The 106,851-nt window shown below is 44.0% G+C and carries 85 protein-coding genes, 1 tRNA gene and 3 pseudogenes (1 of these 89 cut by a window edge); 32 read left to right on the top strand and 57 right to left on the bottom strand.

Annotation, left to right across the window (positions count from 1 at the left end):
- Positions 1-800: 800 nt before the first annotated feature.
- The gene (gene cysK / locus BN161_RS03155; protein WP_007211556.1) at positions 801-1,748 is read right to left on the bottom strand and encodes a cysteine synthase A; all 948 of its coding nucleotides are present in this window, start codon (positions 1,746-1,748) and stop codon (positions 801-803) included.
- Between the two features lie 164 nt (positions 1,749-1,912).
- Here cysK and BN161_RS03150 point away from each other — a divergent pair, with 164 nt between their 5' ends.
- The 12 genes from BN161_RS03150 (at position 1,913) to BN161_RS03095 (ending at position 16,962) form a co-directional block, all read left to right on the top strand.
- The gene (locus tag BN161_RS03150; protein WP_044262995.1) at positions 1,913-2,812 is read left to right on the top strand and encodes a serine O-acetyltransferase; all 900 of its coding nucleotides are present in this window, start codon (positions 1,913-1,915) and stop codon (positions 2,810-2,812) included.
- Positions 2,813-2,955: 143 nt separating this feature from the next.
- The gene (locus tag BN161_RS03145; RefSeq protein WP_044262993.1) at positions 2,956-4,461 is read left to right on the top strand and encodes a THUMP domain-containing class I SAM-dependent RNA methyltransferase; all 1,506 of its coding nucleotides are present in this window, start codon (positions 2,956-2,958) and stop codon (positions 4,459-4,461) included.
- Between the two features lie 180 nt (positions 4,462-4,641).
- On the top strand, positions 4,642-5,241 hold the full coding sequence (locus tag BN161_RS03140; protein WP_044262990.1) for an ORF6N domain-containing protein: 600 nt from the start codon (positions 4,642-4,644) through the stop codon (positions 5,239-5,241).
- Positions 5,225-7,435 carry a S9 family peptidase gene (locus BN161_RS03135; protein WP_044263031.1) on the top strand — a complete coding sequence of 737 codons (2,211 nt, stop codon included), beginning with the start codon at positions 5,225-5,227 and terminating at the stop codon, positions 7,433-7,435. The genes BN161_RS03140 and BN161_RS03135 overlap by 17 nt, the downstream gene beginning before the upstream one ends.
- Before the next feature lie 23 nt (positions 7,436-7,458).
- Positions 7,459-8,727, top strand: coding sequence for a phosphoribosylamine--glycine ligase (gene purD / locus BN161_RS03130; protein ID WP_044262988.1), 1,269 nt, complete (start codon positions 7,459-7,461; stop codon positions 8,725-8,727).
- An 81-nt stretch (positions 8,728-8,808) separates the two neighbouring features.
- Positions 8,809-9,810 (top strand): hypothetical protein, encoded by a 1,002-nt coding sequence (locus BN161_RS03125; protein WP_081743619.1) that lies wholly within the window; start codon positions 8,809-8,811, stop codon positions 9,808-9,810.
- A complete protein-coding gene (locus BN161_RS03120; RefSeq protein WP_044262986.1) occupies positions 9,795-10,268 on the top strand; it encodes a YqaA family protein in 474 nt (157 codons plus the stop codon). Before BN161_RS03125 ends, BN161_RS03120 begins: the two co-directional genes overlap by 16 nt.
- A 3-nt stretch (positions 10,269-10,271) precedes the next feature.
- On the top strand, positions 10,272-10,946 hold the full coding sequence (mnmD, locus tag BN161_RS03115) for a tRNA (5-methylaminomethyl-2-thiouridine)(34)-methyltransferase MnmD (protein WP_044262984.1): 675 nt from the start codon (positions 10,272-10,274) through the stop codon (positions 10,944-10,946).
- A 34-nt stretch (positions 10,947-10,980) separates the two neighbouring features.
- On the top strand, positions 10,981-11,913 hold the full coding sequence (locus BN161_RS03110; RefSeq protein ID WP_044262982.1) for a metal ABC transporter solute-binding protein, Zn/Mn family: 933 nt from the start codon (positions 10,981-10,983) through the stop codon (positions 11,911-11,913).
- A 23-nt stretch (positions 11,914-11,936) separates the two neighbouring features.
- Positions 11,937-12,719: a metal ABC transporter ATP-binding protein gene (locus BN161_RS03105; protein ID WP_044262980.1), complete on the top strand. Its 783-nt coding sequence runs from the start codon at positions 11,937-11,939 to the stop codon at positions 12,717-12,719.
- Between the two features lie 176 nt (positions 12,720-12,895).
- The gene (locus tag BN161_RS03100) at positions 12,896-16,240 is read left to right on the top strand and encodes a glycosyltransferase family 117 protein (protein WP_044262979.1); all 3,345 of its coding nucleotides are present in this window, start codon (positions 12,896-12,898) and stop codon (positions 16,238-16,240) included.
- A gap of 107 nt (positions 16,241-16,347) precedes the next feature.
- Positions 16,348-16,962 carry a polysaccharide deacetylase family protein gene (locus tag BN161_RS03095; protein WP_044262977.1) on the top strand — a complete coding sequence of 205 codons (615 nt, stop codon included), beginning with the start codon at positions 16,348-16,350 and terminating at the stop codon, positions 16,960-16,962.
- A gap of 120 nt (positions 16,963-17,082) precedes the next feature.
- On the opposite strand, the gene BN161_RS03090 is transcribed toward BN161_RS03095, so the two are convergent.
- Genes BN161_RS03090 through BN161_RS03060 form a run of 7 tightly spaced genes read right to left on the bottom strand, consistent with a single transcriptional unit; the run spans position 17,083 to position 23,285 of the window.
- The gene (locus tag BN161_RS03090; RefSeq protein ID WP_244436401.1) at positions 17,083-17,994 is read right to left on the bottom strand and encodes a hypothetical protein; all 912 of its coding nucleotides are present in this window, start codon (positions 17,992-17,994) and stop codon (positions 17,083-17,085) included.
- Positions 17,995-18,017: 23 nt separating this feature from the next.
- Positions 18,018-19,022, bottom strand: a complete 1,005-nt coding sequence (locus tag BN161_RS03085) for a hypothetical protein (protein WP_125910739.1) — start codon at positions 19,020-19,022, stop codon at positions 18,018-18,020.
- Between the two features lie 56 nt (positions 19,023-19,078).
- Positions 19,079-19,474, bottom strand: coding sequence for a nuclear transport factor 2 family protein (locus BN161_RS03080; RefSeq protein ID WP_125910738.1), 396 nt, complete (start codon positions 19,472-19,474; stop codon positions 19,079-19,081).
- Between the two features lie 25 nt (positions 19,475-19,499).
- Positions 19,500-19,709: a hypothetical protein gene (locus BN161_RS03075; protein WP_044262970.1), complete on the bottom strand. Its 210-nt coding sequence runs from the start codon at positions 19,707-19,709 to the stop codon at positions 19,500-19,502.
- 21 nt (positions 19,710-19,730) lie between these two features.
- A complete protein-coding gene (locus BN161_RS03070; RefSeq protein WP_167332486.1) occupies positions 19,731-20,903 on the bottom strand; it encodes a DUF4836 family protein in 1,173 nt (390 codons plus the stop codon).
- A 7-nt stretch (positions 20,904-20,910) separates the two neighbouring features.
- Positions 20,911-22,674, bottom strand: coding sequence for a WG repeat-containing protein (locus BN161_RS03065; protein ID WP_044262966.1), 1,764 nt, complete (start codon positions 22,672-22,674; stop codon positions 20,911-20,913).
- A gap of 23 nt (positions 22,675-22,697) precedes the next feature.
- Positions 22,698-23,285 carry a hypothetical protein gene (locus BN161_RS03060; protein ID WP_244436400.1) on the bottom strand — a complete coding sequence of 196 codons (588 nt, stop codon included), beginning with the start codon at positions 23,283-23,285 and terminating at the stop codon, positions 22,698-22,700.
- A gap of 1,173 nt (positions 23,286-24,458) precedes the next feature.
- Here BN161_RS03060 and BN161_RS03055 point away from each other — a divergent pair.
- The 5 genes from BN161_RS03055 (at position 24,459) to BN161_RS03035 (ending at position 29,144) form a co-directional block, all read left to right on the top strand.
- Positions 24,459-25,397, top strand: coding sequence for a caspase family protein (locus tag BN161_RS03055; RefSeq protein WP_044262965.1), 939 nt, complete (start codon positions 24,459-24,461; stop codon positions 25,395-25,397).
- A 7-nt stretch (positions 25,398-25,404) separates the two neighbouring features.
- A complete protein-coding gene (locus tag BN161_RS03050; RefSeq protein WP_044262963.1) occupies positions 25,405-25,989 on the top strand; it encodes an RNA polymerase sigma factor in 585 nt (194 codons plus the stop codon).
- Positions 25,986-26,606 carry an anti-sigma factor gene (locus BN161_RS03045; protein WP_044262961.1) on the top strand — a complete coding sequence of 207 codons (621 nt, stop codon included), beginning with the start codon at positions 25,986-25,988 and terminating at the stop codon, positions 26,604-26,606. The genes BN161_RS03050 and BN161_RS03045 overlap by 4 nt, the downstream gene beginning before the upstream one ends.
- A 202-nt stretch (positions 26,607-26,808) precedes the next feature.
- Positions 26,809-27,237: a hypothetical protein gene (locus tag BN161_RS03040; RefSeq protein WP_125910737.1), complete on the top strand. Its 429-nt coding sequence runs from the start codon at positions 26,809-26,811 to the stop codon at positions 27,235-27,237.
- Positions 27,195-29,144, top strand: coding sequence for a CHAT domain-containing protein (locus BN161_RS03035; protein WP_125910736.1), 1,950 nt, complete (start codon positions 27,195-27,197; stop codon positions 29,142-29,144). Before BN161_RS03040 ends, BN161_RS03035 begins: the two co-directional genes overlap by 43 nt.
- A gap of 117 nt (positions 29,145-29,261) precedes the next feature.
- On the opposite strand, the gene BN161_RS03030 is transcribed toward BN161_RS03035, so the two are convergent.
- The 16 genes and pseudogenes from BN161_RS03030 to BN161_RS02960 form a co-directional block, all read right to left on the bottom strand.
- Positions 29,262-30,506 carry a DUF4861 domain-containing protein gene (locus tag BN161_RS03030; protein ID WP_044262954.1) on the bottom strand — a complete coding sequence of 415 codons (1,245 nt, stop codon included), beginning with the start codon at positions 30,504-30,506 and terminating at the stop codon, positions 29,262-29,264.
- Positions 30,507-30,623: 117 nt separating this feature from the next.
- On the bottom strand, positions 30,624-31,418 hold the full coding sequence (locus BN161_RS03025; protein WP_044262953.1) for a gluconate 5-dehydrogenase: 795 nt from the start codon (positions 31,416-31,418) through the stop codon (positions 30,624-30,626).
- A gap of 70 nt (positions 31,419-31,488) precedes the next feature.
- Positions 31,489-32,331, bottom strand: coding sequence for a 5-dehydro-4-deoxy-D-glucuronate isomerase (kduI, locus tag BN161_RS03020; protein ID WP_044262951.1), 843 nt, complete (start codon positions 32,329-32,331; stop codon positions 31,489-31,491).
- A gap of 279 nt (positions 32,332-32,610) precedes the next feature.
- Complete coding sequence (locus BN161_RS03015) at positions 32,611-33,159, bottom strand: hypothetical protein (protein WP_044262949.1); 549 nt, start codon at positions 33,157-33,159, stop codon at positions 32,611-32,613.
- 10 nt (positions 33,160-33,169) lie between these two features.
- Positions 33,170-33,958 carry a hypothetical protein gene (locus BN161_RS03010; protein WP_244436399.1) on the bottom strand — a complete coding sequence of 263 codons (789 nt, stop codon included), beginning with the start codon at positions 33,956-33,958 and terminating at the stop codon, positions 33,170-33,172.
- A gap of 51 nt (positions 33,959-34,009) precedes the next feature.
- A pseudogene (locus BN161_RS30990) lies at positions 34,010-34,159 on the bottom strand (4Fe-4S binding protein); the annotation flags it as partial.
- On the bottom strand, positions 34,147-34,752 hold the full coding sequence (locus BN161_RS03005; RefSeq protein ID WP_125910735.1) for a hypothetical protein: 606 nt from the start codon (positions 34,750-34,752) through the stop codon (positions 34,147-34,149). The pseudogene BN161_RS30990 and the gene BN161_RS03005, both read right to left, overlap by 13 nt.
- Positions 34,753-34,887: 135 nt before the next feature.
- Positions 34,888-35,019: an Arm DNA-binding domain-containing protein gene (locus tag BN161_RS30985; RefSeq protein ID WP_394332282.1), complete on the bottom strand. Its 132-nt coding sequence runs from the start codon at positions 35,017-35,019 to the stop codon at positions 34,888-34,890.
- Between the two features lie 196 nt (positions 35,020-35,215).
- Positions 35,216-35,286: transfer RNA gene (locus BN161_RS02995), tRNA-Gln, on the bottom strand.
- A 103-nt stretch (positions 35,287-35,389) separates the two neighbouring features.
- Positions 35,390-36,682 (bottom strand): tyrosine--tRNA ligase, encoded by a 1,293-nt coding sequence (gene tyrS, locus BN161_RS02990; protein ID WP_044262943.1) that lies wholly within the window; start codon positions 36,680-36,682, stop codon positions 35,390-35,392.
- A 76-nt stretch (positions 36,683-36,758) separates the two neighbouring features.
- Positions 36,759-37,403 carry a TatD family hydrolase gene (locus tag BN161_RS02985; protein WP_044262941.1) on the bottom strand — a complete coding sequence of 215 codons (645 nt, stop codon included), beginning with the start codon at positions 37,401-37,403 and terminating at the stop codon, positions 36,759-36,761.
- A gap of 24 nt (positions 37,404-37,427) precedes the next feature.
- Positions 37,428-37,649 carry a membrane protein insertion efficiency factor YidD gene (gene yidD, locus BN161_RS02980; protein WP_044262940.1) on the bottom strand — a complete coding sequence of 74 codons (222 nt, stop codon included), beginning with the start codon at positions 37,647-37,649 and terminating at the stop codon, positions 37,428-37,430.
- Complete coding sequence (rnpA, locus tag BN161_RS02975; RefSeq protein ID WP_044262938.1) at positions 37,646-38,098, bottom strand: ribonuclease P protein component; 453 nt, start codon at positions 38,096-38,098, stop codon at positions 37,646-37,648. The genes yidD and rnpA overlap by 4 nt, the downstream gene beginning before the upstream one ends.
- A 139-nt stretch (positions 38,099-38,237) precedes the next feature.
- Entirely contained in the window at positions 38,238-38,990 is a 753-nt protein-coding gene (locus BN161_RS02970) for a uroporphyrinogen-III synthase (protein ID WP_044262936.1), read from the bottom strand.
- 4 nt (positions 38,991-38,994) lie between these two features.
- The gene (locus tag BN161_RS02965) at positions 38,995-39,723 is read right to left on the bottom strand and encodes a DUF4271 domain-containing protein (RefSeq protein WP_044262934.1); all 729 of its coding nucleotides are present in this window, start codon (positions 39,721-39,723) and stop codon (positions 38,995-38,997) included.
- Positions 39,720-40,307 carry an LOG family protein gene (locus BN161_RS02960; RefSeq protein ID WP_044262931.1) on the bottom strand — a complete coding sequence of 196 codons (588 nt, stop codon included), beginning with the start codon at positions 40,305-40,307 and terminating at the stop codon, positions 39,720-39,722. Before BN161_RS02960 ends, BN161_RS02965 begins: the two co-directional genes overlap by 4 nt.
- A 178-nt stretch (positions 40,308-40,485) precedes the next feature.
- Here BN161_RS02960 and BN161_RS02955 point away from each other — a divergent pair, with 178 nt between their 5' ends.
- The 13 genes from BN161_RS02955 to BN161_RS02895 all read left to right on the top strand — a co-directional run bounded on the left by BN161_RS02955 (position 40,486) and on the right by BN161_RS02895 (position 64,255).
- Positions 40,486-40,884, top strand: coding sequence for a hypothetical protein (locus BN161_RS02955; protein ID WP_044262929.1), 399 nt, complete (start codon positions 40,486-40,488; stop codon positions 40,882-40,884).
- A 262-nt stretch (positions 40,885-41,146) separates the two neighbouring features.
- Positions 41,147-42,304, top strand: coding sequence for an alpha/beta hydrolase-fold protein (locus tag BN161_RS02950; protein ID WP_044263022.1), 1,158 nt, complete (start codon positions 41,147-41,149; stop codon positions 42,302-42,304).
- Positions 42,305-42,332: 28 nt separating this feature from the next.
- Positions 42,333-43,031: a hypothetical protein gene (locus BN161_RS02945; RefSeq protein ID WP_044262928.1), complete on the top strand. Its 699-nt coding sequence runs from the start codon at positions 42,333-42,335 to the stop codon at positions 43,029-43,031.
- Positions 43,032-43,033: 2 nt separating this feature from the next.
- The gene (locus tag BN161_RS02940; protein WP_044263019.1) at positions 43,034-44,485 is read left to right on the top strand and encodes a family 43 glycosylhydrolase; all 1,452 of its coding nucleotides are present in this window, start codon (positions 43,034-43,036) and stop codon (positions 44,483-44,485) included.
- A 262-nt stretch (positions 44,486-44,747) separates the two neighbouring features.
- A complete protein-coding gene (locus BN161_RS02935; RefSeq protein WP_044262925.1) occupies positions 44,748-47,879 on the top strand; it encodes a SusC/RagA family TonB-linked outer membrane protein in 3,132 nt (1,043 codons plus the stop codon).
- Positions 47,880-47,900: 21 nt separating this feature from the next.
- Positions 47,901-49,637, top strand: a complete 1,737-nt coding sequence (locus tag BN161_RS02930) for a RagB/SusD family nutrient uptake outer membrane protein (protein WP_044262922.1) — start codon at positions 47,901-47,903, stop codon at positions 49,635-49,637.
- A 156-nt stretch (positions 49,638-49,793) separates the two neighbouring features.
- Positions 49,794-52,298 (top strand): glycoside hydrolase family 9 protein, encoded by a 2,505-nt coding sequence (locus tag BN161_RS02925; RefSeq protein WP_074435086.1) that lies wholly within the window; start codon positions 49,794-49,796, stop codon positions 52,296-52,298.
- Positions 52,299-52,536: 238 nt separating this feature from the next.
- Positions 52,537-53,703, top strand: a complete 1,167-nt coding sequence (locus BN161_RS02920) for an alpha/beta hydrolase-fold protein (protein ID WP_052356160.1) — start codon at positions 52,537-52,539, stop codon at positions 53,701-53,703.
- 7 nt (positions 53,704-53,710) lie between these two features.
- Positions 53,711-54,865, top strand: coding sequence for an alpha/beta hydrolase-fold protein (locus BN161_RS02915; RefSeq protein WP_052356159.1), 1,155 nt, complete (start codon positions 53,711-53,713; stop codon positions 54,863-54,865).
- Positions 54,866-54,908: 43 nt separating this feature from the next.
- A complete protein-coding gene (locus BN161_RS02910; RefSeq protein ID WP_044262921.1) occupies positions 54,909-55,967 on the top strand; it encodes a glycoside hydrolase family 43 protein in 1,059 nt (352 codons plus the stop codon).
- 48 nt (positions 55,968-56,015) lie between these two features.
- A complete protein-coding gene (xyl3A, locus tag BN161_RS02905) occupies positions 56,016-58,616 on the top strand; it encodes a xylan 1,4-beta-xylosidase (protein ID WP_044262919.1) in 2,601 nt (866 codons plus the stop codon).
- A 193-nt stretch (positions 58,617-58,809) separates the two neighbouring features.
- Positions 58,810-60,141 carry a family 43 glycosylhydrolase gene (locus BN161_RS02900; protein WP_044262918.1) on the top strand — a complete coding sequence of 444 codons (1,332 nt, stop codon included), beginning with the start codon at positions 58,810-58,812 and terminating at the stop codon, positions 60,139-60,141.
- Positions 60,142-60,151: 10 nt separating this feature from the next.
- A complete protein-coding gene (locus BN161_RS02895) occupies positions 60,152-64,255 on the top strand; it encodes a hybrid sensor histidine kinase/response regulator transcription factor (protein WP_044262915.1) in 4,104 nt (1,367 codons plus the stop codon).
- Between the two features lie 45 nt (positions 64,256-64,300).
- Here the strand turns inward: BN161_RS02895 and BN161_RS02890 are convergent, their stop codons facing one another.
- From BN161_RS02890 to BN161_RS02735, 33 genes and pseudogenes are all read right to left on the bottom strand, one after another.
- Positions 64,301-64,768, bottom strand: coding sequence for a hypothetical protein (locus BN161_RS02890; protein ID WP_244436398.1), 468 nt, complete (start codon positions 64,766-64,768; stop codon positions 64,301-64,303).
- Between the two features lie 187 nt (positions 64,769-64,955).
- Entirely contained in the window at positions 64,956-65,468 is a 513-nt protein-coding gene (locus BN161_RS02885; RefSeq protein ID WP_244436397.1) for a porin family protein, read from the bottom strand.
- 13 nt (positions 65,469-65,481) lie between these two features.
- Positions 65,482-65,682, bottom strand: a complete 201-nt coding sequence (locus BN161_RS30325) for a hypothetical protein (RefSeq protein ID WP_244436396.1) — start codon at positions 65,680-65,682, stop codon at positions 65,482-65,484.
- Between the two features lie 57 nt (positions 65,683-65,739).
- Entirely contained in the window at positions 65,740-66,216 is a 477-nt protein-coding gene (locus BN161_RS02880; RefSeq protein ID WP_044262913.1) for a hypothetical protein, read from the bottom strand.
- A 5-nt stretch (positions 66,217-66,221) separates the two neighbouring features.
- On the bottom strand, positions 66,222-72,239 hold the full coding sequence (locus tag BN161_RS02875; protein ID WP_244436395.1) for an RHS repeat-associated core domain-containing protein: 6,018 nt from the start codon (positions 72,237-72,239) through the stop codon (positions 66,222-66,224).
- Between the two features lie 137 nt (positions 72,240-72,376).
- Complete coding sequence (locus tag BN161_RS02870) at positions 72,377-72,859, bottom strand: T9SS type A sorting domain-containing protein (protein WP_044262911.1); 483 nt, start codon at positions 72,857-72,859, stop codon at positions 72,377-72,379.
- A gap of 224 nt (positions 72,860-73,083) precedes the next feature.
- Positions 73,084-73,734: a hypothetical protein gene (locus tag BN161_RS02865; RefSeq protein WP_044262910.1), complete on the bottom strand. Its 651-nt coding sequence runs from the start codon at positions 73,732-73,734 to the stop codon at positions 73,084-73,086.
- A 13-nt stretch (positions 73,735-73,747) separates the two neighbouring features.
- The gene (locus tag BN161_RS02860; RefSeq protein WP_044262908.1) at positions 73,748-74,395 is read right to left on the bottom strand and encodes a DUF6563 family protein; all 648 of its coding nucleotides are present in this window, start codon (positions 74,393-74,395) and stop codon (positions 73,748-73,750) included.
- Between the two features lie 86 nt (positions 74,396-74,481).
- Positions 74,482-75,234: a porin family protein gene (locus BN161_RS02855; RefSeq protein WP_044263008.1), complete on the bottom strand. Its 753-nt coding sequence runs from the start codon at positions 75,232-75,234 to the stop codon at positions 74,482-74,484.
- A 155-nt stretch (positions 75,235-75,389) separates the two neighbouring features.
- A complete protein-coding gene (locus tag BN161_RS02850; protein ID WP_044262906.1) occupies positions 75,390-76,010 on the bottom strand; it encodes a hypothetical protein in 621 nt (206 codons plus the stop codon).
- A gap of 13 nt (positions 76,011-76,023) precedes the next feature.
- Positions 76,024-76,650 (bottom strand): polymorphic toxin type 23 domain-containing protein, encoded by a 627-nt coding sequence (locus BN161_RS02845; RefSeq protein WP_044262903.1) that lies wholly within the window; start codon positions 76,648-76,650, stop codon positions 76,024-76,026.
- A 10-nt stretch (positions 76,651-76,660) separates the two neighbouring features.
- A complete protein-coding gene (locus tag BN161_RS02840; protein WP_044262902.1) occupies positions 76,661-77,314 on the bottom strand; it encodes a hypothetical protein in 654 nt (217 codons plus the stop codon).
- A complete protein-coding gene (locus BN161_RS02835; RefSeq protein ID WP_081743617.1) occupies positions 77,277-84,176 on the bottom strand; it encodes an FG-GAP-like repeat-containing protein in 6,900 nt (2,299 codons plus the stop codon). Before BN161_RS02835 ends, BN161_RS02840 begins: the two co-directional genes overlap by 38 nt.
- A gap of 27 nt (positions 84,177-84,203) precedes the next feature.
- A complete protein-coding gene (locus tag BN161_RS02830; RefSeq protein ID WP_044262898.1) occupies positions 84,204-84,665 on the bottom strand; it encodes a T9SS type A sorting domain-containing protein in 462 nt (153 codons plus the stop codon).
- A gap of 98 nt (positions 84,666-84,763) precedes the next feature.
- A complete protein-coding gene (locus BN161_RS29325) occupies positions 84,764-85,066 on the bottom strand; it encodes a hypothetical protein (RefSeq protein ID WP_044262896.1) in 303 nt (100 codons plus the stop codon).
- Positions 85,067-85,185: 119 nt separating this feature from the next.
- A pseudogene (locus BN161_RS30320) lies at positions 85,186-85,365 on the bottom strand (tetratricopeptide repeat protein); the annotation flags it as partial.
- A gap of 619 nt (positions 85,366-85,984) precedes the next feature.
- The gene (locus BN161_RS02815; RefSeq protein ID WP_044263006.1) at positions 85,985-86,872 is read right to left on the bottom strand and encodes a transglutaminase-like domain-containing protein; all 888 of its coding nucleotides are present in this window, start codon (positions 86,870-86,872) and stop codon (positions 85,985-85,987) included.
- Between the two features lie 140 nt (positions 86,873-87,012).
- Positions 87,013-88,305: a methionine adenosyltransferase gene (metK, locus tag BN161_RS02810; protein ID WP_044262891.1), complete on the bottom strand. Its 1,293-nt coding sequence runs from the start codon at positions 88,303-88,305 to the stop codon at positions 87,013-87,015.
- 250 nt (positions 88,306-88,555) lie between these two features.
- The gene (locus BN161_RS02805) at positions 88,556-88,984 is read right to left on the bottom strand and encodes a hypothetical protein (protein ID WP_125910734.1); all 429 of its coding nucleotides are present in this window, start codon (positions 88,982-88,984) and stop codon (positions 88,556-88,558) included.
- A gap of 23 nt (positions 88,985-89,007) precedes the next feature.
- Complete coding sequence (locus BN161_RS02800) at positions 89,008-90,189, bottom strand: hypothetical protein (protein ID WP_044262887.1); 1,182 nt, start codon at positions 90,187-90,189, stop codon at positions 89,008-89,010.
- 3 nt (positions 90,190-90,192) lie between these two features.
- A complete protein-coding gene (locus tag BN161_RS27950) occupies positions 90,193-91,005 on the bottom strand; it encodes a serine/threonine-protein kinase (protein ID WP_052356157.1) in 813 nt (270 codons plus the stop codon).
- Positions 91,006-91,257: 252 nt separating this feature from the next.
- Positions 91,258-92,535, bottom strand: a complete 1,278-nt coding sequence (locus BN161_RS02790; RefSeq protein ID WP_044263002.1) for a histidine-type phosphatase — start codon at positions 92,533-92,535, stop codon at positions 91,258-91,260.
- Positions 92,536-92,547: 12 nt separating this feature from the next.
- Entirely contained in the window at positions 92,548-94,239 is a 1,692-nt protein-coding gene (locus BN161_RS02785) for a RagB/SusD family nutrient uptake outer membrane protein (protein WP_044262885.1), read from the bottom strand.
- Positions 94,240-94,263: 24 nt separating this feature from the next.
- The gene (locus BN161_RS02780) at positions 94,264-97,239 is read right to left on the bottom strand and encodes a SusC/RagA family TonB-linked outer membrane protein (RefSeq protein ID WP_044262882.1); all 2,976 of its coding nucleotides are present in this window, start codon (positions 97,237-97,239) and stop codon (positions 94,264-94,266) included.
- A gap of 212 nt (positions 97,240-97,451) precedes the next feature.
- Positions 97,452-99,071: a DUF6377 domain-containing protein gene (locus BN161_RS02775; RefSeq protein ID WP_044262880.1), complete on the bottom strand. Its 1,620-nt coding sequence runs from the start codon at positions 99,069-99,071 to the stop codon at positions 97,452-97,454.
- A gap of 92 nt (positions 99,072-99,163) precedes the next feature.
- A pseudogene (locus BN161_RS02770) lies at positions 99,164-99,358 on the bottom strand (UPF0104 family protein); the annotation flags it as partial.
- A 66-nt stretch (positions 99,359-99,424) separates the two neighbouring features.
- Positions 99,425-99,889, bottom strand: coding sequence for a 2-amino-4-hydroxy-6-hydroxymethyldihydropteridine diphosphokinase (gene folK / locus BN161_RS02765; RefSeq protein WP_044262876.1), 465 nt, complete (start codon positions 99,887-99,889; stop codon positions 99,425-99,427).
- Entirely contained in the window at positions 99,889-100,947 is a 1,059-nt protein-coding gene (gene queA, locus BN161_RS02760) for a tRNA preQ1(34) S-adenosylmethionine ribosyltransferase-isomerase QueA (protein WP_044262874.1), read from the bottom strand. The genes folK and queA overlap by 1 nt, the downstream gene beginning before the upstream one ends.
- An 18-nt stretch (positions 100,948-100,965) precedes the next feature.
- On the bottom strand, positions 100,966-101,667 hold the full coding sequence (gene truB, locus BN161_RS02755) for a tRNA pseudouridine(55) synthase TruB (RefSeq protein ID WP_044262872.1): 702 nt from the start codon (positions 101,665-101,667) through the stop codon (positions 100,966-100,968).
- Positions 101,668-101,670: 3 nt separating this feature from the next.
- Entirely contained in the window at positions 101,671-102,474 is an 804-nt protein-coding gene (locus tag BN161_RS02750) for an undecaprenyl-diphosphate phosphatase (protein ID WP_044262869.1), read from the bottom strand.
- 10 nt (positions 102,475-102,484) lie between these two features.
- Complete coding sequence (locus BN161_RS02745; protein ID WP_044262867.1) at positions 102,485-102,748, bottom strand: DUF3098 domain-containing protein; 264 nt, start codon at positions 102,746-102,748, stop codon at positions 102,485-102,487.
- An 89-nt stretch (positions 102,749-102,837) separates the two neighbouring features.
- The gene (locus tag BN161_RS02740) at positions 102,838-103,719 is read right to left on the bottom strand and encodes a cell division protein FtsX (RefSeq protein ID WP_044262865.1); all 882 of its coding nucleotides are present in this window, start codon (positions 103,717-103,719) and stop codon (positions 102,838-102,840) included.
- A gap of 27 nt (positions 103,720-103,746) precedes the next feature.
- Complete coding sequence (locus BN161_RS02735; protein WP_044262863.1) at positions 103,747-104,649, bottom strand: class I SAM-dependent methyltransferase; 903 nt, start codon at positions 104,647-104,649, stop codon at positions 103,747-103,749.
- A gap of 196 nt (positions 104,650-104,845) precedes the next feature.
- Here BN161_RS02735 and BN161_RS02730 point away from each other — a divergent pair, with 196 nt between their 5' ends.
- Entirely contained in the window at positions 104,846-106,831 is a 1,986-nt protein-coding gene (locus BN161_RS02730) for a DUF3858 domain-containing protein (RefSeq protein WP_044262861.1), read from the top strand.
- 10 nt (positions 106,832-106,841) lie between these two features.
- Positions 106,842-106,851, top strand: partial view of a DUF3857 domain-containing protein gene (locus BN161_RS02725; protein ID WP_044262859.1) — the 5' portion only. It continues 1,880 nt past the right edge of the window; the window shows 10 of its 1,890 coding nt (coding positions 1-10); the start codon lies at positions 106,842-106,844; the stop codon falls past the right edge of the window.

Genomic DNA, 106,851 nt, shown 5'->3' with positions numbered 1-106,851 from the left:
AGGTTGCGGCTAAAAGGGCTACACCATTTGCCCGAAAGGGTGTAGCCCTACCGGATAAAAGGTAATTTTGCCCGAAATATGAGCGTAAGTTTCCTCTGAAAAAGGTTTTATCCGCTATTTTCCGGTATATTCCGTTCGTTTCCAAAAAGTCTATTTGATTAAAAATTCACCTTAAACAGGTATTTTGAGTCTTTTACAAGAGTATTACTATGCAATATTCTTTTTATTATCCACATGCGCTTTCTATTTGTATTTCCCCAACAAGGATTCCTTGCATTCTTTTTCATCAAGCACCACACGATGGAGAAATACTCGATCCAGACATCATTATCCCATATCTCCGTACAAAACGATAACTGACAAATAAATTCAACTAATGGAAGTAAATATGGAGAACAAACGAGCTGGATGACGGGATAGTACTGCTTGTCATTTGAATCCTTTCTATACGGTTATGAATTAAATGGGGATTTATCGTGTGCAGGCTGAAAGCCTGATATTATATAGCGTAGGGCATCGCCCTACGTAATAGCATCTCCCCACTACAGGAGCCCTGAACGTACTTTAATGTATAAATAAGAAAGGTGTCATGACCGAAGGGAATAAAGGGCGAAACCGGGTATAACATCTTTATTGCGCCCCTTCAGGGCTTAAGATAGAGAGCGTAATCAATACGTAGGGCGATGCCCTACGCTATATAATATCAGGCTTTCAGCCTGCCGTCCCTAAATTATCATTTAGCTCATTACTTTCCGGGAATGAACATATTTCCGCCTGCGAACCCTAAATTAAGTTATATTCTACAGCGGGTATTCATCAAATGCATATAGCAACGTTGAGAGATACCGTTCGCCTGTATCCGGCAATAATGCAACAATAGTTTTCCCCTCATTCTCCGGAAGAAGTGCCAGACGAGTGGCTGCACTGACTGCCGCCCCGGAAGATATACCTACCAGCAAGCCTTCTTTCTGCGCCAACTCGCGTCCTGTACGGATAGCATCGTCATTTGTTACCTGCAATATTTCATCCACTACTGCCGGATTGTAGTTCTTGGGAACAAAACCGGCACCGATACCTTGTATCTTATGTGCTCCCGGAGCACCTCCCGAAAGTACAGGAGAGTCGGTCGGCTCTACCGCTACCACCTTTACAGCCGGATTATGTTTTTTCAGGGCAGCGCCTACTCCACTTACCGTTCCGCCAGTCCCTACACCGGCAACAAAAATATCAACATGACCTTCCGTATCCCGCCAGATTTCCTGTCCTGTAGTACGTTCGTGCATGGCAGGATTTGCGGGGTTGTCAAACTGCTGAAGAATCACTGCACCGGGTGTAGCTGCTTTCAGTTCTTCAGCACGGGCAATAGCTCCTTTCATACCATTGGCACCGGGCGTAAGCACCAATTCGGCACCCAAGGCTTTCAGTAAGTTGCGACGCTCAACGCTCATGGTATCGGGCATGGTGAGAATCAACTTATAACCTTTTGAAGCGGCTACAAATGCAAGTCCTATTCCGGTGTTTCCACTGGTAGGTTCTATGATAGTCGCTCCGGGTTTCAGCAAACCGGAAGTCTCGGCATCTTCAATCATTGCCAGTGCCACGCGGTCTTTCACGCTTCCGGCAGGATTGAATGACTCCAGTTTCACGATCAGACGGGCTTTCAGCCCCTTTGATTTATTGTAATTACTCAGCTCCATCAGGGGAGTGTTGCCCACCAGATCCGTGAGCTGTTTTGCTATCTTTTTCATAACATATTGGGTTTTAAATTATACTCTTCTTTCTAAATGACAAAGATAGAGGGTTAACGGTTCATAGGAAATACCATATTTGTGGGATTTTCATACTACAAATGAGGGATTTTCGCTGAGAATAGTTACCTTTGTACCCACCTTATTATAAAAAGGATATCCCAATGAGTCCATTGAACTTTACTCACATTTTGACACAGGCAGTCGATGAACTATCGGAAAGCTCATCTTACAAAGGACTGTTTCATCAGCACACGGACGGCACTCCATTGCCTTCGGCTAGGGCACTGCAAGATATTGTAGAGCTATCGCGTGCCATCCTCTTCCCCGGTTATTTTGGTAATTCCACAGTCAACAGCCGCACCATCAAATATCACATCGGCGTAAACATCGAACGCTTGTTCGACTTGCTGACCGGTCAGGTACTTGCAGGTCTTTGCTTCACCGGAAACGGAGAATGTACCTGCTGCACTGAACTTCAGCGTGAAGAAGCGGCACTGATTGCCGCTAAATTCATCAGCAATTTGCCGGGAATGCGCCGTGTACTGGCCACTGATGTGGCAGCCGCCTACAATGGAGATCCGGCAGCACACAGTTTCGGAGAAGTAATCAGTTGTTATCCCGCCATACGTGCCATCAGCAATTACCGCATTGCGCATGAGTTACTGAAACTCGGTGTGCCCCTTATTCCGCGTATCATCACTGAAATGGCCCACAGCGAAACAGGAATCGATATTCACCCGGGTGCCGCCATCGGCAGCCACTTCACCATAGACCACGGAACGGGTGTTGTAATTGGGGAGACGTGCGTCATCGGAAATAACGTGAAGTTGTATCAAGGCGTAACTCTGGGTGCCAAGAGCTTTCCATTGGATGCGGACGGTAAACCGATCAAGGGCATCCCACGCCACCCGATACTGGAAGACAATGTCATCGTCTATTCAAATGCCACCATCCTGGGACGCATCACTATCGGACAGGGCGCCACGGTGGGCGGTAACATTTGGGTAACAGAGAATGTGCCGGCAGGGGCAAGGATCGTACAAACCAAGGCGAAAAAATGAATCAACAACAGCCGAGTTCCAGGGTGTACAGATGCCGCACGCAGGATATATAGATGCCACACGTAGGATATATAGATGCAATAATCTGCCGATAATAGAGAGAATTAATATAAAAAACAGAATAGTCAAACAGTAATAAATAGATGAACGAACAATTTCAAATGATCGCCAAAACCTTTCAAGGTCTGGAAGAAGTACTGGCGCAAGAACTGACTGCATTAGGGGCAAACGACATAGAAATAGGCCGACGCATGGTGTCTTTCAGTGGAGACAAGGAAATGATGTACAAGGCAAATTTCTGCTTGCGCACAGCAATCCGTATCCTGAAACCGATCAAGAACTTCACTGCCAAAGATGCTGATGAAGTCTATGAACAAATCAAAGCTATCAGCTGGGAAAACATCCTGAATGTGGAGAAAACATTTGCTGTAGATGCCGTTGTGTTCAGCGAAGAATTCCGTCACTCCAAGTTTGTATCTTATAAAGTAAAAGATGCCATTGTAGATTATTTCCGCGAGAAATTCAACAAACGTCCGTCCGTACGAATCAACCGCCCGGATGTACTGCTGAATATACACATTGCACAAACCACGTGTACGCTTTCGCTCGACTCATCGGGTGAGTCACTACACCGCCGCGGTTATCGCCAGGAAGCGGTAGAGGCTCCGTTGAACGAAGTTCTGGCTGCCGGAATGATCCTCATGACGGGCTGGAAAGGAGAATGTGACTTGATTGATCCGATGTGTGGTTCGGGTACCATCCCCATTGAGGCGGCACTGATTGCACGTAACATTGCTCCGGGAGTATTCCGTAAGGAATTTGCTTTTGAGAAGTGGAATGATTTCGACCAGGATTTATTCGATACGATTTACAACGATGACAGTCAGGAATGTGAGTTTACACATAAGATATACGGATACGACAATAATCCGCAGGCCAACGAAATAGCAACGCACAACATCAAGGCAGCAGGTGTATCGAAAGACATTGTCTTGAAGTTGCAGCCCTTCCAGCAGTTTGAACAGCCGGCGGAAAAGTCCATGATTATCACCAACCCGCCTTATGGGGAACGTATTTCTACCAATAATCTGCTGGGACTGTATCAGATGATAGGCGAGCGTCTGAAACACGCTTTCACCGGAAACACGGCATGGGTGCTCTCTTATCGTGAAGAGTGCTTCGACCAGATAGGACTGAAACCGACTGCCAAAATACCTCTGTTCAACGGTGCACTGGAATGTGAATTCCGTAAATACGAGATTTTCGACGGTAAATACAAGGAATTCAAGAAACAGGAAGGTGAAGGCGAAGAGGGAGACGAAAACGGAGAATCCGGCTTCAAGTCAAGAGAACCGAGGGAATTCAAACCGAGGGGAGAAGGACGGGATTTCAAACCAAGAGAACCGCGCAAACCGGGCGAGTTCAAATCGAGAGACGACAGACCGAGAGAGTTCAGACCGAGAGACAGCAAACCCCGTGAGTTTGGTTCGAGAGAAGACAGACCGAGAGGTGAGTTCAAGCCAAGGGAATTCCGCAAGGATGGAGACAGAGAACGGAAACCGTTCGACAGGGAACGCCGTCCGGGAGGAAGCGGGGAGTTTAAGCCGAAAAGGGAGTTTAAGCCGAGAAAGAGGGAAGACGGGGAGTAAGTTGCTGATAAACAGTATAAGGTTCCAAATTGGCACCTTAAACTTACAAGACATAAAAGAGATAAGTTACGAGTATCAGCTTGATATTTCAAAGTGGGAGTTCAGACTAGGAAGTAGAAGATAACTTATTGGTAGACAATATAAGGTCGCAATTTGCGACCTTAAAAGAACAAGGCATAAATGGATGATCTAATTATTGTAGAGAATAAGATATACGAAATCAGAGGTCAGAAGGTGATGCTGGACTTTGATTTAGCGGAGATGTATGAGATAGAAACAAAGCGTCTAAAAGAACAAGTAAGACGTAACATTGAACGTTTTCCGGAAGATTTCATGTTTAGACTCACTGAATATGAAGCTAAGTCATTGATATCCAATATAAGGTTCCAAAATGGAACCTTATCAAACGATTGGTTTCGCTACGCCCCTTTCGCCTTCACCGAACAAGGTGTCGCCATGCTTTCCGGCATCCTCCGGAGCCCCAAAGCCATCGAAGTCAACATCAACATCATGCGTGCCTTCGTCCACATGCGTCAATATCTCCTCTCCCACGCCCCCAAGAAGGAGCTTGATGAACTAAGAGAACGCATTGAATATCTGGAAGAAGACGTTACTTCCGACAGAGACAGTTACGAGAAACAATTCGACGAACTTTTCTCCGCCTTTGCAAAGCTGAGCGCCGCAATACAAGTGAAAAGCACTCCGATGGGCAGAATAGAAATAAAAGGATTCAGAAAAGAGAATGAAACAAAAGACTATGAACATGAAGATAATCAGTAAATGGATGGGAATAGCGCTATTGGCGTTACCCACTCTCTTCACAACAAACGTTATGGCACAAGATTTAAAGAAACCGACGCTGGAAGACCTGATCCCCGGCGGAGAAACCTATCGCTTTGCTGAAAACCTCTATGGAGTGCAATGGTGGGGAGACACCTGCATCAAGCCCGGAATAGACTCCTTACTGGCAATAAACCCAAAAACCGGAAAAGAAGTTCTACTCGTGACGCGCGAGAAAATCAACCGGACCCTGGAACAGGAAAAGCTGGGCAAACTGAGACATCTGAGTCAAGTGAGCTTGCCTTGGGCTGATAGAACGCAGATGCTCATCACCCTGCCCGGAAGCTACACCGTTTATGACTGGGAAGCGGACAAGATTATCAGCAAACGGGATTTCCCGAAGGAGAGTGCCAATAAAGATTATCATATCGCGAGCGGCAATGTGGCCTACACTATCAAGAATAATCTTTTCGTGAACGACACCGCCATAACCAGCGAACCCGACGGCATCGTATGCGGACAAAGCGTACACCGCAACGAGTTCGGCATCAGCAAAGGAACTTACTGGAGCCCTCAAGGCAATCTGCTCGCCTTCTACCGCATGGACGAAAGCATGGTGACGCAATATCCACTGGTAGACATCACCACACGGGTAGGCGAACTGAACAATGTCCGCTACCCAATGGCAGGCATGACGAGCCACAAGGTAACCATAGGCATCTACAACCCCGAAACTCAGAAGACCATCTATCTGAACGCGGGCGACCCCACGGATCGTTACTTCACCAATATCAGTTGGGCACCGGATGCCAAAAGTCTCTATCTCATTGAGCTGAACCGCGACCAGAACCATGCTCAACTCTGCCAGTACAACGCTGAGACAGGCGAACGGATAAACACCTTCTATCTGGAAGAGAAGCATCCCAAATATGTGGAGCCGCAACACCCTATCCTTTTCCTGCCGTGGGACAGCAGCAAGTTCATCTACCAAAGCCAACGCGATGGTTACAATCATCTGTATCTGTTTGATACCAAAACCCTGGCTTATCCCGAAACGCACTCCGCAGCAGCAGGAGGCACCTATCGCCAAGGCTGCAAAGTGAAGCAACTGACACAAGGCAACTGGCTTGTGCAAGATGTGCTCGGTTTCAATGAAAAGAAGAAAGAAATCATCTTCACCGCCACCAAAGAGTCACCACTGCAAAGCAATATATATAAGGTGAACGCAAACAACGGAAAGATTACCCCGCTGGACAACGGCAAGGGCGTACACCGCGGAACACTGAGTGCCAGCGGCAACTATCTCATCGACACTTGGTCCAGCCCTGAAATGCCGCGCAGCATCAACCTCATGTCCACTCAGAACGGCAAAAGCATCAATCTGCTGACAGCCAAAAATCCGTTTGAAGGCTTCACCATGCCCAGCATCGAAACAGGCACCATCAAGGCAGCCGACGGCGTGACCGACCTTTACTACCGCCTTGTGAAACCTGCAGACTTCGACCCGGCAAAGAAATATCCCGCCATCATCTACGTCTACGGAGGCCCGCACGCACAGATGGTTACCAGCGGATGGCAGAACGGTGCACGTGGCTGGGACATCTACATGGCAAACAAAGGTTATATCATGTTCACCCTCGACAATCGCGGCAGTGAAAACCGCGGGCTGGCATTTGAGAACGTCACCTTCCGCAACCTCGGCATCGAAGAAGGAAAAGACCAGGTGAAGGGTGCCGAATTCCTGAGAAGCCTGCCTTACGTAGACGCTGACCGCATCGGCGTGCACGGATGGAGTTTCGGTGGACACATGACTACGGCATTGCTGCTCCGCTATCCCGAGATATTCAAGGTAGGCGTTGCAGGCGGTCCGGTCATTGACTGGGGATATTATGAAATCATGTACGGAGAACGCTATATGGATACGCCGCAGAGCAATCCGGAAGGCTACGAGAAGTGCAACCTGAAAAACCTTGCCGGCAATCTGAAAGGGCATCTATTGCTGATTCACGACGACCATGACGACACTTGTGTGCCTCAACACACACTTTCGTTCATAAAGGCTTGTGTGGATGCACGCACATATCCGGACTTGTTTATCTATCCCACACATAAGCATAATGTCATGGGACGTGACCGGGTGCATTTGCATGAGAAGATAACACGGTATTTTGAAGAGTATTTAGGAAATAAGTGATTACAATTAAAAGAAATATAAAGATGAAAGTATTATTATTAGGAAGCGGCGGCCGCGAGCATGCCCTGGCATGGAAAATAGCCCAAAGCCCGAAAGTAGAGAAACTTTTTATCGCCCCCGGTAATGCCGGCACCAGTGCGGTAGGCGAGAACGTATCCATCAAGGCAACCGATTTCCCTGCCTTGAAAGCCTTCGCTTTAGAACAAAAGATAGACATGATCGTGGTAGGTCCCGAAGATCCGTTGGTAGGAGGTATCTACGACAGCTTTACCGGAGATGCTTCCACCCAACATATTGCCATCATCGGCCCTACAGCTAAAGGTGCGCAACTGGAAGGCAGCAAAGAATTCGCCAAAGGCTTCATGGAACGTCACGGTATTCCCACCGCCCGTTACAAAAGCATCACTGCTGCTAATCTGGACGAAGGCCTTGCTTTCCTCGAAACCCTCGAAGCTCCCTACGTGCTGAAAGCCGACGGTCTATGCGCCGGAAAAGGTGTACTCATTCTCCCTACACTGGAAGAAGCCAAGCGGGAACTGGAAGAAATGCTCGGCGGTATGTTTGGTCAGGCCAGCGCCACAGTTGTTATCGAAGAATTCCTCAGCGGTATAGAGTGCTCCGTATTTGTGCTGACAGACAGCAAGAACTATAAGGTTTTACCTGTTGCCAAAGATTACAAACGCATCGGTGAAGGCGATAAAGGCCTGAATACCGGTGGCATGGGAAGTGTAACTCCTGTCCCCTTTGCCGATGAGGTATTCATGGAAAAGGTACGCACCCGCATCATCGAACCTACCATCCGCGGATTGCAGGAAGAAAACATCCTTTACAAAGGCTTCATCTTCCTCGGCCTGATCCGTGTGAAAGGCGAACCGATGGTGATAGAATACAACGTCCGTATGGGCGATCCGGAGACAGAAAGCGTCATGTTGCGTATACAAAGCGACTTTGTAGAACTTCTGGAAGGTGTACGCGATGTCAACCTCGACACCAAGACATTGGTAATAGACCCACGGACAGCCGCCTGTGTCATGCTTGTCAGCGGTGGATACCCCGAAGCTTACGAAAAGGGCAAAGTGATGACCGGATTTGAAGCAGCCACGGACAGCATCCTCTTCCATGCCGGAACCGCAATGAAAGACGGACAAGTGGTAACGAACGGCGGACGCGTGATTGCCGTATGTTCGTATGGTGAAACCAAGGAAGAAGCCCTTGCCAAAAGTTATAAAGTAGCGGATATGATCCACTTCGACAAGAAGTATTTCCGCCGCGACATCGGATTCGATCTCTAAAGAAAAAGTGATAATGTGGTAAGGTGATAATGTGGTAAGTTATCACTCTACCACATTATCACCTTACCACATTGTTAGTATATGATACGAAGTAAACGATTACAGAACCGGATTACAGCGGGGCGCTTCACCCTCCCCGCTGCTATCTTTCTATCACTGTTCTGCTGGGTACTGACTTCCATCTTATTACCCGAGATTCCAGTGATGAAAAGCAATTACCCATTGTGGGAAACCATCTACAACAATTGGATTCCGACATGGGCAAGTGCGCCCCTAAGCTTTCTGCTTTACGGTATAATCGGTTACTTCCTGATAGAGCTGAACAACACCTTCGCCATTATCCGTATGCGGGCATCCGTGCAGACAGCCATTTACTTCCTGCTGATATCTGTCTGTCCTGCCATGCACCAGTTATATGCCGGAGACATTGCCTCGACAGCGTTTCTGATATCCTTGTTCTTCCTGTTCAAGGGCTATCAACATCCACGTCCGGCGGGCACCATGTTCTACTCGTTCCTGTTTATCGGGACGGGCAGTCTGTTCTTCCCGCAACTGACATTGTTCATTCCCCTTTTCTGGATCGGTGCATACAGTTTCCAGGCACTCACTCCTAAGAGCTTTTTCGGAGGTCTGATCGGTTGGACACTACCCTATTGGTTCCTGTTTGGACATGCCTACTTCTATGGTGAAATAGAATTATTCTATCAGCCGTTCATCGAACTGGTGACGTTCCATCCCATTACTTTATGGAACTTCCCATTATGGGAAATCGCTACATTGGGCTATTTGTTCCTGTTGTTCATAGTAAGCTCCGTTCACTGCCTGGTGGCAGGTTACGAAGATAAGATACGTACCCGCAGCTATCTGCATTTCCTTATTTTCCTGACGTTCTGCATCTTCGTTTATATCCTGTTGCAACCGGCACAAACGTTTCATCTCCTGCCCTTGCTGCTGATAGGCGTCAGCATCCTGACAGGACATTTCGTGGTACTGACGAACAGTCGGGCTTCTAATGTGTTTTTCATTTGTGCCCTTGCCGGGCTTATACTCTTATTCGGATTTAACGTATGGATGCTTTTGTAGACTCACTGGTTCAACTCTTGATAGACTGGGGCTATCTCGGTTTATTTATCTCCGCCTTACTGGCAGGAAGCATCGTTCCGTTCAGTTCGGAACTGGTGATGATAGCACTGGTAAAGGTAGGGCTCAGTCCGGTGATGTGTGTATTCTTCGCCACGTTGGGTAATACGATTGGCGGTATGACGTGCTACTACATGGGGCGTCTGGGTAACGTAGTCTGGATAGAGAAATATTTCAAAGTAAAAAAAGAAAAAGTAGACAAGATGCAGACTTTCCTTCAAGGTAAAGGAGCATTGATGGGCTTTTTCGCATTCCTGCCCTTTGTGGGCGAAGTAATTGCCATTGCACTGGGTTTCATGCGCAGCAATGTATGGCTGACTACTTCGTCCATGTTTGCCGGAAAGCTGATACGGTATGCCGTGATGCTGCTGGCATTGCAGGGAGTAATATCTATGTTTTAAGTTATGAAACGAATTATAGAACGTACGGAAGATGGAAGCGCAACACTGTTTGTGCCCGAACTGGATGAACATTATCATTCGGTGAAAGGGGCGCGTACAGAGTCGCAGCATATCTTTATCGACATGGGCCTGAAAGCCTCTGCCGCACCGCAACCGCACGTTCTTGAGATAGGCTTCGGCACCGGACTGAATGCCTTGCTCACATTGGAAGTTGCCGAACAGGATGCGCGTCCCGTACATTATACCGGTATCGAGCTCTATCCCCTTGCCTGGGAAGAAGTCGATGCACTAGGATATAGCAATAACCCGCTGTTCAAGCAGCTGCACACCGCCCCGTGGGAAGAAGATGTAAAAATATCCCCGCACTTCACCCTGCGGAAGATAAAAGGAGATGCGAATACAGTGATTAATGAAGAATTAAGAGTGGTTAATTCTTCATTTTCCCCCTCCGTCGTTTACTTCGATGCTTTCGCCCCTGAAAAGCAACCAGAAATGTGGAACGAGCAATTATTTCGCTCTCTTTACGTTTATATAAATACAGGGGGAATATTGACGACGTATTGCGCCAAAGGTGTCATCCGCCGTATGTTGCAAGCTGTGGGCTTCCGTGTGGAGCGCCTTCCGGGACCTCCGGGGGGAAAGCGGGAGATACTGAGGGCAACGAAAGAGAAACCATAAAGAGTAATCAATTATAAAAACCATAAATATAATAATGAAACGAACATTCCTATACATCCTCGCTGCCTTGCTCGCCGCATCCTGCAAGAACAGCAGCGTCCAAAATAATAAGAGTGAAGGCGATAAACCCGTCATCACCGTCACTATTGAGCCATTACGCTATTTCACCGAAGCCATTGCAGGCGATAACTTCAATGTTATCAGCATGGTTCCCAAAGGGAGTAGTCCGGAAACCTACGATCCTACCCCCCAGCAACTCGTAGATCTTGCCAAGAGCAAAGCCTACTTCCGGATCGGCTATATCGGTTTTGAACAAACCTGGATGGACAAGCTGACGGATAACGCTCCGCACCTGCAATTCTTCGATACTTCCCGAGGCATCGACCTGATTTATGATTCCTCACACGCCCATCATCATCACGATGCCGATGAACCTCACGCCCACGATTCCATCCAAGACGATGAGCATCAGCATCTTTTTGGTGTGGAACCGCACGTTTGGAGTTCTGCCTATAATGCACAGATTATTGCCGGAAATATCGTAAATGCACTGTGCGCCATCGACAAAGGCAATGAAGAAGTCTATATGGAGCGTTACCAAAGTCTCTGCAACCAGATTGAACATACCGATAGCCTTATTTGTCACATGCTGTCGGCCCCCAATGCGGACCGCGCTTTCATGATTTATCATCCGGCATTATCTTACTTTGCCCGCGACTACGGCTTGCATCAGATTTCCATCGAAGAAAATGGTAAAGAGCCTTCTCCCTCCCACCTCAAGAATCTGATAGACACTTGTAAAAAAGAGAAAGTCCGTGTTATCTTCGTGCAACCTGAATTTGACCGTCGCAATGCAGAGATTATTGCCAAACAGACGGGAACGAAGGTAATCCCTATCAATCCGCTTTCTTACGATTGGGAAGAAGAAATGTTGAACATTGCCAAGGAATTGGTCGTTAAGAACTAAAGACATCGTCAAGCAGTAAACAAATGGGTACGCCTCTTATTGAAATAAAGAATCTCAGTGCCGGCTATGACAGCCGCACGGTATTACGCAACGTAAACCTCACCGTTTACGACAGGGACTTTCTGGGCATCATCGGCCCTAATGGCGGCGGAAAAACAACTCTCATCAAATGTATACTCGGTCTGTTGAAACCTACGGGAGGGGAAATTCTTTATAGAGGTGGACGAGCACTCAAAATGGGATATCTGCCACAATACAACAGTATAGATCGTAAGTTTCCCATTACAGTGGAAGAAGTAATCCTTTCCGGACTCAGCTCGCAAAAGTCACTTATTTCACGCTTCACCGCAGCACATCGGGAGAAAGCCCGCCAAGTGATTGCCCGCATGGGATTGGAAGGATTGGAAGAACGTGCCATCGGTGCACTAAGCGGCGGACAATTGCAACGTGCTTTGCTGGGGCGTGCCATCATCTCCGATCCTCAACTCGTTGTCCTAGACGAACCCAGTACCTATATCGACAAGCGTTTCGAAGCCCGCCTTTACGAACTATTGGCAGAGATTAACCACGACTGCGCCATCATTCTTGTCAGCCATGATATCGGCACAGTACTACAACAAGTGAAGTCCATCGCCTGCGTGAATGAAACACTGGATTATCATCCCGACACGGGTATAAGTGAAGAATGGTTGGAACGGAACTTTAATTGTCCGATAGAGTTATTAGGGCACGGAGCACTGCCCCATCGTATATTGGCAGAGCATAAACATGGAGACGAATGTGGATGCTGCAATTGCGAACATTAAACATCAGAGCTATAATATTTGAAACTTTTCTCTACAAAAAATCAATGTATATCTTTTAACCTATCCTAATAAATATGCCTTACCTCCACGCATTTAGCAGTTAAATCACTATATTTGCGGCCGTATATACTAAAATACAGAGCTATAACTTAAAAAACATAACGAATTCTTTCCGAATGAAACAGTACAGAACCGTAAACAACCTTGTGGGTTGGATTACTTTCATCATTGCAGCCACGGTCTATTGCATGACTATTGAGCCGACTGCAAGTTTTTGGGACTGCCCGGAGTTCATCACTACCGGCTACAAACTGGAAGTAGGACACCCGCCCGGAGCACCTTTCTTCATGCTGGTAGCCAACCTGTTCTCACAATTTGCTTCTGACCCGAGCACCGTTGCCAAAATGGTAAACTATATGAGTGCACTGATGAGTGGCGCTTGTATCCTGTTCCTGTTCTGGAGCATCACGCATCTGGTGCGCAAACTTGTTGTTACAGATGAGAATAATATTACCCGCGGACAACTGATTACCATCATGGGTAGCGGTCTGGTAGGTGCGCTGGCATATACATTCAGTGACACCTTCTGGTTCAGTGCCGTCGAAGGTGAAGTTTACGCATTCTCTTCTCTTTTCACAGCCGTTGTATTCTGGCTGATACTGAAATGGGAGGATGTGGCGAACGAACCTCACAGCGACCGCTGGCTTATCCTCATCGCTTACCTGACGGGACTTAGTATCGGTGTACACTTGCTGAACTTGCTCTGCTTGCCCGCCATCGTACTGGTTTACTATTACAAGAAAGCGCCCAACGCAAATGCTAAAGGTTCATTACTGGCATTGCTCGCTTCGGGCATTCTGGTTGCCGCCGTACTTTATGGCATGGTACCGGGTATTGTAAAAGTAGGCGGCTGGTTCGAACTGTTCTTCGTGAATACGCTAGGAATGTCTTTCAACAGCGGTGTAATGGTTTACATCATTGTATTGGCAGCCTCCATTATCTGGGGTATATACGAAAGCTACACGGAAAAGAACAAAATGCGGATGTCCATCTCCTTCGTACTGACGATTGCCTTGCTGGGCATTCCCTTCTACGGACACGGAACGAGCGCTGTAATTATAGGTATTATTGTTATCGCTTTCCTGTACTTCTACCTCAGTCCGAAGGTGCAGGCAAGCATGAAAGAAAAATACCGTGTTTCTGCACGCACGCTGAACACGTCGCTGTTGTGTACCATGATGATTGTCATCGGATATTCTTCCTACGCCATTATCGTGATCCGTTCTACAGCCAACACACCCATGGATCAGAACTCACCCGAAGACATCTTCACGCTGGGTGAATATCTGGGCCGTGAACAATACGGAACCCGCCCGTTATTCTACGGACAGGCATTCTCTTCCAAAGTAGCCCTTGATGTGAAAGATGGCTATTGCGAACCGCGTATCTCGTACAACGGAACCAAATTTATCCGCAAGGAAAAAGCCACTCCCGATGAAAAGGACAGCTATATCGAAATCCCCGGACGTATCGAATACGAATACGCGCAGAATATGCTTTTCCCGCGTATGTACAGCAGTCAGCACGCCAGGGAATATCAAGCCTGGGTAGACATTAAGGGCGAAGACATCCCCTATGATCAATGCGGACAAATGGTGATGGTGAACATGCCCACACAATGGGAAAACATCAAGTTCTTCTTCACCTACCAGCTCAACTGGATGTACTGGCGCTACTTCATGTGGAACTTCGCCGGACGCCAGAACGACCTGCAAGGCAGCGGAGAAATAGAACATGGTAACTGGATCACAGGTATCCCATTCATTGACAACTTCCTGGTGGGCGACCAAAGTCTGTTGCCGCAGGAACTGCAAAACAATAAGGGACACAACGTCTTCTACTGTCTGCCTTTGCTGCTCGGTATCATCGGCCTTTTATGGCAGGCATACCGCGGACAGAAGGGTATTCAACAGTTCTGGGTAGTGTTCTTCCTGTTCTTCATGACGGGTATCGCCATTGTGCTCTACTTGAATCAGACACCGAGCCAGCCGCGTGAACGCGACTATGCATACGCCGGATCATTCTACGCCTTTGCCATTTGGATAGGTATGGGTGTGGCAGGTATTATCCGCCTGTTGCAACACTACGCCAAGATGAAGGAACTTCCGGCCGCAACACTGGCATCCGTTGTCTGCCTGTTCGTTCCCATACAGATGGCAAGCCAGACATGGGACGATCACGACCGCAGCGACCGCTACCTGGCACGTGACTTCGGTCAGAACTATCTGATGTCTTTGCAAGAAACCGGCAATCCGATTATCTTCACCAACGGTGATAATGATACATTCCCCTTGTGGTACAATCAGGAAACAGAAGGATTCCGCACGGATGCACGTACTTGTAACCTCAGTTACTTACAGACAGATTGGTATATCGACCAGATGAAGCGTCCTGCCTACGATTCTCCGTCATTGCCCATCACTTGGGACCGTATGGATTACGTGGAAGGAACCAATGAATACATTCCTGTACAGGCCGATTATAAGAAGAGCATCGACGCCCTCTATGCCGAAGCAGAAAAGCAGGCACTGAACGGCAACCCGGAAGCTCTGGTGAATGTGAAGAAAGAGTTCGGTGAAAACCCGTACGAATTGCAGAACATCCTGAAATATTGGGTACGCAGCAAAAACGAAGATCTCAAAGTAATTCCTACGGACAGCATCGTACTGAAGGTGGATAAGGAAGCTGTACGCCGCAGCGGCATGATGATACCGGGCGACAGTATCCCCGATTACATGCACATCTCACTGAAAGGCAAACGCGCCCTTTATAAAAGCGAACTGATGATGCTTGAAATGCTGGCAGAAGCCAATTGGGAACGTCCTATCTACATGGCAGTCAGCGTAGGTACGGAGAACCACCTCGGCATGGGCAACCACTTCATACAGGAAGGTCTCACCTATCGCTTCACCCCGTTCGATACCGACAAGACAGGCATCAAACTGGATAGCGAAAAGATGTATGACAACCTGATGAACAAGTTCAAGTTCGGTGGCATCGACAAGGAAGGCATCTATATTGATGAAAACGCCATGCGTATGTGCTATTCTCACCGGCGTATCTTCTCACAACTCGTAGGTCAGTTGATACGTGAAGGCAAGAATGACAAGGCCAAGAAAGCATTGGACTATGCAGAGAAGATGATTCCTGCCTACAATGTGCCGTACGACTGGCAGAATGGTGCCGTACAAATGGCAGAAGCATACTATCAACTGGGCGAAACGGAGAAAGCTGATAGCATAATGAAGGCACTTGCCGACAAGGCTGTGGAATACCTCACCTGGTATCTGAGCCTGGACGACCAACGCTTTGCTATGTCCAGCCGTGAAATCGTCGACTATCATCTGCCTATCCTCAGTTCAGAAGTGAAGCTCATGCAGAAGTATAATTCCGAACTGGCTCCGATATACGACAACAAGCTAAACGAATTGTATCAGATGTGTGTTGACCGTATGAAATAAAGTGATTAGCGGATGGTGATTAGTGATTAGCAATTGTGGCATTCCACAGCTAATCACTAATCACTAATCATTAATCGCTAACTACTAATCGCTAACTACTAATAACCGTGTTTATAGAACAGCCTCCCGAGTTTGTCCGAAAACTATATCCCGGTGCCATCTGGCGAATGGATCCGAACGAGAAATCCGTTTACCTGACTTTTGACGATGGCCCCATCCCCGAAGTAACCCCATGGGTACTTGAACTATTGGATAAACATAACATCAAAGCCACCTTCTTCATGGTGGGAGACAATATACGCAAGCATCCCGATGTATATCAAATGGTAGTGGATGGCGGCCACCGCATCGGCAACCATACGTTCAATCATATCCGCGGATTCGAATATCTGTCCGATAATTACCTTGCTAACACGGACAAGGCGAATGAAGTGATGAAAACAGATCTCTTCCGTCCGCCGCACGGACATATGCGCTGGGGACAGTATTTCACCCTGAAACGGCACTATAAGATAGTAATGTGGGATTTGGTGACACGTGATTACAGTAAGAAGTTGCGTGGTCCGCAAGTACTTGCCAATGTGATGCGGTATGCACGGAACGGGTCCATCATCACTTTCCATGATTCGCTGAAGTCCTGGAATAACGGTAACCTGCAATATGCCCTGCCGCGGGCGCTGGATTTCCTGAAGGAGGAAGGGTACGAGTTTAAGTTACTATAGGGATTGCATTCTTGAATATAACAAAGGCTGCTTCAAGCCGGATTTTGCAGATAAGCAAAATAATCCAACTTGAGGCAGTCTTAATATCTATAGCAACCGTATGATTTTATCTATTTGAATTTAAGATTGGATTACTGTTCCAGCACTTTTTCCCACTTCCTCTTCTAAACCAAAAAGTATCTTCTTCCATCCCTGGAAAACAAGCCACAGAGCTACCAACGACAGGAAAGCCTGAATCGTACCACCTATCCCCGGAATGAAACCTAAAACAATTCCTACCAATATAATAATCATACTGATACGCAATTTTCCCGCACCGGCCTGTCCTTCACTTCCCACCGTAGCCGACTTTTGCAAGGAACCATAGCCTATGAATTCGAAGATAAAGGCAATAATAGCGATAATACCGCCAATAATACCACCAATCAGCGGCAACAAGCCTATAACAACAGCTACAATACCCAATATCACAGCTATCTTCAATTTAGATACTCCTTGAACTCCGTTGTCATCAAGTATAGACTTAAGTTTACCCAGCCCAACAAAGTAGAAGATAAGGCCGATCAATGCAGCCAGCCCCGTCAGTAATGAATCGCCAATACCATTATAGACATGTAGCAAAACTGCTAAAAGGATGAGGTAAGCGCCCTGACTTCCCCAACATATCCACTGAACACCTACACTCTCCTTAGCCAGATACAGGGCAACCAGCAGTGCTATCAACGCAATATATTCCAGCCAAGTAGGTACTCCGGGGAACATCGTAATCAAAGCCAGCAACATACCGCCGGCAGCAGAAGCCAAAAACGGCATAGGCAAAGAGGTAGAAGAAGCCTGAGCCGACTGATAAAAACGGAACAATACCAGTCCGGCTCCAATGAGCCCCACTAACTTGCAGCAAAACACCGGAATATCAAAACCTGGCAATCCAAGAATAGCTGTCAAACTGAACTCCGGTAATAGCGTAAGCGCTAAAAGCAACATGCAAAATTGTAATTGCAAAAACTTTTGTTTCTTTTCTTTTTCTTCCATAGTATATAAATTAATAGTTGAATTTAGTTTTCAAAGTAAGTAATCGTACGGAAATCGAAAGTCACCTGTTCTCCTTGCGTTCTTTTCCGATTTGTCCAGTTACCCTGTTCATCATAAGTATATTCCATTGTTACAGGTATGCCGTCGGCATAACGTTTTTCCTGATCTTGCGCCCGCGGTTCGGGATAAGTGCATACGGAAGAAATCACCTCAACAGGATTTTGATGTTCATCCGGAGTATATTTGAAGACACGCTCCTGTTTCAGATAATGTTCTTTCCCGTCATGCGTATAAGAAGATTGTACCTGCTCCAGCATAAAATCATTCTTGTCATACTTATATTCCTTCTTTTCCTTCTCTTTTCCGGTATCCGGTTTTTTATCGCCGGGAATTTCAGGAGTATACTGACATTCTTCCGTAATGTTTCCACGACCATCGTATTTATAACTGAAACGTAAAATCCGGCTGACTTTACCCATAAAGTAATCCGTTTGTTCCAGCACATTACCTGCGGCATCACATTTGTATTCCGTAGCATTTTTTTCATTATCATCCATATAGCTCTTTGTCAACAATCCCTTTTCATCATAAACAAAATGTTTGGTACTGTAAAGCTTGCTCACACTTTTTCCGTTGTCATAAGCGTTATTATATTTTTCCAACGCCGTCATATTGCCATTTCCGTCATACACTTCTTTCGTATCCAAAGAACCGTCCATGTTGCTGTAACGGCTGATGGACACCAGTTTGCCGTCGTCACCGTAAGTATATTCAACCAGCAGTTTCTCTTCCGTATCCATATCCATTCCCTCTTCCACAGATGCCTTTCTAAGCAGATAGCCCGCCTCGTTAAAGACATACAGGGTTCCTTCTCCCGACTCAGAAATAACCTTGAGAGATTCCACTTTTCCCGCAAGTCCCATTTTCTCGCGATCACATTTCTTCTCCTTCTTCACCACTCCTCCACCGCATGCCGACAACAATACGATGCCACAAAAGGTCATTAAACCTACCTTTATCTTTTTCATACCATTTTAATAATTAAGTTCATTATGCAACACGGGCATATTTCGTATAAGGTTAATTAAAACTTCATTCCGTCAAACAGCCACTTCCCGTTTTCATTAACCATTCTGACCCTTAGATTACTGTTTCTATCGCCTCTTTTAAAAGTGAAAGACACGTTTTTTATGGAACCGTCCGCCGCATAGTCGGACACTTGTTCGAATTCCACCTTCACGCCTTCAAACAGTTTGGTCAGAGCTTTCCTTTCCTCTTCCGTTCCATTCTCCAACTGTTTTTGCAAATCTTCTGTGGAATATTCCTTCAAATCAGCAAAATTACCTTTCTGATAAGCCTTGACAGCAAAAGCCGCTACTGACTCCGGTGTGTTCTCTACCGAGGCCGAACAAGCTGTAAGTATGCAACTTACCATCATAAAACATCCCAATAAACCGAGTAAATAAAATCTCTTTTTCATATTATCCGCTTTTTATAATTATTAATTAATTCATCAAGAATCCCGTCACTGCTCTCAGTATATTTTCCTTCTTGTCTTTCAACCCTATTCTCATGACCATTTCGTATTCCCCGTTCAGTTCATACTCCATACCGGCCAGGAGGGCATACATTTGCAGAGGACCCTTGTCGCCCGCCTGCGCCATTACCTGTTCCAACGCAGGGTTCGACATGATTTTGGCAAAATCCGCTAACATATATACCGACTTGCCGTCCGGTTATTTGCCGTATTCGCCCTTGCGCAATGAAGGAGAAGCTTTCTTGAAAGCATTTTCGCCCAGCGCTTTGTCGTTCGTCAGATACAGGCGATGATCCTGAACTCCCCAGTACATTTTGTGCAAACTCTTCCGGGATAGTATTTCTTTCATCTGCGCTTCAGTCACCTCCGGCGCAAGATCGGCATAAGCAATGAAGGAGAAACCATAGTCCGACATATCGGTAAGGGCAATGACCGCTTCACCGTCGATGGCTCCAATCATCGATTTCCAGAAACGATGACCACTGATCAACGTACTTCCCATATAGGGCATATTGGTCAGATAATCAAAATAGTCCGTACCTTTGCCGCATACAGATGCAAACAGCGTGGTGGTCTCCGGCAGGTAATCGACGAACTTCCCTTCGGAAGGACGGAACGCCGCCTTGAAGGCAGTCAGTGCCGCCTCAGCTTCGGGAGTGTTGGCTACCAAGGCCGCCGTTATTGAGGCAGCGCCGTTATCGAAATTACAAGTTCCCACAATACCGGTTTCGGTATAGATGGGAGGCAGACTGCTGACAGCCCGTATACTATACATTTTCATCAGTTCCCAAGTATTGCAATAATAGCGCAGGTCTCCTTTCATTTCCTTCATCTTCTTGAAAGAAGCGGATTGGTTGAACTGTGCTTCGGGAGTGGCGGGTTGTTGCCATACGGACGAGCCGTTTTTCTCGTAGACGCAAAGACTGTTACCATCAAGATGCGCAAAAGTCACCGATGCGCTTCCCGGCATCCCAATGGTAGATTCCACCCAAGCTTCCACTTTTTCCTTATTATCTACCTTCATGACAATGCCGAACGATGCGCCGTCCGGCTGCCGGAAAACGTAGACAGGAGCATCAAAATCGATACCCGACTTCTCGGGTTCTGCCAGGACAGCCTCCGCCACATCGGGCATGAATGAGAGAGTTTCTGCCGGATACAGGCTTCCGACGACCGTTCGCACAGGCTGGAAATCTTTATAACCGGCTTTCGCCATCAAATCTTTCACATTGACACTTGCCACCATCGTGGCGTCTGCGGGGATGGCATTCGTATAACTTTCGTCTACCGCTCCCGTACAAGAGTAAAAGAAAGGAAGAAAACAGCAATGCAAAAGCGCCAATTGCAGGATATTGAATATTCTCTTTTTCATAGTCATCTTAAAATTCTGATTCTACAAATTCTAAAACGTACTCGCCTTTACGGTTGATGTAGCCGATGTGAGTGAGACCATCAGTGGACTTATAAGAATTGGTATAAGTAGCGGCCAGGTCTTCATAGAAAGGATCACTTATGCCTTTTATCAACACTGCGCCGGTGCCCGTGAGCAGATAGTTTTCAACGTAGATGTCATTGCCTATATACTTGAACTTGAGTCCGGTTATCTGCCGCGACAAGCGGGCAAGGTTCTTAAACGAGGGATTAATGGCATATCCTTCCCCATCGGCAGCCTTCACCATAGCCGTACCGCCAAGGAAGTTAGTGGCCCAAGAATAGGCCGGACTTACAATCTTGCCGGATTTGTCTATATAGAAATATTTGTTCTCCTTATTTATCACAAAGCTCAGCCCGTTGTTGAAGTCACCCGGTTCGTTGGAATAGTTGGGCTGGATAACAAATGTGCCTGCCTTGTCTATATAGCCCCACTTCTTGGCTCCGCCGTCCGTCTGTATCTGCACAGCCGCCATTCCCTCGCTGAAGTCATGCGCTTCGAGGAACTGCGGCACCACGACGGCTTTTCCTTTGGCATCACGAAAGCCCCACAGCTTCTTGCCATAGCTGTAGTAGGCCACCAGGCTGTCTCGCATCGGGCGGACTTCTTTCAGGTTCTCCATGGTTTGGGGTTCAGCCAGGTTCTTAAAGACGATTTCGCCTTTGGTGTTCATATACACATTCTCATGGCGCGAAAGAGGGCGTGCCGGAACGGTAATCGTTACGGCCGCAATGCCATCTACGAAGTTCGTCACCTTATATATATTAGGTATCTTGCGGACGATTTCTCCTTTCTTATTAAAGAGAATGCCGGTAGTGAACTTCTCGCAATCAATGGCTACCCCATCCTCCGAAAAGAGGGGGATGAAACCGTATTGCTGCGGATAGTATTCGAAGATTTTGTTTCCGGACTTATCCATATAGAACTTGCCATTCTTGGAAGTGCTCACATAGGCCAGCCCGTTGCTGAAACGGTAGGCCGTCACGCCCTGATAGTCACTATCGAGGGCGATGAGTTTTGTATTCGCGGTGCGATGGGGCATCATGGGTTCTCCCGCTTTGGCAACGGGGGCCGAGGCCGAGGCCGCCGATGCTACGGCCGGAGTAGCTTCCGGCGCCGGTTCGGGCTTTTTATTATATTCGGCCAGATAGTTCTCAACGCCTTCGGGTGTACCTTTGGCTCGCGGCACATCTGCCAAGCAACGATCCTCCACGCAAGTCGCCACCACTCCGTCCGGATTGAGAGTACGGTCCAGGCTGGTCAGTCCCACAAACTCAATGGAGTTATCATCTTTCACAATGATGCCGCACTTGCCTTTCACGCCCGCGTTATTCTCCCAGTCCGCCACAATCATGCCTTCTTCCATGCGCGGGTTAGTCAGCTTCAGCTCTTCTATAAATGTGAACAGGTACTTCTCGCGATACTTCACGAATCCCGCCGCCGTGCTTCCGGCGAATCTTCTCTTCAGTTTCTTGGCGTTCATAAAGTCTTCGGGCAGCAACTTGAACTGTGCGGTCTTTCCGGTAAACAACTGTGTGAAGTCTTTAGCTCCAAAGGTATTGAAATCGAGCACTGCATATATTTGCTTGGTGGTGCCCTCCACCTTCGAATTGGCTTCATAGACGCCTGCCAGGTTCATCTTCTCTTGAGCATGCAGGCAGATTGCCAAACAAAGGCAAACTCCGGTCAAAAATGTTTTTAATGTTCTCATAATCTCTCTTTTTTAATAATTAATTATATACGATTCATCATTTTCTCCAGCTTCTCATGCTCCACGATCACCAATTCCCGGTCCAGCATGATGTGGTGGCATCCGCCCCGCTTGCCCGTGATGTCATAGAACTTCATCCGCGAAGGTCCCGCCACCTTGAGCAGCCTATTGCGAATAATGGAACAAGCTTCATATATGCTATTGCTCATCGGGTCTACCAGATTACCGAGTATTTGTTTGATCTTGTCCGCTTCAATATTCTTCTTCATCACAATCTGATAGATATTATATAAATCCTGCAAGTAGGCACGCATACCCTTAAAATTCACTCCTTCGGGATGAATCAGGAAAAGCAGAAACACGGTCTTTGGCAAGCAGGGCATCTTCACTTCCTGATCCGAATAATCAAGAAGAAAAATGCGCGTTTCTTTATCAATGCGAACGCGGCTTATAACTCCATCGGTAAAGTAATTTAAACAAGACTTTCCCTGTAAAATAGAATGCAACAATTTTATTATCTCCTCATCACCCGAGAAATCATTATTCTTAATAAGATCTATCAAGAAACGCCTTGCCGTGTGATAGGGTATATGTGCTTTATCGTTCATCATTTCCATCTATTATTACAGTTTCAAAATTAAGTTAATTACCTTTACAGCTTCATTTGCAACAAGGTTGTTTGCAAAAAAAAATATTACCTTGTTTTACTCCGTAAACAGCTAATACAGCTTGTACACCCACTAAAAGCGCCTTTTTATAATAAAGGACAAAAACAAGGTAAAAGGACATTTCCTACCTTCTATACCCGAAATAAGGAAAAGGTAACAGGGAAAATGGAAAAAAGTAATGGCAAAACTTAATCCTCTCATGAAAAATAATTTCTCTGTTGTCGTCTTTCTTCTTAGTTTGTCTTTTCTACTGCTCATTCCAGACTCTCTTTGCCGCCTCTGCTGTAGTCGCCACATGATATACGATACAGATGCCGGAGAGATATTTATCTTCATTATTTTTCATACTACTTGTAACACCCTAATATATAATATATTATAGGTTTTTTCATAGTAGAAACGAACGTTCCCATTAAGAGAAACGAGCGTTCCCACAATGAGAAACGGAGTTGCATATCCCTTTTTCATCTTATCCGAAGGGCTACACCATCCGTCCGAAAGGGTGTAACTATCTGCCCGAAAGGGTGTAGTCATCTGCCCGAAAGGGTGTAGCCCTGCTGAGAAAAAGGTGTTTTTATATAAAATGCAAAGGAAAAAGCTCCATTAGAAACGGCTACTTCCGCTATTTCGCAAGTATTCTTTTTCAAGTCCAAACTATCTATCTGTTCCATTATTCGGATAATATAAATATATTTGCCAGTAATAATCAAAACATCAAGAACAAATGCACGACTTGGACATTATTATCTTTCCATCTGCATCCGGCTAATCTCATTTTCCTGCATTCCTACCGGCCATCAGCCGAATCGTTCCGATTTTCTTAACCCGGACAACTGTTTCCATTTTTCTTCCACAAACAGGAAATGACAATAATATTCATCTCATAACGATAAGAATTACAGACTCATGAAGAAATACAATCCACATCCTAAGTAACCGCTCATAATTAGTTTATAATATGATGAAGTAAATGATAATTTAGATAGTCCGAGTATCCCGCCCGTTAAATTATCATTCAACCGTGATGTAGCACTTATCTAAAAAAAATCGGTCCCGACTACCACAAATACCTGATAAAAGACTATTTTTGTGCAGAGCAATCATTTCAATGAAAGAATGACAAAATACAGACTACTATTACGATGCAGCCTTTTCATCTGCCTTTGGCTGAACATCTTCACCCTCTCCGCCCAAACCAACCGGGCGCTGCTCGTCAGCATATCGCATTATCCGGACGGAAACGGATGGGAAAACATCCATGCCGACAATGATGCCCGCCTGATTCACTCCCTGCTTGCAACCTGCGGGTACCAAGAAACGGGCATCACCACCCTTACCGACGCTCAAGCCACCAAACGAGGCATCATCCATGCCCTGCAAAACATCTGCAATGCCACGCAAGCAGGCGACCATGTGCACCTGCATTTCTCCTGCCACGGACAGCAGATGATGGACGACAACGGAGACGAAGAAGACGGACTGGACGAAGCCCTGATACCTTACGATGCCCTCTTCTGGTATATGCCGGGAGAATATGAAGGCGAAAACCACCTGCGCGACGACGAACTTGGGGAATGGATACGCCGCCTGCGACGCAAGGCCGCAAAGCAAGGGCACGTCACCGTAGTGCTGGATGCCTGCCACAGCGGCACGGGCAACCGCCTGCCGGAAGCTGATGATTACGTTCGCGGTACAGGTTATATCTTTGCCCCGGACGACTACGTGCCCACCGCAGGCAAGCACCAGGAACTGAGCCTGCACCTGAAACAAGAGGCAGGACTTGCCCCGACAGTGGTTTTCAGCGCCTGCCTGGCAGATGAAATCAACTTCGAATACTTTGACGCCCGGCAGTCGCGCTACTCCGGACTGCTGACGTATGCTTTCTGCGAAACAGCACGGGAAACGAAAACCGACGCTCTCACCATCGGCCGCTTCGCCCAATTGCTGAAGCAAAAGATGCAAGCATTGACTGCCAACAGGAAGAAAAGAAAACAGACTCCCTACATGGAGTGCACAAACCCGCAGGATAGTTTCCGCACAGGAGTTAAACCATAACACGCCTATGGGAATCATCGCGCAACTACTCGGCAAAGGGAAGGCCGGTCGCCAGGAAGAAGTAACCCGCTTATACGAGCTTTACAAGCCGCCATTCCTATCATTCCTCCGCAAATACTACGGCATAGATAAGGAGACGGCATGCGACTTATATCAGGAGAGTTTCACAACCTTATGCCAGAACGTGCGTGACGGCAAATATACGGAAGGCCAGGCCTCACTGAAGACGTACCTCTTCGAGATAGGCAAACGGAAAGCCTGCAACTGGATGCGCGGCAACAAAATGGAACCGGAAGAGGAACAGAACCTATTCTCCGAATGGATTGCTGCCAATGAAACGCCCCGGGAATGGAGGGAAGCCCAGGAAATAGCGGCACAATTAGTGCAGGAAACCGAAGAAATCTGTCGCCGCGTACTTATCCTTTTCTACTGGGAACGCCTGCCGATGGCGGAAATAGCCCTGCGGATGAATTACAAAGACGCTGATGTAGCCAAAAACAAGAAAAGCTCCTGCCTCCGCCGCCTGACCTTCGAACTGCAAAAAAGACTGGAAACCATTGACATACACTGGAAAAGAAAGGAGAAGAGATGATAGATACGTACAAAGACAGACAGATAGACCGTTTCATCAACAACGAGATGCCGCCGGAAGAACGCGCGATTTTCATCCGGGAACTGGAAACGGACGGGGAACTGCAAAAGCAAGTCAAACTGCGCGGACTCCTGGCAGAAGCCGAAATCAGGGAAGCGGAAAAGGAAGCTATCCGCACACTGACCGAAGACGCCCGCAGAAAGCGCCAAAGAAGGCACTGGAGCAGTGTAGCGGCAACGGCAGCAATCGTGCTAGGCATGCTGTACTTCGTCGGCAACAGTCACCGCTATGCCCCGGCAGATATTTTCCAGACTTTTTATACGGAACCGGTCATCGAGCCGTCGAGAGGCGGAAACGAGACTGCCGACATACTTCGCATAGCCTCTGATTATCTGAAACAGGAGCGCGCGCAAGACGCCATCGCCCTGCTGACGCCCGAAATACTCGACTCGGAGTATGGAGAAGAAGCCGAATGGCTGCTGCTCTGCGCCTATCTGCACGCCGACAACCGTGAGATGGCTAAGGAAACGGCCGAATCCATCAGCCGGAAAGACGGTCTGTACGCAACGGAAGCTACCGCCATCCTGAAACAACTAAATGAGAAATACTTATTCTGAACAACCTCCAACTATTATGAAACGATACATCACGACAATATTGACCCTACTGTCAGCAAGCATACTCCCCCTGCAAGCGCAGCGCAAGGAACCCGAAGTAAAGGCATGCGAACGCCAGATAGAGAAACTGCTCAGAGCCCCCGACAACGTCACCTTCGCAAGAGAACTTCACCAAACGGCGCTCTACTGCTTCAACAGGGGTATGTACGATGACGCCGCATTGCTCGCTTCGCTCACCGTCCCCTTCAACCTGCAGGAAAGGGACTCCATAGGCAAATTGCTGCTGCCCGCCCTCATACAGTCTTTTTCCTTCAAGGAAGAAGACATGAAGTACAGCAACGCCCTGACCGAAAGCAGCAACAACACATACGCCCGGCTGGCAAACGCATACACGCTGGTGGCGGAAAGCATGATGCACAATGAGCACCTCCGCGGTAATGTCGAGCAAATGATAAAATCGGCTTTGTCCCTATACAGGCTGGCGGACGCCCCGTATATGAGAGCCATGGCATACACCTTGCAGGGAGACTTTTACTATCAGGAGAACGATATGCCGACGCGATCAAATCCTTCCGGAAAGCCGCCGACTTGGGCGAGAAGCCATTCCTTGAGTACGAACTGGAAGAAGTGAAGAACAGATGGATCATGGCGCTCATCCAACACGGGAAGTATAAAGACGCGGAACAAGTGCTCAGCGAAATAAGAAAAACAGATACGCCCACCCGAACCATAACCGGCCTCAAGGACGCCCTATGCAACCGCGCCTGCATAGCCATCATGAAGAAAGACTACGCCACGGCCGAGACTCTGCGCAAGGAAGCAAACGAGAGATATCGGAAATCACTGAACTCAATGAACTTCTACCGGCTAAACGTCCTGCGTAATTTTTTTGACAGCTTCACACTCGTAGCCCGCTGCTACGAACGGCAGAACGAAATCGGTAGAAGCTTGCAGACATACCGAGAGATGAAAGAGTGCCTCATCAAGACATTAGGTCTTTATATACCTTATTATATAGATCTGGACTGTACCAACCTGCTCTACCTTTTCCAACCCTGGTACGACGAAATGCAAACTTTCGCTTACCGCCATATCAGCCACAAAGGCATGCCGGAATTCATGTACGACAACGCCCAACTGATGAAGCAGTTCTTCCTGACATCTCCCACCATATACAGTCAAAAGATGAGCGCCATGCAAGGCGACGAATATCTGCGGGAACTGAGCCGGAGGCAATCCAAGATTATGCTGACGGGAGAGGCCATGAACGTACACCTGAAAGGGGACTACCTGCCCAAGATATTGAGCAATGTCCGCTCTATGGCGCTGAGCAGGGAGGCTGTGGCATACGCACTGGAAACCGTGGACGAGCCTTACCACTGCATCACCGAGTGGGAATCGGTGCGCAAGGCTATAGTTGATACAGAGGTGATGGTTGAGTTCGTCTTGCTGCACCGTCCCGACAACGGAGCACGGCAATACGCCGCACTTGTCTTTACAAATGCAGACAAAGCTCCGCACTTCGTCCCGCTCTGTGATGAAGAACCGCTAAGGGCGGCACTCAATGACACCGACGATGACCGACAGAACGATTTTATCGTGAAAAACATCTGGAATCCCATACAAACCCATTTCGGGGATAATATCATGATCTGCCTCTGCCCCACGGGACTGCTGAACACGATTCCCTTTGCCGGAATAGTAAGCGACAACAACCTATACCTATGCAATGAATATATATTATCATTCTATCTCTGTGCCACCGACAGGCTACTGAAAAGTTACCTTCTGTACCCGGAAAAGAAATCAGTCGTCCTGTTTGGCGCGGCAGACTACGGACTCCCGCCCTCCAAATTGGAGAACCCGGTGCGAGGGCAAGGGTTCCACTACCTGCCATCCTCCAAAATGGAAATAGCATCTGCCTCTGCCCTATTAAAAGAGAAAGGATGTCAGGTGGAAGTATTTTCCGGAAGACAAGCGACGGAAACCGCGTTCAGAGATCTGTCCGACCGGAAAGAATCACCATTCGTGCTTCACATCTCTACACACGGATTCTATCTGCCCTACGACCCCGATATCAAAAACAAGGGACTGAATCAGGAAGGAAAAAGCGGTTATTACGACCCGCTTCTGCGCACCGGACTGGCACTATCGGGCGCAAGTGCAGCCTGGAAAGACGCAGCTTCACTAAATCTGCCAGACGACGGCCTGCTCACCGCTTACGAAATATTCGGCATGAGCCTGCTGAACACAGACCTGGTAGTGCTTTCGGCCTGCAACACCGGATTGGGAGAGATACGTGACGGAGAAGGCGTTTACGGACTTCAACGGGCATTCCGCTCAGCCGGAGCAAGAAACATGATTATGACTTTGGCGGAAGTGCCGGATAAGGAAACAGCCGAGTTCATGTCGCTGTTCTATCAAAACTGGAAATTTAAGTCACCCAAACAGAAAGCTTTTGTGACAGCGCAGTGGGAGATGATGAAAAGATATCCGAAAGAACCGGAGAAATGGGCGTACTTTGTGCTGGTTGAATAAATATCACTACAGAGGACACGGATTAACACAGATTTTCATTATTGTTATCAACAACTTATGACTCAATCTGTATTAATCCGTATCCTCTGTAGTGAAACTTAATTAACTGTATTCCGATTACTTAACCGTTACCGTCAACGGATTACGTACCTTCTGAGCATAGTTTGCCATATATGCATTCCATGCTTCCGGAGTCTTGATGTCAGCCTTGTCCCAGGCAGCACCCCAGTAGTAAACATACTCTGAACCCGGTTCGTAATCGCTGATAGCCAATACATGACCATCGGCACCACCACGCAGTTCGTTCTTTTCCTTTTCAGGAAAGAGCAATGATTTAGCTTCTTTCACTGTAGTCGGGAAAGCAGCACCTACGAATATCTTACCATTATTATTATTCACATTGTCCGTAGGATCCACATAAGTGATATAGCCGGCGGCAGCATCAGCTACAACAGCACCATCCGGTTCATGCAATACGATACCTGTAGCCACGGGAGTAGTCTCTTTCAGGTTATCAAAAGAAACCGCAGTCTTGTTTAGGTGAGAGCCTGCATCCAGCGTGATAACACGTGTTTCAATCACTGTTGAATCACCCTTGACAGTCAGCGGATTGTAAACCAGCTTCACAGTGAAACGCAACGGGCCATTGTCCAGGATATCCTGTGTAGCGTAGCAATACGGATAAACGATTTCACCGTCGGGCATCAAGGCAGCAGTACCGCCACCCAGCGTAGGACCTACTTTATAGCAGTCCAGACCATTTCCGTGGTCTACGTGATAAGATACCGATTGATACAATTCCTGTGCAGCTTTCGGATCAGTTTTCTTCAATTCAGCAATCTTTGCTTTAGTCTCCGGATTCAGTTCACCTGCATAACGGGCTTCTACAACCGGTTCGGTGGTATTGTACTTCGTCCATACATCATAACCGAAAGCACGTTCGCCAGTCTTTTGCAAAGCAGGACCATACGCACGGAAAGCAACCAAGTCATTTTCCCAGGCTACATCGTCCACACGTTCAGGATAATATCTACCGCAAGCCTTTACAGCAAAAGCTTCAGGTGTGCCTGCCTGAATGGTATAAACAGCCGTACCGTTAGCAGCCACGCTTGCAGGGAAAATCACTTTTTCATCATAAGTAATCTGATAGGGGACTTGTTGTCCGTCAGCATTCAGAACCACAATCTGTGCTGTGTCAGCCAGTTTCAGTTGGTTGGCAATGTCGCTCATAGCCACCTCAACCATTTCATTGGAACGCTCCATAGCCAAAGGATTGCTTACCGTTACGGTAACCACATCCTTAGTGTTGGTGCAGGCAAAACATACGAATGCTGTTGCCAGTAAAAGGAATAACTTTTTCATATTGCTTAATCAATTGATAATTGAAAAACGGAAAAATGGATTATAAAGATATAGAAAATGGGAAAAATGGATAACTGACAGCATCAATTATCCATTTCCCATTATCTATTCATATACTTATTTAGGCTGTTTGCCAATGTAAGCCAGGATACCACCGTCAACGTAGAGTACGTGACCGTTTACGAAGTCAGAAGCGTCGGAAGCCAGGAATACGGCAGGACCCATCAAATCTTCAGGAGTACCCCAACGTGCAGCCGGAGTCTTAGCAACGATGAATGCATCGAACGGGTGACGTGAACCGTCAGCTTGCTTTTCGCGAAGCGGTGCAGTCTGCGGAGTGGCGATGTAACCCGGACCGATACCATTACACTGGATGTTGTATTCACCGTACTCGGAAGCAATGTTACGAGTCAGCATCTTCAATCCACCCTTGGCAGCAGCATAAGCAGATACGGTCTCACGACCCAACTCACTCATCATAGAGCAGATGTTGATAATCTTGCCGTGACCTTTCTTTATCATAGAAGGGATAACAGCCTTGGATACGATAAACGGAGCGTTCAAGTCTACGTCGATCACCTGACGGAATTCAGCAGCAGACATTTCGTGCATCGGAATACGCTTGATGATACCTGCATTGTTTACCAGAATATCGATCACGCCCACTTCTTTCTCAATCTGGGCAACCATAGCGTTCACCTGCTCTTCATTCGTCACGTCGCATACATAACCTTTAGCATCGATACCTTCAGCTTTGTAAGCAGCCAAACCTTTGTCTACTAATTCTTGTTTGATGTCGTTGAACACGATTTTTGCACCGGCTTGTGCATAGGCAGTTGCCAGAGCGAAGCCAATTCCGTAAGAAGCACCGGTTACAAGTGCTACTTTACCTTCTAATGAAAAGTTTACCATAATTTATTTACTTAGGTTTATTAATAACTTGTTTCTAATTACGATTCAAAGTCTCGGTTTACTCAATTTATTACTTCAGGTCGGTAATCAAAGAGAAGTCCTGATCTCCATAGTCCAGGTTTTCACCACCCATACCCCAGATAAAGGTATAGTTATGAGTGGCGGCAGCAGAGTGGATAGACCATTCGGGAGACAATACAGCCTGGTCACCCTTCATCCATACGTGGCGGGTTTCGTCAACTTCGCCCATGAAATGGCAAACTGCATGTTCTTCGGGTACTTCAAAATAGAAGTAAGCTTCCATACGACGGCTGTGCACATGTGCCGGCATCGTATTCCATACGCTACCCGGAGCAAGTTCCGTCATACCCATCTGCAACTGGCAGGTAGGCAATACCTGATTCACCAGCATCTTATTTATATTACGATGGTTGGAACCTTCCAAGCTACCCATTTCAGCAACTACGGCATCAGCCTTCGTCACTTTCTTATCGGGATAGTTGCGATGAGCAGTCAGTGAGTTGAAGTAGAACTTGGCGGGATTCTTTTCATCCTTGCTTTCAAAAGTTACTTCACGATCGCCCGAACCCAGGTAGAGAGCTTCCTTATAATCCAATTCGAATACAGCGTTACCGGCTTTTACCACACCGGGACCGCCTACATTATAGATACCCATTTCGCGGCGGGTCAGGAAGAAAGGAGCCTTCAACGGATCAATAGCTTCCAGTTTCAACACTTCGCCCACGGGCATTGCACCACCTACAACCATACGGTCGTACATGGAATATACCATATTTACTTCGTTAGCAGAGAAGACTTTTTCGATAAGAAAATCACGACGGATACGCTTGGTATCATAATTTTTTGCGTCTTCGGGATGCGCTGCATAGCGAATTTCATAGTTCGTTTTCATAATTCTATTACGTTTTAAAGTTGATAATAATCGGTTATTGGCATACTTCGTTTACGTACACGATGCAAATGTAGCAAAAGAAAACGTCAAATCATTGTGTTTTTGTACCAATTATATAGTAATATTGTTCAAATGGAAGAAAATGGAAGTTATTTAACAGAAAATAATAGAAAGAGGCGATAAGGGTTTAAACCTACCGCCTCTGTCTTACATATTGCATTTAATTCTCTACAAAATCCAATTTGAAGTTTAACACATTAGCTATTCCCTGAGCAATAGCTATTTGATATCAGGGCTATTTTTAATTCTTTGCAAAAAATGATTGCCGATCAATCTTATATAACTTATCCCCTTATCACTACTGGTTGGGGATCGCTTTGTTAATACCAAACTGCAATTTTGCCGCATTTTTGTATCCAAGGTTTCAAAAACCTCAAAAGGAATATTAATTTTCTCTGAATATGCAAAGATTATATATCGAAGCTTCCCGCTTAGATCAAAGTCCATAAAGACTAAAAACAAATCAGATTCAATATCTGTCAGATCAATATCTTTCAAATATGGCTTAAGGTAAGTGTTGAGTATGTCTGTAGGATCTTCCTCGAACTGTCCCTTAAAAACCTCTCTCCACTCAGCTTCATTTGTCAGACCTTCAAAAGGGTTGATAACATTAGAAATAAAAATACTATTGTTAATGTATTTTATTTCATACGTATTGTTTACTCCTTGGTAGTACTCTTTTTTTTCCATTTGTTCTTGAGAGCACATGAAGCTGCAATTAATTAAAGCAAACAATAAAAATAGATATTTTCTATACTTTTTTTCCATAATGCTAAATTTATTGGCAATTAGCTCTACTTAATTCTAATGCTTTTAATAGTGCTTTACTAGTATAATCAGAAGGGAAATTATTGTTTCCATACGCCCTCGAATTATCTTGGAACACCTTCGCATATTTTGCGAAATCACTATCTGATATCGTTTCAGGAAAACTACTACCTTTATGCGTTATCCTAGCAAGCCATGTTCTATAATCTTCACTTGTTGCAGAATCTGCTCCATTGTCCAACCAAGGAGTTCTACGATTTGATTCAACGTCGGAAGGTATATTTCCATCATATTTAACGTACAATGCTATGTCAGTAAATAGGGTACGTTCAAATTCCATCATACCATTACATGATAACGAACCATGCCCATATACTGTTTGGAAAAGGTGGAACATCTCATGAAAGAAAGACTCACTATCTATATTAGATTCATTCTGGAATCGAAGAATCATAGTCTCAAATCCAAATCCAGCTCCATTTGATAAAGAAGGATCTATACTAACACTAGTAAACTTATGCCCATTATTAGTTAGGTAATTATAAATGCTACTACTTGCACAATCTTCATTCATTTCGTCAATAGCTTCTTTTAATATAGTTAATTCAGCTGCATTAAGGTTTTTGTTTTTACTAATTATTTTACTTACAGATGTCGCATCCGGTATAGACCCCCAATTTCCTCCGTCAGAACCTCCTCCTCCGTCAGAACCTCCTCCACCGTCAGAGCCTCCTCCACCGCCAGAACCTCCTCCACCGCTAGAGCCTCCATTTCCCTCTTCCCATGGTTCGGTATCCATACAATGACGATTAAAGTCGGTAGTAAGTACAATAGCAAAGTATGCACAAAAATCAGCACACTCCCTACAACAAATACACAAGTCCAAATCTACAAATACATTTTTAAATTCGTAGTTCACAGAGGCAATTTGTATAGCTTTAGTCGGACAAACATATCTGCAAGCCCCACATCCAATACATCTATCTATTATGACTCCCATATCTTTATCTTATTCAAACTACGTGTATTTACATCAGTGATATTAAAATTACGTTTAAAAGACTTAGCATCCATTATGCATGGCAATGAATACTTTTCATCCAAAACTAATTCTGGGGTACGCTTCATAATCTTAATTGGAAATCTCAACGTGGTAGATTGAGGAAACTGTGCGTAAGTTATGATCTCACTGGGAGATTCAGTTGTTATTTTGTAAACATTGAAACTATTCTGGGAGATATTTACAATTTTATTTTCTGTAGAATAGAAATCAAAGTTGCACTTTATTATAGCAAACGTTTTTATCAATAATATTAAATCTACTTTGTTTTTTGCTAAATCATCTTCATTCTCCAAGAAATTAACTTCCTCAGCAACTATTAAGGCTCTTCTTTGCCCAAATACATTAGGAAACTTCTCATAATATCCATTATTAGATAAACTCAGATACTGTTTAAGTCTTGATTTATCACTGTTATTCTTTTCTTCGAAGGTAAAGAAGTTATCATCAGGGAGGCAGCTATGAATCAGAGACATCAAGCTAATCCCTCCTATACTATAACCAACAGTTCTCATAAAACTACGTCTATTCATAATGTTTCATACATTTGATATATTTCACAAAACAATAAAAATGAAACTATAGCGTTCTTCATTCTATATTTTAATTAACACATATTATAAATTCACAGCAAAATGGTACTTTAGGTTATCAACAAACTTAAAGCATCAATTAATGGCACGGATTGATACATTCAGGGGAAAATCGTATCTTTGTCCCCCGATGGTGATACGACAATACAGCGGAGCTGTAGTCGCCTCCTTTGTTCTGCTCTTCCTCAACCAAAACAGAACGGTCATTTTCTTGTTAGTACTCATACCACTTGGAATTAGTTTAATGAGCCTATGCAAAATGTCTAAAAAGGGGGGTAATGTGGCACCGAATTTGGCACCGAAATCCTGTTTAAGTTTTTCAGAACAAACTAAACGGACACAAAAAAACCCTCTAAAATTAGCCGTTTTAGAGGGTTTTTACCTTTAAATAAAGGTGAAGTTGTTGTCCTACCAAGATTCGAACTTAGACAAACAGAACCAAAAACTGTTGTGCTACCATTACACCATAGGACAAACTCGGGTGCTTTCTGTTAAAAAGCGGTGCAAAGATAAAAGTATGTCCCGAAATATCCAAATATTTCGAGGCATTTTTTCTTATTTGCTACTAATTTGCCTTTTATTTGGCTATAATCAGGTAGTAATTCTTCTTTCCGCGCTGCACAAGCAGATATTTTTCATCCAAAAGGTCAGCAGAAGTAATCACTTGGTCGAAGGCTTCCAGTTTCTCTTTATTGAGAGAAACGCCGCCACCTTGCACCAGTTTACGCATCTCACCTTTGGAGGCAAAAACGGCTGCATTATCTGTGAACAGATCGACAGCTTTCACACCGGCAGACACAGCATCCTTGGAAACCTCAAACTGAGGAACACCTTCGAATACAGCCAGCAGGGTATCTTCATCCAACTTCTTCAAAGCTTCGGAAGTTGCATTGCCGAACAAGATATTAGACGCATCCACCGCTGCATTATAGTCTTCTTCGGAATGAACCATAATAGTCACCTCTTTTGCCAGACGTTTCTGAAGAACACGCAAGTGCGGTGCAGCTTCATGCTCAGCCGTCAAGGCTTCGATTTCTTCTCTTGACAGGGAAGTGAATATCTTGATGTAGCGTGCCGCGTCAGCATCGCTCACGTTCAACCAAAACTGATAGAATTTATACGGAGAAGTATAACGGGGATCAAGCCAGATATTGCCGGATTCAGTCTTGCCAAACTTACCACCGTCAGCCTTCGTAATCAGCGGACTGGTCAGCGCAAAAACTTCGCCACCATTTGTACGACGAATCAGTTCGGCACCTGTCGTGATGTTACCCCATTGGTCGGAACCACCCATTTGCAGTTTACAACCTTTGGTTTCATACAGATGTAGGAAGTCGTAGCCTTGCAACAACTGATAAGTGAACTCCGTGAAAGACAAACCGTCACGAGCCTCACCATTCAGACGCTTCTTTACAGAATCTTTCGCCATCATGTAGTTCACAGTGATATGCTTACCTACTTCACGGGCAAAGTCAAGGAAAGTGAAGTTCTTCATCCAGTCATAGTTATTCACCAATTCTGCACGGTTAGGAGCATCGGATTCGAAATCCAGAAACTTGCTCAACTGCCTCTTCATACCATCCAGATTGCGTTGCAGGATTTCTTCTGTGAGCAGATTACGCTCTGCCGACTTGCCGGAAGGGTCACCAATCATACCCGTAGCACCACCGATCAGTGCCATCGGCTTGTGTCCGCAACGTTGGAAATGACGCAGTATCATTACACTGCAAAGATGTCCAATGTGCAATGAATCCGCCGTAGGGTCAAAACCTATGTATGCGGTCACTTGTTCCTTAGCCAGAAGTTCTTCCGTACCAGGCATCATATCGTGGAGCATGCCACGCCATCTCAATTCTTCTACAAAATTCATCGAATGATTAACTATTTAAATATTTGATATACTTTGTAATTGCAAAAGTACGACTCTTTATCTGAACTAACAACTCTTATTGCCTAAAAAAGATTTCGCTCACATTCTTACGAATCGTTCTCCTGAGTTCCTCAAGGGGAGTTTTACGGAGGATGGCAGCCCGTTCATAAAGCGTATCGACAGATGCCGTACTTTCATCCGTCTCAATAAACAACCGTTCAGACGGCATTATACGCAACGCTTCCTCCTGATATTTCTCTCCGAAAGAAAGATAGAAACCATGTCGGAGATATTCTTCTGCAAGAGCCACTTTTCCACGAAACCCGTGAATAATCCACGGTTTCACCGGTCGTATCTTCTGTTTCAATTTCAGAAGTTCATCTACCGCTTTCACCAGATGAATAATTAACGGCTTATCCGCCTCTTCGGCCAGGCGCGCCTGATATTCAAACACTTCTATCTGCAAAGCTAAAGGTGCTTCAGTCAATTTATCCAATCCGGCCTCACCCACAGCCAACACCTGAGGATGGTCCAGTAATTCTTCAAAACGGGCCTTACTGTCATTCAGGGAAGCTGCGAAAGAAGCGATATACCACGGATGTATTCCCACAGAATACCAGCCTTCCGTTTGCGGAACAAACGATTCGGGGAAACAGTTCACAATAGCCGTTCCGGGCACTTGTGGCCGCCGATGTGTATGTATATCAACAGGAATTATCATGCGAATAGTACAGGAAATAGTTTTTTATGGAACGGGATCATATCCGGAACCTCCCCAGGGGTGGCAGCGCAAAATACGCCGGATTGCCAGATACAGCCCTTTGAATGGTCCATATTTCTTTATCGCTTCAACGGCATATTGTGAACAGGTAGGGGTGAAACGACATGAAGGAGAAGTCAGAGGCGAAATACACTTCTGATAGAAATAGATGGGAAGCAACAGCAGGTATGAAAGCAGCTTTTTCATGACTGCCCCGCACTACCGGTTTTCTCAGCAGACGCAGCATTTTCTCCGGCTTTCTGAACGGCAACATCCGCCAATACCTTCTCCGTGATACGTGCCAGCGCAACCTTCATCCTTTCCTCTATCTCCACCGAATCGACTAACCGGTCGGAAAGATAAATGAAAGCCACAGCAAGTTGCCGTCCTTCATCCTGAAGCGTCTGCGATAATCCATGCTTATTTTTCCGGTACGCCTCACGTATCTGGCGTTTTACACGGTTACGCTTTACCGCACGTTTAAAACGACGCTTTGATACACTGACAAGTATGGAAACAGGCGCTTCCAACTCCTCTACCGGCAGATATACCACACGCAAAGGAAAGACGGAAAACGAACGTGCGCCGCCTGAAAACATCTTGTCGATGACTTTCTTCTTATCCAGTCTTTCGGACTTGTGCAGGGTATTAAGCATTCTTAGTTATGAGTTACAAGCTACGAGCTACAAGTAGTTCGCAGTAAATAAGCTACGAGCTACAAGTTTAAGGCTGTAAGTGGCATACTGCTTCCGCATGACACTTGTAGCCCGTAGCTTGTAGCTCGTAACTCTAAAATTATTTTCCTTTGTTATTCTCCTTGATGAACATATCCAGCGCAGCCGTCATAGAAGGCGCCTGTACACTGGGAGCTTCCAAGTCGAGGCGGAGTCCGGCATCACGTATGGCCTGCGCGGTAGTAGAGCCAAAGGTACCAATTTTAATATCGCCTTGTTGGAAGTTCGGGAAGTTCTTCTTCAAAGAAGTCACTCCAGCAGGACTAAAGAACACCAACATATCATAATCAAACTCTTCTTCTGAAGTAAAATCATTACTTACTGTGCGATACATAACAGCTTCTGCGTTCTGTATCTTGTTTTTATCCAAGAGATTCTTAATCTCATCCGTATGTACATCCGACATCGGAACCAGATACTTTTCGGTCTTGTGCTTAACAATAGAAGGCAACAAGTCTTCAAACTTTCCGGTATTTCCAAAGAAGATCTTACGTTTGCGGTATTGCACATACTTTTGGATGTACAATGCAACAGCTTCTGTCACACAGAAATACTTCATAGTTTCCGGTATGGTTACACGCAATTCTGTACACAGGTGGAAGAAATGGTCAATAGCATGACGCGATGTGAAGATAACTGCTGTGTAATCCAGGATAGACACTTTCTGCTGTCTGAATTCTTTAGCAGATACACTTTCCACCTTAATAAACGGGCGAAAATCAATTTTCACACCGTACTTCTGGGCGATGTCGTAGTAAGGAGATTTCTCTGATGCCGGTTTCGGCTGCGACACAAGTACTTTCTTAATTTTCAACGTCCTAAAAATTTATTATCAAATAATCATTTAGTTGTAACACACCTCGATACATGATAAAACAAGGTATGATTTCAAGGGCACAAAAGTACAAAATTAAAAGCAAAATGCCATATAAATTGCCACAAAAAAGCTTTATCCACTTATATAACATCAATATTTTAGTAAAAAAGACCAAAAATAAACCGATTATCACAGTTGCCTGAAGACTTAAATCGAAGTAAACAAGGAACAAAGCAAACGGGAAAAAGGTAAATCCAAGGTAGTAAAGTAGAGTAGAATAGGACTCCATCCAAAGACCGGTACGACTCGCGTCAAAAAAAATCCAGCCCAGAAAAGAGTAAGTCACCCACTTCCAGAAAAGATAAAGCAAAGCCAGTGCGAGATATGCCCCGAGCAAAACGTAAGGAGAGACGTGTTCGCCCAACTCTGGCCTGACATCAACAAAATAGTTGAAAGTACAGACAGAAGCCAACACACAAGTCTGTAGAATCAGCAACAACATATAGCGCATATCCGTAGCGGTGGTAGCGGCAAAGATGCTGGTTCGTTCACGATTAAGGAGGAAGTCCTTCACCAACTGCACCAGGAACTTGCGACTACGGGACAATACATAGGCTGACATGAAAAAGCAGCACAACAGGAGCACTGTGATCCCATCGTCCAACTTAGGAGAATAAGGAATGGGCATCCCCTCAAACCCCGCTATCCATGTCAACAAGAGCCCGATCATATTGCCGCAAACTTACGTATAGAACTATCCCAGGCAGGTATGGTATGAATCAGTTCGACGGCTTCCTGCGGAGTGCTTGCTACGTGCCAGATTGCACCGTGCTGCTGCCTCATAAAGTTTTCGTCCATAGCACGCTGCAACATAGCCAGGAGGGGATCGAAAAAGCCGTTAGTGTTTAAGATGACAACAGGATTCAGGTAGAGGCCCAGTTGTTTCCAAGTGATAATTTCCAGTAATTCTTCCAAAGTGCCGCATCCACCGGGCAATGCGATGACAGCATCACTCAGATCCGCCATTTTTTGCTTGCGCTGGTGCATGTTTTCCACTTCTATCATCTTCGTAAGCCCCTTGTGTTGCCAGCCTTGTTCCACCATAAAGTGAGGAATGACACCGGTCACCTCTCCGCCTGCCGCCAGCACTGCGTCGGCCGTAGCACTCATCAGTCCGATGCCTCCCGCACCATTTATCAGACGGATGTGGCGCTGTCCCAACAAAGTGCCCAATTCACGGGCTGCTTCAAAATAAGCGGAATCAATCTTGGTGCTCGAAGCACAATATACGCATACGGAAGTTATCTTATTCATGGAAATTGCTCTACCTTATATTATTAATGCGCACAAAGGTATGGATTTTCAGCGATATCTTAAAAATATCACTAATTTTGTGAGCACAAAGCATTACTTTAAGAAGAAACCGGAATTCTCAGAGTTCCGAATAACAATCAACCCAATTTACCATCACCTATAAAAACGATAAATAATTATGATTAAACAAGATTACCTGATACGAATGATTCAAGAGATCATTTCTTTGATTGTGAACGCCCTGCTCAAGAAAAAGAAGTATCGCTGGAATGAATGGACCGAATATGACGGTCTGACCCGGCAGATATTAGGTTTCCCTACCGATGAGTTATTAGGCATGGATACACAAGAACTGATAGACCGGTATAAAGGCGATCCCAATGAAATGGGGAAAATAGAACTTGCCGCCATGACTATGCTGAAGATATCTGATGATATGAAAGCAGACGACTTGCTGCGGAAATCCAAGCTTCATCAGGATGGGCTTGAATTATTGAAGTATGTACAAAAAGAGAGTAATAGTTTCTCTATCCAGCGGGTACAACTGATTAATATGCTGGAGACGTCGCAATCGTAGGGCAAAGTTAAGGTGACTTTGTTGTACTAAATCCCTTCCATATAAGGCAAAAGACGGGTTATAATCCCCTTCCTATTCAATATCAGGAAGGGGATTTTTCTTTCTATCCGGTGGATTAATCTTATCCTCCTAAAAAAATCCTCCCCGAAAACAAAATAGTAATCCAACACAAAGCATTAGCAGAGTAATTTTACGCTCAACATCCACTGAATAGATAAATTCACTGAATCATTAATTTTATATCTAATTTATTCTAATGCTTATGAAAAATGTATTGAAACTTATTTTTTCTTCTTTGTTAGCGCTCCCATTCACAATGAATGCCCAGCAACAAGATTTTCCGGCAGGAACCACTCCCAATGAGCATAACATCAATGGGGCTGACTATCCCTGCATAGGCGAGGACAGACGTGTACATTTTAGAATACACGCTCCCAACGCCCAGAAAGTAGAAATCAGTTTCCGAGGTGAAATGACCAAAGAGACAGACGGATATTGGTCGCTCGTATCAAAAGAACCTGAAGTAGTGGGCTTCCACTATTATCAGGTAATTATAGACGGAGTAAGTGCCGCCGATCCCAATGGCAAACCATTCTTCGGTATGGGCAAATGGGTAAGCGGTATTGAAATCCCGGAAAAAGGTGTGGACTACTATTCCATCAAGAACGTGCCTCACGGACTGATCAGCCAAAGCTGGTACTACTCTGATATCCGCAAAGAATGGCGCAGATGTATCGTCTATACTCCGGCGGAATATGACAAGAACCCTACCAAGAAGTATCCGGTGCTCTACCTGCAACATGGTATGGGAGAAAACGAAACGAGTTGGGCAAACCAGGGCAAGATGAATTTCATTATGGATAACCTGATTGCCGAGGGTAAAGCCAAACCAATGATCGTAGTCATGGACAATGGCAATATCGAAGTGTTCAAGACCAATCCGGGTGAAACTCCTGACGGTGCAAGAAAAAGATTCGGTGCAGAATTTCCAGCTATCTTAGTGAATGAAATCATTCCTCATATCGACTCCAATTTCCGAACACTGACCGATAGGGACAACCGTGCCATGGCCGGACTTTCCTGGGGCGGACTTCTTACTTTCAACACTACCCTGAATAACCTGGATAAGTTTGCCTATATCGGCGGATTCAGCGGAGCAGGCAGCATCGATCTGAAGCAACTTGATACCGTTTACGGCGGGGCATTCAAAAATCGTAAAGCATTCAACGACAAGGTACACGTCTTCTTCCTGGGTATCGGTTCGGAAGAACATCCCGAAAGAACCAAGAACCTCAGTGACGGCTTGCAGGCCGCAGGAATCAATACAATCTATTATGAGTCTCCGGGCACTGCCCACGAGTTCCTGACCTGGCGCAGATGTCTGAAAGAGTTTGCTCCCCTATTATTTAAAACGAAATAATGTATAATCAATAAAACAGACTATAACGATGAATATCTTCCATCGAAAATCATTGTTGGCGGCTTGTATCGCGGCTATGATGGGTTTACATGGCTATGCTCAAAAGAATGAAGCGTCCCCCCGGTTGTCAGACTACTTTTCTCCGGCAACCACGAATATGATGTCACCTGACAGTGAGGGCTTTATCCAGCGCTGGCTGTTGCTGGAACCCATCGACAAGCCCAACCGTTCCAACACGGTCTTTACCGACAGTTACATTCGCGAAGCATTTGCAACCGAGTATTTCCCCAATCAATTCACCGTTCTGCCCAAAGACGGGGATAAAGTGAAAGTAGGCAAACAAAAGCTAACCTGGCACGCGCTCGACAGCAAGCTGTTTAACGTGAAGCTCTTCCGTTTTGCCTCCGGTCTGAAGAAACAAGTGTACGGCGTGCTGTTCTGGGCAGTCACAGTCATAGAATGTCCCGAAGACATGGAGAACATCCGGATGTCAGTAGGTTCTAACTCCGCATCCATGTGGTGGCTGAACGGTGAGGAAGCCGTAATTCTTTCGGGCGACCGACGTATGGTCAAGGATGACTGTCTCTCACGCCGGCTGACTTTAAAGAAGGGCAAGAACATCATTCGCGGAGCCATCATCAACGGTCCCGGAATGAGTGATTTCTGTGTTCGCTTCCTCAATGAGAATGGAACACCCGTTAAAAACATTACTATCAGCTATAAATGATCATGAAAACAAAAGCTATACTTCTGGGCACGGCAGCCCTGATGTTTGTATTGACATCTGAAAAAGCAATTGCACAAATCGGCACTCCATACATACACGACCCGTCCACTATCATGGAGTGCGATGGTAAATATTATACTTTCGGCACAGGTGGAGGCGGATTGATATCTGAAGACGGCTGGACATGGAACGGCGGTGGAGTAAGACCCGGCGGAGGCGCCGCGCCCGATGCCGTGAAAATCGGTGACCGCTATCTGATTGCTTACAGTGCCACAGGAGGAGGGCTCGGCGGAGGACACAGCGGTAAAGTATTAACCATGTGGAATAAAACTCTAGACCCCAATTCCCCGGATTTTAAATATACGGAGCCTATAGAAGTGGCCTCCTCAGTGAATGATGAAGATTGCGATGCCATTGATGCCGGACTTCTGCTCGACCCGACAGACGGACGCTTGTGGTTGTCTTACGGCACGTATTTCGGCTTTATCAGGCTTGTAGAACTCGACCCCGCAACCGGCAAACGGATGGAGGGCAACAAAGAAATCGACATCGCCATTGACTGTGAAGCAACCGATCTGATCTATCGTGATGGCTGGTATTATCTTCTGGGAACACACGGCACTTGCTGCGATGGCCCGAACTCCACCTACAATATTGTTGTCGGCCGTTCGCGCAAAGTGACGGGGCCGTATGTCGATAATATGGGAAGAAAAATGCTGGAAGGCGGTGGCAAGATGGTGATTGCCGCAGGTAACCGCCAAACCGGTCCGGGACACTTCGGGCTTTTCAAAGTAGCCGACGGAGTAGAGAAGATGTCATGCCACTTTGAGGCCGATTTCGACCGGGGTGGCCGCAGTGTGCTGGGCATACGCCCGCTTTTATGGAAGAACGGCTGGCCCGTTGCCGGCGAGGTCTTCAAAGAGGGAACGTATGAGATTGAATCCGAGCGTAGAGGGTATGCCCTTGAACTTGCCGTCGATTTTGTACGTATGGAATATACTAGACACCGCTTTTGGGAAAAAGATGACACGCCCGTCGTACCTTTGAAATCGCAGACGTTGGAAGATGTGATCGGGACTTGGCCACAAGGAAAAATCAACGTAAGAATCGGAGATTATATGTTCCGTCCTCATCAGAAGTGGACCATTACTGCCGTGCCCGATGGAGGCGGATATCTGGGCGGCCCTTATTACAAGATTGTGATTGAAGGAACCAATCGCGCACTGGCCGCCACAGCAAATGCGGAAGTCGTGACAGTTCCTAAGTTCACGGGAGCCCCCGAACAACTGTGGCGAATCGACCAGTTGACAGACGGCACCTACCGGATCATGCCCAAAGAAGTACCGGGAACTGACAAGGAACTGGTTCTGGTATCCGTAGGAGACAGCACTCCTTCTCTCGGCGAATTCGATATGAACAGTGATAATTCCAAATGGAATTTCCGTGATCATTAACAACAAACCCTATTACCTTAAAGTGCTATGAACGGGTAACTCCACTCAAAAATAATGAATCGGCTCAGGCAACCAGTTTGAATTAATAATGCGACTCAGCAGTTGTCTTGCCGATTCAGAGTTAAAAAATGAATTGCCTTTCTCTTATATTAATCTTAAATAATTGAAAACTATGAAATGTATGTATGATGATAGCTAGAGAACTATTGTAGCGGTAGCTAATGATGAATGAAAAACGCAATTATTAATTCTTAAACTAATTATGATGAAAAATGTAGTCCAGAAAATTCAGAAGATTCCTTTTCTGTTTATGCTTGTGCTTGTGTTTTTTACGTGCATATCAGCATCAGCGCAAATCCAAATCAAAGGTACTGTTGTCTCAGCCAATGATTCTGAGCCAATGATCGGTGTGGCTATTCTTGAAGAAGGAACCAGCAACGGTCGTATTACCGATCTCAATGGTAATTACTCTATTCAGGTAAGTAACAGTAATGCTACCCTTACCGTTTCTTTTATAGGCTACAAAACGCAGACTGTTAAGGTCAATGGCCGTAGCGTAATCAACTTTCGTTTGGAAGAAGATACACAAGTGCTTGATGAGGTTGTGGTTGTAGGCTATGGCGTTCAGCGCAAGAGTGACCTGACAGGTGCTGTAGCCTCTGTAAACTCTAAAGACCTTAAAGGCCTGGCAACAACCGATGCTGCCGCTGCCCTTCAAGGTAAAGCCGCAGGTATTCAAATATTGAATTCATCAGGTGCTCCGGGTAACGGTGCTGAAATCCGTGTACGTGGTTATTCCTCCAATTCCGGAAATATTGGTCCTCTCTTGATTGTAGATGGTTTGAAGGTTTCAAGTATCCAGTATCTTGATCCGAGCTTGATCGAATCTATGGAAGTATTGAAAGATGCCGCATCCGCAGCAATCTACGGTTCTGAAGCTGGTAACGGCGTAGTACTTATCACAACCAAGAATGGGGGAGGAAAAGGTACCGGCAAGATTACATATAATATACGTTATACTATGAACCAACTTGGACATGTTCCGCAATTACTGAATGCAGAAGAATTCAAGGACTGGATGAGCATGCAAGGATATAACGTCGAAGCTGCCATATCGGATGCTGTTCGTGACTATAATTGGAATCAAAATACAGATACAAACTGGTTGGACGAATTTATGGGAACTTCTTGGAGCAAACAGCACTCTCTTTCATTCCAGGGTAGCAACGACAAAGGGCAATATTTCGCGAACCTCACATACGTTAATCAAGACGGTATCGTAAAAGGTAAGAACGACTACTACGAACGTTTGACCGTCCAGCTTAATGCTGATTATAAAATAAAACCTTGGTTGCAGGTAGGTACCAACACTTCCATAGAGAAATGGCGTAGAGGCAGCGTATCGGAATATGGTTATGGCTCTGCTTTTGAAATGCTTCTTGTTATGGATCCTCTTACGCCTACACACTGGACAGATCGCAGCCAATATCTTGCTGCCACAGGTTCTGTTTATGACGCAGTTCAGAATGGAACTTCTGATACAAACTATCGTTTCTACGGTGATGAGAAGGGTATGTATGCTACTTCATACTTCAATACGGAACTTGCCGGTGGTACTCCATTTGCGCAGCGCGATAAGAATGCTAATAATAAAAATGAAGGCATCAATGTACATAGCACATTCTTTGCAAACCTGACTCCTTTCAAGGGTTTTACATTTACTTCCCGTTTCGGTACCCGCATTGTTCAGGGCAATACTTACAGCTATGCGGAACCTTACTATATTACCGGGCGTGTAAGTGATACCAGATACTCTCTCAATCAGACTACGAGCACCGGTCTGTACTATCAATGGGAGAACTTTGCCAACTATATGACTTCAATCGGCAAGCACAGCATCTCGGCAATGGCAGGTATGTCATACATCCAAAACGAAGACAAAAAAACGACAGCCGGTGCGTCAGGTGAAGAATTGCTTTCTTCATACGCGCCAAATTTCCGTTACTTGGATTGCGTACTTGTATCAGATAAAGTTTCCCGTACATTCAGCGGAACACCGGGTAAGTCTTCAAGTATTTCATACTTCGGCCGTTTAGGATATACTTATGACAACCGCTATAGTCTGCAAGGCAATTTCCGTGCTGACGCATTCGATACTTCAAAACTTCCGGCAGATAAACGTTGGGGTTACTTCCCGTCAGTATCAGCAGGTTGGACAATCAGCAACGAAAAATTCTTCAAGAATTTAGTCCCTGATAACATTGTTTCATTTGCCAAGCTCCGTGCATCTTGGGGACGTAACGGTAATATCAACGTACTTAGCGGCTATAAATATTCTTCTTCTATTGCAACCGGTGGCCAGTGGTATCAATACGGTAACAGTTCGACTGTCACAAACGGTTCTATGCCAAGCGGTTTGGCTAATCCTAATCTTACTTGGGAAACATCCGATCAGTTGGACTTCGGTCTTGACTTACGTTTATTCAACGATGCTTTGACAATCAGCATGGACTACTATAAGAAAACTACCAAAGACCTTCTTGTGGACGCTCCATGTTTGCCTGAGACAGGTGTATCTTCACAGATGATCAATGCAGGTGAGGTACAGAACAAAGGCTTTGAATTTGAAGCAACTTATAAAGGCAACATAGGTAAACTGAATTACTCAGTATCAGGTAACTTTGCAACATTGAAGAATGAAGTGACTTACCTTGATGACCGTATCACACGTATCTCGGGTGGAAGCATATCAGGTGCAAACAGTACTATATACACCAACTTCGAGCAAGGTATGCCGGTATGGTATATGCGTGGTTACAAATATATAGGTAAGAACTCAGAAGGACAGGCTCTTTATCTCGACAAAGAAGGCAATGAGACGTTAACTCCGGGTGACGAAGATCAATTCAATATCGGTAAAGGTATTCCTGATCTTACCTACGGTATCACAATCAATCTTGAGTACAAGGGTTTCGATTTCTCAGCATTTGGAACAGGTACAGTAGGAAACGATGTCTACTATGGTATGTATCGTACAGGTTACAACAATATCTCCAAGCATTTCTATGATGAAGCCAAGAAAGGCAATATGCCTAATCTCAACACAATTGCAGGTGATAAGATTTACTGGTCATCTTCTGCTCTTGTGTTTGACGGATCATACTTTAAGATCAAGCAATTGCAGTTAGGATACACATTACCGAAGTCCATCACGAAAAAAGTATTTATTGAGAACCTTCGCGCTTACGTGTCACTTGACGACTTCTTCACATTTACATCTTATCCGGGTCTTGATCCTGAAATTGCTTCAAGAAATGGTAATAATGTAGGTCTTGATGCCGGTGCATATCCTACAATGCGCAAGATGACATTTGGTCTTAATGTAACATTCTAATAACTATTAATACTGACAAAAATGAAAAAATATATATATTCGTTTACGGTATGTGCCGCACTGTTCTGCGCATCTTGCGATGAAAGTCGTTTGGACATTGAACAGAAGGCTGTTAGCTCTACTGAAACTTTCTATAAAACCGATCAAGATGCTATTGATGCTATGACTGCCGCTTATGCGCAATTCCTTGATAATGTATGTTCGTCTGTCGGAATCTATCAGCCGCAGTTTACTTTGCTCAATTATTCGGCGGATGATGTTTTCTCTGCGGGTACAGATCATACTGACCATATGGATATGCGTATATTCGATGAGTTCCGCTATGATACGGGTAGCGCAGGGTTAAAAGAGCTATATCAACGTTACTATAAGGCTATTTATGCATGTAATCTTGTGATAACATATGTAGACCCGGCTGCAAGTACGGTTATGGCCCGTTGTGTTGCGGAAGCTCGCGTATTACGTGCTTATTGTCACATGATGGCGGCTCTCACATTCCAGTGTCCTCCAAAAGTCGATAAATTGCTTGGCGCTGATGACAAACCTACAAATGTAGAAAGCCAAAAATCTCTGCTTGAATGGTGTGCTTCGGAGTGTGAAGAAGTTGTAGATGCTCTTGATGCTCGTAAAGGTCAAGATGATGTAGAAGGGGCATATAAAGTTACAAAAGGTTTTGCATATTTCGTAGCGGGCAAATCTGCTGTATTTGCCGGTGATATGGCTCGTGCAGTGAAAGACCTTAAACCGCTGGTTGAATCTCCCAACTATGCACTTGTTCCGGGAAATCGTTTCCGTGACCTATTCCATGTAGAGGGTAATGGTTGCGAAGAAAAAATCTTTGAGGCTAACCGTTTTGGTAACGCAGATAAAGGTTTTTGGAATAATATCTTCCGTGGAGGTTGGATGGTCAACAACGTATTGAACTGGCGTTATGACCGTTTAGGTTCTCGTGCATCTATTTGCGGTGCTAATGATGGTTGGGGCGGTGGTGCCATCAACTGGAAGTTCGCTGAAAAAATGTATGAAAATGATGGTGACGGTCCACGTCGCAAAGCTACATTCCTTACTCCAGACGAGTTCTTATACGACTCTGAACTCTGTGGTTGGGAAACGGATTTCGATGCTGACGGAAATGAAATGTCTCTTGCTGATAAGAAGAAAGACCCCAAACGCGGTATCAAGAGTACGGATGGTCTGTTTTCACATGGCATATATATGGAAGTCAAGAATATAGAATCTCCTAACGACCGTAATATGACTATTAGCGATGTTCATAACTCCGCATCATTCCGTATCGCCAGATTGGGAGAAGCATATCTGCTTTATGCAGAGGCTTGTCTTGAAACAGGTAATATACCTGAAGGCAAAAAATATCTGAATGCTATTCAGAAACGTGCAGAAGCTCCTGAAACAGAACTCACAATTCAGACTCTTCGTGATGAAAAGCAGTACGAACTTTGGTTTGAGACTTGCCGTTTCCACGATATCGTTCGTTGGGGCATTGCTAAGGAATGTCAAGATGCAGTTGTAGACCAGGTTCCGCAACTGTATGACGATTTCTTCATTGAAGGTACACCATACTTTGGAAAAGAGCATCATCTGCGTGCTGTGTTGACTCATCCTTTATCAGTAATTCAAAATTTACCTGCAAACTCTTATGGCTTTGTAAAGGGTAAACATGAATACTTCCCATTCCCTAAAGATGTTATAGACTTAAACAAAGAACTTCATCAACTTAACGGATGGGCAACAAAATAATTAATCTTTTAATTATTTGATAACACATGTAAGTATTGAGAAACAGCACTGTAACCAGAATGAGGCCTATGCCCGTTTGGTGAAGATGGCTAAATCGGCAAGCCAACTGCTGATTCACATTAATGATTAAGTGAACCGACAACAAAAATGAATAGTATGAAATTAAAAGCAATCATTCTTTGTATGGAAGTAGTGGGATGCCTGATATTCATCGGTTGCGGGAAAAGTACCTCCTTTTCCCGCAACAACCATCTGGCATTAAATGACTCTAACTACTTCGAAACACGTGGACTGAACTTCTTCGTATTCAGCAACCTATACGATGCGACCTTTGATGATTCCAAAATCAGCGCCGTCGAAATCATTCATCACGGCATCCGCACCGCGACCAACGGAGATGTCCGCATGAATCCGACACCCGGACAATGGGACAAGTTGCCGAAGTTCGTCGAGCGTATACCGGATAAGGAGCATAACCGGATTGACGTCATGCTGGAGTATCCCGAATACAACTTCGAATACAAGTTGACAGGGGAAGCCCGTGACGGCGGCTTCTACCTTAGTGTAAACCTAGACAAACCTTTGCCCGAAGCATTGCATGGCATAGCCGGACTGAATATGGAATTCATGCCCCCGGTCTTCTTCGGCCATTCCTACATAATAGACGGCAAGCACGGTCTGTTCCCCACCTCCCCGGCCGACTTTATGACTACCATCAACGGTGAAGTGGAATCCACTCCCATGGCCACCGGCAAACTGATAGACATTGCACCGGACGAACCGTTGAAGCACATCACCATCCGCACCACCGATGACAATAATCTGTCACTATTTGACGGAAGGAACAAACAACAGAACGGAAACTTCGTTGTGCGTACCCTGCTTCCGGCAGGAAAGACCGGCAAGATAGCCGAATGGTTTATCACAGCGGAGACACAATCCGACTGGGTGCGCAAACCCGTGGTAAGCTACTCACAAGTAGGTTACCACCCCACACAAAATAAAGTGGCCGTAGTGGAACTGGATAAAAATGACAAGCCACTTTCCACCGTCTCTTTATATAAGGTGTGTAGTGACGGCAGCCTCAGCAAAGCCCTGTCCGGCACTCCCAACACCTGGGGAATGTACACACGCTACAATTACCTTCAATTTGATTTCTCCTCCGTCACAGAACCGGGCATCTACATGCTGGAATATGGCGACCAGCGCACAGCGCCTTTCCCCATCGCAACAGATGTGTTTCAAAAGGCATGGTTCCCGACACTGGACGTATTCTTCCCCGTACAGATGGATCACATGTTTGTCCGCGAAGCCTATCGCGTATGGCATGGCGCCGCACATCTGGATGATGCCCTGCAAGCTCCCGTCAACCGCATCCATTGGGACGGTTGGAGACAGGGACCGACCACCGGCAACAAGTACAAACCACTGGAGCATATCCCCGGCCTGAACGTCGGCGGATGGTTCGATGCAGGAGACTTCGATATCCAGACCGGATCACAACATGCCGTAATACAAGCTTTCGTCCTTTTGTGGGAAAGTTTTAGGATAAACCGCGATGAAACCACCATTAACCAAAAGACACGCTATACGGAAATACACGTACCCGACGGCAAGCCCGATGTACTGCAACAGATTGAACACGGCGTTCTGCAATTAGTGGCGCAAGTGAATGCGATAGGCTACGCCATTCCGGGAATCAACGAGTCTCATTTATATCAGTACCGCCATTTGGGAGATGCGGTAAACAAGACGGATAACCTGGTTTATAACCCTCGTCTGGATAGCCTGCAAACCGACGGGCGCACAAGCGGTACTCCCGATGACCGTTGGGCATTCACCAACCGGACACCGCACATGAATTATGGCACAGCTATTTCGCTGGCAGCTGCTTCGCGTGCGTTGAAGGAGTACAATCCGGAACTGAGCAAAGAAGCCCTGCGCGTGGCCCGCTTCATCTGGGACGACGAACACAACCGCCAGGCAAATCCCGAAGAACAAACGTATAACGGACGATTCAGCAATCCTGAATTCATGAAATCCATCGAATGCAGAGCTGCTTTTGAACTCTGGCGCTCAACGGACTACGAAGGTTACAAAACAAGAATGAACGAATTGCTCCCCACCCTTTTGGAACAATTCAACCGGAATGCCTCTGTCATTGCACAAATGATTCCTTTCATGGATAACGCTTTCAAGAAGCAAGTAAAGCCCCTGGTAGAAGCTTATGCCGGAGAACTTGCCGAAGTAGACAAAGAAAATCCGTATGGAGTAAGAATCAGCACTGCCGGATGGGCAGGCAACAGAAACATTGTTCAGGCGTGTATTACGAACTACCTGCTCCATCGGTCGTATCCCGAGCTGATAAACCCGGAATACATATACAGAGGATTGAACTATCTGTACGGCTGCCATCCGTGTCATAATCTGTCTTTTGTTTCGGGAGTAGGCGCACAGCCCAAAAAGGTGGCTTACGGGAACAATCGGGCCGACTTCAGTTTCATCCCCGGAGGTGTAGTGCCAGGCGTCAGGATATTGAAACCGGATTTCCCCGAGAACAGGGAGGATTATCCTTTTCTTTGGAGCGAGAATGAGTATGTAATAGATCTGGCAGCAAGCTACATCTACCTGGTGAATGCAGCCAACAGCCTGCTGAAATAAGGTTTCCCGTCCTCCATTTGCAGGACACTTGCATTTCATTTGCAGAACACTTGTGTTGAACAAACAGAACACTTGTGTCCTGCAAATGTAACACAAGTGTTACATAAATGCCCTGCCAGCAAGAAAAGTCCTCCTCAAAAACAGTTTTGTACCCCCTCTTAAGAGGGTTACATACTACTTTTGCAACCATACATTAATATTTCGAATAGTTTTCTTGAAAAGTATAAAAAGACGAACAATGAAAAGAAAGAAATTATCAAGAGCAATTATCAGGACGGGAAGCGCAATGATATTCTGTTCCATTATCACAGGAACGATGTGGGCGCAAGGAATACCATCGGTTACCAATATTCCAAATGCCCAATATCCCATGGTGAACCCCGACCGTACTGTGACTTTCAAAGTAAAGGCTCCCGATGCAAAGAGCGTGCAAATCGTTCTCGACCGTCCCTACGAAATGCAAAAAGGGCAGGACGGAACGTGGGAACTCACATCTCCTCCGCAAGTACCCGGTTTCCACTACTACTCGGTACAAATAGGAGGCTTGCAGGTAACTGACGCCTCAACCTACTCCTATTTCGGGATGAGCCGCCAGGCAAGCGCCTTCGAAGTGCCCGAGGAAAAAGTAGACTTCTACTTACCGCAGAAAGGTGTACCGCAAGGAGCACTCCGTTCCCGCAGATTCTACTCGAAAGTATGTGATGAATGGCGCAGAATGTATGTATACACCCCTGCCGAATATGAGAAGAATCCGGATAAGCGTTACCCCGTCCTGTACTTGCAGCATGGAGGTGGCGAAGATGAAAGAGGTTGGCCCAACCAAGGATATATCGGCGCCATCCTCGATAACCTGATAGCCAGTGGAAAAGCCGAACCAATGATCGTAGTGATGAACTGCGGATATGCCGTATATGCGGGAAACAAATATCCCGAACAACAACCGAATGCCCGCTCATCGGTAGAAGCATTCGTTGCCTTTGAAGACATGATGGTGAAAGACGTAATTCCACTTGTCGACTCGACTTACCGCACATTGACGGACAAAGAGAACCGTGCCATGGCAGGCCTGTCATGGGGAGGCAAACAAACCCTGGAAATCACTTTGCACCACCGGGATTTATTCTCTTACATCGGATCATTCAGCGGAGCATTGCCCATAGACAAAAATACGGATATAGACGCACTCTACGAAGGCGCTTTCAAAGATCCCGCCGCATTCAATAAAGATTTCAAGTTCATCTGGCTGGGAATCGGTGAAGAAGAAGGTCCCAATGCCGAACTTCTGCATGCAGCATTAAGTAAGAAGGGAATCAACAGCCTATTCTACCAGTCACCCGGCACAGCTCACGAATGGCTCACCTGGCGACGCTGCCTCTATCAATTTACACCTCTTATCTTTAAATAATCAGACTATGAAACTGAAATCCATCTTATATACAACTCTGATCGCTTCCCTGATTGCCGGATGTACACAGAAACCCAAAGAAAAAGAAGCAACTGCACCGGTATCGGCATCTACCAATATCCTCGGTATCAGTTATCCGGTGGTAAATCCGGATTTATCAGTAACCGTCAGGGTAAATGCCCCCGATGCAGACTCAGTAAAACTGGACTTAATGAAGAAATATCCCATGACCAAGAATGCAGACGGCATTTGGGAAGTAACCTCCGAACCACAAGTACCTGGTTTCCACTATTATTTTCTGGAGATAGACGGTTGTTCCGTAGCCGATCCTTCCAGTGAATTGTTCCACGGATGCGGCCGGATGTCAAGCGGCATTGAAATTCCGGAGGAAGGAGTAGATTACTATTTGCCTCAGCATGTTCCACATGGTGAAATCCGCACACAGATGTACTACTCCGACATCACGCAGGCATGGAGAAAGTGCCTTGTATATACTCCGGCAGGTTATGACGAGAACAACACTCAGAGGTATCCCGTACTATATCTGCAACATGGTAGCGGAGAAGACGAAACCGGATGGTCGAACCAGGGAAAGGCGGACAACATTCTGGATAACCTGATTGCCAGCCAAAAAGCCGTTCCCATGCTGGTAGTCATGGACAGAGGATATGCTACAGACCCCAAAGAAAAAGAAACGGGACCAAAAGGCAGGTTCAACTTCAATACTTTTGAACGGGTGGTTATCAATGAACTGATACCCATGATTGATAAAAACTACCGTACTTTGCCCGACAGGGAACACCGTGCCATAGCCGGCTTGTCAATGGGAGGTTTCCAGGCTGTAAGCATCGGGCTGGCCCATTTAGATAAATTTGCCCATATCGGCGGATTCAGCGGCGGAGGAAGGATGAACAGCAATGAACTAAATACAGCCTACAACGGCGTTTTTGCTGATGCCGAGGCCTTCAATCAAAAAGTTAAAACACTGTATATCAGCTTGGGAACCGAAGAAGCCGCACGCTTTAAAAATGTAACGGAGTTCCATGATGCACTGACTAAAGCAAACATCAACCATACCTATTATGAATCTCCCGGTACAGCCCACGAATGGCTCACCTGGCGGCGTTCATTACATCAATTTGCAGGCTTAATATTCAAATGATGCTTCAGATAATACAGATGTAGTTCTAATAATACTTGCAACTATGAAGATACTGTTTCATTTCACAATAACTCTGTTCGTTCTTAGTCTGGTTGCCTGTAACCAGACTAAGAGCCCGGAACCGGCAAAGCAATATACATTTATCGGCGGCAAGGAAGGAGATAAAATAGACACCACTTGCTTTGACTCTTTGCAGCTAAGCGATCCCTTTATCCTGGCCGATGAAGAAACACAGATGTATTATCTGGTTGGAAGTGGCGGCAGTTTATGGAAAAGCACGAATCTAAAGATGTGGACAGGTCCCTACCAATACATTACTGTGGATACAACCTCCTGGATTGGGACCGCTCCAAGAATATGGGCCCCGGAGCTCCATAAATATAAAGGCAAATACTATTGTTTTGTCACCTTCACCAATCCCAAGATCATAGTAGACACTGTACCTAACAGATACAATGTACAACGTCGTGCCACCCATATCCTTACATCCGACGAAGCAACAGGCCCCTACCACCCCATCAGCGACAAGAACTACCTGCCGGAAGACTGGTCTACACTCGACGGTAGTTTCTGGGAAGAAGACGGAGTGCCCTATATGGTCTTTTGTCACGAATGGATGCAAACCGTAAACGGAATGATCAACTACATCCAACTTGCTCCGGACCTGTCAGAATCAATGGGAACCTCTACCACCCTTTTCAGAGCATCCGATGCCCCATGGCCAAGAGAAATGAAATCGATAGGTGAGCTCACTTTCGGTATGGCGCTGGGAGGCTATGTGGCAGATGGTCCGTTCCTGTTCCGGACGGATACAGGGCGTTTAGGAATGTTATGGTCCAGTTGGAGCAACAACCGTTGTGCGCAGGGAGTAGCTTACTCCAGGTCGGATAAACTTGCCGGTCCCTGGGTTCAGTGCAATACTCCTCTGATACCTAATAATTCAGGGCACGGTATGTTGTTCCGTACATTCGACGGAAAGTTGCTGATGTGCCTGCATCACCAAAGCCTCGACTCCGAGAATCCGGGGCCACGAAAACCAACTCTGTTCGAGGTCGATATTTCAGGAGACGAAATTAGAATACTGGAGAAATATCATCCTTAGCAATCAAGAAATAAAAACATAATTTTATACCATGAAAACAACATTATTATGAAAAAGGTATTAGTAACCTGTGGCTTGTTATTCTCCCTATCGGGGTGGGGACAAACATTGCCGTATCAGAATCCCGAACTAAGTCCGGCAGAAAGAGCGAAGGATTTAGTGAAACGCTTGACATTAGAAGAGAAAGCGCTCTTGATGTGTGATGATTCGGAAGCCATTCCACGCCTGGGAATAAAGAAATTCAATTGGTGGAGTGAAGCCCTCCACGGGGTAGCCAATCAGGGAAATGTAACCGTCTTCCCCGAACCGGTAGGAATGGCCGCCTCGTTCAATGACAAACTGGTATTCGACATCTTCAATGCAGTCTCCGATGAAATGCGTGCCAAGCACAACGAGCGCGTACGCAACGGACTGGAAGACGTCCGTTTCCACAGTCTCTCCGTCTGGACTCCCAACGTAAACATCTTCCGTGATCCCCGTTGGGGACGTGGTCAGGAAACTTACGGGGAAGATCCTTACCTGACTTCACAAATGGGTATTGCAGTGGTAAAAGGATTGCAGGGACCTGAAAATGAAAAGTACCGCAAACTGCTTGCATGCGCCAAACATTACGCCGTACACAGTGGTCCGGAATGGAGCCGTCATACAGCCAATCTGAACAACGTCAGTCCCCGCGACCTGTGGGAAACCTACCTGCCTGCGTTCAAGGCATTGGTACAGAAAGCCGATGTACGCGAAGTGATGTGTGCCTACCAGCGTCTGGACGATGATCCTTGTTGTGGAAACACCCGTCTGCTTCAACAGATACTCCGTGATGAATGGGGATTCAAATATCTCGTAGTCTCCGATTGTGGAGCCATCGCCGACTTCTGGACTTCCCACAAAAGTTCCTCCGATGCCGTGCATGCAGCCGTTAAAGGAACCATGGCAGGTACAGATGTGGAATGTGGATACGGATATGCCTATCAGAAACTGCCGGAAGCCGTATCCAGAGGATTGATAACGGAAGAAGAAGTGGACAAACATGTGCTCCGCCTGATGGAAGGACGCTTTGAACTCGGAGAAATGGATGACCCGTCATTAGTGAACTGGACAAAAATACCGATGTCGGTAGTCAACTGTAAGGCTCACAAAGATTTGTCACTGAATATGTCACGCCAGACAATGACACTCTTACAGAACAAGAACAATGTATTGCCTTTAAGTAAATCCATCCGCAAGATTGCGGTTATCGGTCCTAATGCCGATGACAAACCTATGCTGTGGGGCAACTACAACGGAACTCCGAATCAGACCATTACCATCCTGGACGGCTTCAAAAGTAAACTGAAAAAGAATCAGATCGTCTATATGAAAGGCTGTGATCTGGTGAATGACCAAACATTGGAATCCTATCTTGACCAATGCAGCATAGATGGGAAACCCGGCATAAAAGCTACATTCTGGAACAATCCGGAACGTCAGGGAGAGCCTGTCTCTTCGCTCCGTACCACCCAGCCTATCAACGTGACTACATACGGATTACATACTTTCGGCCCCGGAGTGAATCTTGAAAAGTTCTCAGCCAAATACGAAACCGTATTAACCCCGAAGGAATCAGGCGAAATTCTCCTCAATCTCGAAGGTTGCAGTTACTTTGAATTATTGGTAAACGGCAAGTCAATGACTAAAAAGCGTACCTGGAGAACCACCGATACCCGCACCATGCTACAAGTGGAGAAAGGGAAAGAGTATAAGATAGAAATACTCTATGCACAAGTAGAAAACTGGGCTGCAAACCTGAAGTTCAACCTCGGCAAAGAATTCCCGATCAATTACAGTGAAAGCATTTCAAAACTTAAAGGCGTAGATGTAGTGGTCTTTGTAGGCGGCATTTCGCCACAACTGGAAGGGGAAGAGATGCCTGTGAATATTCCCGGTTTCAAAGGGGGTGACCGTACGGATATAGAATTACCCGCTGTACAGCGGAACTTCCTGAAAGCTCTGAAAGATGCCGGAAAACAAGTAGTATTTGTCAATTGTTCCGGATCGTCTATGGCATTACTACCCGAAACGGAAAGTTGCGACGCTATTCTCCAGGCATGGTATGGAGGAGAACTGGGTGGATATGCTGTAGCCGACGTGCTGTTCGGTGATTATAACCCCTCCGGCAAGCTGCCCGTCACTTTCTACAAAAGTACGAAACAACTTCCCGACTATGAGGATTACTCCATGAAAGGACGTACATACCGGTATATGTCCAACCCTCTGTTCCCATTTGGATTCGGATTAAGTTACACGGATTTCGCCGTAGGTACAGCCAGTTGCAACAAAACCCAACTCCGTACAGATGAGTCGCTGACCTTGACTGTACCAGTCTCCAACACAGGCAAACGGTCCGGAACTGAAGTCGTACAGGTTTACATACGCAAAACAGATGATGTTGACGGACCATTAAAGTCCCTGAAAGCCTATGCACGTGTAGAACTCGCAGCAGGAGCCAAACAAGATGTCAAGATAGAGTTGCCATCCGAATCATTCGAATGTTTTGATCCTTCTACAAATACCATGCGTGTGGCACCGGGTGAGTACGAGTTATTCTATGGAACAAGTTCCGCAACCCAGGACCTGCAATCCGTCAAAGTCACTTTACGGGATGGAAAGGAATAAAGTTACGAGCTACAGGCTACAAGCTACAAGTAGCTGCGCTCTGTTCCAAAAGGCACTTGTAGCTTGTAGCCTGTAGCTCGTAACTGATTCATAACCGAAAAGAAAGATATTAATTCCGCCAACGGATTTTTATTTTATCTTTGTGTCCGGATAAAGAAATAAAAGTCCGTACGCACTAAAAAGCAATTAACTTATGAAAAACAAAAGACTATTTTTATTATCCGCATTTCTGGTAATAATAGGTACATTAAAAGCTCAGAACCCCATTATTACGGATCAGTTCACTGCCGATCCCACCGCCAAAGTTTTTGAAGGCAAGATGTATGTCTATCCTTCACATGACATTCCAAGCCCCATCGAGCGTTTGAAAGAATGGTTCTGTATGGCAGATTACCATGTTTTCTCGTCAGACAATCTGGTAGACTGGACAGACCACGGAGTAATCCTAAGCCAGGAAAATGTACCTTGGGTAGCTCCTGACTCCTATTCCATGTGGGCCCCCGAATGTGTATACAAAAATGGGAAATATTATTTCTACTTCCCATCCACCCCTAAAGGTGAAGGCAAACGCGGTTTCAGCATCGGAGTTGCCATAGCCGACAAGCCTTACGGCCCTTTCACCCCGCAGGCCACTCCCATTGAAGGAGTCAACGGCATCGACCCTTGCGTGCTCATTGATAAAGACGGGCAAGCCTACATATACTGGTCAGGCCGCGGAATGTCAGTAGCAAAACTGAAAGACAATATGCTTGAACTCGCCTCAGAGCCCATGCAAATTCAAGGATTACCCGAAGGCTTCAAAGAAGGACCTTTCGCCTTTGAACGCAACGGAAAATATTACTTCACATTCCCCTGGGTAAAGGAGAAAACGGAAGTTCTGGCTTATGCGATGGGAGACACCCCCATGGGACCCTTTGAGTTCAAGGGTATCATTATGGACGAATCACCAACCGGTTGCTGGACCAATCACCACTCATTGGTGGAATACAAAGACCAGTGGTATCTGTTCTATCACCACAACGATTACTCCCCCGAATTCGATAAAAACAGATCGGCACGGGTCGACTCCTTATTCTTCAACGCGGACGGCACTATCCAAAAAGTAACCCCTACCCTGCGCGGAGTGGGCATAACAGACGCCCGGAAAGAAATTCAACTGGATCGCTACAGCCGGTTAAGCAATCAGGGAGCAGCCATCGATTACCTGAACCAGGCAAACAAATTCGAAGGCTGGAAAACTTTATTGAGCAAAAACGGTGCATGGGTGCAGTACAACCGGGTGAACTTCGGAGATAGTACCCCCCGGAAAGTGAAAGCAAGAGTAACCTCGGACAACGGAGGAACACTGCAAATACGTATAAACGGAACAAACGGTCCGGTTATCTCGGAAATAAAAGCTCCCAAAACCGATAAATGGACGAATATTGAATCCTCGGTTCGTTCCGCTCAGACCGGTATCCACGATTTATACGTGTCCCTGAAAGGAAACGGTAAAGTTGAAATCGACTGGATCAGTTTTCAATAACTAAATCTCCATGCCGGATATGAAGTATACGAGGACAATAGCGCTAATCACAACCCTGCTCTGCTTCCTGCAAGGGCAGGGTTTAGCGCTCGCTCAGGATAACCCAAACCAATACAATTACCTTTATCTTACTATCCGGAACGGATTATGCGACAACTCCATACGAACCATACACAAAGATCATAACTCATTTATGTGGTTCGGAACCTCCAACGGGCTCGACCGTTACGATGGTTACGAACTGAAACACTACTCCACAGCTCCCAGGCAACCGTATCAGTTTATTGAAAGTAATTACATCAATGACATTGACGAAGACGACAACAATTATTTGTGGGTAGCTTCCGAAGCCGGCATCATGAGCATTGATCTCCTTCACGAAAATCTCAACTTCTATAAAGAATACTCCGGTAAGAACAATAATGTGCTTTACTCTCCCGTTCAGGCTCTGCTTGTCGACGATTTCAATAATCTCTGGGTAGGTAAAAGTGACGGACTGGCCTACATCATTCTGAACGAAGAAAGGCAGATAAAAGATATCCAGATATTGAAGAAAGATGTGGATATCAAAACCATCGTAAAACACGGTAGTGATATCTGGGCGGGAGGCGACAAGTGTTTATTGCATTTCACTCCTTCGGGCAAACAGGATTACAGCAATATCCCCGTAGTTACAAACTTAGATACTTCACAGTTAATCTTCAACCGCCTGTTTTCTTATGGTGACTATCTGTGGATCGGTACCCAAAGCGGCTTATACTGCTATAACACCCAGAATCAGTTCTACATACTCTATCAGCATAACCCCAATGATCCTCACAGCATTTCCTCCAACTTCATCACAGATATTGATAAAAACTCATCAGGCGACATCATTATCGGAACCAGAAACGGAGTGAACATATACCAGCGGAATGACCAATTCGTTACTTTCAGCAGAGGTATACAAGCCCGGTCCCTGAATGATAATATCGTCAACCGGATATTTGTTGATAAGAATGATAATATCTGGGTAGGGACCGACTTCGGCGGAATTAATATCATGGCTCCGCAACGTATAACTTTCAATTATTCACTGCAAGGGTATGAGAAAGGAGTACCCAACATCATCAGCACGGTGCTCGAAGACAAAGAGGGAAACATCCTGGCAGGAATTGTAGATGGCGGACTTGCCATTAAGAGGAAAGGTGCTGACTCCTTTTCGCTCTTCAAACACCACCCAGGAGATCCGCGCTCACTGGCTCACAACAACATCTCGGATATCATTCAGGACCTGCACGGCAATTACTGGATATCAACAATAGGCGGAGGGCTGGATAAACTGGATAAAAACAATCTGTCACATCCCGTATTCGAACATTACAACAGTTTGAATTCCTCCCTAACCTCCGATGACATCCATGACATAGCCCTGGACTCTGCCCGGAATGCACTGTGGATATGCAGCGGCAGCCATATCAATACACTCGATTTCTCTACGGGAGCCATCAACCGGCTAAAGTTCTACACACAGTCCAAAGAACCCGTTCATAACATGAATACAATCTTCATCGACTCACAGTCAAGATTATGGATTGGCGGAAACGGCGTGTACGTCATCGACCTGGAAAATTCCAGGAATACCTACGAATGTATATACTATCAGCACAAACTGGATGATCCCGAAAGCAAAATCAATGAAAAGATCACTTGTATATTCGAAACTAAAAAGGGAGAGATTTATCTGGGTAGCCTCGGAAATGGCATCTACCTGTTGGAAGACAACGGTAACAACGAAAAATATACCTTCAAGAACTATGCCGTGCGCTGCGGTCTTTCGGACACCAGCATCTCGAACATTCTGGACGATGAGAACGGGAACTTATGGATCAGTACTCTAAAAGGTATTTACTTCTTCGATATCAATACAAAACGGGCCTTCAAGTTCGACGAAGGAGACGGGTTGCTGGTACCCCAATTCTATAAAAGATCCGGCTGTAAAACCATCAATCACAATATGTTACTGGGAACTATCGATGGTTTCGTAACATTCAGCCCGCTGGTAAACCTGCCCAAGCAAAAGCAGCGGACGATAACCCTCACCAGCGTTGTCTGTAACGGCAGCCAGCTGATACCTTATCTGAACAGCGACAATCTGCCCGTAAGTATCTCAACAACCAAGGAACTGCATTTATATCCACCACAGAATTCCTTTGAAATCACATTCAGCTGCCTGGATTATATCGAACAGGAAAAGGTGTTCTACTTCCATCGCATTCATGAACTGGAGGAGCACTGGAACACAGGATTGGTAAAGAGAAACGCCAAGTACACCAACCTGCCGCCGGGAAAATATACGCTGGAAATACGATGTACCAACCACGACAACACCTGGTCTACCGAGGCCACCTGCCTTAGCATTATTGTACATCCCCCATTCTATAAAACAGGATGGTTCTACTCACTTATCGCTATATTGATAGTGTCCATTCTGCTTTATATCATCTATTGGTATAATGCAAGGCAACAGCATATCCAGAAACTTCTGAAAGAAAAGATAGAGATCATGTCCGAACAGATGGAGGCTATCAACAAAGAGAAGCTATCCTATTTCACCAACCTCGCACACGAGTTTAAGACACCCCTGACCCTGATACAAGGACCGGCAAGCCAGCTTGTCAGGCAAACTACCGATCCCAAAGAAAAAGAAGACTTACAGATTATCAACCGGAATGCTCAATACCTGCTTTCACTGGTCAACCAACTGATTGACTTGCGCAAGATCGATACCCAGAACTTAACGCTCAATTACTCTCAATTCAACTTCAGCAAGTTCCTGAACACAACAATAACCGACTTTTCCAACCTGATGAAAGAACGAAACATCAGCTTTGAAAAGATATACCGCCTGAAGAGTGACCATATCTATTCTGATAAGGAAAACCTGCATAAGATACTGTTCAATCTATTATCCAACGCCATCAAGCATACTCCTGATAAAGGAAAAATCACATTGCATGCCAACCAATTCATCGACAAGTCGAACAAACTCATGCAGTTTATCTCCGTCACCAACAGTGGCAGCATAATAGCTCCTGACGAAATAGACAAAATATTCAACCGTTTCTACCGGATACCCGAACAGAACAAATATACAAACTACGGCCAAAGCAGTACAGGCATCGGACTTCACATCGTAAAAGAGCTTATCAACCTATTAGGCGGAACAATTAAAGTCAAGAGTTCGGAAAAAGTAGGTGTATCTTTCAGATTATATTTCCCCATTACGCTGGCGGACGCAGCGGAGAATGAAATTCATGAGGAATATAAAGAGCCCGTACCCGTTGAAGACAAAATCGAGCCGTTCATTCCTATAGACAGGAGCAAGCCGACTTTGTTATTGGTAGAAGACAATCCCGATATGCGTCATTATATCAAGAATATGCTGAAAGAAAAATACAATATCGCTGAAGCAAACAACGGTGAGCAAGGCTATAAGACAGCCCAGAATATCGTGCCCGATTTCATTGTATCCGATCTGATGATGCCCGTATGCGATGGTTCCGACTTCTGCAAAAAACTGCGCGAGGACAAGCTTTTAAGTCACATTCCTTTCCTGCTTCTCACGGCAAATTCAAGTGAGACAGCCCGGATAGAAAGCTATGAAAACGGAGTAGACGGATATATCACCAAGCCTTTCGAACAATCCGTATTATTAGCCCACATAGACTCTATCTTGAAGAACAGGGATTTGCGTCAGAAGAAATTCGTAGAACAAGACTTGAATCCTATTCTGCTGGAAGTGGGACAACCCGACCAGCAGTTCATGAACGAAGTTATGAATATTCTGGAAAAGAACTATGCTGATCCTCAATTCGGTGTAAAGGATCTGACAGAAAGACTGAACATCAGTTATACAGTGATTTATAAGAAATTCGTATCACTCACCGGACTTCCGCCGGTACGTTTCATCCAATTATACAGGCTACAGATTGCCAAGAAAATATTAGAGAATAGCACCAATAACATCATTGTATCAGAAATAGCCTACCGGGTGGGATTTAATGATCCCAAGTACTTCACCCGTTGCTTTGTGAAACAATATAAGCAAACGCCCAGTTCATTCTTCAAGTAACATGACCTTAGGATCAGGTCTGCTTACACACATTGCGGAAGGTTTCTATTTTATAACTATCAGATCGCCTTCCGCAAACCCAACTGTTATATGTTTCACCTGAAAAAGACTTATTTCTTTCAGATCTTTCTTTAACTCTTTCAGAACTTCCACCAGGCCGTTCAGTACTTCCTCCCACGGAATTTCGCTGGAAAGTTGCAAAGCATCACAGTTCCTTTCTCTCGGATCGAAATCTTCTTCACAGGCCCAGTCATCATTTTCCACGTCATATTGTTTAGAGCCTGTCAGTTCGAGTGTATAGCAGCTCTGCCCATTTTCTTCGACAGCTTCCCACAAGTTGAAGTTCAATGCAATGATGTCATTAGGCAGGGTTTCGTATTCAGCAATGAACAAAAGCCACTGTTTTACAATGGCTTTTACTTTCTGTTTATCAAATACCTCCATAGGGGTACAGCAAGTCTGAAAGTCCGGTTTACTTTCATCGTTCCCCAATATGGAGAATAGTTTTTTCAAGATATTACTCATTCTTAATCAATTCAAAAGTGTAGCTTCCTTACTCAATGACATCATTGATATGATATGACTACAAAGATAATGACAAATTATAAATAAATAATATCTTTGTTACCATACTACATAAATAACCTTTTAGCTGAGAAAAATGTTTTATCCGGACATAATTAAACATTAATAGAAGACGTTATCTCTTTTTCTTCCAAATATAGATATGTGCCCCTACCGTTGCATATAGGCGACTGGCATCCATTTTGCCGGTATACAGTTCATCCATCGCGGCTTGCAGTTCATCATTGTCAACTTTCGGTTTTCCGATTTCGCCTCCCACAAGACCGGCATCCACGCTTAAACCTATTACTGAACTCAAACGATATTCAAGTCCCACCGTAAAGTTCCCGCCCAAAGCATTGGCTGTAGCATTAATTTTACCTAAACCATCTGCTTTAAGGGTTTCTTTATAACGTAACCATCCCCATCCTACTGCACCGTAAATAGTTAACTTCTCCCCTAAAACCCATCGCCCGGTGAACTGAGGAGCAATATACAATAATCGTCCTACGTCTTTCATCTCCATCGTTTGAAAACCGTCAGTGAGAGACATTGTCTCTTTGGCGCGAAACTGCTGCACCAGCACTCCCCAACCCCAACGGTTGTAATAACGAGACATGCCTACTCTCCAATCAAGTCCTGTGGACATATACGAAGTCCCCTCAACCTCTTCTGTGGAGACAATATGCCCTACCTACACCTCCAAAGACGTAACCGATAGGTTGTTTATTCCAGTCCGTTCCTCTACGTGGTTGTGAATTTACTTCCTTTTTGGATTGCGTCAAACTCTTGTTTATCTCCTGAGCATGAAGAGAGAATACTCCCAGGATACTGATTGCTAATAGAATGATTTGTTTTTTCATATTTTATGTATTAGTTTTATATTTCATTTACTATGGATACTTTCAAAAGGGATAATCCTACTTACTATAAGGAGGCCACATCCTGATATCACGCATGGTGGAAATAGGTGGATAGTACAAGCATCCATTTAAGTACCTCAAATCTTCAACACTGACATCATATCGCTGCAAAATATTATAATTCTTCTGAATTATATTCCAATCATACATATTTACTGTATCGGTAGCTAATATAAAAATACGCATCGTATCAATACCCAAGTACTCAAATATTTCATCCCAATCTGGTATTTTCCCTACCCCGCCCATATCGCGTTGTTTCCCTTTAGGGATTTTGTGAAGAAGATTAAGAGCATCTATATTCGGAAGTATCGTATCCGCATCTGCCGTAGTTTGTACTCCTCCCAACAATACAGATATATCCTGTGCTGATTCGTTTTCTAAACATAACCGTGCTTCGCCTTTTTCAAGACAACTATCGCAAGAACCCAATAACAATAAACATAATACAGATTTTAATATTTTCTTTCTCATACTGTTTAGTATTTTAAGTTAGTACTTGCCGGTGTGTAAGTTGGGGTTTTATCTTCATCCCATGGCACATCATAATATTTTTGGAAATATTCTTTTCCTCTTCTGCTTGCATCCATCTCATACCATTTTAGAGAATGTGTATCATATTCTTTACCAGGTATATCCTTTGATTTGATTATACTTAAAAGACTGCGAGCACCCACACTGATCATATAACCCCACCCGTATTCTTGGCTTTGTAGGTAATGTCCATATTCATGCATATAAAGCTGATCTTTATCGGGAGCAAATTTCCCATCTTTATCTCTAGGCATAGTGCCTTTATCATTGATGTTGATATAACTTCCCAAAGTCACGCCATTTTTTTTAGAAGATCCTTCATTTACTACAAAAGTAGCCCCACCTCGATACCCGACATCATCCACCTGACCACCCCAATTACGACCTATCGAATAAGCCTCGCCTACAATTGTTTGCGGAAGTTGCCAAGTAAAACGGCTTAACAATTCCCAGGATTGTCCCCAAAAGCTCTTATGTTTATCTGCCGTAAATAAACCTCCATATATCTTTACCTCATTTTTGAAAGTACTCCATATTGTTTTTATAATATTTTTCTTTTGGAAAATAGCTTTCCAAAAACCTGCAAATATTGAAAAGAAGAACTCTCCATCTTCATCAATATACCTTAATGGATTATTCAAGCAATAAGAATACCTATTATAATTCTGGCTCAAATATGGATCTTGCAACTGCGGATCAGGAGACAGGAATCTGCCTATAACCGGATCATAAAGCCTTGCGTTCATATTAATCAAACCAAAAGCAGTCAGATGCTCATGCCCAGTATAACCTCTGCCCAAGAATAACGTAGGTTCTGTGCCAACCGCATATAAAGCTTGGTTAGCAGGATTCCTCAACCTCCCCCATGCATCATAACTTAACTCCTGCTTCAGCCCACCCGAAGAATTAACGATATGAGTTATACTGCCCAGATAATCTTTGCATAGATAGTAAACAGCCCAAGCCCCTGAACCTTCTTTCACATACACTGCTGCCGCTGAATATGCATCGCCGCCAAGGTACAGAATTTCTTTTGAACCCGCAACTCCTGTCTCGAATTCATATTGATTTCCCCAATAATATTTATTGAGTTGAACTTGATTGTTCTTCTTCAGATTCATTTTGGCCCTATTACCTTCCCCATTATATGTAAATGTTGCTACATAACCATTTTCAGTAATAGTCTCCGGTCTTCTTAAAGCATTATAGGTAATCTGTTGTTCCCGAAGTGGAACTTCCGTACCATAAGGAGTAATCGAAGCTATTGCATAAGGTTTCTCATCATTATACACAAAAGCTCCTACATTAGATATATTGGTTATATTTCCATTGTTACTATAAGCAGCCGTTTTTCCGGCAAAGCTTGTTAATCTGTTCAGATTATCATAACCAAAGCTCTCCTGAATGTTCCTCACATTGTCTTTTCTCCAATTCAGATTACCCGTCTTAGCATTAAAATTATATCCGGAATTCTGAATAACAGTAGAACCGTTTTTAACTACTCTACCCGTTGGAATCCCGTTTGCATCATAAGAATATGTACGGGTCAGAATGCCTGTGCTTACACCGGTCGTTAATCCTAATGAGTTTTCAGCAGTTAACTTCCAGATAGATGTCGAGTTATTAAGTTTCACTTCCGAAAGATTACCATAGGAATATGTATAGTTTTCAGTCACAATACTGCCGACATTAGAAGCATACGCCAAGCCTGATATACGCCCACTCGTGTAAGTAAATGTTTTTTCGAGCCATTTTCCATCCACATTCGTTTCTTTCATAGTCCTCAGCCTCATCAAAGCATCATAAGTATAGGTTTTAGACGTCCCGTTTGAACTTACCTCAGATTCTATGAGATTGTCAGCATTATAGCTGTAGTTTATTGTCTGTCCGGCAACCTCCTTTTTTGTTAAACGATGAAAATTATCATAAGTTTTCTTCGTAGTATTTCCATTGGCATCAGTTTCCAGAACTCCATTCCCCATAGCGTCATAACCGTATTCGATTAGTCCGAAACTTGGGTCATTCATCGTAATTCGTCTGCCAAAATCATCATACCCGAATGTAGTTGTAATCTGTCCCGGAGCAATTACGCTATTCATCTGGCCGTCTGGTCTATAATTATAAGCAGTGGTACCTGCGGGGTCGGTAACTGATATTATATTTCCGGAAGCATCCTGTTTTTCTGTTTTTGAAACACCATCTACCACCGAAGTTACGCTTGTATTAGAGTATGAAAAAGTGTCCTCCTTACCGGATGCATATTTTAATGATATGATCCTATCATTAGAATCATAAGTATATGTATTCCATTGCGCAGGAGTGGCTCCCTTGAACGGCACGGAAACTTTAGCCAACCTCCCTCTCTCGTCATACACATTATCGGTATAAATATAATTCCCGTCAAAGCGTTGTTTTCCACTTCTTACTTCCCTCCCTAAAGCATCATAATAAGTCCGGGAAGTCGGAGCGCCTGTAGCAGAAACGGTAGTAAGCCTTAAAGCTGAAGCCGGAGCCGTAGCCCAAGAATATGAAGTAGTTTCTACAGAACCATCCGGAGAAACAGTTTTTACTTTTCTACCCCAATCATCATATTCGAACGTGGTTTCCTGTTCTTTATGATTTTTTACAGAGTAAAGTAATCCCTTCGGATTGTACGCATACGTACTCACAAGATTCAAAGGAGCCGTTTTCTTTATGACCCTCCCATAAGAATCGTATTCATACAGCGTTTTTAAGGTAGTAGCAGCTCCATACTCTGTCAGAAATTCCTGAGTAACCAGCCCATCTTTATATGAACGATTGACTTGAGAGGCTGATTTCCCGTTTACATAATTCACTGTAACAATCGGAAGCTGATTATTATCAAATACAGGTATGTAATTTCTGCCGACCCATGTTAAACCATCTTTTGTTTTAGTGGTTACCTGATCATATAACAGCCCTATTCTATAAGTCGTGCTATTGTCTATGTTATGATAAGACTTATCAGTTGTTATCGTGAGACCATCGCTGTAAACAGATGTTTCTTTCGTTACATTACTATAAACATCATAGACACAACTGGAATTTACTGTCACGTTTTTCAACTTATCTTTTTCTACCTTGCTGCTCGAAAACATCCTGATTAGCTTATTTGACAAGGTAACCATATGATAGCTATAAGACGATTCCACGGTTGGAGTAACCACTTGAGTAATGAACCCGAACTTCAAGGGATCAAAAGTCTGTTCAGTCTGAATTCCCCTGTTATTGTCATATATCCTAATTTTCCTGAACCCACAGAAGCCTAATCCTTGACGATGCGCAACAGCATCATTATAATAATACGATACAGAAGATATATATTTACCATTATAAATAGAGTATGCATTACTCACCATATTAACGTCTATATACAGCTTATTATATGGGAAACCCACACTATAGTCAGATGTCGTCCAATACATACTGCCATTAGTAAGATTTTCATAATCAAATTTCTCAATCACTCCATAACTGTTAATCATGCCGGTCAGCATTCTTCCCCGGGCATCATTACGTGTAAAGGAAATTGGAGTGACAGTGGCATCTTTAATACTTAGCAATTGGCTGGTCCTGCAACTATAACCATCTCCTATAGTTCCTGTTATAAAATGAGATTCAGAATCTACAGTCACCTTTGCAGATTCGGCCATAGTATTCAGTTTACCGTTCTGGTTCAGATGTACACTGATTTGAGTTCCGGATTTTACAGCTAAATCGGGAAGTTTATCACCATTCAGATCATGAAACAGAAACTGATAATTGGTATCGGAATTAGATAAAAACTCAAATGTGCTGCTTACAAATCCACTGCCGGTTGCCAACAAAGCAGTCCAGGTTTTATATGTACTATTATAATGAGTTACCGGATAAGAAATGGGTCTAATACACGGAGTGGTCAGTTCAAGAGGCTTATTGATATCAACCTTACCACTATTATCAGGAAGAAAAGGATCCCTTATTATCGGATCATCAATAATCTCACCTCTACAGCCACTACATTCACCGCAAGGACGTTTTTTCATTTCAATCCAGTAATCATTCCTTTTAGGACCTAAAAGAAAATCCGTAAGTCCGTCACCATTAATATCCTCAACCAGTAATTCTCTTTTTGAACTACTTGATATATCCGTATTCCTGATACCACTTGTATATGCAATCTGCACAAAAGTACCTCCCTGATATGAGTAAATATAAGTTCCACTTCCGTTTATGAGGCAAATGTCCGTTCTCCCGTCCCCGTTATAGTCGACAGCAAAAAGCGCATCTTTAAAATAATCAAATAAGAATGGAGTTTGATCATATATCTTAGTCCTCAATTCCAGATTAAACATAGTGGTTCTTGACCATGTCCTGGTTTCTCCCTTCGGAAGTTTGTTGCCCGAAACGGCAACCAGTTCCATCTTTCCATCTCCATTGAAATCTCCGGTAATGAATAATCTGGGAACAGCACTTTGTCTGCTACCTTCTGCAAAAGTTCCTTCTAATAGGAAGGATGCATTCCGGGCTGTCATATTCTTATCATAAGTAGTAATATCTACTTTGGCACTGTTCTGATCATGCAACCAATAATTAATTCTAACCAGTTCATCATTTCCATCGCCATCTATATCAACAGGATATAATTTCTGGAATCCATTACCTGCCTGAATCTTTACCGGTGAACAGAGGTAATCTCCGAGATTCTTATAAACCAACAGATTCTGTGCAGGATCATATTTACTTCCATACTGATAATTTCCTTTTTTATCATAAGCGGTTATACCATAAGATTCAAAATTAGGATAGGCAACGAGTCCCTCACTCCGAGTAAGAGAATTAAACTTACCCTTATGCAGGATAAGATCAGGAGCCTTACTGTTAGCAAAATAAGTTTCAAGAAAAGCCGTGCTTGTCTGGAAACGACTTTCGTCAGACTCACCTCCATAATAGAACATCAGCGGATTAACTTCTTTGCCATTCGATTTAAGACTGATTTTAGACAAGAAACTATATATACTTGTGTCATAACTCAGCGTATAAGTACTAAGAAGCATTGATGATTGATAATATGTATCTATCTTCGACAATAACTTACTATCCTTCATCAGCCGCCCTGCTATATAAGAAGATTGAACATCGCTTCTTGTCTGATAGGTAAACTTTACAGCACCATATTGAGTGGAATTACTCCCATATTTGATCTCGGTGACATAATAGACGTTATTATCCAACAGATAAGTAAAATCAATATACCCTCCGAATGCATCTACACTTTTAGTAATCGGGTAAGTAATTTGTGCCGATGTATTGGTGGGATATCCAAAAGTTACTTTCTTTCCATCCGGATACCAAACATCAAAATAATATTTTCCTGATGGTGCATAAAATGTAACTTTCACATTGCCGTGCTCTGTCTGATAATCGATTTGAGAAGACGTTTCGGATATCATAATAAGCCGACTCCCATCTAATGAATAGGCAGAATTCTTATCTAAACTAGCCGGTTTTGCATTACTTCCATCATAATAATAATTTGAATTACAAATAGATATATAGGATAATCCTCCTATACACCACCCGTATCCGGCAATACTATTCCCCATCAGACTATTATAAGATAAGGCAAGAGCGGGTTGGTGTCCGTTTTTCCCTCCATATATTTCAATAGGTACACTGTATGTGAGTGAGCCATTTTCTATTCTCGATTGAATAGGAATTTCACCTACTGCTTTTGCCCGGTCTATTTCTACCGTGCTTGGCAATTCGGGCAGGGATGGAGGCGCTGGCAAAAGAGGATCTAACGGTTCTAATGGATCTAACGGATCTAATGGTTTCAACGGGGGGTTCAAGAGAGGGGCGTCTAACGGAAGAACTTTACTTCGGACATCACTATCTTCCGACGACAACTCATTGACTTCTGTCACTACTTGATACAACCCGTCCGCATCGGCCTCTTCCATAAATTTATCTTTTGATAAATCTATAACAAGAGAGTCCCGATCTACTGAAATCTGGGTATATCCTGACAAGGAGTATAGCAGTACTAAAATAAAAAATATATTTCTTTTCATAACAGAGTATTAGCTTTAGGTCATTTCTATTCTTTAACTATTTTCCAACTGCTGGTATTGCCATTATAGACTATCTGCATGATATACATCCCCGGAGTTCGATCAGATATATCTACCATATTGGACTGAGATATACTGCCCCATTCTCGCAGCAATGTCCCGGTAAGATCATAGAGAGATATCCGGGCATTCTCAAACTTCTCAACTCCTGAAATATCAATTTTGAGTATACCACGGGTAGGATTGGGATAAATTGTCACTTTAGTTTCCGAAAGTTTTTCTTCATATGTGGAAGGCTCTCCTTCATCATCGCTCAAGACTCCCCTTGTCTGAACCACAATCTCCTTTTGGCGAGTCAACCGATTACCGGCACTGTCATTGGTATATTTGATTTTGTTTTGGGCGTATGCATCAGCAGCATCCCACATAGATAAAACCGCGAATAGCAGAAATATGGCAACTATCCGTTTAGATGTTTGAATTCTTAAAAGTAGAAATGTTGTTTTCATGTGATATAAGATTTTATTGACGCTTCAAATAACCACAACTTTCACATAAAAACAAAATATTATATGGTAACAGTGGTAACAAACCTACTTCAGCAAGAAAAGTTGTTTTGCATCTTACAGTTCTTCCAGCCTCCGTCAACTGCCCTATTCATCGGCTTTCCGGCTGAAAGAACTGTAAGATCTGATTGGTTAAAAAGACATAACCACCGATTATAGAAAACGATTTAAAAGTAACATCTCAGTCCGCCTTGAATTCCCAAACGATTTACTCCATGACGGTCATTAATCACAATCATACCTGAGTAAATGCCATCAGGACGGGAGATAGATGCCCGCCACCATCGCGCACCCAGCCCCAGTCCTATTACTTTATTCAACATATATTCCACTCCCCAATTGAGCTCTGCCGCTACCCCTGAGAACCGGTCATTGCCCGCACCGTTCCAGGTATATCCGATACTCGCAGTTCCCCTGACCATCCACCTTTCACCCAGCTTCTGGCAATAGACAAAGACAGGAGCCACATAACCCAACGTCACAAGTTCCTCCGGGAAATCAGTAGTAATAGCCTCACATTCCACTCCAAATCCATATCCGCCGTCACCGACCCAGTTATACGCTACTTTATACTCTCCCCCTCCTTTCCACTTGTAAGATCCCGAGCGCATCACCACCTCACTCGTTATCCATCCATAGCCGAAATTCACAATAAACGTGTTTCTCGGTACTCTTATCCTCTTCTCCTGCTCTTTTTGTGCTTCCTGCATCCCAACCACATCTTCCATCGTGAGAACTACACTCTTTTCTTGCCCCCAAACACTGACATTCAGGCAGCATAAGCCAAACATCAATAACACATACTTCATGACTTTCATTTTATAGATTTTTCTAATATCTCATTAATAATCCCGCTTTGATAAGATACTCTATAACTATAATTGCCGACTCTTTCTTTTCTTCGGGCAAAGCGTTATATTCCTGCGAATACTCAGGATAATTCAGCAAAATAGTTCTCATATTGTTTTTAGTGATGAGTTTCACTTTCTTGCTATCAGACTCTATCAAATAACAAACTTTGTTTTTCAGTTGCTTAGACGCTACGATAGCCCCTCCTATGGCACCGAAGAGCATACCCCCCGCAACAGCCTCACTTATCTGCTTTTTGCCAATCTTAGTACCGATAAAACAAATCTTGTTTGTACCAAAGCGGAAACCGGGTGCATACCAACTGCCAAACCTGCATCCCTCATATCTTAATTGCCGACAGTTTACATACAAGGTATCCTGATGTATGATATACTTTACCTCTTTCTTCAATAGCTTATCTGTCTTTTTATCACCCGTCTTCGGTTTAAAATCGGCGCCTCCATTCCAGAATCTCTTGCTCTGGGACCTGGATTTAATAGCAAGATTCTCCAATGCAGTGAACTTTCCATCCATGTAATCGGAAAATGAAAGAGCATATCTGCTCTGAGCAAACGAAGTGGCTGCAAATAACAGAAATATAAAACATAAGATGTATTTATTCCGTATCATAAAACTTGTATTTGAATATAAGAATTTTTAATTCGAGGTTCTCCGAAATGATTCCCAATAAAATATTGGGCTGAATGGAGTACAGTTTATTTCCACAAGTTAAAGCAGTAACCTACATGAAGTTCCACCCCGAAATTATGGGGAGACCTCGTTATTTTGTTTTCGTCGAAAACATCCTCGAACGTACTTTTAAGAAATTCCTTACTGACGGGAAGAAGGCCGTACTCCACTGCGCCACCGACAAAAAAAGATTTGTACTTGAAATCTACCCCGGCGCTCAATCCAATGTCCAATCGTTTCAAGCCTCTGTCTTTATTAAAAGTATCAGAACGAAACCTTCGATGAGTACCCAAGTCTTCAAATCCTTCCGGAATAAGACCATTACCACTCCAATGAGGATCTCGTTTCATTTCACCGTCAATATTTCCTCCAATACCATAAGCGATGTACGGTCCTGCACTTATTTGTAAACCACAATCCGTATTCAAGGGTAGATATGTCGCTATTTTCACTGGAAGCTGAAGATAGATGGCATTCATTTTAGATTTTCTCGTCTCATAGAGCAGAAACTCTTCTCCCTCATATTGGCGGGTTTCTAATACATCTTCATCAATGGAACTTTTCCTGTTCAAGAGTTGGAGACCTGTCTGTAATGACCAGGCACGAACTAAAGGGAACTCCACCCCAACCCCGAAACGGTATCCGAAGTCAGCCCTATAATTTTTATCCTTTGTGATGCCACTGAAACCGGCACCACCTTGTACACTGACTTTTACTTGTGAATAACAGAAAGAGGTTGTTAGACCCAAAAGTAGAACTAATAAAACGTGCTTTTTCATATTCATATTATAATTAATGGATTATTTGAAATACAATTAATAAAACAGGGAGGAAATATACCGTAAAAGCATTGAACATGCAAGTAATAAAACGAAAAAATATGGATAGCCCATTCGGCCGGATATATCGTCCGGCTGAATGAGTACTCTATCACTTATTTCTTCTTAAACTGTTTTTTCAATTGTTCAATATGTTTCATATAGTTTTCCCAGTCTTGCTCATTGCACCAGAACCATTTTCTTTTAAGCAAGTTATCGTCCGGTTGAGGAATTTTCACACTAACAGGAACAAACCGAAGAGTATCACCGATATCAGAAGGGTAACTTTTGGAAAGTTCTCTTTCTCTTTCAATAGTTGTGTTATTGAAATCATTTATACACAGTATTGTATTTTTATCGATGATTTTATACCATTTTTCCGTTCCTCTTCCAGCATCATTTAGAGATTGAGTTTCTCGTATATACTGTATCTTTAATGTATCTCCATAGATCTGGTAAATTCCAATAAAATATGTAGAAGTAAAACGCTCTTCTGAAAATTCCTTCAACTTTTGCAATTCAAGATGGTCACGTTCAGGATAATACCCTTCAAAAACTAGTCCATTCTTATAAAAAAATGTGCGCCGATTATAATAACCGTCCGTATTAATAAGAGTATCAATCCCTGTATACACATCTGCATAACAGTAAGTAAATGCTCTTTTAACATCATTAGGAATCCCCCTGCAAGATGATAAAACAGACAGTACACATAAAAAAAATATTATTTTTTTCATATTGAATACATTTTTATTTTCCCCATAAACTCAAAGGATTATAATAGCCCGAATAGAAATATCCGCCCGCTTTAAAGTTTTCATAATTCAGATAAAAATTCTGATTTCCAAAACCGGTTCGCCCATGAATTCCATTCTGCTGTAAATCCTGGAACACTTTATGGCTATAACCAACGCGCGTAATTTGATTTCCTCTTCTATATCCAATCCATACAGGAGCCGAGAAAACCTGTCCATTTTTCCAAGTGCTATAACCTTCATTTCTATTTTTACCCCATATTGGACTACGTGCATTTTTATCTTGCTCTTCATTACTTGCATCCAACCCATCATTTGTATAGATATAAGACCCAAATAAAAAATCTCCAACACTCAGTTCAAACGCATTCGTCCTCCATCTATCTCCATCTCCTCCTAAAGATTTCATATCATTTTGCAACGCAAAAGAACCACCTTTCCAATATGCCGTTATATTAGCAACTCTTTGTGCGTTCGATTTTCCGTCCGGACCTTGAGTCTTCCCATAATAAGTCAAACCATATCCGACTCCAACGCCATTATAGGTTGCAGAAGCATTCCACCCCCAATGATTATCACCCACTCCACACTCCAACACTGACACCAATGCTAAAGTCTCCATGAACTATTTTTTAATCTAATAATTTCTTTACAACCTCTGCCATCCATCCTTCATAATTACTTATATTATCCACGGACACTTCTTTAAAAACTATTTGTTTAATTTTCTCTCCATACTCGAACACAATAGCAGATTTCTCCGGATGCTCCTGTAGACGCTTATAAATCCTCTGGTAAATAACCTTACTCGAAGGATATGAAAGTCCTGCAGTATGAAAGAGGATTAGATCATTTTTCTTAAATAATATATCTATCAATATCGCGGCTTTTATTCTTATATGTATGATATTATCTGCATATATTTTATCATCCAAATTAAGTTCTTCAAATAAAAGATTGATTTCATTAGTAGAAAAGCCATACTTCTTCAATAAATTAGAAAGTCTTATATGCCTGAATATTCTAAAATTCTCAAAATAGATCTCTACTTTTTCTTCTATCCTTGCTTCGTCCATAAAAGGATCAGTATACTTCTTGCAAAAGATATTTAGAGGAAAAGTGCACTTCTTGTTTTGGGAAGATATAATTTTCCCAAAATTCGGTATTGCAGAGAAACATACATAAAATCTACCTGCAAACGCTGTAAATGAACTTATATTTCCCAGATTATATATTTTAAAATAATAATTATCTGGCGATTGGGAAGCTGTATGATCTATAACCATAATTCTTAGGATTATTAATAGTGAAATTTCCGTTATTCAGTAATGAATTAACAAATTTGTCATTGCCAGTTGATAAATAATATCTGATAGCAGCATTCATCCGATGGTTACCATCTGTAATGGTTCGCACTCCTTCATGATAAAATCCCGCAGCACCAGATTTATCACTAAAAGTACCATTTTTCATCTGTTCATAGTACATATCTACTATATCCTGCTTTACACTTTGTTGTGCACTACGCAAACCTAATTGCGCTGCTGTTTGCTGTATTTGCTTACTTTGATCAGAAATACCTGTCCAAATATCCACTTTATGGTCCAGCGAATAGTTTGCTGCAGCTCCAACCGCTGATAATCCGCTTGTCATAAAGCTCATCTTGGCACCACTCCACATCCCATCAAGAAAGGAAGTATTGGGATCATCATCAACTTCAGCCATCACACCACCCATCAAAGTACCGAAAGGCAAACCGGAAACTTCATGAGTAATTAGATTCTGAAGCATTGGAGATTTTATGTTTTGGGTAAGTTTCTCGATAGGACCGACAAACCGACCGGCAATCTCACCGCCAACATAAGCCATCGTACCAGCCATTATGCCATCAAACGCAACTTGTTGCAGGTTGATATTCTTCCACCCATTGTTAAAACCTTGACCAATCGCAGAGTTTGCAGCACCGGTACCAGCAGCAATACCAATAGCGGCACCGGGGAAAGCGACAGTCAATGCACCGGAAGCGGCGCCTGTAGCAAAATAGGACAATCCTTCCCAGCTTAAATCCGCACCATTCGCAATCCAATTTATCGCTCCTCCAATAACTGCACCAATAACTATATGCCAGAACTCTCCATCCGGATCCGTATATATTAACGGATTATTCAAGCAATAAGTATATCGATTGAAATTTTGTGAGAAATCAGGCATCTGAACAAACGGATCAGGACTCAAGAACCGAGCCAGCAATGGGTCGTACATACGGCCGTTCATGTCTATCAGCTTGAACTCATCCAGATGTTCATGTCCCGTATAGCCACGGTGGAACTTGAAGATATTATTAGCTACCGTACGTCTGCCCCAGACATCGTATGAAGCCTTGAAAACCTCAGTACCCGCATTGTCGGTCAACTTCACAACACTGCCCAAATGGTCTTTGTGGGCATAATAAATCTTATCAGACTGGCCGGATTGTTTCACATATACCGCTACCAAGCCGTTATTGCCACCAAGATAATATAATTGTTTCGCTACACTGCCTTCGGTGACCATCTCATAATCGCCCGCATATACAGTCGTACGTGCAACCGCATTGTTCGTCTTCAACGTGGATTTCCAACGTTGGCGATCAGGACCATACGTGATGTTCAACAGGTAATTGTTCGAACCGACCGTTTCACTGATGGAGGAAACTTTATCAAATGCAGTATACACAATGGTCTGGTTATTCTCGGAAATCAGGCCGCCGGTATTGTCAACGGTACTTACCGCATGAGGTTTGTCATAACTATATGAACCCAAGCCTGTTTTAGAAACAATATTACCATTGGCATGATAACCCATATTCATGACTGTAGAACTACCTTGCTTCACAACAGTCAAACGATCCGCGCTGTCATAAGTGAAGGACTCCGTTTGCCCAATCATACCCGTACGCGAAGTAAGATTACCTGTAGCACCATCAAACACATAGTTCATATTATGCAGCGACGTAGTGCCTTTCATCGTCTTCAGGTTACTAAGCAAACCTTGCGAATTACGGGTTTCGGTAGAAATCAATGTACCGCCAAGTTTGGTAGTAGTGACAGTTCCGGTAGTTCCCGTGAGTTCCCAAATAGGCTGTGTACCAGCCAGTACTTGTTGTAAATTACCATAAGCGTCATAACTACGATTTACAGTTAGAGCTCCCGGATAAGTTATTCGGCTCAATTGCCCCACTGCATTGTAATCATAGGTAAACTCCAGCAATCCGGAATTATCCACCTGACGCTTTTCGGTGGAAATCCGCCCATATTTATCATAAGTATAAGCAATATAGCTATCACAGGTCTGCTCCTTTATTAGACGCAGCAAGTCATTACCCGAAGTTCCATAAGAATAGGTGGTGGCAATCCCATCCAGGACAGAAGTTTTCAGGCGTCCTAAAGCATCATAAGTATTCGTTGTCGTTTTATTCTTGCTATCAACCTGAGTTTTCAAACGTCCGGCAGCATCATAAGTATAGGTTATGCTACCTGCATTAGGGTCAACCAATGTCTTCTGATTGCCGATATCATAATAAGTCATGGTAAATTCAGCTCCCCCGGTCGTAATTTTTTTAGGCTTGCCCAGTGAGGCATAAGTATAGGTTATACTTGACACCGGATCAGTGACAGACTTCACGTTACCCCAAGCGTCATAAGTTTTGGTATAAGTCCTTCCATTTGTAGTAGTCGACACACTACGGTTACCATAAGTATACGACACACTTTTTCCGGTACTGCTCGTTTGCGTCAGGATTCTTCCACGCCCGTCGTAGGTGTAGTCCTCTGTCGTTGTAAGATTACCGGTCTGGACCTGCTCCCGGGTCACCTGTCCCTTAGCGTCATAAGTCATGGTTTTCTTAATCCTTACATCCTTGGCGCCTATGGTTTCCATCAACACTTCCCGTTCCTGATTATCATACCATGTTATCACCCAAGGCTGCCCTGTTCCCTGTGTCAAAGTGAAGAAACGCTGGGTGGGTCTACCACGTTTCCAACCGGTTTCATACTCCATTCTTCTTCCATCCGGCAGGATCGTTTTTTCCCTGTTCCCCCATCCGTCATAAAAGTGCTTTGTAATCAACCTGTTAGATGAATCGCTTAGATCTGTTTCCGTCAGCACATTTCCCCATATATCATAAGTATAATTCGTTATGGCTGATGAAGGTGAGGTATAAGTCCCGGCAACAAAACGTTTCGAGAAATCGTAAGTATAATACTGAGTAAGCGCGGTTATGCCTGTACCGCTGTTTGTAGAACTAAGCACATTACCCCACGTATCGTATGTATATTCGGTAGTTAATGGCAAGGAAGAACCATAATTTTCGATAACCTTCTTTTTATATCCTATAGCTTCGTCATACACAATGGATGTTTTCTGTGTAAAAGTGGATGCGTCATCCGTGTGTCTCTGCATTCGCGTTATCAACCGGGGTCTATAGGATTTGCCGGCTAAAATATAGTTGCCATATTGCACAGTCTTATACATATTGTCACCAAAGTCCGCCTTTTCCTCTGTCATATAACCATAAGAAGAACTGAACTGTCGGGTTGTCGTAACAACATTGCCATCAAGGTCTTTCTCTGTAGTAACAGAAGGATAGGCAAAATACTTTTTAGAGCCTTTATCCACAACAGTCATTGTAGTATTGCTTTCCGCGGTTTTACTGTCTATGGTGGTTTTACTATAAGTAGAGGAAGGGATATAAAAAGACGTATTCCATGAACTGACTCCCGATTCATTCACCGTACCCAGCAGGGCATTCTCAGCTTTCATAAAGCTTATTCCCAGTAACCCCTTTCCTTGTTGGTGAACCTTCAATCCGCCATATTGATAATTGGTTATCATATTAGCGGCTACTCCATTGTTATTGAGGGTAGTAGTCTTTACAACATGCAAAGGCATAATGCAATCCAGCATAGGGTAAGTGCTTCCGGTACCTTTGGTATAAATACCTCCATTGACAAGCGACGCATAATCAATCCTAATTGTACTACTATAGTCACCGATTATATTACACACTTTACCTGTTCCGGCATTATAACTACCGTTCTGATAGATATTCCAGGTAGGGTTGACATTAGCGTCGGTAGAGTTATAACAATTATAGCCATAATTCATTAATTCAACCTGTCCGTCACCATTAAAATCGCCCAGCGCATGAAGAGCTGTAAGAGCGTCCTCACTTTTATTAGAAGTGGCGGAAGCTACCTGGCTAAGCAAACGCCCCGTTGAACGCATCCAATAAGTATATGTTTTTTTGAATTCGCCCCAAGAACCAAGGATATCACTCTTCTTTTTATGCATGGCTTTGGTTATCACCACATCTGACTTACCGTCAAAGTCGAAATCATAAACATAGCAGTCAAACTTATTATCATCTTTCTCTGTAAAATCCTCATCATAGATGTTCAATATGCATGCCTGTGATTTTGTGAAAGTACCATCGCCATTATTCAGGGCAAAATACCACTTACTGTCACCGGTAGCGTTCATTAAAAGATCCATTAGTCCATCACCATTAAAATCTCCGGAACGAATCATCCAGACATTGCCAATATCGGTTCCGGTTGTTTTTTTAGCGTCTGAAAAGATGGTTCCGGTTAATCCGCCTCCTTGATTCCAAAAGATTGTATACCCACCATTATATATCAACAACATATCTTGCAGACCATTGCCATTAAGATCGGAAACAAAAACTTTCTTCGGCTTAGAAGACAGGGTAAGATTTATGGCGGTACGATAAATGGCAGTCCCGGAGTTGTGTCCTATAATTTCACCCGGATATTTGTTAGAGGCATGCCCTTTTTCTAAAAAGACAATCTCCCCTTTTCCATCGTTATTAAAATCACCGGTAGCATAAACCGGCATTTCACTACTACGCTGCAAGTTGTATCCGAAAGTTCCCTGTACTGTATTCCCATAAATAGCAAAACCTATTTGCTTCCAATATTCATTGATACTTGCATGAGGTATCACAAATTCATTGAGGCCATCTCCATCAAAATCAATGACAGAAGACCCCGCTTTATACTCCTTCCAATCCTCCATTTGAAATTCCGATCCAAGAGCGTATTGTCTTCCGGGAAGGAAATTAATGTTTCCATCCGAATCTTGCGAAGCCCAATAGACATAAGCATACGTATTACTCAACCATTCCCCCGATCCGTCCCGAACCTTACCCTGAAAAACTCCTACCAAATCAGCCAGCCCGTCACCATTAAAATCACCGGAGGTAAACTGTTGGTCTCCAAAGGATATAGCATTCCCGGACATATTCACTACAGGAAAGACAGACGGCATATTGAATTGGGGAGAAATAACAGATTGCTGGAAAGAAGGTAAGGGCATCCATTGCAAATAGACAGGTTTAAGGGCCTCTCCTGCACTATTCTTTTTCCTAACGTTTGCCAGACGTGAGAACTGGGTACCGGAACCATCGCTTGTGGTACTATAAGTCAATTCATAAATAAGATAAATACTATTATAGACTTTGCTCGTTATGGCTTTTAAACGGTAGCCCATTTTCCCCTTTACACCTTCTATTATGAAAGGTTGAGGATCGGGGCAAGATTCATAATCAAAAGTAATTGTGTTATAATGACCTGTAATCCCGTTCTTATTCTTCCCGTAAGAGATACTTTTAGGATATATAGTATAATCCCAAACATTGTAGGTGTAAGCCATGTAGTTACCCCAAGTATCTTCCACCCTGTCCACATACCAAGCGTATATTCTCGGCGAACTGCCTACCGTATAACCTAGCTTTGCTTCGGCTGTACTTCCATAATGATAAACCAAGCCATCAGAGGTCTGAACCTCAAACCATGTATTGGCCGTTGTATTATTATAAGTTCCATGAACAGTCACTTTAGTGAAAGGATCAGACTCCGGATAATAAACAGCCCCCTCTTGTCCGACAGTACCAGTGGAATAAATCAAACGCTTTCCATCCAGATAATAAGCATCATCGGCAGAGTAAGTCAGCGCTTTCGCCATACCATCATGATAGATATCCTTCGGCCCTCGTGTTATAGCTGATATTCCTGACAAACTACATCCCCAGCCAGCTATGCCATTCCCCGCCTGGCTGTTATACACGATAGCAAGTGAAGGTTGCAAGCCTCCTGCACCTTGCGGAACTTTAATGGGAATAGAGTAAGTAGCTCCTCCAGTGGCTGAAACATTGAATGCCCCTTCAAGTCCTCCTACAGCTACTTGTTCTTCATTATATACATTAGGAACCACCGGATAGTTAAAATCACCTTGTGCATAAGCGGTAATATTAGTTGTTATAGGTCCCGATTCTTCGTATCCTTCCGACACGACATAATAAGTGCCCGCTTCCAAATTCTTTTCTATGAGAGCAAGATCAGGAGAAGAACCACATTCTCCCCTACCATTGTTACCACTATTGTATTCTATAAGATTTCCCGAAGAATCCAATAAATACATATAAGTACATGAAACGACTGAACCGCAATGGCTCAATATCACATACATTTTTTTGCTAATAGTGAATTGATAAAAGACTTCATCCTGTCCTCTGAAGTCTTCCTCTTCATTATATTGGTCCGTAAAACGATTCGTGTCTTGCGTATCAGAATAGTATATGCTGTTTGAATGAGTACCGACAAGGATTGGATTACTCATTGTGTTTCCTACTGCAGATAATGACATTCCGGAAATTCGGGTAGTAATATTGCCTTCTTCTGTAGAATATTGCGCAACTTCTGATACTGCGTAATATGTACCCGGTTCCAATACTACGGACAAATAACTTTGACCGGATTCACCACAAACATAAGAGCCGTCATAACCACTGGCACTTGTAACCCATTTCCCCGAAGCATTCAATAAATTTATGGATGTATCTAAAATCAATGAACCGCAATGGCTTATTATGACCCTCATTCTGGTAGTCAGTGTGAACTTATAGAAGACATCATTGTGAAATGATCCATAGTTATTCGTAAAATTCCCCGTATTTTTTGTATCAGAATATTCAAAATCGGAACCAAAAGTTCCCACTTCCAGTGGGGAAGACATCGTATTTCCTTGTTGGGCATAAACAAACACTGGAAACAACAAGATAAAGAGCATTAATGGGTATTTAGTTTTCATAGGAATCCCTTTCTGTTTAGATCGTTCTTATTCTTTAATTATCTTCCAACTACTGGCATTACCATTATAGACTATCTGCATGATATACATTCCCGGAGTCCGTTCGGATAAATCAATTTCATTGGATTGGGATATGTCCCCCCACTGCTGCAATAGCTTTCCGGTAAGATCATAGAGAGAGATTCGCGCGTTCTCAAACTTTTCAACTCCTGAGATATCAACTTTGAGTACTCCCTTTGTCGGGTTGGGATAAATAGTAGCTTTCGTTTCCGAAAGTTCTTCTTCGTATACCGATGGTTCTTCTTCATCACTCAAAGCACCCCTTGTCTGAACTACAATTTCCTTCTGACGTGTCAACCGGTTTCCGGCATTGTCGTAGGTATATTTGATACGCTGCGCACAAATATCCAGACCTGCCCACATAGATAAAACTACAGATAGCAGAAATATAAGCGCTACCCGTTTAGATATCCGTTTATCCTTTTTCATAATGCGTAATGTTTATTCGATACTGAATTCTCCTGATAACAAGGTTTCTCCGAAAGAAATTTCTAATAAGTATTTCCCATTCTCCACTTCGGACATATTCACAAATATATTGGTCGGAGTAAAGTACAATTCAGACTGAATAGTTTCACCTGTCGAAATACTTTTACAGAAACCGTTACTTCAGTATATACGCAATCTAAATTAATAGTCAAAGCAGTATTATCAGGATTAAAATAGGCAAAGACATTCAATGGTTCTAAAGAACGTGTTCCGGGCTGTTGCGCTCCCTTTCCCTTAAGAGATTTTTTTAAATTAATCTGTTTGATAGATACCATTTGTTCTGCATAAATATTTAGAGAGAACAAAGCGAATAAGAGCGAAAGTAAAAATGTTGTTTTCATGTAGTATAAGATTTAATTATTTGATGCCTCGAATATACACAACTTTCATCTAAAAACAAAATATTATATGGTAACAATGGTAACAGAGAAATCCAAGTATGTAACAGACAATATATAAATCACACATTATCAGACATAAATACTTTCTCAAAAAGTCCCTTATCCATTTTATTCTTAATTCTATTTTTCCGTGTTTTTATTGCGTCGGCAGTAGTATTCATTACGTCCATAACAATTTCTTTTGGACAATGAAGTATGATTAATACGCAATATAACAAATCATGGAAAAAGCCAGTTAGAAAGTAAGCAGTTGAAACATTATTAGTATCACACTATCATTTTGACACTTTGTATTTCCAATTGCCTGAGAATGCATTATTCCCGAACAACTGACCATGAAGGAGAAAAGAAACAAACGAAATTCAGCAAGCCACAGATTATTAATAATATATCGAAATACTTACACTTCTTTTAGAGTAAAACACCACCCTAAAAACACAAATATAAGAGAAATAACCAATACAAATAAGTGTATTACTAGTAAGTAGTAACCCTTTTGACCGTAAGTAGTAATGATATCACCTATAAGTAGTAACCCTTTCACCCGTAAGTAGTAACCCTTTTCTGCATAAGAAGCCTTGAAACATGCAAGAATATGCAGAAATAGCGAATTTACATTCCTTATTTATTCACAGGATATCCTATAATGCAAGATTGACAAATGGACATAATCACACAGAACAAAGAAATAGCATCAATTTGATTAAGATATCAATAAATAAAAATCAATTTATCATTTCACCCCACAAGCATTTTGCCTCCTTAAAGACAACTAAAGGAAAAGATTCGTTTGCCGGCAACAAATGAAATCATTTGCCAATAAACTATGAAATCATTTGTTAGTGAAGCAGAAGCTGACTATTCCCAGAATTTCTCCGGGTCCGTAGTACAAATACTATTTTCAAACAACCACTGTGTATTACCACTCTGCACACTATACCCTACAGGGATAAGGACAACTCTCCGATCACCCGGCAAGAGATCACCCGTTTCATCATCTATACAGCTCACCTCATGCCTACTATACCAATAACTGTTCTTAGCCATATACTGGTCGTAGTATTGTCCTTCATTCTTCTCTCCATTAATCAGATAAGGTTCACCGGCAATCAGTTTATCCCTCAATTCGCGAAGCGACAGAGGAACGCCTTCCATATCCGTCACCACTTTATCCTGATCCGAGTCTATCATCGCCCATTTCCCCAGTTCAGGCACAAACACCTCATTGACCACATGACAATCCTGATCCTCCACATCCTCGGGCAGGCAAGTGATATACCGGGCTTTAATACCGGCCGACATCAGCATATCCCGCATCAAAATGGAATGTAGCCGGCAGTTCAAATGATAACTGCTTGTATCGGCAAAAGCCCATAAATCAATAGCATTCCTTCGTTCCGGCATACGCGGCAAGTTACCGTGAGGCAAATGATCGGAAACAAAGCGTTGGATTTTAAGCGCTTTCTGATAGGTATCTTCCGTACCCTCAAAAAGTGTATCTAACCGGAAATGGGATTCAACTTCTGCCAAACGAGCATCATCCATGCAATAAACCGGACGCAAACGCAATGTATCTGCGGCATATCTACTCTTTTGAAGCAATTCGACATAAAGCTCCTTTTGCTCTTTCTGTAAATAAGAAACAACCTCTTCGCGGAAGAAAAACCTAATGAAAAGAAAAGATAATAACAGTAGCACCAACAACGAAGCTACACTGATTCCAATAATTTTAAGTGGCTTTTTCATAAGATACAAGACATTTGTGTTCAATGCGCAAATATAAGGAAATAAAACAAAGGCTGCCACTTCCGCACCGAAAATTCTGTACAAAAGGGCAGCCTTCTATATAAATAGCTTGTAAAGCTACGCTGATTACTAACTGAGGATTACAAACCGAATGCAGCCTTCACCTTATCCACATAATCCAGTTTCTCCCAAGTGAAGAGCTCTACCTCTACATCCTTGTCGCCTTCATAGCGGGATTTGAAGTGCTTGGTAACAACCTGCGGTTCACGCCCCAGATGGCCGTAAGCGGCAGTCTCCTGATAAATCGGGTTACGAAGTTTCAGGCGGTCCTCGATAGCCTTCGGACGAAGGTCGAAAAGTTCATCAATCTTCTTCGCAATCTCACCGTCGCTCATGTTTACATGGCCGCGACCATAAGTGTTGACATAAATATTGATGGGGCGTGCAACGCCGATGGCGTAAGACACCTGCACCAGCATTTCATCGGCCACACCGGCAGCCACCAGATTCTTGGCAATGTGACGGGCTGCATAAGCGGCACTACGGTCCACCTTCGAGGGGTCTTTACCGGAGAAAGCACCACCACCGTGAGCACCCTTGCCTCCGTAAGTATCCACAATAATCTTGCGCCCCGTCAGACCTGTATCCCCGTGAGGGCCACCGATAACGAACTTCCCGGTAGGATTGACGTGATAGGTGATGTGGTCGTTGAACAATGCAAGTACTTTCTCTGCATGAATAGAAGCTATCACACGCGGCATCAGGATGTTGATTACATCTCGGCGGATGGTGGCAAGCATCTCTTCGTCCGCTTTCAGTTGGGCAGCTTCGCTGTCGTCAGCCGGCTGGATGAAGTCATCGTGCTGGGTAGAAACTACAATCGTATCGATGCGGACGGGCGTGCCGTTATCATCGTATTCAATGGTTACCTGGCTCTTGGAGTCGGGACGGAGATAAGTCATCTCCTTGCCTTCGCGGCGGATGTCGGCCAGCACTTGCAAGATGCGATGTGCCAGGTCGAGCGAAAGAGGCATGTAGTTTTCTGTTTCGTTAGTAGCATAGCCGAACATCATGCCTTGGTCGCCTGCACCCTGCTCCATAGGGTCCTGACGTTCTACACCACGGTTAATGTCGGGGCTTTGCTCATGAATGGCGGACAATACGCCGCACGAGTTACTTTCGAACATGTACTCGCCCTTGGTATAGCCGATTTTCTGAATTACTTCGCGCGCAATGAGTTGCAAGTCAACGTACGCTTTGGTTTTCACTTCTCCAGCCAGTACCACCTGTCCGGTAGTTACCAGAGTTTCGCAAGCTACTTTCGAACTGGGGTCGTAAGCCAACAGTTTGTCAAGCACAGCGTCCGATATTTGATCGGCCACTTTGTCGGGGTGTCCTTCTGACACCGATTCGGATGTGAATAAATATCCCATACTTCTAAATTAAAGAATGAATAATTAAAGAATGAAAAGCGGGAATCTGGTGGTGAGTAGACATGCATATCCCGATGCTCGGAGCATCGTCAGAAAAGGATGTGTTTTAGCATTTTTTTCTGTGGTTGCAAGCTACTCAAATCTTTCCACATTTCATTTTCGGGTGCAAAGATAGGAAAGAAATCCTATATTTGGGACAGAGATTGCAGAGATTAACACAGATTTATAATTACCCCACCCGTATCCTCTATTATAGTATAGAGAATAAACTCCCCTCTACCTTCTTGCGGGATTTCTTTATTCTCATTAAAGCTTTTTCTCGTAAATGCGGTGAGTAAGGTACGTTTTGCTGAGGCCGTAACAATACTTCAAGATTATTCCCTGTAAAAGAAATTAGTCCTATTCCATATTGCTTGAACTGATCAAGATGCGGTATTACCCGGCTAATGGTTTCTTGGGGCAGAACTACGTATGAATAATCAGAAAAACTACGGTAACGAAAAGCCTGCACCATTGCACCTCTCCAGTTTGTTAACTTCAGTTCATACGATACGACAAGTATTTCATTTCCATTTTTGGCATAGCACACGTAGTCAGGAATGCCAAAAAGCCCTTGCCATTCCTTATAATATGCTCTGCCTATTTTTGTCCTTAAATACTTTTCAAAATCCTTGGACATTACATTTTCTGAACAATAACACATCACAAACTCTTCTTATATGCATTTAATACGTTATACCAAATAGCCAAATGAGAATCATCACTATCACTATCAAGCAACACATTAGCTTTTATAATTTTGAAGTTTTCAATTGCAGCCATTATATTTGCTTTAAGAAATTCTATTCGCTCCTCTTGCAAAGATGGTAAATCATGAACCTGACTTGAAAACACCTCGAAATAGTGTTTGTATATTTCCGACTTGCTAAAATGCCATTTAAACTTTTCTTTATTTTTAAAATCACCGATATTGAACATCAATGGCTTATATTTTGTATCGTCAAAATATTTATCATAGTCATCCACAAGCATCTTCATAGAGTCTATATAATTATATTCTATCCATTGCAATAGCCTTGAACTATAAAGCCGAGCATTAGGGGAGCGCATTACCTTACCTTCTAAAACCTCAAATCTGGAAATCTTAAACATACGCAGATTTTCATAAGATCCAATGGCAATAGAGTCGGGCATTGCTGCACTAAACAATAATCCTTCAGTATTATTATAACCTATATGAACTTCCATTTCATTCTTCTTTAGAATATCAATAAGAAATAAAGCATTACTCAAGTACGCGAAATCCTTTATTTGCTTGGAAGCGAAATTATTCTCAAAAATCAAATAGAAACCTGTAATTCCTGCAATACCAGTCATCCAATTCAATAATTCATCCCTAAGTGTTTGATCTTCTAACACACATTGCTTCACAATTACCGTTAATAGGAAAGAGGCATTAATATTTTTCTTTTCCTTGTAATCCAAAAATGGAATAACAAAGTTTTGCATGGTCTGTTCCAAATACTTAGTTGGAGTCGCCTCAAAGTAGCGAGTTGGTATTACTATATATTTAAAGTTTGCTTCCATCTGATAATCAATACACAACTCTGCAATTTGTTCATTGGCAGTATCTAAATCAGATGTAGAAAAACCTGCTTTAATATTACCCGGGAAAAATGGATATGTCACATTCGATGATTTTTCAGTACTAAGCAAGTACATTTGTGGATCCAAAAATGAGTTAGCTCTAATATCAGTTGGTAGAGCCAATAGCTTATTAGATTCCATATTAATTGGCGAAAATATCAGGCCATCGCCAAAACCTTCTCCGTAACAATCTATATTCCATTTATCACGGAAACCTAATTGATGATATACTTTCATAACTTACAGAGTATTAATTAAATTTCTTAATTGTTCAAAATTGCGCGGCCTTAAATATGGCTGGTATTGCAGTAACCGAGTAGCCAACTTTGTTATTTTGGAATCCTCAACCTTATTCGGAGTACAAACAGCATAACGTCCAGCCTGTATGTTATCTAAAATTGTTAATCCTGAATTTGGTACAATTGATGGAGTGAATGGGTGGACGCCCAGATACATTTCTAACAAAATGATTCCCAATGCATAAAAATCGGTACGCATATCTATGATATGCTTTTCATTCTTAAGTTGCTCAGGAGAAGCATAAAGAGGAGTATTAGGGCCACGCAAATTTAATGTGTTCGTGATAGATTCCAAATCAAGAAATCTAGCGATGCCAAAATCTATAATACATGGACTACCATCTGTCTTAATAATAATGTTCTCGGGTTTCAAATCGCGATGAACAATGTTCATATTCCACACAATTTGCAGACCATCAATCATACTGTTGAGCCATGATTTGATAGAGTTCCAATCCTGATAATTATCCATCTTAAGTCTCAAAGTATCGCCTTCTATATACTCTTCTATGATAGTCATTGTCATAGTAAATACATCAAAACTAGAACCATAATTTTTCGGAAAATATGGGGAATCCAACTGTTTTAATAAGTTTACCTCCCTAATCATTCGTTGAAGCGATGATGTAGAATTAATTTTGGCATCCTTTACTACAACCTTGAGCGAAGGATTGTTTATGGAAACAGCCAAAGAAACTGTTTTCTGCCCACCTTGAGCTATATAATTCAGAATTTTCAATTCATTCTTTTCCATATTACGAACAGTTATTGATCATATACACGACGTATACAATGTATTGCAAAATTAAGAAGAATTTATCTAAATCACATTATCACCCGTACAGAGTTTCAAAATCTTATGATTATTTGTTATTCCGGTATTCTTCAATCATTGTACCAACGCATGCAAAGCATTAACATTATATTAGCAAAAGAAGTGTACCGATATCCCATCGGCACACTTCCCAATTAGTAGTCTCAATATTGTTAACTTTAAAACTGTGCTTTATTTCAATAAGTTCCGGTAGTAGCTCTCCACATCGCTCCATTTATAGAAAGGAAACTGGTCGGTCTGTACCGGAATGTGTACTTCATGTTCATTATGCAGTATCTTAACCAGAATATCATCCGCACTTCCTTTTTCATTCCGGAAGAAGGCAATCTGCACATTAGCGGCCATAGGGACTACCTTAAAGTCACTCCACACTTTATACACCTCGTAAGGATCATCTACGGCAACATTACAATTCTCTATCTGCATCAATGCCACCAAAGGAATCACATTGCCATCATGCCCGAAGCGAAGGGTAGCGGCTATGCCTCCCTTCTGAATAGCCTCATCGGCGCTATCCAGAATATTCTGCAACAATGATTTCGCATTGGCTACAACAATCCCTTTCCCGTCTGCATGATTTGCATTGCCCACATAGAAACGATAGTTGATGCACTGCCACAAATCAAACAGCTCCTGGGGCTGGAACAGATCATAGAAGGAAACCTTCGTCTCTACATTCTGCATATCACTCGCCACCCAGTACATACCCCACATCACTTCCTTCGGATTCACTTTCTTCAGTATGAAACGCTTGTCCTTAAATAAAGAAGCAATCAACCGGTCGGGATTGGTGTGGACATCTTCAAACTTTCTGTATTCTTCAGCCCACGGACCGTCAGTGGAAGAAGTAAAGCGGTTGGATTCGTCCGTATGGTAATTCAAGTAATCCATATACTTATGACTGGCTTCATAAGAAATGCGCAGATTGGGATTCAGTTCCTTCAAACGATCACCAAAAGCCACCATACTCATCGCACAACGCAGCACAACCGTAGAACGGGCAGAAATGGAAGGATTGCCCTTAAAGGCTTCGGGAAATGCGGCATACATTCTTTCTGCAATTCCACGATGCTGACGAACACCTAACGGAGTCAGATCACCTCCATGGCCTTCCGCTTCTTCCCACACTTTCAGCAAACGCTGCCGGGCATCTTCTCCCAAGTCGGAAAGTGCACCCTCACGATGCGCTTCTTCAAAAAGGTCAACCAGCCATTTATAATCACGGTCGCCAATCAGATAACGGGAACCATGCCGTCCATAGTGACTCACGTAGAATGGTTTATATCCTTTGGGAGCCCGGGTTTGCGGTGCAAAATCAAGTGGATAAGCCCAATAGACTCCACCCGTTTTTTCAATGGTAGAAAACATCTCTTCTTTGGATGTCTGCGCCCCAAGCGGAACACAGCACATCCACATCATACCACATAACAGTAATTGTTTCAGTCTCATTCTATTCTTCATTTATTGTTTATAACCGTCATTCTGATTCAATGCCGGGTTGTTGGTTAATTCGCTTTCCGGTATCGGGAACAGTTGATACTTGTCGTCCACATCTCCGCCCAGACGGATACCGTTCTTCCAGTCCCAGTTATTGCCTTTTGTATATTTACCGAAACGGATCAGGTCGGTACGCCTGGTCAGCTCGGATGCCAGCTCTTTCTGACGCTCGCTCAGGATAAAGTTCAAAGAAAGCTCATTGAGGGCGATTTCTCCTGAAACATCCGAACGGACACCGCTCTTCGCATATTTACCGGACATATACGCTCTGGACCGAACTTCATTGACGTAGCCTAATGCTTCCGTTTCCGTACCATTTGCTCCACGCAAGATAGCCTCGGCAGCCATCAGATAAGCATCAGCGGTGCGGAACAACGGGAAATCAATAGAGGTATAAGCATCGCCCGAAGCACAGAGCTGATCATCCTTGGTCACGTTTCTCCATTTGATATAGCCATAACCACAGGTAAAGGTGCTGGTCATGTTCAGTTCCGAGTCCCAGGTTTCCTTCACCTGATTCGGAAGGGCGGTCATGAACTGGGCACGTTTATCTTTCTTTCCGTTACCCCAGGTATCATTGACATCAAACGCCACATCATCCGCATCAAAGGCGTCTACCAGTGTCATCTTGGCACGAACATTACCCCAGCCTCGCGAACCGACTCCTGTCTTATACAATTCGTCCATCGGACCATTCACGAAAGCTTTTACGTAGAAGTTTGTTCCGGCTGAACTTTGGGCACGCTGTCCGTCCTGTACCAGTCCCCAGATGATCTCCTTGCAGGTTTTGTTATCCGCCAGGAAGATTTCACGATAGTCGGAAGCCAGCGGATAGTGTCCGTCTGTAACTACCTTCTTCGCATACGTATATGCCTCCTGGTATTTATTTTCATGAATCCAGGACTCGGCATTCAGATACATACGTGCCAGCAGGAACCAGTCGGCTACACGGTCAATCCGTCCGTATTCGTTTTCTCCCGGAGCTTTCAGTTCATTCTCAACAGCCAGCAATTCACTTTCCGCATATTCAAATATCTGCTTACGGGTATACTGAACCGGAATTTCCTTCACACCTGTATGTTCGTCAACATAGGGCACGGAACCAAACAAATCACAAAGCATGGAATAGCAGTACGCACGTATAAAGCGTGCTTCGGCTCTGTAACCAATGTATTCGTCCTTCATTTCTTCCCAAAGTCCTCTATCCTGTAACTTCCCTTCGGTACATTCGCGCAGCAGCTCGTTACAGTAAGCAATACTCATATAAAGCCGCTGGTAAGTCCAGGTGACAACAGAGGCGTTGGAGGCATCCCATTGCAGGTTCAGGCACTTACGCAGACCGTTTGAGGAAGAAGGCATCAGGAAGTTATCCGTACTCATCTCCTGCAAGTAGAACAACAGACGCACATAACCGGAATATCCTTCATTGGCACCTTCCAAGTCGCCATTGCCGCCATCGCCACCCTGCTGTCCTGTCAGGATCAGAGATGAATAACACTTGGCCAGCACGCCTGTATAGCCGTCCTTGGTCTTATATACCTGGTCGCTCACTAACTGGTTATTATCCAGTGGCATGGTATCGAGGTCACCCAGGCACGAAGCCAGAAACGTGACCAAGAAAAGTAGATTGAATGAATAGGCAATTATCTTTTTCATATCGCATAGTTTTTTTTTAATCCGTTAGAAAGTTAAATTAGCACTTAATGAGAATACTCGCGGACGAGGATATATCTCCTTGTCGATGCCGCTGTAGATTTCCGGATCGATGCCCGAATATCCGGTAAAGGTAGCCACATTCTGAACACCGAAAGTCAGCCGCAAAGAGCTTGACTGATCCCACAGTTTCTTGAAAGTGTAACCCAATGAGATATTGTCAATCCGGAAGAAGTTTCCTTTCTCCAGGAAGTAGTCCGAGTACAGTTGCTGGTTCTGGAAGCCTGTAGCTCTGGTTCTGCTCAGGATATTCGAGAAGTTTCCCTGGTCGCTGTAAACAGACTGTACATACTGGTCGGCAGCTATGTAGTTATAGACACAATTGCCGAAAGCTCCGTGCCCGCTGATAGCGAAATCCCAGTTCTTATAGCTCAGTTGGGTATTGAAGCCCAGATAGGATTCCGGCAATGCGCTCTTGTTGGTGGCATACTTTGTTTCTGTTGCCGATACAGAACCGTCCGGCTGTACATATTGGCCTTCTATCGGCTTGCCATTGTCGTCATAAGCTTGTTTTGCCAGATAGAAAGTATAAGGGCGTTCGCCTACCATGAATACCTGTACCGTTTTACCGGTACCCGAAATGGCTCCGGTCTGTACAAAGTTGGCTTCCGAATCCACTACATTCAGTTTTGTGATCTTTGAATCGTTCCAGGTATAGTTCATGCCTACTGTCCATTTCCAGTCCTTGGTATGTACCGGCACTGCATTAATGGAAAATTCGAGTCCTTTATTATCCATTTCACCGATATTCGTGGTAATCACAGAAGAATAGTTGGTTCCCGAAATCACAGGAATCGTATTCAGCAAGTCCTTGGTGTGGCGTTGGTAATAGTCCACAGAACCATAGATACGGTTATTGAGGAAGCCGTAATCCAATCCGATGTTATAAGTCTCGGTAGTCTCCCATTTAATGTCGGAGTCATAACCATTCGGACGATACGTATTATACCATTTATCTCCGAACTGATAGCAAGCTTCAGGATAGGATACTGTGAAAGTTGTCATATAAGGATAGTCGTTCAGAATATCCTGCTGTCCGGTCTGTCCGTAGCTCAGACGCAACTTCAGGTCAGACAGAATATCCGAATCTCTCAGGAAAGCTTCCTGGCTGATTTTCCACCCCAATGCCACGGAAGGGAACAATCCCCAACGATTGCCTTTTGCAAAACGGGATGAAGCATCCGAACGCAGCGTAGCTGTAATCATATAGCGGTTATCATACGAATAGTTAAGACGACCGTAAAACGAAAGCAGATAATATTCCGATTCATAATGATTGGGAGAGAAGAGCTCCTTGCCCTCCGGAGAGAAGGTAGTAGCATCAAACTTCTTCCAGAAATGCTGCCAGCCGTATCCGCCCATGGCACTGAAGTTATGCTTCTCATTGAAAACATGAGAATAGTTAGCGTATAAGTCCAGCAGATAATTCCGTTTGTTCTGCTTGGAGTCATAGACAAGACCTGTACCGTCCTTCATGTTAGAGGTGTACATCATTCCCGCCAGTTCGGGCACTTCCTTCGAGTATTTACTGGTCAGGACATCGTATCCCAGGTTCATGTTCAGCTGCAAGTCTTCCAAATGATGTACCTTATAGTTGAAAGATGCATTACCGATAGAGCGTGTCACTTTATTGCGGATATCCTGCAAGTCAAGCTGCGCCACCGGATTATCCGTCTGGATAGCCATCGGAGAATTACCGTTCATCCAGATAAAATATCCCAACCCCGGATCAGTAGCCGCAGTGGTACTTCCAGTCTTAACCGGACGTGTAGGATCATAGCGAAGCGCGTTGTTTACGACGCTTTCATCGACTTTCTTATTATTCTCATAAGACACTTTCAGGTTCAGATCAACCGTGAGATGATTATCAAAAAACTTGGGCGAAATACCTCCGTTGAATGTAAATCTCTCGTAGTTATTGGTACGTATGACACCGTTCTGATTGGTATATCCAACCGAAAGGCGATAAGGAGCATTTTGCTTCACTTTACCCGATACAGAAAAGTTGTGTTCCTGTCCGAATGCCGTCCGATAGATTTCATCCTGCCAGTCGGTCGATGCTGTGCCTAAGGTCACAGAAGCCGGTACTCCGGATACAGTAGGAACAAACTGGCGGAATTCATCGGCAGAAAGAATATCCAGCGTTTCAGTAACTGTACTTACCGACAGGTTCGTTGAATAATTAAAGCGCAAATTGGTATCAGCCCCTTTCTTCGTAGTGATTACAATCACACCGTTCGAAGCCCGCGAACCGTAGATAGCCGTAGCCGATGCATCTTTCAATACCGTAAAGGTTTCTATATCATCGGGGTTAATACCACCAATCACATTGCCACCACCTTCGATAGTAGAGTTATCAACCGGTACACCGTCAATCACAATCAACGGATCGTTGGAGGCGGAAAGCGAAGCACCGCTTCGGATGCGAATCGTGGCGCCTGTGCCCGGAGCACCAGAACTGGATACTACGTTTACTCCCGGTACTTTACCCACCAGGGCATCCTGAGCGGTTGTGCGCAGTCCTTTATTAAAATCATCCGGCTTAATGGCTGTTACCGAGCCTGTTGCATCCGACTTCTTTACGCTGCCGTAGCCGATGACAACCACATCTTCAAGCATCTCGCTATCTTCCGTCATCACGATCTTCATGTTGGCAGAAGCAGGCATCTCCACGTTTTTATACCCTATATAGGTAATCAGTAATGTAGCCCTAGGATTTGTGATCGAGAGAGTGAAGTTACCGTCCACATCACTGATCGTTCCGTTCGACGTTCCTTTCTCCAAAATATTAGCTCCAATAATAGGCAGATTATCCTTATCGAGGATATTGCCCTTTACAACCGTTTTCTGTGCGGCAACGCTCACACTGAAAACCAAAGCAAACAGTACCCAAACATACCGCCATCTACTTCCAAAAGTTTTCGGATTCTTCTTGTTTTTCATAATAGTTTTAAATTAGTTTATTATACGTGTAACAAAGGCATCGCGTGACTTATACGATACGAAGCAAAAGTAATTTCAATGGTCTAGCAGAACAACTACACGAAGCGGAAAAGTAAGTAAATAAAGAAGAGAACAGAAAGTAACATCCTATTTATCAACAGATTGACAAATAAGAGTAAAAGAGAAAAAGTAAGATCAAAGGAGGTGTAAAACTATAGTTTCTGTACCTGAATTGCCAGATCCTTGCCCGGAATGATCGCTTTATTCCGCATTTTCATCCGGTAGTTGTAAACCGTCTGAAGTGAGTAATGAAGAAAGTTGGCAATCTTGGAATTATCGTTTATACCCAAACGTATGAGAGCATATATACGCAACTCGGGTGTCAGCAACTCGCCTTCCTTCAGCTGCACGCGCTCTTCTTCCTTCAACAGAGCATTAAACGACTCCACAAAATTAGGAAAGATGGAAAGGAATATAGTATCAAACTTACTGATGAAAAGCTTGAAATCATCGGAAGTGGAAGATTGTCCGCGGAGTGTCTTTGATATATCCGCCATAGAGCCTGTATTTGCAATCTTCAGTAATGCCTTGCGGTCGTTCTCCTGTTTATAGATATATTCGGAACATATATTGAACAGCAACCCGATATATTCTTCCTGGATATGGTTCGATTTCTGGATCTGCTCATTCATCCGGGTGAGGTTCCCAGCCATTTCCTGCAAGCGCAGATTCTGTTCGGCCAGCGATTGCTTCACCTTCAGCAGTTTGGTATTCTTCTTACGGATAAAGAAGAAAGCGACAACCAAGGCTATTACCAATATCAGGAGTATCAGAAGGGAAAAGAGCACCCGGTTTTCATCAGCCTTGATGCGTGCATCATTAGCGGCCTGAATGATGGGGAGATATTCGGCAATGTCAATAAAGCGATAGCGGGCTTTCCCAAAATTCACATCTTCCAGGGAACATGAGATATAATTATAAGCCCTTGCAATGTCACCTTCCCGGAAAAGAAGTATTGCCAAATGCTGCAAAGACATATACACTTTCTTGGCATTGGCAATATCAGTCAATGAAGCCAGAATAAGATAATGCCTTGCCTGCAAAGTATCCTGCTTTCCCAAATACAATTCTGCCAGAAGATACTCCATTCTGGCTCTATCTGAATTATCTTCTGTACTTTGCCCATAATAATCCTCCAACAGCCGGATGGCCTCATCCCACTTTCCGGACATACTCAGCCGACCGCATTTATTGGTAATATAGCTGGAAGAGTGTGGTTCGCTAATCGCAATCAACGTGTCTTTATAAGCTTTTAGCTGCTGCCAGGCAAGTTGTTTGCCGGATTCATCTATGGCATCACTATAGCAGGATAAGTAAATGGTGTGGTATAGATAATAGAAATAAGTATCCTTTCTTACGTCTTCTGTCCGTTTCACTTTGGCAAGCATAATCAACGCATTCTCATGCTTCCCCATTTTGTTCATTACATCAGCTATGTTCATCAATCCCTCATTGATTAACTTTTCATCTTTCAGACTTTCCGCCAGTTGCAGCCTCTCTTTTGCGATAATCATAGCCGTATCAATCCGAAATGAACGATATTTAGTGAACAGATTCCCTAATATATCAAACCTGAGTTTATCATCTTCCGCATAATCCAGCGTCCGGCGAATGTCTGCTATTTCCTTTTCCACTTTTTGCTGGTAAACCTCACGATGCCCGATCATCTTATCCAGTTTTAAAAGCAGGGCATCGTCGTCCGCTTTGACCGCAGCCCACAGACCGGAACAAATAAAAAGACAAAATAAGATAGAAACAGAATATCTGGACATTAGACTACAGGTTATATACTTCAAGAGCAAAGATATAGATTTTTTCTCTATGATAATCGTGTACCGCCTCTTTTTAGCAGATAAAAGGCAGCTTACTTCTTATTACCGATCTTTATCAAAGCCATTCCGATGGCTATCCATAATAATTCGCGTATGCGGGTTATCAGCCCCACATAAACGCCCAATGCCGGGGACATGTGCAATCCGTCCACAGCCAATGCCAAACCACCTTCGCGTGCGCCCAGTTGCATCGGAAAGAAGAAAATCAGATTACTGAACAAAGAGGAATGGCGAGTATGCCGAAAAGCAAAAGCAAGTTACGGTATTTATTCTTCATTGCAGGAAACCGGTTATTAATCAAGCATATCATGAAAGATATTTCCCAATGTTTTTCCCAATACCGGATGCATTACATCGGGGGCAATCTCCGCCAGCGGCTCCATCACAAAGCGGCGTTCCTGCATCAGCGGATGAGGCAATTTCAGTGTAGGGGTATCCAAAATAAAATCATCATACAACAACAAATCGACATCTATCACACGGTCACTATACACACCGTTCACTGATTTATGGGTACGCCCCATCTCCTGTTCGATGGACTGGGTTATGGAAAGTATCTCCAACGGCGGAAGTGAAGTCTCCGCACAAACGGCAGCATTCAGGAAAGCATTATCAGAAGCAAACCCCCACGGGGCAGTAGCATAAAAAGCGGACAGGGAAACAATCTTCCCTATCCGCTCTTCTATATGTTGCACGGCAAGACGGAGGTTCTGCTCCTTATCACCGAGGTTGGTTCCTAAACTGAAATAAACGTGCATTACTTATCCGTAATCAACATCGCATCCCCATACGTACCGAAACGATAACCTTCCTTCAAAGCCACATTGTACGCCTCCATTACCTGATCGTAGCCACCGAAAGCGGCAACAATCATCAGCAACGTGGAAAGCGGCATATGGAAGTTGGAAATCATCGCATTGGCTACTGTAAAGTCATAGGGAGGGAAGATAAACTTGTTAGTCCATCCTTCGTATGCCTTCAGGTGACCGTCTGTGCTTACGGTGCTCTCGATGGCACGCATCACGGTAGTGCCAACAGCACAAACCTGCCTGTTCATATCTTTGGCACGGTTCACTATGCTGACAGCTTCTGCGTTCACAATCATCTGTTCAGAATCTGTCTTGTGCTTCGTAAGGTCTTCCACATCAATATCGCGGAAGTTACCCAAACCGGCATGCAGCGTGATATACGCAAAGTCGATACCTTTAATTTCAAGACGCTTCATCAGCTCACGGCTGAAGTGCAGACTCGCAGTAGGAGCCGTCACCGCACCCTCATTACGGGCAAAGATAGACTGGAAACGCTCCGAATCTTCCGCCTCTACAGGACGGTTGATGATGCTGTGAGGCAGTGGAGTTTCGCCCAACGCATACAAAGCCTTCTTAAACTCATCGTGCGGACCGTCATAAAGGAAACGGAGCGTACGGCCACGAGACGTTGTATTGTCGATAACTTCAGCTACCATAGAGTCGTCATCACCGAAATACAGCTTATTGCCGATACGGATCTTACGGGCAGGGTCTACCAACACATCCCACAGACGGAGTTCTTCATTCAACTCACGCAAAAGGAACACTTCAATACGGGCACCAGTCTTCTCCTTGTTGCCATACAAACGGGCAGGAAATACTTTCGTATCATTGAAAATGAACACATCCTTATCATCAAAGTAGTTCAGAACGTCTTTGAATTCTTTGTGCTCAATCTCACCTGTCTTTCTATGCAGCACCATAAGGCGCGACTCGTCTCTGTACTTTGTAGGGTGCAAAGCAATCTTCTCTTCCGGAAGCTTAAATTTAAATTGCGACAGTTTCATATCTATTCTTTCTTTAAGTTATTCTTCTGTTTCTATCTCTTGAGCGTCTATCCACTCTTTAAAATCCATCGGATCGAGGCAATCTTCCAGCCGGACATCACCTACACGGGTGCGTTCCAAAGCCGTAAGATGGGCACCACTGTTCAACGCCTCACCAATGTCGCGGGCCAAGGCACGGATATAAGTACCTTTACTGCATACCACACGGACTTTAATTTCCGGCAGATTACATTCCAGCAACTCTATCTCGTCAATCACCAGCAACTTCGGTTTCAACTCTACCTCTTCGCCCTTACGTGCCAGGTCATAGGCGCGTTTGCCATTTACCATACAGGCCGAAAAGGCGGGGGGAACCTGTTGTATCTCACCGATAAATGTCTTCAACGTTTCTTCCACCAACTCCCGCGTGATATGCTCAGTAGGGTAAGTGGCATCTATCTCGTGTTCCAAATCATAAGAGGGGGTAGTGGCACCCAACTGAATGGTAGCGACATACTCCTTCGTATGATACTGGAACTCTTCTATTCTCTTCGTAGCCTTACCCGTACAGACAATCATCACTCCTGTTGCCAAAGGATCGAGCGTACCGGCATGGCCTACTTTCAACTTCTTTACTTTCATCCGCCGGCAGATGTGGTAACGCGCATGCCCCACAACCTTGAACGATGTCCATCCCAGCGGTTTATTGAAATATAATACTTCTCCTTCTTTAAACTTCATCCGTTATCCTTGCATTTGTGACAGTACGATGGTTACGATACCGGCTATTGCACAATAAACAGCGAAGTATACCAATTTTCCTTTCTTCACAATATTAATCATCCACTTACAAGCCAGACAACCCGCCACAAAAGCTGCAATAAATCCTATCAGCAATGATAACGTTGAAACGCTTCCGGCAATCTCTTCTCCTTTCATCAACTTGATACCATCCAGCAGCCCTTCACCCAATATCGGAGGCATTACCATCAGGAAAGAGAACTGAGCCAGCTTTGCTTTATTGTCACCCAGCAACAATCCGGTTGCAATCGTGGTACCGGAACGTGAAAGTCCGGGAAGCACCGCACAAGCCTGGGCCAAACCTATAATGAACGCATCTTTCATGGAGATGTTCTCCTTCTGCTTCGGTTTATAATAATAAGAGAATGACAGCAAAGCAGCCGTTACCAGCAACATGCAACCCACAACCAGCAGGCCTGAACCGAAAACTGCCTCCACCTCATCTTTAAAGAATACCCCCACAATGCCGATAGGCACCATAGATATCAGGATATTGATTACATAACGTGTTTCATCATTCATCTGAAACTTAAACAGTCCCTTGAAAATCCATTCGATTTCTTTCCACAAGACCACCATTGTACTGAACACCGTAGCTACGTGCACTACCACCGTAAATGCCAAATTTTCCTCTCCCTGAATACCAAACAATGCCGAACCGATAGCCAAATGTCCGCTACTACTTACCGGCAAATACTCTGTCAATCCCTGGATCAAACCCAGGATGAGCGCCTCAAACCATTCCATGTAAGTTGATTTATGAATTATAATTTTTTATTCCTTCATTATTCATTTGCTTGTCACGCGGTTTGCGCAATACAGCGTATATCATGAGTAAAAAACCCACAAGACATACCACGGGAGCTACTTTAATACGTCTCGCACTAAAAATATCCGGTTCAAAGTGTGTCGGGGTAGACACCGGACCGGTCATCAGAATAAAACCGATAATCACCACCGCCATTGCAACGGCAAGCAGGATAAAGTTAGTTTTATCGAAAGCAAATTTCTCTTTACTCATCTCTTTATTTATGATTTAATTATTTACAATTTAACTTCACTCAAAACATCTCTTATTCCTCTATTAATGTATAGTTGTAATGTTCAATACTATATATAATAAAGCGTACTCGCCTTCATCCGCAGGAACTTATTGATGGACAGGTATGCACAGAACCACGTGATACACACTCCGAACCCAAGCACCGATACGGAAACCAGCAACATAACATTGGGTGTGATTACACTGATCAGGTCAGGCTCATACACCACCAGCCAATATGCCGCAGCCCACAGAACACCATCGGCAATGACAGCCGCCAACACACCGATCCAGAAGTTACGCCACAGGAACGGACGCCTGATAAAACTCCAACTCGCACCTACCAGCTTCATCGTATGAATCAGGAAGCGTTTAGAGTAAATAGTCAGCCGGATGGTATTATTGATCAATGCAAAGGAAATGAAAGCCAGTAATACAGCCAATCCCAACAACATCAAACTGATATTACGGATATTCTCATTAACCATATTTATCAGGTCTTCCTGATAACGCACTTCCTGTACATTGGTATTCTTCTTTATTTCTTTTTCTATTTTGGCAATACTGTCGGTATTCGCATAATCGGAGTGCAGCTTCACTTCGATAGAAGCATGAAGAGGATTATATCCCAAAAAATCCTGCGGATCTGTCCCCATGGCTTCAATCTGTTCACGAAGCGCCTGCTTCTTCGAAATATACTCCGTAGACCGTACGAATACTTCCTTATCCAGTCTTTTTTGTAACTTCAGAATATCCGTTTCCTTCATATCATCGCTGATGATAATAGAGAAATTGATATTCTCCTTTACATACACAGAAAGATTGTGAGCAGTCAGCACGAAAAACACCACCAATCCCAGCAGCAATAACACCAGCGTCGTACTGATGCTGGAAGTAATGAACTGCATATCAAAATAGGATACGGAATTATTCTTGCTTTTCGTCTTCATGCCTTATCACCTTACCATTTTATCATCTTATTTCTGCTTCTTCCTGAATACATAAATCATCGAGCTGCTTCGCTCCTTGCTCGCCAACGCGCTGAACCACGCTAACGTACCACTGAGTACCCCCCGGAAGAAAGACATCGAATGTCCCATATACTTTTCGCTTAGCATCGACACATAAAATGCATCAAATGGCATCGGATGGCGTGCAGCCAATATAAATTCATGCTTTGCTCCCAATCTCTGAATAGTGCCGGGCGTAAAATGCCATAAATGACGGGGAACATCGTAGGCAGCCCAGTGCGCACCATATTTCTTCGCATCATACGAGGAGCAATTGGGCACGGCAATAATTAACACACCTTTTTCCGTCAACAGGCTATTCAGTGTATCCCACGTTTCATTCAAATGTTCCAGATGTTCCATTACATGCCACAAAGTGATGACATCAAAACTTCCGGGAGCAAAATCCTGTAATGCGGTATCGGGCTTCACATCCAGACCGAAATGTTCTTTGGCAAAAACGCGCGCCTGCGCATTCTTCTCCACTGCTTCCACCTGCCAGCCCCGCCGCTTCATGGTATCGGCAAAATATCCTGTTCCCGTACCGATATCCAGCAAATGTCCTTCTTTCCGGTGTGCTTCACGAGCCACCAGACGTGCCTTGCGCCCCAGCATATAACCACGCACCCAATGGTACGCCTTATTCATAAGGCCCTTTTTCGTATCAGAATGGGAAATATAATCGGGAGTCTCATAATATTTGCCTATCTCAGCCTCCACAGGAAAATCTTGCGTAAAGAGAAAGTCGCAATCCTGACAGCGGCACAGATAAAATGCCTCGCTGGAAGCATAATGGTCTATGCAAGTCATAGCACGCTCTATATGCGCACTACCACATACCGGACAGACTTTTATGGTGAGTTTATTCATTGAACGTTCTGCAATAATGAAGCGCAGCCTGAACCTAACAGACCGCACTATACCCGAATTTGGTGCAAAATAACAAATAAAAAGTGACGCATCGGGCTTTCTTTAAGGAGATTTAATAAAAGAGAAGTTTAAACACTTGTTTTAAATAAAAAAACATATATTTGTCGGTACAAGAACACTTCAATTACATACTATCATGAAAAACGCTTTACTCTCCTTACTTTTTTGCTTCTGCTGTTTTCAGCTATTCGCTGACGGACACACTATTCTACCGAACCGGAAATTCGGCAAACCTACCATGGAAGAACTGAACATGGCTGTTTATGAACCCGACTCCAGCGCCACCGCCGTTATCCTGTGTAAGCTGACTGACGTCAGTTATAAATGGGGAATAGAAAGCTTCCGGCTGGTTTCTGAGTATAAAGTAAAAATCAAGGTACTCAAACCGGAAGGAACCTCCTATGCCGATGTCACCATTCCCTACTACGAACTGCCTAATAACGCCATGAAAGAAAATATAATCGGACTGGATGCCAGCGCCTACAATCTGGAAAACGGAAAAATTGTACGTACCAAAATGAAGAAAGATGTAGTGTTCAAAGAGCGTGTGGGCGAAAGCCGGATGAACCTGAAATTCTCCATTCCGCAGGTGAAAGCCGGAACGCTGATAGAGTATGAATACCGGGTAGAGTCCGATTTCTTCTTCAGCATCGACAGTTGGAAAGCACAAAGTGATATTCCTATCTTATATACCGAATATAATGTCACCATACCCGAGTATTTCAAATTCAACATAGAGATGCACGGTGCGGAAAAACTGGAAACCGTTAACGAAAGCGCTTCCCTCAACTTATCCATCGGATCGCAATTGCTCCGATGCTCCGGGACGCATCTGAACTTCCAGGGTAACCAACTCCCCGCTTTGAAAGACGACAGTCATGTGTGGTGCGCGGATGACTACTGCACACAAGTAAACCTGGAATTGCAGGGAATTGATTTCCCCGGTTCCCTCTACAAATCGTTCACCCAAAACTGGGAACAGATTGACGAAACATTACTGAAGGACTCGGACTTCGGTAGCAGACTGAAAATGAACAATCCGCTCAAAGAAGAAATGACTGCCCTGCATCTGGAACAAATGAAGGGAGCGGACGAAAAGATATGCGCCATCTACACGTTTCTGAAAAACAAAGTGAGATGGAATGAGAAATATGCCTTATATAGCAAATCACCCAAGCAAGTGCTGAAAGAAGGCACAGGCAGCAATGCCGACATCAACTTTATCCTTATCAGCATGCTGAAAGATGCCGGAATACCCGCCTATCCGGCAGTAATGAGCCGCCGGGATATGGGTATACTTCCTTATAGCCATCCCAGCATCCAGAAACTAAATACATTTGTCGTAGCCATTAGCCCTACAGACAGTACTCTGGTTTATCTGGACAGTTCCGTAGAAAATGGCTACCTTAATGTCCTCCCTCCTGTACTGATGACCAACCGTGCGCGTATTATCGCTCCGGACAATCACAGTCAGTGGGTCAGTCTGGAAAATGTAGGGGCAAACCTGCTGAGATCAAGCGTGAAGGCCGGAATTTCTTCTGAAGGAGTTGTTACAGGCACACGTGAAACTGTTTATATAGGTCAGTATGCCTCCCGTTTGCGTAACAAATACCGCACAGCCAAGGACAGTACCGAGTTTGTCAACAAACTGGCTTCCGAAGAAAACATGCAGGTGAAAAAACTCCAGATGGAAGGGAGAACCCACTTCTCACCGCAAGTACATGAACTGGTAGAATTTGAAAAGCAGTACACTGTTAACGATCAGTTCATTTACGTCAATCCGCTTGTATTCCTGCATGTCTCCGAATCCCCCTTCAAACAGTCGGAACGGAAACTTCCCGTAGAATTTCCCTACACAGATCAGGTGTCCCTGACCATAAATCTGACCATTCCGGAAGGATACACAGTCGATGAAAAGCCGGAGAATCAGAGATTGCAGACAAATGACGGACAAGTGCTTTGCCGATATATAATCACGCAACAGAATAATCAGGTCACACTCAGGTATTCTTTCCGGTTGCAGAAGCTGCTGTTCCTGCATACTGACTATCCTGAACTGCAACAATTATGGGAAATGATTGCCAAGAAGAATAATGAAATGATGGTTTTAAAGAAACTGTAACGCGGAAATTATGAAAATGA

Source organism: Bacteroides timonensis (assembly GCF_000513195.1).
GTDB classification, from domain to species: Bacteria; Bacteroidota; Bacteroidia; order Bacteroidales; family Bacteroidaceae; genus Bacteroides; species Bacteroides timonensis.
The sequence above is the reverse complement of the archived record's forward strand: the minus strand, read 5'-3'. Positions and strand labels throughout refer to the sequence as shown.

Bases quoted from the DNA above. Each gene is read 5' to 3' on its own strand.
- cysK (WP_007211556.1), bottom strand. From the start codon at position 1,748: ATGAAAAAGATAGCAAAACAGCTCACGGATCTGGTGGGCAACACTCCC.
- BN161_RS03150 (WP_044262995.1), top strand. From the start codon at position 1,913: ATGAGTCCATTGAACTTTACTCACATTTTGACACAGGCAGTCGATGAA.
- BN161_RS03145 (WP_044262993.1), top strand. From the start codon at position 2,956: ATGAACGAACAATTTCAAATGATCGCCAAAACCTTTCAAGGTCTGGAA.
- BN161_RS03140 (WP_044262990.1), top strand. From the start codon at position 4,642: ATGGATGATCTAATTATTGTAGAGAATAAGATATACGAAATCAGAGGT.
- BN161_RS03135 (WP_044263031.1), top strand. From the start codon at position 5,225: ATGAAGATAATCAGTAAATGGATGGGAATAGCGCTATTGGCGTTACCC.
- purD (WP_044262988.1), top strand. From the start codon at position 7,459: ATGAAAGTATTATTATTAGGAAGCGGCGGCCGCGAGCATGCCCTGGCA.
- BN161_RS03125 (WP_081743619.1), top strand. From the start codon at position 8,809: ATGATACGAAGTAAACGATTACAGAACCGGATTACAGCGGGGCGCTTC.
- BN161_RS03120 (WP_044262986.1), top strand. From the start codon at position 9,795: ATGGATGCTTTTGTAGACTCACTGGTTCAACTCTTGATAGACTGGGGC.
- mnmD (WP_044262984.1), top strand. From the start codon at position 10,272: ATGAAACGAATTATAGAACGTACGGAAGATGGAAGCGCAACACTGTTT.
- BN161_RS03110 (WP_044262982.1), top strand. From the start codon at position 10,981: ATGAAACGAACATTCCTATACATCCTCGCTGCCTTGCTCGCCGCATCC.
- BN161_RS03105 (WP_044262980.1), top strand. From the start codon at position 11,937: ATGGGTACGCCTCTTATTGAAATAAAGAATCTCAGTGCCGGCTATGAC.
- BN161_RS03100 (WP_044262979.1), top strand. From the start codon at position 12,896: ATGAAACAGTACAGAACCGTAAACAACCTTGTGGGTTGGATTACTTTC.
- BN161_RS03090 (WP_244436401.1), bottom strand. From the start codon at position 17,994: ATGGAAGAAAAAGAAAAGAAACAAAAGTTTTTGCAATTACAATTTTGC.
- BN161_RS03085 (WP_125910739.1), bottom strand. From the start codon at position 19,022: ATGAAAAAGATAAAGGTAGGTTTAATGACCTTTTGTGGCATCGTATTG.
- BN161_RS03080 (WP_125910738.1), bottom strand. From the start codon at position 19,474: ATGAAAAAGAGATTTTATTTACTCGGTTTATTGGGATGTTTTATGATG.
- BN161_RS03075 (WP_044262970.1), bottom strand. From the start codon at position 19,709: ATGTTAGCGGATTTTGCCAAAATCATGTCGAACCCTGCGTTGGAACAG.
- BN161_RS03070 (WP_167332486.1), bottom strand. From the start codon at position 20,903: ATGAAAAAGAGAATATTCAATATCCTGCAATTGGCGCTTTTGCATTGC.
- BN161_RS03065 (WP_044262966.1), bottom strand. From the start codon at position 22,674: ATGAGAACATTAAAAACATTTTTGACCGGAGTTTGCCTTTGTTTGGCA.
- BN161_RS03060 (WP_244436400.1), bottom strand. From the start codon at position 23,285: ATGATGAACGATAAAGCACATATACCCTATCACACGGCAAGGCGTTTC.
- BN161_RS03055 (WP_044262965.1), top strand. From the start codon at position 24,459: ATGACAAAATACAGACTACTATTACGATGCAGCCTTTTCATCTGCCTT.
- BN161_RS03050 (WP_044262963.1), top strand. From the start codon at position 25,405: ATGGGAATCATCGCGCAACTACTCGGCAAAGGGAAGGCCGGTCGCCAG.
- BN161_RS03045 (WP_044262961.1), top strand. From the start codon at position 25,986: ATGATAGATACGTACAAAGACAGACAGATAGACCGTTTCATCAACAAC.
- BN161_RS03040 (WP_125910737.1), top strand. From the start codon at position 26,809: ATGTACGATGACGCCGCATTGCTCGCTTCGCTCACCGTCCCCTTCAAC.
- BN161_RS03030 (WP_044262954.1), bottom strand. From the start codon at position 30,506: ATGAAAAAGTTATTCCTTTTACTGGCAACAGCATTCGTATGTTTTGCC.
- BN161_RS03025 (WP_044262953.1), bottom strand. From the start codon at position 31,418: ATGGTAAACTTTTCATTAGAAGGTAAAGTAGCACTTGTAACCGGTGCT.
- kduI (WP_044262951.1), bottom strand. From the start codon at position 32,331: ATGAAAACGAACTATGAAATTCGCTATGCAGCGCATCCCGAAGACGCA.
- BN161_RS03015 (WP_044262949.1), bottom strand. From the start codon at position 33,159: ATGGAAAAAAAGTATAGAAAATATCTATTTTTATTGTTTGCTTTAATT.
- BN161_RS03010 (WP_244436399.1), bottom strand. From the start codon at position 33,958: ATGGATACCGAACCATGGGAAGAGGGAAATGGAGGCTCTAGCGGTGGA.
- BN161_RS03005 (WP_125910735.1), bottom strand. From the start codon at position 34,752: ATGAATAGACGTAGTTTTATGAGAACTGTTGGTTATAGTATAGGAGGG.
- BN161_RS30985 (WP_394332282.1), bottom strand. From the start codon at position 35,019: ATGACCGTTCTGTTTTGGTTGAGGAAGAGCAGAACAAAGGAGGCGACT.
- tyrS (WP_044262943.1), bottom strand. From the start codon at position 36,682: ATGAATTTTGTAGAAGAATTGAGATGGCGTGGCATGCTCCACGATATG.
- BN161_RS02985 (WP_044262941.1), bottom strand. From the start codon at position 37,403: ATGATAATTCCTGTTGATATACATACACATCGGCGGCCACAAGTGCCC.
- yidD (WP_044262940.1), bottom strand. From the start codon at position 37,649: ATGAAAAAGCTGCTTTCATACCTGCTGTTGCTTCCCATCTATTTCTAT.
- rnpA (WP_044262938.1), bottom strand. From the start codon at position 38,098: ATGCTTAATACCCTGCACAAGTCCGAAAGACTGGATAAGAAGAAAGTC.
- BN161_RS02965 (WP_044262934.1), bottom strand. From the start codon at position 39,723: ATGATCGGGCTCTTGTTGACATGGATAGCGGGGTTTGAGGGGATGCCC.
- BN161_RS02960 (WP_044262931.1), bottom strand. From the start codon at position 40,307: ATGAATAAGATAACTTCCGTATGCGTATATTGTGCTTCGAGCACCAAG.
- BN161_RS02955 (WP_044262929.1), top strand. From the start codon at position 40,486: ATGATTAAACAAGATTACCTGATACGAATGATTCAAGAGATCATTTCT.
- BN161_RS02950 (WP_044263022.1), top strand. From the start codon at position 41,147: ATGAAAAATGTATTGAAACTTATTTTTTCTTCTTTGTTAGCGCTCCCA.
- BN161_RS02945 (WP_044262928.1), top strand. From the start codon at position 42,333: ATGAATATCTTCCATCGAAAATCATTGTTGGCGGCTTGTATCGCGGCT.
- BN161_RS02940 (WP_044263019.1), top strand. From the start codon at position 43,034: ATGAAAACAAAAGCTATACTTCTGGGCACGGCAGCCCTGATGTTTGTA.
- BN161_RS02935 (WP_044262925.1), top strand. From the start codon at position 44,748: ATGATGAAAAATGTAGTCCAGAAAATTCAGAAGATTCCTTTTCTGTTT.
- BN161_RS02930 (WP_044262922.1), top strand. From the start codon at position 47,901: ATGAAAAAATATATATATTCGTTTACGGTATGTGCCGCACTGTTCTGC.
- BN161_RS02925 (WP_074435086.1), top strand. From the start codon at position 49,794: ATGAAATTAAAAGCAATCATTCTTTGTATGGAAGTAGTGGGATGCCTG.
- BN161_RS02920 (WP_052356160.1), top strand. From the start codon at position 52,537: ATGAAAAGAAAGAAATTATCAAGAGCAATTATCAGGACGGGAAGCGCA.
- BN161_RS02915 (WP_052356159.1), top strand. From the start codon at position 53,711: ATGAAACTGAAATCCATCTTATATACAACTCTGATCGCTTCCCTGATT.
- BN161_RS02910 (WP_044262921.1), top strand. From the start codon at position 54,909: ATGAAGATACTGTTTCATTTCACAATAACTCTGTTCGTTCTTAGTCTG.
- xyl3A (WP_044262919.1), top strand. From the start codon at position 56,016: ATGAAAAAGGTATTAGTAACCTGTGGCTTGTTATTCTCCCTATCGGGG.
- BN161_RS02900 (WP_044262918.1), top strand. From the start codon at position 58,810: ATGAAAAACAAAAGACTATTTTTATTATCCGCATTTCTGGTAATAATA.
- BN161_RS02895 (WP_044262915.1), top strand. From the start codon at position 60,152: ATGCCGGATATGAAGTATACGAGGACAATAGCGCTAATCACAACCCTG.
- BN161_RS02885 (WP_244436397.1), bottom strand. From the start codon at position 65,468: ATGTCCACAGGACTTGATTGGAGAGTAGGCATGTCTCGTTATTACAAC.
- BN161_RS30325 (WP_244436396.1), bottom strand. From the start codon at position 65,682: ATGAAAAAACAAATCATTCTATTAGCAATCAGTATCCTGGGAGTATTC.
- BN161_RS02880 (WP_044262913.1), bottom strand. From the start codon at position 66,216: ATGAGAAAGAAAATATTAAAATCTGTATTATGTTTATTGTTATTGGGT.
- BN161_RS02875 (WP_244436395.1), bottom strand. From the start codon at position 72,239: ATGGAAGAGGCCGATGCGGACGGGTTGTATCAAGTAGTGACAGAAGTC.
- BN161_RS02870 (WP_044262911.1), bottom strand. From the start codon at position 72,859: ATGAAAACAACATTTCTACTTTTAAGAATTCAAACATCTAAACGGATA.
- BN161_RS02865 (WP_044262910.1), bottom strand. From the start codon at position 73,734: ATGAAAGTCATGAAGTATGTGTTATTGATGTTTGGCTTATGCTGCCTG.
- BN161_RS02860 (WP_044262908.1), bottom strand. From the start codon at position 74,395: ATGATACGGAATAAATACATCTTATGTTTTATATTTCTGTTATTTGCA.
- BN161_RS02855 (WP_044263008.1), bottom strand. From the start codon at position 75,234: ATGAAAAAGCACGTTTTATTAGTTCTACTTTTGGGTCTAACAACCTCT.
- BN161_RS02850 (WP_044262906.1), bottom strand. From the start codon at position 76,010: ATGAAAAAAATAATATTTTTTTTATGTGTACTGTCTGTTTTATCATCT.
- BN161_RS02845 (WP_044262903.1), bottom strand. From the start codon at position 76,650: ATGGAGACTTTAGCATTGGTGTCAGTGTTGGAGTGTGGAGTGGGTGAT.
- BN161_RS02840 (WP_044262902.1), bottom strand. From the start codon at position 77,314: ATGGTTATAGATCATACAGCTTCCCAATCGCCAGATAATTATTATTTT.
- BN161_RS02835 (WP_081743617.1), bottom strand. From the start codon at position 84,176: ATGAAAACTAAATACCCATTAATGCTCTTTATCTTGTTGTTTCCAGTG.
- BN161_RS02830 (WP_044262898.1), bottom strand. From the start codon at position 84,665: ATGAAAAAGGATAAACGGATATCTAAACGGGTAGCGCTTATATTTCTG.
- BN161_RS29325 (WP_044262896.1), bottom strand. From the start codon at position 85,066: ATGAAAACAACATTTTTACTTTCGCTCTTATTCGCTTTGTTCTCTCTA.
- BN161_RS02815 (WP_044263006.1), bottom strand. From the start codon at position 86,872: ATGAAAAAGCCACTTAAAATTATTGGAATCAGTGTAGCTTCGTTGTTG.
- metK (WP_044262891.1), bottom strand. From the start codon at position 88,305: ATGGGATATTTATTCACATCCGAATCGGTGTCAGAAGGACACCCCGAC.
- BN161_RS02805 (WP_125910734.1), bottom strand. From the start codon at position 88,984: ATGTCCAAGGATTTTGAAAAGTATTTAAGGACAAAAATAGGCAGAGCA.
- BN161_RS02800 (WP_044262887.1), bottom strand. From the start codon at position 90,189: ATGAAAGTATATCATCAATTAGGTTTCCGTGATAAATGGAATATAGAT.
- BN161_RS27950 (WP_052356157.1), bottom strand. From the start codon at position 91,005: ATGGAAAAGAATGAATTGAAAATTCTGAATTATATAGCTCAAGGTGGG.
- BN161_RS02790 (WP_044263002.1), bottom strand. From the start codon at position 92,535: ATGAGACTGAAACAATTACTGTTATGTGGTATGATGTGGATGTGCTGT.
- BN161_RS02785 (WP_044262885.1), bottom strand. From the start codon at position 94,239: ATGAAAAAGATAATTGCCTATTCATTCAATCTACTTTTCTTGGTCACG.
- BN161_RS02780 (WP_044262882.1), bottom strand. From the start codon at position 97,239: ATGAAAAACAAGAAGAATCCGAAAACTTTTGGAAGTAGATGGCGGTAT.
- BN161_RS02775 (WP_044262880.1), bottom strand. From the start codon at position 99,071: ATGTCCAGATATTCTGTTTCTATCTTATTTTGTCTTTTTATTTGTTCC.
- folK (WP_044262876.1), bottom strand. From the start codon at position 99,889: ATGCACGTTTATTTCAGTTTAGGAACCAACCTCGGTGATAAGGAGCAG.
- queA (WP_044262874.1), bottom strand. From the start codon at position 100,947: ATGAAACTGTCGCAATTTAAATTTAAGCTTCCGGAAGAGAAGATTGCT.
- truB (WP_044262872.1), bottom strand. From the start codon at position 101,667: ATGAAGTTTAAAGAAGGAGAAGTATTATATTTCAATAAACCGCTGGGA.
- BN161_RS02750 (WP_044262869.1), bottom strand. From the start codon at position 102,474: ATGGAATGGTTTGAGGCGCTCATCCTGGGTTTGATCCAGGGATTGACA.
- BN161_RS02745 (WP_044262867.1), bottom strand. From the start codon at position 102,748: ATGAGTAAAGAGAAATTTGCTTTCGATAAAACTAACTTTATCCTGCTT.
- BN161_RS02740 (WP_044262865.1), bottom strand. From the start codon at position 103,719: ATGAAGACGAAAAGCAAGAATAATTCCGTATCCTATTTTGATATGCAG.
- BN161_RS02735 (WP_044262863.1), bottom strand. From the start codon at position 104,649: ATGAATAAACTCACCATAAAAGTCTGTCCGGTATGTGGTAGTGCGCAT.
- BN161_RS02730 (WP_044262861.1), top strand. From the start codon at position 104,846: ATGAAAAACGCTTTACTCTCCTTACTTTTTTGCTTCTGCTGTTTTCAG.